The following is an 86664-nucleotide window of genomic DNA, read 5'->3' as shown; positions in this document are numbered from 1 at the left end:
TATCAATATTCCCAAGGACTTATACAGTCTTGATAGCCATTTTTAAAAACCACAGACATAAAAAAGCCCAGTCACCATATGATGACTGGGCTTTTTTATTGTTCGCTTATTAGTCTAACCTGATGCTTAAAAGGTGCTAAGCAAAAGTGCTAATAAGTGACGCCGAATAGTGGCGTCCCCAGGGGGATTCGAACCCCCGTTACCGCCGTGAAAGGGCGGTGTCCTAGGCCTCTAGACGATGGGGACGCATAGAGTGTTATAACCAATGGTTACAACGGTACTTCACAATATCAGAGAGCTTATCTATTAATAACAGAGCAAGCTGTGCCTAGGTGCTGATATCGTCCTACTAGCGAGTATTTATATCAAGTTTCAGTAATACTGAGCGTTGCGATAAATAGTATGGTGGAGCTAAACGGAGTCGAACCGTTGACCCCTTGCATGCCATGCAAGTGCTCTACCAACTGAGCTATAGCCCCTCGCTAAGAGTGTGCGTATTTTATGTAAGACCGGCAGTCTTGTCAACTGCTATTTGAAAAATAATGCATAAATATGCAAAAAAAAGCGTTTAAAGCCATTTTAGCTGCTTAATAAGCTTAAATTAACGTGGATTTTGCTTGATAGCAATCTCTTTTAGGGCTTTATCGGTAAAGAATTCTTCTTCCGTACAGTTAGAGCTGCTGTCAGAAAAAATGATGGCACAGCATTCCGTTGGGATATATTGACCGCCTTTTTCTCGGACAGTACTTATACCTTTAAAACCAGTAATATCAGAATTGCTTAATTTATCTAAATTCTGCTTGGTGTAATGACAGTAAGTGCTATATATCCATTTTAAATCTTCAAAGTCTTGACCGGTTGTCAGGGTAAGTTTTGCGTTATAAAGCTCTTTTACGATGGCATCATAGTAATTCTGCGCTTCTTTGAGGGTATTAAAGACATAATCTTTACTTTCGATGGTGACGGTTTTGGCGGCCATATTTATATCCAATGAAGGTGTTGAATTTTAAATGCTGAGATTAACGTAAAAAGGGGTCAGTTCAGCCTGACCCCTTTTTATTATTTATTAATCTTGTTTTTAATTAAAAATTGCAAAAACTATTCAGCTGCCAAACTATTTGTCAGCTAAGAAGTCTGGCAATTCTGCTGCTTGTTTCTCAAGTTTTTTTAGTTTCTTTTTACCCAAGCCACCCAGTACATCAACCGCATGGCGCAAGCGTGTCAATGTCATATCAGCGCCGATAATTGCCATAGAATTCATGACAGGCGTCGATGAGGTGCTACCAGCGATAGCGATAAAGAATGGCGCCATAAAGTCACGCATCTTAATATCAAGATGGGCGGCAAGACCTTTAAGCGTGGCGTAGATATTTTCTTCTGACCACGTAGGTAAGGTTTCTAGCTGCCAAAGCGCCAGTTGCAGCATCTCAGTAATTTGCTCAGGCGTCAGAGATTTATGGGTAAAGCTTTCAGCATTGATATCAGGTAAGTTTTGGAAATAGAAACCGCCCCAATTGACCGCATCAGACAGTAACTCGATGCGAGGCTGAATCGCCGCTGCGATAGCGGTTAGCTTGTCGCTGTTGCTTGCCCAGTCGAGGATTTTGTTTTTTAACTCTTCAGGGGTTAGCGCACGTAGCCATTCGGCATTAAGCCAGTTGAGCTTTTCGATATCGAAAATAGGGCCGCCAAGGGACACACGCTGAATATCAAAGCTGGCAATCATTTCCTCTAAGGTAAATTTCTCCGCTTCGTCAGGCATAGAGTAGCCCATACGACCAAGGTAGTTAAGCAGCGCTTCAGGTAGTACACCGGCATCACGGTAGTAGGTGATAGAGGTTGGGTTTTTACGTTTAGACAGCTTTGATTTATCAGGGTTACGTAGCAGTGGCATATGGCAAAGAACGGGCATCTCCCAACCAAAATACTCATAAAGCAGCTGATGCTTAGGCGCAGAGTTGAGCCACTCTTCGCCGCGCAACACATGGCTGATGTCCATTAAATGGTCATCAACGACGTTAGCTAGATGATAAGTTGGCATGCCGTCGGTTTTTAGCAGCACTTGCATATCGACTTGCGTCCAAGGAATCTCAACCGTACCGCGTAGCATATCTTGTACCTGACAAACGCCTTCGGTTGGCACACGCATACGAATGACGTTTGGTTTGCCCTCAGCAACCAATTGCGCGGTTTTCTCTGGGGCTAAATGGGCACAGCGACCGTCGTAACGCGGCGTTTCACCATTGGCCATTTGCGCAGCACGCATGGCATCAAGCTCTTCACTGCTACAAAAGCAGCGAAACGCATGGTCGTTTTCTATCAGCTGCTCGGCATGCTTTTTATAAATATCGCTACGCTCGCTCTGACGATAAGGCGCATGCGGTCCACCGATATCTGGACCTTCCGCCCAGTCAAGACCAACCCAACGTAGCGCATCCAAAATCATTTTTTCAGATTGTTCGGTCGAGCGCGTTTGGTCGGTGTCTTCGATACGTAAAATAAACTCGCCGCCGTGGGCTTTGGCAAAGGCTAAATTAAATAGCGCAATATAAGCGGTGCCGACATGCGGAAAGCCAGTCGGTGAAGGCGCGATACGAGTACGGACAGGGCGCGTGCTGTTAGTTGAAGTCGATGATTGCATCATAAAATTCTCAGAATAGGGTGGTTAATGAATATGGCAGTGAAAAATGGCGGTTAAAAGTATTAATAATAAATGTGCATGACAAGTTTGAACAAAAAATACGGCACAAACAATAGCCGTCAATGTAGAAAAATAGCGTAAAATATAGCGCTAGTATAACAGAGAGATGGGATATTTTTAACGAAAAGCCCGTCTAGCGCTTGACTACCAGTGTATCCTTGCGATAATAATGTTAGACAAGTCATAACTTGTTTATTTTCATCTGATTTTTTACTATTACTGACCAAAATGGTCGTCATCTACTGAGTCGTTTGTGTCCATATCGAATAATAAGCCAAAAAGTAAGCAAGATCTTAAAACAACCGCTTCGTCAGCCACTGATAACGCTAAGTCAGCGCGTGACTTGTCTGCGCTGGAAAATGACTTTGTTGTAGAGAGTGACTCTGCTAATTCACCCGCTCAAGAGTCTGTAGCTGCTATAACAGAGCAAACCACTTCTGATGAATTAAGTTTCGTTCATGATGCGGTGCTATTGCAAGAAACGGTCGCCGCGGTGTTGGGCGTCAAATCACTGCCCAAGCAAACAGACGACGCAGGACAGAATAGCTTACAAATGAGTGGCATCTACGTCGATGCAACCTTTGGCCGTGGTGGCCATAGTCGCTTGCTATTGAGTCAGCTGGCCGATGATGCAACCTTGATTGTTTTTGATAAAGACCCAACGGCCATTAGGGTTGCTCATGAATTGGCAAATAGCGATAGTCGCGTAAAAGTGGTGCATGACAGCTTTGCGACCTTGACTGATAGCCTGGCGGCAATGGGTATTACGCAAGTTGATGGATTAATGGCGGATTTGGGTATCTCATCACCGCAAATTGATGATGGCAGTCGCGGTTTTAGTTTTATGCGTGATGGTGCAGTCGATATGCGTATGGATACCAGCCGCGGGCAGTCGGTTGCTGAATGGCTAGAAAAAGTCGATGATGAGACTCTGGCTAATGTGCTGTATGAGTTCGGCGAAGAGCGTCATAGCCGCCGTATTGCTCGTGCGATCAAGCAGATGGACAGTTATGAATCCACGCTTGAGCTAGCAGAAGTGATAAAAGTCGCGCACCCAAACTGGCAACGCGGTAAGCATCCAGCGACGCAAAGTTTTCAAGCGATGCGTATCTTCATTAATAATGAGCTTGGCGATGTTGACGACTTTTTAGAGCAAAGCATTCCGATTTTAAAGTCGGGCGGACAGCTGGCGGTCATTAGTTTTCACTCCTTAGAAGATCGCCGTATTAAGCAGTTTTTGCAGCGTCATAGTAAAGGTAAGTATCCAGAAGATGAGAATTTGCCGATGCCGCCGAAGCGTCCGCGTTATTTTAGCAAGCCCAAACGCGTCGGTCCTAGTAAAGCAGAAATCAGCCAAAACCCGCGCTCGCGTAGTGCATGGTTACGACTGGCAACCCGTACCGATACGGATTATGTAGCAGATGGCAATCCACATATTAATCCATAAAGACTGCTATTAAGTTATGTGGTCAAAATATGACTGAATGTTTTAATGATTACGCGGCTGTTAAAAAGCTGTAAACATTCTCTGCTAGGCTCAGCAGTTACTTTTTTGGCTTGGTTTTATTTTATTTCTAATCTTATTTGTTTTTATTGATGGTGCTGATGGCTCATGAGGGTGTGATCACTCGCAAATGGTTAGCGCTTTTTATATTTTGAAGTTCACTTTTTTGAGATCGTCATGGCAATATCTGACAAACCTGTAAACCGTCGCGCCGCAATGCCTCCTAATACCGATGTTGGCGAATTATTCGTGCGCCGATTTAATATGGTCAGTATTTACGTGGCCATATTATTGCTATTGGCGGCAGCAATTATCTGGAGCGGTATCAAAACTGCCGAAGGCGTGCAGCAATATCATCAGGATTATAAAACCTTGCAAGACATGAAAAAACAAGAGCGCAAACTGCAAGTAGAACATCAGCGTTTGCTTATCGAGCAGCAAACCTTTAGTGCGACCCCGCAAATTGCCAGTCGTGCCGTTGCTGAACTGGGTATGTTTTCGCCAACTCTTAAAGACAAGCTGATTATCCAACCAGGTGCGGCAGTTGCAGTAGCGCAAGTCCTCGAGTCTGATGGTGCAGATGAAAATAAAGCTGAAACTGAAGTCATCGAGCCACGGGCTTCTACGGATTTATCTCCTGAGATTCCTACAAACGATGCTGATGTAGCGGAGGCTGGACGATGAGTGATAAAAAATCCAATGCCAATAGCGATAAAGCAGCCGCTAAGAATAACAACAAAAAACCAGCCAGCGGCAAAGTCACCAAGCCGTTACGCCGTGCTAGTGCCGCCAAATCTGGGCAAACGAGTAGCAAGCCTGATAATAAAACCAGTGATGGCCGTAAAGCCAAGCTATTTGGTCGCCTCAAAAAGAACGAAGAGCAGGGCGCTTATACCAGTGTTAAAAACCTAAAAAGCAAAAGAGCCTTTTTGGGTAAAGCGTCTGGTGCCTCCTCTCGTGGCGGTGTCGAGCAAGATAAAAACCGTTTTCGTATGATTTGGGCGCTAGCGCTGCTGATTTTGGTAGGGCTTATCGGCCGTGCTTATTATTTACAAGTGGCCAACGCTCAATTTTACCAAGATAAAGGTAACGAGCTTATCACCAGCGTGCGCACGCAAAAATCCTATCGCGGTATGATTACCGACCGTAATGATTTGCCATTAGCAGTCAGTGCGCCTCTAGCGACGGTTTCTTTTAGCCCGCATGATTATGCGCGCGAATATTACGAGCTTAAACGCATTATTTTGACCAATCCCGATAGTCCAAAGCTGGTCGCGCGTATGCAAAAGCGCTTGGATAATATGGATTTGACCACCCTTGCAGCAGCGGCCAATATTTCAGTCACTGAGCTTAAAAAAGTCACGGCTATCGATGACAGTATCGATGTAACCGATGAGGAAGCCGTTAAAGCGGCGCTGCCATCGGGCGCAGGCTCGCATTATCTGCCACTACTTAATAAAGTCACCCCTGAGATTGCTCAAAGCGTCAGCTCGCTTGATTTTCCGGGCGTCTATGAGAAAAACTTCTTCCAGCGCTATTATCCGCAGCCGCAACCGAATTCGCAGCTGTTGGGTTTCATGGGCCAAAACGCCGATGATCCTGAAGGCGGTTACGAAGGCCGCGCTGGTATCGAACGTCAGTATGAAACTGAGCTGGCGGGCGATGATGGTAAAGTATTGGTACTCAAAGATGCCAAGCAAAATAGCCTGAAAGAAATTAAGCAGATTGAACCAGAGATACCCGGTAAAGACGTGGCGTTAACGATTGATTCGCGTTTGCAGTACTTGCTTTATAAAGAGCTGGAAAAAGCCGGCCGCTTGCAAAAAGCGCGCTGGTCAACGGGTATGATTGTCGATGTGCAAACCGGTGAAGTGCTTGCTCTATCGACGTGGCCGTCATTTAACTCCAACAATCTTAATGAGATGACCGGTGAAAACCAACGTAACCGTGCGCTGCTTGATGTCTTTGAGCCCGGTTCGGTGATGAAACCGTTTACTGTAGCCGCCGCGTTAGATTCAGGCAAGTATACGACGACGTCATTGATTGATACCAATCCTGGCTCTATCCGTGTGCGTGGTTATACGATTCGCGATCATAATAATCTGGGTCGTATTACTCTGGGTACGTTGCTACAGAAGTCTAGTAACGTGGCCTCGACCAAGATTGCGTTATCACTGCCGCCTGATGCCATTACCAATATGCAAAAGCAATTTGGCTTTGGGTCAAAAACACCGCTGCAATTCCCCGGTGAGGGCAGTGGACTTGTGGTGACGCCAAAAGAGAAAGAAACCTCAAGGCGGGCGACGGTCAGTTATGGTTACGGTCTGCAAGTGACATTGGCGCAGGTAGCACAGGCCTATTCGGCGCTGGCAGCAGGCGGGGTTATGCATCCATTAACGCTGACCAAAGATGGCGAGCGGCCGCCCAGTAAGCGTATCATGGCACATGAGCAAGCCATGTCTATCGTACAAATGATGGAGAGTGTCACCGAACCGGGTGGTACGGCTAAGGGTGCTGCTATCGATGGTTATCGCGTTGCTGGTAAAACAGGAACGTCGCGCCGTATCAATCCAAAAGGTGGCTACTATACGGACCAATATCGTAACGTCTTTGCGGGTATGGCGCCAGCGTCTAATCCTAAGCTGGTTGGTGTCATACTTATCGAAGACCCGCGTGGTCAGATTTATGCGGGCTTAACAGTCGCTCCTGTCTTCCATAACGTCAAGAAAGAGGCGCTGCGTTTGTATAATGTGCCGTTAGATAAGCCGTTAAAAACCGAAGAACAGTAGATAAAAAAGTAATCTTTTTAAATATTCCGCTATTAACCATTTGATGCGTTTTAACCGTTTAGGATTTGCCAATGACTCCGTCTATCTCGTCGCCAAGCACCACCACAGTCACCTTGCAACAGCTGATTGAAGCCAGCGGTAGCGACAGTCATAGGCAGAACCACAAAGACAAACAAAGCCTAGCACAAGCATTGACAGCGATGATAATCGCATCTAACAGTCAGTTGCCCAATCTAAAAACATCGCTTGCCAATATCCCATTTGAGCAGTTCTGCTTAGACAGCCGTCAGTTGGCAGCCAACGACGTCTTTGTGTTATTAAAAAGTCATACGCCAAACTGTCAAAAAAGTCGTGACTACCTTTATCAAGCCGCGCAAAATGCGGCTTTTATCCTAGCAGAAATTGACCCGCGCGCTTTGCTTATTAAAGCTAATGTGCCGCCGCATGCCAATCTTGCTTTGACTGATGATAATGCTGAATCTATCGCGCAGCAGCAATTGGACCGCCTGCCTTGCCCCGTATTATATGTGCCCAATATCCGTGATTTTTTAGGCGACCTGATTCAGGCGCGTTTGCAATATCAGCGGTCTGTAACCTTGCCGACGGTCGTCGCAGTAACGGGCACCAATGGCAAAACCACTATCAGCCAATTGGTGGCGCAATTGACGCAGTTAACTGGGATGAGTAGCGCCGTGATGGGCACGGCGGGTAACGGCAGACTTGGCGCCTTAGTGCAAGCCAGCCATACCACCGGTGATGCCTTAGCGGTACAGCAGTTTTTATATCAAATGGCTACAGAGAATGCTGAGCTATTGGCATTAGAAGCCAGCTCGCACGGTTTGGATCAGCAGCGTTTACAAGGTATGCCAGTATCGGTGGCGATTTATACCAATTTGAGCCGTGATCATCTAGATTATCATGCCGATATGGCAGAGTATGCTGCGGCAAAAGCCAAGCTGTTTGATAAAGCACATTTCTCAGAGTTAACCCACGCTATCATCAATATCGATGACGAGCATGCACAGATTATGCTCGATACCGCGCATGCCAGCCAATTAACGGTTTGGACCTATAGTTTAGACCCAGCAAAATCTGCGACCTTTGTTGCCGCTGAAATTAAGCCAAGTTTGCAGGGTCTTGAGATTGCGCTGCGTACTGATTTTGGCAATGAAAAAACTGATATTATAAATATCGTCAGCCCATTACTCGGGCGTTTTAACGTTGCCAACTTACTTGCCGCTATTGGCGCTGCTGTAGCCTTAGGAGTTAGTCTCGAGCGCATTGCGGCCGTTATCCCGCAGCTACAAGGTGCGGTTGGGCGTATGCAGCGTGTGCCATCCAATGATGGTTGTTTTATCGTTGATTATGCCCATACGCCTGATGCGTTAAGCCAAGTACTTGCCAGCCTAAAAACCCATTGTAAAGGTCAGCTATGGGCAGTGTTTGGTTGTGGCGGCGACCGTGATGCGGGCAAGCGCCCATTGATGGCGCAAGCGGGATTGGCAGGCGCCGATAAAGTTGTATTGACGGCGGATAATCCACGTACCGAAGACCCAAATGTAATCTTGCAAGATATGCAAGCGGGCATGACAAACGAGCAATATCAGCGTGCCCATATCGAACCTGCGCGCCAAGCAGCCATTGAATATGCGGTCAATCAAGCAGCGCCTGATGATATTGTCGTTATCGCGGGCAAGGGTCATGAAACCTATCAAGAAATTAACCATGTTCGTTATGATTTTGACGACAGTGTTATTTTGCAAAATGCTTTAAAGCAAGCAGGGCGCGTATAGCCTTTATAGATAAATAATAGCGCTTGCGCCTCGTTTTTTATACTTTTTAAACAACATACATTCTCAAATATCAAAGATAAGTAGTCATCATATATAAGGTAATCATTATGACAGCCGACAACGATAACAGCATTCAGTCGCAAGGGCTGTATGTTTGGCAAGTAGACAATCTGCTTGCGGCAACCGCAACACTGGGTGGACATTGGCAATTTGCTGACAGTCAAGTAACATCAACTAATAACGACACAAGCAAGCCAATTACTAGCACTCGTATCGCTACCGATACCCGTACCATAAAACCCGGCGATATCTTTTTGGCGCTCAGCGGCGATAATTTTGATGGTCACGATTATATCGCTACTGCCATCGAACAAGGTGCGGTTGCGGCTATCGTTTCACGCCCCATTTCTGCTGATATTGCACAATTAGTTGTTAATGACACGCGTTTGGCGTTAGGGCAATTGGCAGCTTATCGTCGTCAGCAGCATAAAAATTTGACCGTGATTGCCATCACTGGTTCTAGCGGCAAGACCACCTGCAAAGAGATGCTCGGTAGTATCTTTGGACGTTTGGCGCCGACGCTGATTACCCGTGGCAACCTAAATAATGACTTAGGTGTGCCGATGATGTTGCTCGAATTATCCGATCATCATCGCTATGCGATTTTGGAGCTGGGCGCTAACCATATTGGTGAGATTGCTTATACTACTGAGATTGTAAAGCCGGATGTCGCTTGTGTTCTCAATATTGGCACCGCGCATTTAGGGGAATTTGGCAGCCGTGAAGGCATTTGCCAAACTAAGGCTGAGATTTACCATACTTTGAATGACACGCAGTACGCTATCGTTCCTGATAAAGATGACTTTACCAATAAGCTGCGCCGTATCGCTGAAAAGCATACCTCTCACGTGATTGGCTTTGGTAATACCGATGTCAGTGCCAGCCATTTAGATGTTGAGCCTGAACGCAGCGAGTTTAAGCTGCATATTGGCAGCCAAGTTCATGATATTAATCTGCCGTTAGCGGGCGAGCATAATGTCAATAATGCCTTGGCCGCTGCTGCTTGTGCCCATGCGTTAAATATCGATATCAGTGATATCGTCGTCGGACTTGAAAATGCCCGTCCTGCTAAGGGGCGCTTAAACAGCCAACTACTCGGTATGCATCGTTTGATTGATGATACTTATAATGCCAATCCGCATTCGGTGCGAGCGGCAGCTAAGGTACTTGCGGCGCAGACAGGTACGCAAGTGATGGTACTCGGTGATATTGCCGAGCTGGGAGAAGCGGCGGTCAGCGAGCATCAGAGCTTGGGTCGTACCATTGCGACCACCGGTATTAATGTGCTGCTGTGTGTTGGTGAATACGCCCCTTATACGGTGGCAGGCGCAAAAGAGATTTCTGCTATCAACGCCCATGCCTTTGCTGATAAAGACAGTTTATTGGCCTATTTACAGCCTTATTTACAAGCACAGCAAGCGCAGCCTTGTACGGTGCTGTTTAAAGGCTCACGTTCCATGGAAATGGAAACCCTTATCAATGCGCTAATCGAGGAGTAGGCGGTGTTAGTTTGGTTGTTTGGCTGGCTTGGTCAGTATTATACGCCGTTTTCTGCGGTTTCTTCGTTGACGCTGCGCGCGTTACTAGCGGTTATTACCGCGCTTGCCTTTAGCATGATTTTTGGGGGACGCGTCATTCGACGTCTGCGTGCGCTGAAGTATGGTCAGGCGATTCGTAATGATGGTCCGCAGTCGCATTTGGCCAAAACCGGTACGCCGACCATGGGTGGGGTGCTGATTTTAAGCGCAATTGGCGTATCAACCTTATTGTGGGCGCGATTAAACAATCCCTATGTGTGGATTTTGCTCATTGTCATGATTATCTTTGGCGCGGTTGGTTGGGCAGATGATTGGCTTAAAATTAAGTATAAAGACCCCAAAGGTCTGATTGCCCGCAAGAAATACTTTTGGCTATCGATGGGCGCGTTATTCGTCGGTATATCTTTATATTATATTGCTACCTTGCAGCCGGATATAGCGACCACGCGTGAGATGCAGGACTTGCTGCTACCGATTTTTAAAGATTGGATAATTCCCTTTTCAGCCGTGCCGTTTGGTATTGGCTTTATTATCTTTACCTACTTTGTGATTAATGGTGCTTCTAACTCCGTCAACTTAACCGATGGCTTGGACGGTTTGGCTATTTTGCCGGTGGTTTTGGTCGCAGCAGGTTTAGGCGCTATGGCTTATGTGTCAGGTGACGTGCGCTTTGCGGATTACTTGCATGTACCTTATATTGCCTATAACTCGGAAGTGATTATTGTCTGTGGCTCGATGATTGGCGCCGGACTTGGTTTCTTATGGTTTAACGCTCATCCAGCGCAAGTATTTATGGGTGATGTTGGGGCGTTAGCATTGGGCGCGATGCTCGGTACGATTGCGGTTATGACCCGTCAAGAGATTGCCTTTGCCATTATGGGTGGTTTATTTGTCGCCGAAGCACTGTCGGTTATGCTACAGGTTGGCTCGTATAAGCTGCGTAAAAAGCGCGTCTTTCGCATGGCACCATTGCATCATCACTTTGAAGAGATTGGCTGGAAAGAGACGCAAGTGGTGGCAAGGTTTTGGATTATTGCCATTATCCTTGTGATTCTTGGGCTGATGACCTTAAAACTGCGTTAAGTCGTCAAACAGTTTCAAATCAAAAAAAATTCAAATCAAAAGCCATCTTAAAATCTAAGATGGCTTTTTTATGTCCTACACTAACTTCTCTTTTGTTATGCCTTTTATCCCTTACGAAGCCTGAACTTTGTTAAAATGGCAGCCATATTGCGATGACGTTGAGATACTTGTGAGCTTATTTGTTTGTCCCCTTTGCCAATCACCCCTGCAACCAGCTGACGATACGTGGCGCTGTGATGGTAGCTTGCACCCAAAACAAACGTCTCATCCGTTTGATGTTGCGCGTCAGGGTTATGTCAATCTATTACCGGTACAACAAAAAAAATCCAAAGCGCCGGGCGACAGTCAGCAATCAATTGATGCGCGCAAACGGTTTTTAAATGCCGGACATTATCAGCCATTAAATGACTTAATTTGCCAAAAGATGGCGGCATTATTGACGACAAAAAAAGTCAGTATTAACCAAAAAGATAAGCCTATCAACTGGCTGGATATTGGCTGCGGTGAAGGCTATTACACGCAGGCAATGGCGCAAACGGGCATGGATGTACTGATTGCAGCGGATATCAGTAAACCTGCCGTCGTAGAGCTGGCAAAAACCAGTAAGGCTTTAGGTCGTCTTTGGTATCAGCCAGTTAAAGATAATTCTGCCACAGAGGTAATTAAAGCGGCAGCCATCTATCCACTGGTCACCAGCGCGGCGCATTTACCGCTACGCGCGCATAACATCAATGGCATTAGCAGTATTTTTAGCCCCATCTTGCCAGAGGCGTTTAATGAGGTATTAAGCGATGAGGGCTATCTAATCATTGCCAAGCCCGATATGGGGCATTTGGCGACGATGCGGGAGGCGTTATTTGATGACGTCCGTGAGCATGATTCTGAGAAGTTTTTGCAGGAATTAGCGCCTTATTTCCAGCTGCTAGAAACCCATCATATCAGCAGTAGTTTAAATTTATCGGCAGAGGATTTGGCGGATTTAATGACCATGACCCCTTATGCGTATCGTGCGCGTAGCGACAAGAGGCAGGCGCTACTAGTAGAAGTGGCAGCACAACCTTTTGCGACAGAAGCTAAGTTTGTCATCTATATTTTGCAAAAAACAGCTGTTCAATAGAATTAATAAATCATATTTAATGAAGATTATTTCATGTTAATACTTTCTCTTTAACAAGTACTCATTAATAAGTACTCATGAACAAGTACTCATTTATAAAACAGGTCCCATAGTGGCAACGATATTATTCCAAATTCGATAAGACAGCGGCCAGTTTTTCACTTCTTCGCGCGTCACTTCATCGGAGTCAGCGATATACTGATATTGGCGCTCGATAATAGCAGCGGTCAGGGTTTTATCACTAAAAAGAATGTTATTTTCATAATTTAAATCAAAGCTGCGTAAATCCAAATTGCTCGAGCCAATCAAGCTGATTTGACCATCGACGGTCAGAGTTTTGGCATGTAGCAATCCGGGTTTATACTCATAGATTTTCACCCCTGCTTCAAGTAATTGCCAATAGTAACTATGACTGGTTGCAGCGACGATAAAGGAGTCGTTTTTCTTCGGGAAAACCATCGTTACCTCAACCCCGCGATAGGCCGTCGCACATAGAATGCTCACCAGTGAATAATCAGGCACGAAATAAGGGGTAGAAATCATTAGCGTGTGCTGAGCTTGGCTAATCAAAGCGCCTAAAAACTGCGGCGTGGTGCCATGGCGCTGGGTCGGTCCATCAGAGAAAACTTGCGCAGCAAAATCATTGGTCGGCAAATTTGGCTGCAAATCCGTCGCATACGGAAAGCTATCGAGCGGCGTATCAGGGTTTTCAGTCAGCCAATCACTGGCAAATAGCATCTGATTTTGCGCAACAATGGGACCTTCGATGCGCAGCATAATATCGACCCAAGGGGCATATTTGGGTTTTACCATAAACTCAGGGTCGGCACAATTTCGACTGCCAGCGTAGCCAATCTTGCCATCAATCACGGTAATTTTACGGTGATTACGCAAGTCAATACGGCTGAATAGCAGCACTTTGAATATATTGGTCAAGGGTAGGGCGACACTAAGCTGGACACCTGCGTCCTTCATTTCTTGCCATAGCGTTGAGCCGACCATCTTGCGCGAGCCCATACCATCGACCATTGCTCGGCAGGTAACACCGCGCTTTGCGGCACGAATCAGTGCTTGGGCAGTAGCAGTGCCCATACCATCGACCAGCCAAATATAATACAGCACATGGATATGGTCGGTTGCCGCATCAAAATCGGCAATCATACGTCTGCGGGTCTCAGCGGCATCAGCCATCAGCTCGGCGCGATTGCCCACCGTGGTCTGAAAACCGGTGGCTTTTGCTGAATAAGCAAAGGCTGCTTGATATTCAGGCTTGACGGCCAGTGTTAACGCCACATCGCTACCGAGCACTGCAGGACGGTGTTGACGTAATTTATTGATAATGTCTTCACGTTCACGCGCGAAGTTGCGCCCTAAATGCACCTCACCAAACATCCAATAAACCAATACGCCAAAATAAGGTAAGACGAATAAGATAACAATCCAAGCCAAGCGTGCGGGTGCGGTTAAGTCATCGCGCGATAGGACGCGCAAGGATATCAGTACCAGTAGGATAAAGTGAATGGTTAATAAGATGTCGATGAGCATAGGGCTGCCGTCCATTATTATTCTGGTTAATTATGGTTATTATTTTTATTTAAAAACGGTTTTATTTATCGGGCTAATTCATGAACCGCTTTATTAAATTCTATCAATATTCGCCAAATAGCCAACCACTGACAAAGGCAAAATACTCGCGAAACCATGCATTGTAGCGAATGGATAGCGGCGTTGGGCTGGCAAGTAAAATAGGCTGCTGGTAGCCTTGATGCTTGGCAATGGCAGCGGCGCGAATGGTATGGAAATCACTGGTCACAATGGCAATAGGCGCGGTAATAGAGAGACCTTTTGCCGCCAAAATTACTTGGCTATAGATTAAGTTTTCGGCGGTACTGGTGCTTTTGCCCTCTTGTAAAATGTGCTCAAAGGCAATGCCATGTATCTCATGTAAATAAGTCGCCATAATACTGGCTTCACTGTGCGTTTGCCCCATACCTATACCGCCACTGGTCAGCGCTAGCGCCTCTGGCTGTGCTTTAATCAGCGGCGCGGCCGTATCTAAACGCTGAGCAAGCGTCGGTGTTGGCTTTCCTGCGATAGTACCTGAACCTAATACAATAATCGCCGCGACCTCCGGCACAGGCTGTGCGCTGCGCTTAATTTGTTGCTGCAACGAGAAAATAAATAACCCGAAGCTTATAAGCCAGATGAAAAACAGCAGCCATAGCGCATACCAAAGACGATTGCGGAAAGGGTTTTGCCTAGTAAATTTGCGGATGGCATGCCAAAATATCCCATGGGTGACAAAGACGCTGCCCAATAAGAATGGTACGACAGTGCCAAAGTTAATTTTGCCGACCGTCATTAACACGGCACAATCAACCATAATAACGGCACCGATAGCCACCAATCCAACTCGCGCTATAATGAGTAATTTTTTTGCCATAGTTTTGCTTTTATTAGGTAAAGATACTTCTCTTTAGTTTAATTTTTAATGATTCAAATGTTGCTTTGTTTATTTAATCAAACGTTGTTTTAATTACCTGGCTGTTTGGTAATATTCATATATATCAAATCCAATTTAAAAAGACGACAGTACTGCTGGGATAAATTTTTCGAAGCCTCTGGAGTGCGAAGCACACAGCAAGCGAGGAAAATTTATCCCAGCAAAACACTATTCTTAACATACTTCTTTTATATTGGATTCAATATATACCAAATCTCATCCCTTTAACATTAAGAGGAAAACCTTATGACGCCAATCATTTTTCATAATCCAAAATGCGGCACCTCTCGTAATACGCTGGCCATTATGCAGGCTTCAGGTGAGACGCCAGACGTGGTGGAATACCTAAAAACACCGCCGTCTCGTGAGTACCTAGTTGAGCTATTGGCATTGATGCACATCACGCCGCGCGAGCTAATACGCAGTAAAGAAAACGTCTATAGCGAGATTGGCTTAGACAATCCAACATTGAGCGATGCGCAATTGATTGATGCCATGATAGCGCACCCTATTTTAATCAATCGTCCTATTGTTGTTACCAATAAAGGCGCTGCGCTGTGCCGACCGTCAGAGCGAGTGTTTGAATTATTGGAGAATCCAGTCAGTAGTTTTACCAAAGAAGATGGGGAAATCGTCAAACATGTCAAAGGTTAAAGATACCGCAACCCTAGCAGCAGAAGACAATCTTGATAGCGAGTGTGATAGCAATACTGGCGCTACTGATTTGCCCGCTGCTGATTTACTGAAAAACGATTTACCCAATATTGATTTCAGTCAAGTACAAGCTATTGATATTGAGTCTTTGGTAGGTAAAGATGACCCACGCCATGCACCAAGAATATTGGTGTTATATGGCTCTTTACGTGCGCGCTCATTTTCCAGATTGGCGGCAGAAGAAGCAAGCCGTCTATTGCGTTGGTACGGCTGCGAGGTGCGAATGTTTAATCCATCAGGCTTGCCACTGCCAGATGACGCAGATGCCGACCACCCAAAGGTACAAGAGTTACGCGAGCTGGCACAGTGGTCGGAGGGCATGCTATGGGTCAGTCCAGAACGCCATGGCAGCATTACCAGTATTATGAAAGCGCAAATTGACTGGATTCCATTGGCGCTAGGCGGCGTACGTCCGACCCAAGGTAAAACGCTGGCTATTATGCAAGTCAGTGGCGGCAGCCAAAGTTTTAATACCGTCAATCAATTGCGTATTCTTGGACGTTGGATGCGCATGATTACCATCCCTAATCAATCTTCTATCCCCAAAGCATTTTTGGAATTCGATGATAATGATCGCATGAAAATGTCCCCACTTTATCTGCGCGTGGTTGACGTTTGCGAAGAGTTGGTCAAATTTACCTGGCTTACCCGAGGACGTTCGGCGTATCTGACCGATCGCTATTCAGAACGGGTCGAAAGCGCTGCAGAAGTATCGCAACGCGTTAATCAAAAATCGCTCTAACTTCTTTGTTTTATTATTGCTTCAATTGCCCCATTAAGGTTACTTCATGCTCGCATTCGCTATTTTTATCGTAACTTTGGCCTTAGTCATCTGGCAGCCTAAAGGGCTTGGCATTGGTTGGAGTGCGATGGGCGGCGCTTTGGTCGCCTTAGTATTTGGTGTGGTGCAATGGTCTGACGTTGGTATTGTTTGGGATATCGTTTGGGATGCTACCTTTACCTTTGTCGCCCTGATTATTATCTCCCTTATTTTGGATGAAGCGGGATTTTTTGGCTGGGCGGCCTTACACGTTGCTCGGCTTGGCAATGGGCGCGGGCGTTTATTGTTTCCGATGATTGTGCTGTTAGGAGCGTTTATCTCCGCCTTCTTTGCCAATGATGGCGCTGCCTTATTACTGACACCGATTGTGATTGCTATTCTGCTACGCCTTGATTTTGCCCCCAAATCCGCTTTAGCCTTTATTATTGCCACTGGTTTTATTGCTGATACCGCAAGTTTGCCGTTGGTGACATCTAATCTGGTCAATATCGTCAGCGCTAATTATTTTGATATTGGTTTTGGTCGCTATGCGGCGGTGATGGTACCGGTAAATATCGTCTCTGTCCTAGCAACGCTATTGGTATTGTGGATTGCTTATGCGCGGCATATTCCTACACACTACTCAACGGCAAATCTTAGCTCACCACAATCCGCTATCAAAGACCCGTTGGTGTTTCGAGCGGCTTTTCCACTGCTGGCATTATTATTAATCGCTTATTTCGCGACTGAATCGCTCGGGCTGGTTATCTCCGTAGTGACGAGTGCCGCGGCGCTTATACTCATGGCGATTGCTGGACGCTGGTGGCAAGGTGGTCGTGATGCCAAGTTTTCTATGACTAATATTCTTAAGAAAGCCCCGTGGCAAATCGTATTGTTTTCAATTGGTATGTATTTGGTGGTTTATGGTTTGGGCAATGCAGGACTTACTGCCTATGGCGCGCAAATACTTAACTGGTTAGGTCAGCAAGGCGCGCTCGTTGCGACGGTTGGTACAGGATTCTTATCCGCCATCGTAGCGTCTGTGATGAACAATATGCCGTCGACGCTGATAGGCGCGCTGGCAATTGATAGCGCCCAAGTGCCCACTGCTACTCGAGAGTTGATGATTTATGCCAATGTCATTGGCAATGACTTGGGACCAAAATTCACGCCTATTGGTAGTTTGGCGACGTTATTGTGGTTACACGTATTGGCAGAAAAAGACTATAAGATAAGCTGGGGACAATATATGAAGGTTGGACTGCTGATAACGCCGCCCGTACTATTAGCCACACTATTGGCATTGGTGTTTTGGTTGCCTCAATTGCCGAGTGTTTAAATAAGGGTCTTGAAGCTTAAATATAAGCTTTAGGCTTTGTATTTCAAAGGAATTAATGGGTGTTTAGGATAGGTTGGGACAAGACAGGAAAACTGAAGGTTTTGATTAAGTAGAATAAGATTGGCGGTGAAGGAGGAAGTCAAATTACTATCATAAGTAATTGATACTTAGGGTATTAATATTTACGTTTGTATTTATAGACCAACTATTAGACCAACACCTATTAAGTATTGAATGCAAGATGGATATTGGGATTTATCTCATACTGAAATGTAACTAAGTATTTCTAAGTCATTATTTGATTTCAAACATATACTATCACTAAAAAACTGTTTCTAGTAAGTTAGGCTCATTTTTCATTCATATTGTTTAAACCGTCTAGCATTGTCATAGTCACGCCAAACAGCTCCAATGGTTCCTTAACCAAGATGTCTGCATGATTCTCATTGTATACTCGTAAGATAATTCTTTCACTTATTATCAATCTTATAAGGGTGAAGCATTCTGCTACCAGTGCGGCGACAACTTTTTTGCAGCAAGCTGTCAGCGAGTGATCAATTATTAGAGTAGTATTGGGATAGATGCTGGTATAAATCATACTGCCAACTTTTATGTTAATCAGATAGAACGATGCCTTGTAAAGATGACTTTAGATATAGAAATAGATGATTGAAAAATCTGAGCGCAGGTAAGAATCAGAGGACGATGATTGTCGTGAGGTTTTGAGATAAATGGTTAGGATGGTAATGAAGCTTTCTATTTGTCTTGCTTTTCAGTAATGCTATCCTACAAGTTAGATAAGATTTTTAACTCATTTAAATAAAGGTCCACTCCCTACGTTCGACGATAGTAACAGACCACTAACCTTTGATGAGAAAGTAGGTTAGGTCATAAGAATAATTAGACTCTAGGAGTATGTATGTCTGCAACCAAAGAAGAAATAGCTGCCTTTTTAGCGTTAGAGTTTCCTCAAACCAAATGTATTGTTGAAGCAGTAGGTAATAGTGGTTCGACCTTATCACATGATATCGGTATAGACGAGCTGCGTCCTGGCGGCACTGTCTCAGGTCCTGTATTGATGAGTATTGCTGATGTCGCACTCTATGTAGCTATACTTGGCAAGATTGGAATTGTACCGTTGACAGTGACGACAAGCCTGACCATTAATTTTTTGCGTAAACCCTCAGCAGAAGCACGTATTATTGCTGAATGTAGCTTGCTAAAAGTAGGTCGCACGCTTATCGTAGGCGAAGTTTCTTTATATTCAGAGGGCTCTAGTGACTTGGTCGCACATGTTGTTGGTACCTATTCCGTACCGCCTAAGCATGATTAAATGACTTATACATATACACTATTAAACATATCTTCTCAGTGCCCATAATAGTCACATTGTTATCAAGTATCTTTGTGCTTTGGCCCCTTAGTTTATTCAATTAATTTATATAAATATCTACTAGAGTTGAACTTCTAGCCACTAACATCCGTCAACCAGCCTAGACCCTGCTATTATTACCTCACTATAAAAAACTCACACCTTCCAAAGTATTTAGGAACCAGAAATGCCCACCAGCACACTTAATAGTATTAGCCAAATCAATCAAGACGATATCAACAAAGCCGTATGGAACGCCTGTGACACCTTCCGTGGGGTCATCAGCGCCGATACTTACAAAGACTTTATCTTAACCATGCTGTTTTTAAAGTATCTGTCCGACGTTTATCGCGATGAGTACAACAAGCTGGTTGAGCAGTTCGGTGACAACCCAGATCTGATCCACGCCATGATGTCCAAGCAGCGTTTTGTCTTACCTGAAGGTGCCAGCTTTTGGGACTTGTATGAGCAGCGCCATCAGCCGGGCAACGGTCAGCGTATTGATGAAGCGCTACATGCCATCGAAGAAGCCAACGGCACCAAGCTACAAAACGTCTTCCAAGACATCAGCTTTAACACCGATAAATTGGGTCAAGACAAGCAAAAGAACGAGCTACTCCGCCATTTATTAGAAGACTTTGGCAAAGAGATTCTGAACCTAAGCGTTGAGCGTGTTGGTAGCCTCGATGTTATTGGCAATGCTTACGAGTTTTTAATCAAGCACTTTGCTGCTAGTAGTGGCGCAACGGCTGGTGAATTCTATACGCCACCCGAGGTATCGAACTTATTGGCAACTATCCTTGAGCCTGTCGAAGGTGATGAGATCTGTGATCCTGCCTGCGGTTCAGGGTCGCTACTCATTAAGTGCGGGGCGATGGTACGCAAAAACTCAGGTTCTAAGAAGTATGCGCTATACGGTCAAGAAGCCATTGGCTCGACATGGGCACTGGCCAAGATGTATATGTTCCTACACGGTGAGGACAACCACCGTATCGAGTGGGGCGATACCATCCGTAATCCGCTGCTACTCGATAAAGACGGCAAGCACTTATTACAGATCGATGTGGTGACCGCCAACCCGCCGTTTTCACTGGACAAATGGGGTCATGAGGATGCCAGCAGCGATCCCTATGGTCGCTTCCATCGCGGTGTACCGCCTAAGACCAAGGGCGACTATGCCTTTATCAGTCATATGACCGAAACGCTCAAGCCAAACACAGGACGTATGGGCGTGGTGGTACCGCATGGCGTGCTGTTCCGTGCGTCAAGTGAAGGCAAAATCCGTCAGCAACTCATTGAAGAAAACCTGCTCGATACTGTGATTGGCTTACCTGAAAAGCTGTTCTTTGGCACGGGGATTCCAGCCGCTATTTTGCTATTTAAAAAGAACAAGAACGATGACAAGGTATTGTTTATCGATGCGAGCAATGAGTTTAAATCAGGTAAAAATCAAAACCAGCTCACTGAGGATAATATTGCTAAAGTCATTGAGACTTATAAGGCGCGGGAAAGTGTTGATAAATACGCGTATCTAGCGAGCTTTGATGAAATTAAAGAAAACGACTTTAACCTAAACATTCCACGCTATGTCGATACCTTTGAAGAAGAAGCGGAGATTGATTTGGTCGCGGTGCGTACTGAACGTCTTGAGTTAAAGGCTGAACTCGATGCTTTAGAAGTAGAGATGGCAGGGTTTTTAAAGGAGTTGGGTTATGGTGCCTAATGGTTGGAAACTAGTCGAAGCTAATGATATTTGTAGTTCTATTTCAGTTGGTGTCGTCATTAAACCATCTCAGTATTACGTTGAAAAAGACAAAGGGGTTAAAGCTTTTCGTTCAGCTAATGTTCGAGAGGGGGTTATTAACGATAGTGATTGGGTTTATTTTTCAGATGAGGGTCATAAAGCAAATAAGAAAAGCCAACTCAAAGTTGGCGATGTTCTTATTGTAAGAACTGGTTATCCTGGTACAGCCTGTGTGGTTACACCAGAATTTGAAGGTTCAAACGCAATTGATATCGTTATAGCGAGACCAAAATCAGACTTAGTAACTTCTGAATATCTGTGTTCTTATACAAATTCGGAAATAGGGAAATCGCAAGTTCTTAATTTAAAAGGAGGTATGGCACAACAACATCTGAATGTTGGAGCCTACAAAGTATTAAAAATAAAACTACCTCCATTAGCAGAGCAACAAAAAATTGCCAACATCCTATCTACTTGGGATAAAGCGATTAGTACCACTGAGCGTTTGATTGACAATAGTACCCAGCAGAAAAAAGCCTTGATGCAGCAATTGCTGACAGGTAAACATCGTTTGCTTGGTGAGTCGGGTCAGCGGTTTGAGGGTGAGTGGGAAGAGGGTTTGTTGGGAGATTTGGTGGATGTTACGACTGGTTACGCCTTTAAAAGCAATGAGTTTGTTGAACATAAAAATGATTCATATTCAATTGTTAGAATGAGTGACCTTAAAGAAGGTGTCTTAAATCTTACACAATCTGCGAGAGTACCTAAATCTACCGTTGTAGGACTAGAAAGATATAAATTGTCTGAGGGTGACTTCATTTTTGGAATGTCTGGTAGCTTAGATAATTACGCTACAGTTAAAAATGTTGATTTACCATGTTATCTCAATCAACGGGTAGGGAAAATTAGAGCAAAATCTAATTCGAATCAAGACTTTGTTTCATATATATATTTATCAGATAGAGTAAGAGAAAGTATATTAAATAAAGCGGCAGGTGCCGCTCAACTTAATATAAGTATAGGAGATCTGAGAAAAACATCAATCAGATATCCAAATAAAAAAGAACAACAAAAAATCGCCACCGTGTTAATCAATGCCGATAAAGAAATTGATCTGCTTGAGCAGCAGTTGGCTGATTTGCAGCAAGAGAAAAAAGCGCTGATGCAGGTGTTGTTGACGGGTAAGGTTCGGGTGGTGGTTGATGGGGAAAGCTGATATTAGGTAGAGTACGTTTCAGCCACCCTAGCGCATCTAAATAGTTTAGAATAAATGAAACGTTAATAGGAGCGGATAACATGATTGAAGTCACCGAAGCTGTAAAACTTGCTAGACAATTTGCGGTAGATTTGTTTGAAGGCGAGAACATCAAAAATCTAGGACTAGAAGAAGTCGTATTTGAAGAGTCTGACAATGAATGGCGAATTACTTTAGGCTATGACTCTCATCGAGTAAAAACGACGGAAACCACACCGAATCGTTTTTCAGCAATAAGTGCGTTTGCGCCAAGTAATATAGAAAAAGAAACCTTACGCGAATATAAAACGTTTCGTATCGGTGCCGAAGATGGGGCTTTTAAAGGTATGTTAATACGTGATGTAGGTTAACAGTGACGCATTATTATATTGACAAGTCGAAACGAGTTTTGCTTGATGCCAATCTGTTAACGATGTATTTGGTGGCTCAGCTTGGCGATGGGGAAGTTGAAAAGTTTAGTCGTACACGAGCATACACGACAGCTGATGCTAAGATATTGGATAAGACTTTACTGGGTTTTAAATCTATTATTACTAAGGCCCAAGTCTTGACAGAAACTGCGAATTTGCTCGATTGGTTCACAGGAAAAAAGCGGCAAGTACTATTTGGTTATCTGAGTCAGTTTGTTGTTACAGTCGATGAAAAGTATTTATCCGCTAAGCAAATCATACTTAGCCCTGCCTTTATTAAGCTAGGATTATCGGATGCTGCGTTATTTGATATTTGCCATTTAGATAAATGTGTCTTATTAACCGCCGATCTTGATTTATATGGGTTTGCAGCAGGGCATGGCATAGAAGCTATTAACTTTACCCATTTGCGAAAATATTTATAAAGAGGTTTATTGACACATTTTCAGTAATCAACTAATCTATACCCAACATAACCGCCACGCTTAGTGCCCTTTGGGTAACGCGCAACCTTGGCGGTTTTTCTTTGCCTTTTTTATGACATCTTTTATGGTGTTTGGGCTACAATCGATAAAACCAAACAAGCAACCAAACAAACGCTATGTATAAAGTTGGCAGATATGATCAACCCTAATTTTAATAAAAGCCTCAACTTCGCCGAAGAATTCAGCTCAAAAATTCCTGCCTTAACCTTACTTACTACACTCGGCTATGAGTTTATTCCACCTAACCAATGCAATGCCATGCGTAGCAATAAGCTGCTCGCTAATCAGGTGAATGCTAATAAAGCCACCAACCAAGTGGTGTTATTGCCCATCATGCGTGCGTTCTTAGCCAAGCAAACCTTTATGTTTGAAGGCACATCGCATCATTTATCCGACAGTGCCATTGATAAGATCATGCACGAGCTAAACCCAGCGATGAACTTAGGCTTGCAACTCGCCAATGAAAAGCTCTATAACGCCATGCTCTATGGCGTGACGGTGACTGAGTTTATCGACGGTAAAAAAACCTCGCAAACCATCAGCTTGATAGATTGGAATCATATCGATAATAATAGCTTTCACTTTACCGAAGAGCTGGTAGTACAGAATGCTGAAGGGACAGGTAATATCATTCCTGATATCGTCTGCTTCATAAATGGTCTACCGTTGGCAGTGATTGAAGCCAAACGTCCTGACTCGAGTAGAGAGTGGCAATCAACCAACACGCAAGCCGTCTCCCAGCACATCCGTAATCAAGGCCAAAAACAAATCCCGCACCTGTTTGCCTATAGCCAGTTACTGCTAGCGGTAAATGGTAATGACGGTCTATATGCCACTTGCGGTACGCCTGAAAAGTTTTGGGCAAAATGGGTCGAAGAAGAGTTCTCTGAGCCTGAGTTTGCCCGTCTAAAAAATCAAGCGCTCAGTCCTGAGCAGATTGAGAATCTGTTTGCCCATCGTCCTGCCTTTATTAAAGATGAATATCAGTCATTGATTGATGGCGGTGATCTAGTCGTCACCGATCAAGACCGCTTAATTGTCAGCTTATTAAAGCCTGAGCGTTTGCTTGAGATGACGCGTATGTTTACCTTGTTTGATAAAAAGGCTGGCAAAATCGTTGCCCGTTATCAGCAAGTCTTTGGTATCAAAGCCCTGATTGAGCGTATTAGCACCTTTGACGAAAAGGGCAGTCGTGAGGGTGGAGTGATTTGGCATACTACAGGCAGTGGTAAATCTTTCACTATGGTGTTTTTCTCCAAGGCGCTCATTTGGTTAGAAGAGCTCGCGAAGTGCCGTGTTATTGTCGTCACTGACCGTGTTGATCTTGAAACTCAGCTTAGTAAAACCTTTGCTTCTGGTGGTGTGCTTAGTGATCGCGACAAAACGGATGCGATGGCAACTTCTGGTCGCCGTCTAGCGCAGCAGATTGGGCAGGGTAATGAGCGGGTTATTTTCTCAATTATTAATAAGTTTGGTTCAGCCGTTAAATATGATGAGTGCTATAACGACAGCCCCAATATCATCGTCATGGTCGATGAAGGTCACCGTAGCCAAAATGGTGAGAATAATATTCGCATGGCGCAAGCCTTGCCAAATGCTGCCTTTATCGCCTTTACGGGTACGCCCTTGCTAAAGTACGATAAGACCGAAAACAAATTCGGCAGCATCATTCACTCCTACACCATGCAGCAAGCCGTCAAAGATAAAACCGTCACCCCATTGCTCTACGAAGAGCGTATCCCTGAGCTGAATACCAACGATCAAGCTATTGATGCATGGTTTGATCGTATTACCCAAAAGCTCACCAATGATCAAAAAACCGACCTAAAACGTAAGTTCTCCCAAAAAGGTCAAATCTATCAGGTTGAAGGTCGTATTGAGCTGATTGCTCATGATATATCTGATCACTTTCAAAACTTTAAACAGCAGCACCTAAAAGGTCAATTGGCTTGTGATTCTAAAGCCTCAGCTATCCGCTACAAGATCGCTTTGGATAAGATTGGCAAAGTGACCTCAGTGGTCGCTATGTCACCGCCTGACACTCGTGAGGGGCATGACACCGTCGATGGCGAATCAAAAGACATCGTTCAGAACTGGTGGCAAGATAATGTCGCCAAAGAGTACGGCGGTGATGAAAAAGCGTACACCAAAGCCATTATAGAAGCCTTTAGTCAGGACGATGGTCCTGACATTATGATCGTCGTCGATAAGCTATTGACGGGCTTTGATGAGCCCAAGAACACTGTGCTATATATAGATAAACCATTAAAGCAGCACAATCTTATTCAGGCAATTGCGCGTGTGAACCGCTTGCATGAGAAAAAACGCTTTGGTTATCTGATGGATTATCGCGGTATCTTAAAAGAGCTGGATATCACTATTGAGAAGTATCAAGACTTAGCAGAACGTACGCAAGGCGGCTTTGATATCGAAGACCTTAAGGGTCTATATAACGCTATGGATACCGAGTACAAGCAGCTACCGAGGTTACATAGTGAGCTGTGGGCTATTTTCTCATCGGTGAAAAATAAACAAGACGGACAAGCGCTAAGGCAGGTGCTTGCACCTAAGATGCAGGAAATAGATGGCAGAGTAGTCGATACCAAGCTTAAAGAGCGTGATGACTTTTATGCGGCTTTGACCGCATTTTCTAACGCCATGAAAATTGCTCTACAATCAGCGTCTTTCTTTGCAGATAAATCATTTGATAGCAAGCGTGATCGCTACAAAGTCGATCTAAAAGCCTTTATCAATCTACGTAAGCAAGTGCGCGAGGATGCTGATGAAACCATCGACTACGATGAGTATGAAGCAGATATTCGCAGCTTACTTGATAAGCACATCGCTGGACTTGAAGTTCGTGAGGCAAAAGGTGCTTATTTGGTTGGCAACTTAGGTAAGAATGTTAAGCCCGAAGCGCTCAGTGATAATGAAGCACGCAACCAAACCGATAAAATCACTGGTCGTGTCACTAAGATGATTGAGCAAGATTTGGCTGATGATCCTTATGCGCAAGAGTACTTCTCTAAACTACTTAAGCAAGCGATTGCTGATGCCAAGGCGATGTTTGATGCACCTGTAAAGCAGTACATGATGTTTGCTGACTTTGAGCAAGCAGTAAAAGACCGTGCTGTTGCTGATGTGCCAAATGCGTTTATCGATGATAATGGTAAATTAAATAAGCATGCTCAGGCTTATTTTGGTTTGTTTAAGCATTTATTTGACGCGGACTTTTTAGTGGATAAAGAGCTAGATAATGACAAGCTGGTCACCTACGCTTTTGAGATTGATAAAATAGTTAAGACAGCAGTGGCTGAGTATTCTATTAATCCAGCAGAAATCGAGAATGCTATCAGTGTCAAATTGCTGCCGATGTTATTTATGGATTTGGGTATCGATAAAGCGCAACAGCTCATCGAAGAGGTACTAAAGATTACCCGTCTTGGGCTTTCGAGAGATAAGTAGCCTAAGAGCAGCAAGAGGGTAGTAGGCAATGACTGAGAACGGTGACTTTTATTATGGTCAGGATAAAATTGATTATGAAATTGTGCGTAAAGAAGTAAAAAATAAGCCTGAAAGCGATAAGCTGATTGCTAAGAAGACCAAGCCTCGCAAAGTTGTGATCAAAGTACATCCTGATCAGCGTGTGGTTGCCACCGCACCTGTCGATGCTACCGATGAGGTGATACACGATGCGATGATGAAGCGTGCTAGTTGGATATGGCAAAGCCTACAAGACTTTGCCAAGCAAAAAGACCATGTATTACCCAAACGATATGTCAGCGGTGAAACCCAGTTTTATCTGGGTCGTCGTTATGTGTTAAAAGTGATAACAGATGCAAAAACTAACGATAGAATAAACAGCACTGTGAAGCTTAGTCGCGGTAAGTTGAATGTAGAATTGTCTCAAATTGATTCTGAATTAGACTCTGAAAAACAAGCAGTTCTCGTGAAAAGCTTGATTGATAAATGGTATAAAGATAAATTTACGTCGGTCTCTAGAGAGAGGCTTGAAGCCTTGCTGCATAAGGCCTCATGGGTTGATAGTAGTCCTTCAATAAAATTAATGACTATGAAAAAGCAATGGGGGAGCTGCTCAATTAAAGGCAATTTAATATTAAATCCTCATTTAATAAAAGCCCCAAAGGAGTGCATTGATTACGTGATATTGCATGAGCTGTGTCATATAGCTGAGCATAATCATAGCGAGAACTTTTGGCGCCTATTAACGCAAGTAATGCCGAACTGGAAAGAGGTGAAGGCTAGGCTCGACGGGATGGCTGAGTTTTACTTGAATGAGTAAAATTTGGAGCTAGATAGTTTAAGATGGTTTTTTGGAAAAGTATCAGCCTCCGATATACTCGAGGCGCTTCACTTAATTGCTCTATGTAATGGTTGAGTTAAAAAGGTAGTATTCACAAAAATTCGAGGTTTTCAATGCTTAAACAACATCGACAAGCACTTGTAGTTGAAGGTGGTGGAATGCGTGGCGCATTTACCAGTGGGGTCTTAGACGCATTTTTACAACAACAATTTAATCCTTTTGATCTTTGTGTAGGGGTGTCCTCAGGCTCAACGAACGTTGCTAACTATTTAGCTGCGCAACAAGGTCGCACCCTGCAGATTTACTTAGATCATTCACTTCGACCTGAATTTATCCATTATGGTCGTTTCCTTAAAGGTGGGGACTTACTGGATCTAAAGTGGATGTGGGACGTGGTGGAACAAGAGCATCCACTAAATCAGGCACAATTATTTGCCAGTCATGCTGAGTTTTACATGGTGCTAACACATGCTATTTCAGGTGAAGCTAACTATATTAAAGCCTGTAAAGATAATTTTTTGGATGGATTAAGAGCATCAAGTTCTATACCAGTGCTGACTCGTCAAGCGGTCGAGATATTTGGCGAACCTTATTTCGATGGTGGTGTAGCTGATGCTCTGCCTGTGCATTGGGCCGCTCAACAAGATCGTGTTGCTAAGCTAATGGTAATACGTACTCGTCCTCACAATTACTATAAAGCAGGTCGCCAAGGCGATCAGCTGTTGGCTAAATATTTTTCTAAGCAACGATATGGTTTTGCCCAAAGCTTATTAACACGAACCCAACGTTATAATGATGCGGTGCAATTTTTACATTCTGCATCACCACAGAAGTTTTTAGAAGTTTGCCCACCCGACTTGAAAAATATGGCGGGTCGATTATCTAAAGATAAAGCTAAAATCCGTTATAGCTATGATGTAGGACTAGAAACTGGGTACAAAGCGATTGAAGATTGGCATAAACTTTAATGATAATACCGTAATAAATCAGAATGCTTAAAATTAGACATTAACTGTTAAATAATGCAGCTTAATTCTATTGGATAAGTATCTTATAGTTGAGATATTTGCCGGTCAGTCATTAGCCCATGCTATATCTAACAGTGATATAGACTATGCCACTGTTGGCACCTCTAGTTGTTTTAAGCCAATCGTTCTCAGTCTTCCTTGGTCATCAACTTCTTTAATAACCAACAACCATTCCTCATTAATCGCAACCGTATCGCCTGCTACGGGTGCCATCTTTAAGCTATCCTTAATGTATTCAGCAACCGTTTGTTCCCACATGTTTTTCGTGTTCAGGGTATCTTCTAGAGATTCGGATTTCATCCTATCGGTAAAGAATGGCACATCTTTAAGTTTGACACTCGGCGATAGCATCCAATCGCCATAAAAATCATCGATGGCTCTACGGTCTAACGTCGTGTCATTAAAAACATTCGCAATCTGATCGGCATAATCGCCACTCATGGCATACCAAACGCTATCGCCAAATTTGAGCTTAGTCTCTTCATTAATTGCCAAGATTTGCTGACCACGCACCAAGGCAAAAACATGGATTCCTTCAGGGCTGATGCGCGTAGAGATATCCCTCGGATGACGACCAATTGCAAACGCACCTAACTTTACTTCAAATTCATACAACGTAATGCTTGCTCTATCTGACACCCACACTTCATGCTCTTCTTTTGGGCCCTTATTGTTAGGAATACGCACCTTAAACAGATTGGCCATAAAAGGAATGGTCGTCCCTTGTAATACTAATGATAAAACTACCACACCAAAAGCAATATCAAATAGCATAAAGGCATTATCTACCCCTGCAATCACTGGCAACATGGCAAGGGTAATGGGTACCGCACCGCGTAAACCAACCCAAGAGATGAAACCGATCTCTTTGTTTTTAAACTTAAAAGGTAAAACACTGGTATAGACTGCAATAGGACGAGCCACTAAAATCATAAAGGTAGCAATGGCCACTGAATAAGGCCAAACTTCAAGAACGTTCGATGGTGTGACCAATAAACCCAATACGACGAATAACACCGCTTGCGACAACCACGCAAAGCTGTCCATTACGCGCATGACATGCTCAGTTGAGCGTACCTTATGGTTGCCAATCAGAATACCCGTGACAAAGACGGCTAAAAAGCCACTTCCGCCTAGTAAGTTGGTGGCAGCAAACACTGCTAAGCCAGCCGATAATATCAAGATGGCATACATGCCTTCTGCCAAGTGTATTTTGGGTAATAACCGAGAGAGGAAGTACCCGAAGAACAAGCCCATTCCTAGACCAAAGCTAAGCTGCTGTAATAGCAGCCCTAAAAAGCCTAGCGCTGTCTGCCCAGCGGGGTCGACATTTAAAGCAATTAATCCTGTGACTAATAAAATCGCTAACGGGTCGTTGGCGCCAGACTCAAGTTCCAAAGTTGCTTGGACGCGGTCGTTAAGCTTAACACCGCCATTACGCAGCAGTGAAAACACCGCTGCCGCATCGGTAGAACCAACGATTGCCGCTAGCAATAGCCCAAAGCGCCAATCGACATCAAGCAGCCACGTGACGAATACACCTAGTATCATTACGGTCGCAAGTACGCCCCAAGTAGCTAGCGTAATTGCTGGTTTTAGTCCAACTCGAAACGATTTAAAAGAAGTACGCAGTCCACCGTCTAGCAAAATACAAGCCAATGCCGCCTGCCCGACAAAATTGGCTATTGCATATTGAGAAAACTCAATACCCAAGATACCCTCTTCACCAGCCAGCATCCCAACGACCAAAAATAATAGCAAAAGAGGTACACCCAAACGTGCTGATAAAGTGCTCGCCATAATACTGGCAAAAATTAACACTGCTCCTACGAGATACACGATATTTAAGGTATCCATCTTTTATTAAGCCCTATTTTATAAGTTATGATGAGTTGGGAGTTGGGAGTTGGGAGTTGGGAGTTGGGTTGTTGCGATAGCGGTAGTTTAGTTTTGCTGGGGACAGCGCATAGTGTTCTAATACCAAAGCTTATTTAATTAGAGCGGAAACATTATTTATCCCTTGCTTTCAAGCAGTTAGTTATGGTTTTAAAGCATTCCTTAAGAATAACATCTAGAATCAAATCTAGAGTACTTATTTTTGAGTAGATCTCTTAAAAAGGCCATTAAGAATGAACTGTCCTGAGATGGTCGGAGACTTAACATTCTGAGTCAGGCAGCTAAGCCTGATAGATTTTTATTGAATAACCTGCCTATTCAAATGAGCCACCCCGATATTGATATTGAGCTATGCTGAAAAGACCGTAGAGATGAACTTGGTAGACTAAGCATCATAACAGGCGTTTATCATGCATAAAAAAATCAGGGCCTACAGAAACTACCTTAAAGCTCAAGCAGTTAAACAGATAGTAGACAATAATGGCAATATCTCAGCAACTGCAAAGCCGCTTGGCAGAACACTCTCTTCATATAGTAAGCTCATCGTCACCTATCCAATCAGGTCCTATTTCAACCTTAATATCCCGTGCATTAATTGGTTCATGGCATTCTGAACATACCGTTACGGAATGCATTATTTGGCCGCACTTATTGTGTCTATGTAGCAGCGGCGCACCCCGTTCATCAGCCATGTGTTTGTCTCCCCAGCTAACCAATGCTAAAACGATTGAATGCAAATCTAAACCACGCTCTGTCAATCGATATTCCTCGCGCAGTGGTTGCTGTTGATAGGCTACTTTTTTCAGAACGTCAAATTCAACCAGCTTACGAAGCCGGTCAGACAAGACATGACGTGTGATGCCTAAGCGTTTCTCAAATATATCAAAACGTCTGACACCTAAAAAACAGTCACGTAAAATCATTAGCGTCCAACGATCACCAATGACTGCCAAAGTGCGAGCTACTGAGCAAGGCTGTTTATCAAGTTCATCCCAACGCATATGTTACCTCCTACATGTGTGAGTAATAGATTAGCTTGACAGTCTCTGAAAAGAAAGCTATATTTTTGTTAGTTCTAAAAAGGAACCTATAAGGAAATAGAGATGTATAGAGCACCCGTAGCAGTTGTAATTGGCGCAGGCGATGCCACCGGCAGCGCTGTTGCGAGACGTTTTGCAAGAGAAGGTTTTACCTTATGCGTGACCAGAAGGAGTGTCGACAAACTTAGCTCGCTAGTCAGTGATATTGAAGCCGCTGGTGGAATAGCAAAGCCATTTGGTTGTGATGCGCGTGTAGAGCAAGAGATGGTTGAGCTGTTTACCCATATTGAACAAGACATTGGGCCGATTGAAGTGGTGGTATTTAACATTGGTGCGAACGTCCATTTTTCCATTGTAGACACCACAGAAAGAGTCTACCGAAAAGTATGGGAAATGGCAGCGCTATCTGGATTTCTCACAGGTAGAGAGGCGGCAAAAGCAATGCTTCCCCGTGGAAAGGGTACGATTATTTTCACTGGCGCGACGGCTTCTTTACGAGGTAGTAAAGGTTTTTCTGCTTTTGCTGGTGCTAAATTTGCTTTACGGGCTTTGGCGCAAAGTATGGCTCGAGAGTTAGGGCCAAAAGGTATACATGTGGCGCACCCTATCATTGATGGTGCCATTGATACCGCCTTTATTCGCGACAATTTTCCTGAGCGCTATGCACTTAAAGACCACGACGGGATCTTAAATCCTGAGCATATCGCTGAGCAGTATTGGCAATTGCATTGTCAACCGAGAGACAGCTGGACGCATGAGCTTGATCTACGCCCATGGTTAGAGACTTTTTAGAAACTTTTTAATATATTTTGTCAGGAGTACTTTGAGATGAGTAAAAAAGTAGAGTTTTTCTTTGATGTAGGCAGCCCAGCCAGTTATTTGGCATGGACACAATTAGAGAGTATTGCACAGCGCACCAACGCTAAAATCATTTGGCGGCCTATGCTGCTTGGTGCTGTCTTTCAAGCCACTGGTAATGCGTCACCAGCTGCGGTTCCTGCTAAAGGTGCTTATATGCTCAAAGACCTTAAACGTTTTTCAAATATTTATGGGGTGCCGTTTAACTTCAATCCATTTTTCCCGTTGAATACGATGCATTTAATGAGAGGTGCGACCGCTTACTTGGAAGAACCTGAGTTCCAGACTTATTTAGCAGCCATTTTCAACGCTTTATGGTCTGAACAGCTAAACATGGAGTCACCCGAGGTTGTGGCTGAAGTTTTGACCAAAGCAGGCATTGACGTGACTGATTTTATGGCACGTATTAGTGAGACTGAGGTCAAGGAGCGTTTGAAAGATACCACTGAAGAAGCTGTGGCACGAGGTGTTTTTGGTGCGCCTAGTTTCTTCGTGAACGGTGAGATGTTTTTTGGTCAAGATCGCTTAAGTTTCGTTGAGGTTGCTTTAAAAGAGTGGCCTTAATTAGCAACGGTATAGCATGAATTGAAAGCGTTTAGACTGAGCTCTTTCCTAATGATGACAGAGACCAATAAGAATATTAGTTATAATTGTAAATTGATTGAATAAACACTTTTGTGGTGTACTGTATGGGTTAATGAACTATGATTGTATTTTGGTAAATATCTTCATCTGTTACTAATAAACGGGTCATATCATGAAAAAAGAGACGCTGACAGGTTTGTCTATTATTACATTTGCAGCATTTTATATTTGGATTCAAAGCGACAGTAACTCATTTTATGAAGAAAAAGACACTGAACTCGAACAAGCTCGCAAAACATCAAAGATTGCACTGCTAACGAAGTGCCAAGAAACGACAAAACCTATGCTTAAAAACCTTAAGTCTATGGAGATTAACCGCAAAAATACAGACTACAGACTATTAAATAACGGTAATTTCAAAGTTACAACGCATTACTACGCTAAAAATAGCGTGGATACTACTCCTCTGGTTGTGGTCGATTGCCTATTCGATAAAGATGGTAATTTACTAGAGACCATTCCAGATTCTGTGTAACTGTCATTTAGCTTATAGCAATACTGAACCGCCCCGAGTTTATCGGAGGCCGATTTAATTGAGTCAGGTAGCAATGCCTGACAGGATCAAACTATAATAATACCGCTTTCAAACTCAAAAGGCGATACATAGCCCAATGCACTGTGTATACGCTTTTTATTGAACCGATCTACCCAATTCAATGTCGCAAGTTGTACATTCGCTAAACCTTGCCAATCTGCTTTTAAATATTCAATTACCTCTGTTTTGTATAACCTATTCCCTGTTTCAGCCAAAGCATTATCAAGGCCTGGTTATATATTTTTTCTTATGTTATCAAGCCAAGCTTGCATACTTGGTGTAAGCAAGCGATGACGACGCCAAGCCATGACAAGCTCCCATTTTAACTGAGGTTGGGTTAGTGGCAAGCAGACTAATCCTGTTAAATCCAACTTTTGAGTATAATATTGAGGCAAAAGAGTCACACCCATATCCTGTTTTACCATGTCAAGAAGCAAGTGCCACTGATTGGTTTGGCAAATAATATTAGGTTCAAAACCTAGTGATTGACAGTTTTCTATAATCATTGGAGTAAATGATGAATTGGAGGTAAATAAAATTAGGGGTGCATTTGATAGTGACTTAAGTGTTACCTTGGTTTTCTGCTTACCCATACGGTTCTTGTTTGCTACGACCACCACTGGATAGCAACATATCGACAAGTAGTCAATATCATCGTCAATCGGCTTCATCAATGTTGCCACATCAAGTTGCCCCTCTAGAAGGGCCTGCTTAAGTGACTCAGCACCATCTTCGATAAGTGAAGTTTCTATACTAGGATGCATTTGGTAAAAGTTAAAAATAGCTTTGCTTAGTATTTCACTGCCTAGCGGTGAAATCCCCAGACGCAATTTACCACCTATAAATTGCTGATAATCTACTACTGTTTGTTCAAGATTATCTGCCTTTTGTAAGATATCCACTGCTTGAATATAGAGGTTTTCGCCAATTTCCGTTAAATTAACTCGCCGCTTTTTATGAGTTAAAGGCTTATCAAACAGAGCTACGCCTAAATGTTCTTCAAGATTACTGATGGATTTGGTAACGGTAGGTTGGGTTAAATTGAGTTGAATACTGGCTTGAAGAAACCCACCTGTTTTTACGACTGTCACAAAGCAGCGTAATTGTTTCAAAGTTATCATAAATAATAAACCACAGTTAGCAAGGATAATGAAATTTATTATAGAAATTAGGAATAAAAATAAAAATATAATTCATAATTTATGACTGTAGTGTTCTTATAATAAGTGGTCTCTAATTAACAAACAACAACTATTATGCGTAATCTTAATATTCGCTTACTCCTCTCTTTTGTAGCTGAAAAAAAACTTACACTTCAAAAGTTTTACCGTCAACCCTTGCTTCATGTCCTTATGCAATGCGCTATTATCGCAGCTGTCTGGTATTGTGCTGCGATATTGGTTGAGTTATTGCATTTACCCGTATCCTCAGGCGTCTTAGGAGTGCTTTTAATGCTGATCTTATTAATGAGTGGTGCTATTAAGGTTAACTGGGTCAGATTGGGTGCAAAATTTGTTTTGGGTGAATTAGTATTAATGTTTATCCCGCTTATGATGTCAATACTTCAGTATAAGGCGCTGTTTGTCAGTCAGGGATGGCAATTAATGCTGACAATTATCTTGAGTACCGCGATGGTGATGTTAAGCTCAGCATTAACTTTTATCATGGGGCGCCGTTTGCAACGTAGATTGTATCGTCATCAGATACATAAAGCCCAATTAAACCTAAAAAATGATAATAATGCGTGAGTATTTGCGATGAATACTTGGTCAATCCTTTGTCTCATTTGGACATTAGCTGCTTATTATATGGCTAAAGTAATCTATGTGCGCTATCGAAAATCTTGGCTAAACCCTGCTATCACGGTTCCAGTAATAACGCTTTCATTAATGATTATTTTTAATATCTCTTATGATACTTATTGGAAGGATACAGCTTGGATTGTGCAGTTACTTGCCCCCGCAACGGTTGCGTTTGCTATACCTATTTATGAGTATCGTCGTTTAATACGTCAACATGCTTTGGCTTTGACCGCTTCTATAACTGTTGGGATGGTGGTGGGAGTCTTAAGCATATATATATTCGCTGGCTTGTTCCATTTTGATAGGACCTTGACCTATAGCTTGATGGCCCGTTCAATATCGACACCATTTGCGTTAGACTTATCTGAAAAAATTCACGGATCTTCCTCTTTAGTTTCATTGTTTACTTTGATTACAGGGATGGTGGGAATGATTTTAGGGGATATGATCTTGACTTTTTTTCGTATTCGCTCCCATCTTGCAAATGGAATCGCATTTGGTAATGCATCACACGGTTTTGGTACAGCCCGGGCAAGTCAGCGCAATGAGGATGAGGGCGTTATAGCCAGTTTAACAATGATTTTAGCGGGATTATTTATGGTATTCTTAGGCCCTTCATTAATACATGGCGTAATGTTATTTGGGCAAGTTTAAATAAATATATATATAGACCCTAATCCATATTAAGAGTAGATATGATAACAGCTATTATCACTAACAGATAAACAATAAAAAAACGTATAAATTTCCGTTTTTATTCTAAAGTTAATTCGACTTTCACTAAATGTAATGAGCTTTATTTCTTTTAAACTTCAACCTATTAACTTATATTATTTGAATATCAGATAAAATGAATGACTATTTTTTGAGGATACGAGTGTTTATGAGTTATTGAATCGGGATTTTCTAAATCATCATTTTAAATCCCTTAACAAATCATTATTTTTCTTGTAACAACAAATAAGATAGAGGATTTCTTTACTCACACTGAGATTCTAACCATTTACATAGTTTAATAATATCATCCTGATTATTCTTTAATTCCTTGTAAACGAAGTAAAATTTATCCCCTGTTAGTAGTTCATGCATTGGGATTCTAACGAGTTTCTGCTTATAAGATGGATCTAGTATCATATAGTTGTTAACGAGGGTAACTCCCAGATTATACCGTGCGGCTTCTATCGCTAGTAGTACATGACTAAAATGATTTATCTTTATATCCTTCGGTAACTCAAATCCGCCTGCCTTACCCCACCGCAGCCAATCCTCCGCTGTATTCTCACTTATATCTGTATACCTCACGGATAATATTGGATGCCGCCACAATGTATCAGGAAGTGGTTTATCTCTTATTTTCTCCCAAAGCTTTTGACCACAAACAGGATATAAAGTTTCAGAAAATAAAAACTTACTGATGAAAGCATGTGGAGGGGGATTGACGGTAATATAACAATCGGCCCTTTGCTCATTATGATCAGACGGATGATTAACCATATCTAAAGTGAGTTCTATTTCTGGATACTGTCTATAGAAGTCTTCTAATCGAGGGATCAACCAATTTACTGCGACTGAACTGTACAGAGCTAAGCGTATATGCCCAGGTTTTCCATGCTTAATAATCTGACTACTATCTGAAAGAAGACCCAAAGCGCCACTCACATCTGTGAAATAACGCTCACCAACCTCTGTTAACGAAAAGGTCCGGCCTTGCCTGTAAAACATTGCTTCCCCAAGATACTTCTCAAGGATTCGTATTTGGTGACTCACGGCACTTTGTGTCACATTGAGGCTCTCTGCTGCTTTTGAAAAGCTGTTAAGCCGTGCAACGGATTCGAAGCACTGTATGGCACGCAATGGGGGCAAATCCATTATTACCTCAGCTAATACTAAGTATGTTTTATATCATTATACATCATAGCGTTACTTGAATATACTGCCTGACAGATCGTTAAATCAGCATGAATCCATTGGAGTTTTAACAGTTTCTGAATTTAAAGTAGGGCGAGGAGGATAAGAATGCCAAAGATGAGTGTTGCATTTGCCATGACGCTATTGGTACTAGGAAATATCATTGCGGTCTTCTCAGACGCCTTGATAAAGGACTTGCCCTCTGAGACGGCGGTATATCAATTTATCCTATTTCGTCAATTAACAGCGGTTTTAATGCTGTTGCCATTTTGTTTACTCTATAAAAAGAGCAAGTTATTCAGTAATATGAAATGGCACTTTGTCCGTAGTCACGTTTGGTTGTTAGGTGTGATATTCATGGTACTGTCTCTTCAAGTATTGCCTCTCGCGACTGCGAACGCTATTTTTTATGCCGCCCCTTTATTTGTATTACCACTAGGTTTTTTATTTTATAAAGACAGATTAACCTTTCCAACTATAGCGGTATCTATGTTAGGTTTTGCTGGTATCCTCGTTATCGTACAACCAAAACAGATTAATTTAGGGGCAGTTTTTGCGCTTATAGTAGCGGTAACCATGGCGATAAACAATCTCTTAGTTCGTAAACTTCCACAACATCATACTGTCTATCAAACGCTACTTTTGACCAATTTATTAGGAATCCCATTCGCGCTTGGTTTGGCTATTTGGGAGGGACAGCCATTTGATTGGCGCTCATTGATTACGGCCGCCAGTTCAAATGTATTTATTTTGATTTATGCGGGTATATGCGTACAGGTGTACCGACACATTGAAGCATACAAAGTCTCTAGTGCGGAATACTCAGGTTTAATAGGGGCGGTGGTGGTCGGAATCATATGGTTTAACGAAGTGCCAAGTATGACTTTGTTAATAGGTTCTGCGCTGATTATCCTACCTTTGATATGGCTTGCTACTCTTGAATCTATGAGGTTTAGACAAAAAATTGGGTAGGATAACTATATATCTTAAAACTAAAAGCTTTCTTTAAAAATCCCTCAGACTGGTGTTTGAGCATGAGTATTTTAATTGAATGGACTGTGCTGTGCTTATAGCCAGTCTAAAGCGTTTTTATCAGCGTTGCTAGAGAACGAAGGGTGATCATCACCACAATAAAATACTTACCAAATAGAATTAAGCTCCCTTATTTAGCTTCTGTATCGGCGTAAAGCCACCATTGCCGACGTTTGGGCGTTCATGATTATAATGGTATAATCAATTTACTGCTTGTTCGCGTATTTGCTCTAGGTTATCAAACAGTTCTTGATTTAATCAATCATAGCGCATGGTTCTGTTAAAACGCTCCACATAAGCATTTTTCTGTGGATTGCGAGGTTCAATATAACTCAAGATGATGACTTGATCGAAAGCCCAGTCTTTGAGCGCACTACTAAGATATTCAGGGCCATTGTCACATCTTATTTGCACGGGCTTACCCTCATATTCAATAAGCTGGTTTAAGCTACGTATGACTTTTTGGATTAGTAGTGAGAAATAAATCTTAAAGACGGCGTTCTGTAATGGCATAATAAAACTGGACAGCGTATAAGAGATACTATCCTAAAAAAGCCAAATCAAGTGCTAATTAGATCAACTCTTGCTTGGTAAGGCTGCTGATGTTTAACCACGCCGAAACAAATATGCACAAGCTTACGCATAACTGCGCAGAAAGCCTGCATTTTACACTTACCGTTAGCAAGCAGTCGCTTATACTGCGTCTTAATGTCAGGATTATGCTTAATGGCGACTAGCGCCGGCATATACAGTTTTGCTCTGATATCACTTGAGCCATTCTTTGCTAAGCGAGACTTGCCCTTAAATAGCCCTGATTCAGTATAACTGTAAATGTTGGCTTTGAAGAATTTGGTTCAGTATAACTGTAAATGTTGGCTTTGAAGAATTTGGTTCAGTAACTTTGAGACTTGATTGGCAGGCAGTTAGTAGAAGTGCAAATAAAAGATAGCCAACTGATTTAATAAGCCTAAAGAAATTGTTCCGGAATATGTGGGGTTAAAAAACGCACTAAGACAGTGATTATTAAGAGTATTACAAGAAGGTATTGGTATTTTATAAATCGTTCTGGGCTAAATAAACACAGCACAGATACTATAAAAATTCCTATAAGTTCAATCAAATTAGATAAACTTTGAGAGCCAAATCCTAGCCCAGTTAATACGACCCACAAAAATGATGGTAAGAATACTAGGCTAAATTTTTTCAATGGTTTGTCCATAGGTTAGGCTTAATAATATAGGTAATAGAAAAACATCCAGGTTGACTGACTTTTACAAAGTGTAAGATTGTAAAGAATGCGAAATTTGGTTAAAGATTTTTTTAACTAAAAAGAGACTTAATTTAAAAAATATTGAGAGCATCCTACATTTTGTGTAATTATTGATGAAAGCCACATGGCTGTTACACAGAATATAGGATGCTCTCCATTATTAAGCTTATATACCTATAGAATAGATACTTCTAGCCAATATGGGGGTGTTTTTCCTTTAGAAGCTTGAGAACGTGGCTGAAGAATACGTAATTCATATTTACCTGAATATGGAAGCGTGTAATAACCTTGGTCATCCAGCTCAGGGGCGTACTCTCCTACGTTAACAGAGTCTGCTAAATTCTTATGGAATAAATAAGAATCTACATTCCCTCCCGTTGTTTTAACAGAAAGCTTTTGGTTCTTTTTGGCATAAAATGTATAGGAATCGTACTTAATACCCTTTAATTTCCCATAATAGTTAGCTGAACTAGCGCCTTTTTTAAATTGAACATCAACAGTTTTAGCCACTGCATCTGAAGAGGCGGCCATTACTGTAGGGCTTACCATTAGAACAGGAAGCGCAATTAGAATAGCAGCAGTTAAGTTTTTCATATTTTAAACACTCAAACAGTAAAAAAACGATTTTATCTTACTCCACACTGTCAACCTTTATAGATATGTTATATTAGTATTACTAATATAGAGAGTACGTTGGTAAGTTACTGAATAAGGCTGCCCGTAATGGATAGTATTAATTAATGCCCTAGCTTCTAGTTCTACCGCAAACCTACCTATGGTAGTAAAAACCTGAATTTCATCACGTAAACAAAGAGAACACTGCTAAATAGTAGTGTTCTCTTATTATATTAAAGGAAAAATTATGCGTTCTTTGCTTCTAACGACAATGTGCTTAACGGGCAGCTTAGCTCTAGTGGCTTGTAGTAACCATCGTGCCGACACCACGGATCTGAGTAAGCAGCCTACAATAGAAGCGCCGGTAGCGTCAGGGGCATTTACTGCTTTTGGAAACAAAGGAAAAATTTGGCGAATAGTGATTGAAGGAAATGAGCTAAGTATAGAGGCAAATTTCTTAAAGCCAACGACAGCAACAGTTACCGTGGTGGGTTCTGGTTCTGTCAATACTGAAGGTGTCGAATACGCGAGTACTGTCAATGGACAGCCTATTGTTGTGAATATAAAAAATAACCTTTGTATCGATGACAATGGCTATCAAAATGAATTTACTGCAATATTAACTTACGCAGGCAAAGCATATCAGGGTTGTGCCGTTGCCGGTGCAATAGAAATTGCGCCCACATAGCAGATAAGCCCAAGCGGTAGCCAATGTATACCCATGAGAGTAATTACATTGCATCGTTGTAGGCATGAAAAAGTTGTCAAAATAACTAATCACGCGCTTTCACGGGTTCGGTTTCCTAGTGAGGACGAACCTTCAGCTTCAGGCTAATGATATCGCGGTTTTGAGTTGTTGTGATAACTGTGGTGTACTTCATGATGTACTTACCATGCATATTCTATTCGAGATCGGTGCGCTATACAGGCATCGAACTGCCAGTATTGTATGTGAGGCTAACAACTATGAAGTCGATTGTCGCAGCATAGTTATCGCTCAATGACACAAATAGGATAACCGCTTGGGTTTCTGCCACCGCCTAGATCCAAGCAAATATCATCGTAATAAAATTCATGGGCTTTGATGCCTAGCCAAAATGCAAAAATAGCATTGACAGCAATGATTATTATCATCTTATTATTCATATAGAGATCCTAGGTAAACAAATAACTATAACGATATTTATTTGGATATATCTTATACGAATTAGAAATTAATAGAGCTGTAGCGTGTTCTCATGTTTTATTTTTTGTAAGGTAGTTCAAATAGGGAACCATCTGTTTCATCCTTCAACCCCATTAATATAGTAGAATTACTTTAAAATCGATACAGTGCGACTGGGATGAATTTTTCGTAGCCTCTGTGATAACAGCAAGCAAGGAAAATTTATACCAGTCGCACATAGCTATAACGTATCGCTTTTATTTTGAACTGACTATAGACCACTTAAAATAGACTGCTATCATGGAACTAATCAAAATAGACTGGGTACATTCGGACATTAAATGGTAAATCAACTGTTCATTATCTATAATAATAAGTGAGCTTATCAATTTAAGAATAGGTGGCCATTTGATTGGGAATAGCCAATATTTTATTTTATAAATAGCTGATTTATAAGGATTTATACGCGACGTAAGAAGGCGTTATTTACGGAAATAGGCACTCTATTACTACGTAGCTGTGTTAAAAGAGGGGTATTTACCACCTTCAATTTCGATCCATTATATCCACTTAATATGCCTTTTGATTTTTATCTAAAGGTATCACAACGTCATATAAAAATCGATTTAATGCAGTAAAGCTTGATAATAACCATTATGTTGCATTCATAATCGCTTTTCTGCAAAATGGCTTATCTATAATCGCTTGAGCCACTCATGATGAATAACCACACGTCAGACCCTATTGGCGCAGCATGGCTTATCCGCGATGCCAGAATCAATCTGGTTTCTCCTTTATATGTCAGCAGTAGTATCGGTGGGCGCAGGCAAACCTATAAAGACGGTGATGTCATCCATAACGCTTATCAGGAAACTGCGCGGCCACTGGACACTATCGTTGCGCACTTACAGTTCCACATGCGTCATGAAGTACTGAGTTTAGAGTTACTGACTCGTTTGTTTGAGCAGATAGGGGCTAATGACGTACAAGCATGGGTAAACGCTGAGCCCACAGGCAGCTATGCCCGTAGAATTGCTTTCTTGTATGAATGGCTTATGGGTCAGCAGTTAGCAGTACCGAGTAATTTAGGCGGTAACTATGTGGACGCTTTAGATGCTAAGAAGCAGGTTACTTCAAGCCCTGCGCATGTCATAAAGAATGCTCGTTGGCGTATCAATGACAATCTTGCAGGAACCCGTCATTTCTGTCCTCAACTGGTGAAAACAGAGGCCTTTACGCAAGCCGCTGCACTCGATATTGCCACGATGGTTGACAAACTTAACGATGAGTTTGGACAAGACTTACTGATGCGCGCCTCCGTATGGATGACACTGAGAGAAAGTAAGGCCAGCTTTACCATAGAGGGAGAAGGGAAAGAGTTAAAACGTATTGAACGTTTTGCAGATGTGATGGCACGGCGCACAGGTAAGGGTGAGCTATGCTGAAGAAACTGTAGAACCTATAGTGTAACTTTTAAGACTGAAGCCATCAAAAAAATAGCAGAAAACAACTAAAATGTTTCAGCGACGGCAAAGTAGCTAGGCAGCTCAGGATGAATGAGATACCTTAAATATAGAAATAGGAAATGAAGCACTGCTTCGCCCCGACGCAAGATAAGAGCTATGCTCGAATGAGACCACCGTGTACTTCGCAAATCACAGTTAGTGAAATACGCCTTTATTAAAGATAACCAGTCCCTCTTCAGCATTACTACTATTTATAGTGTCGATAAAGGATTGTATGAGCTGCTTTTGAATAGCTTTGATGTCATCAAAGCTATTCATGCTACCAGCCATTTGCCCGGCCAGTTTTTTAATGTCAGATTGAGTAGTCATTGCTTATTCTCCTGTTAGTGTATTATAAGCAGTTACATTCCCTTTAGGAGAGGCTCAAAATAGCTAAATCAACTTGTTTTAGGCGCAATTTCAACAGTATATTATTGATTCAATTTTCTGTAATCATCACAGCCATCCTAATCTGCACTAACACATTTTTATAGTGGCCGCGCTAAACCAAAAGGCTCTAAGCGATCTGGGGATGGCGCTTAGAGCCTTTTAGAAATCATTAGACATGGGTGTTAACTTATTTATCAGTTCGACTTACTGTAATATTAATCATCATTATCAGCTGCTTCTACTTGGCTACGAATAATCTTACCAGTCATGCTATCGACAACCACTTTATGTACTTGAGTGCCTTTAATAATCTCAATCTTATAGGCAGGTTTGCCAAAATCCATATCAAACCCTGCTTCAATGACTTTTCCTTTCACACTTTGGTTCGCTTTTTGTATTGCTTGGTTCAAACTGGTCTTAGACTTTTTCATCGCGTTATATTCTGCTATATCTTCTTTATCAAGTTTCTCTTGCTTATTGCTTAAAACCTTACCGCTATTGGCATCTATTTTTACTTTATATTCAGTATTATTAGCGATAGTCTTAACCTCGTAATTGCCACCTGCTGAATGGTCATTTTGATCAAAGTCAGCGCTAACAACATCACCTTTAATGGTTTTTTTAGCAATAACAATGGCTTGCTCAAGACTGACCTTGCTTTGTGCCGCTGCTACAGCCTTACTGACTTCGGTTCTTGTAGTGGTGCTTTGCCCTACAGCGATAGCAGCGGAGCTAACACCTGCAATACTAAGTACCATAATGATAGATTTGCTTAGAGTTGATAAGTTTTTCATGATGTTATCCTTTGTCTTTGAGTGTTTTTTATGACAGATGGGTTGTGCCATCTACTGTATTTATAATTTCAGTATAGGGAAGAAAACATAGGTGAAGAGTAGCGATGGTTGAGGGTTACAGTAGCTGTGTTTTATTTAAAAAAACCATTAAAATTTGGAAGTCAAATAAATCGGTTTTGTATTAAATATTATTACTACTATGCTGATCAGACAGTCGACGTTTAATAAACCAAACAATAATAATGACTATGGCAAGCAATAAGAAAACTTTGGAGTAAGGCGCTAACATAGTCGTAATGACCTCATAATTTTTACCTAAGTAAAATCCTGCTAGGGCCAATATTGTCGTCCAAATGCTAGATCCCAAAGCCGTTAATACTAAAAAAGAGGCCATTGGCATCTTATTCATCCCCGCAGGGATGGAGATCAATGAACGAATACCAGGTACCATGCGGCCAAAAAAGACCACTTTCTTACCATGTTTATCGAACCACGCATTGGACAACGAAACATCCTCAGACTTAATAAATACGTATTTTCCGTACCTTTCAGTAAATACCATTAAGCGTTCTTTATTGAACAAAGTTCCCAGATAATAAAGAGGTAATGCACCAAGGACGCTACCAAACGTACCGGCTACTATGATTAATAGTATATTTAAATCACCTCTAGCGGCCGAAAAACCTGCTGCTGGCATAATAAGCTCAGATGGTATAGGCGGAAAAACATTTTCAGCAAACATAGCGAATAAAATGCCGACATAGCCAAACTTTGCCATGATAGCCAGCACCCACTCACTCATTTGATGCATTAATTTACCTTATCTTGTTGATGACTGATTTCTTATTATAGTGGAATAAAGCGGATTCAAATTAAAGGTAATTTGTAACAATAGTTACTAATAATTATTTAGCGGTGTTCTAAAAAGTATACTGACATCAGACACAGTCATAATTGACATAATAGAATACCAAACCAAATGCTTTAAAGTGGTTATCGAGAAAAATAGCATGCCCTAATCTAATCAGATCACGGAACCTAAACTATTACCTATTCTACCTTTGCTAGTGCAAACCTAATTAAAAAAGACTGTTACGCAAATTCATCACGATATGAATTGAGTTTTTAATAGGAAAGGACTGTAATAGCCTTGATTGTTCTAATGTTGATATGGAGGGCGTTGTGACTAATAGCTGTGCAAAGTTGTTGGCAGATAAGCAATTAACCATAGTTTTTATTGAAAGTGCGACCGCGGGCTATCTAGCGCATCGCTTTTCTATGAGTCCTTATTCAGGCGATATATTAATGGGCGGCTTGGTATGTTACGACGTTGCGATAAAAAAGAACGTGTTAAATATATCAAGCCAATTAATTGCTGAGTGTACGCCTGAATCACTAGAGGTAACAAAAGAACTGGTTAATAAGTCTAAGACAATGTTTGATGCCGACTTGCATGTCGCTTGTACAGGTTTATTAAAGCCTGGAGGCTCTGAAACGGAGGAGAAGCCTGTCGGAACGTTTTTTTATTGCATTGGTTATAAAGATGAGCTTTATGATTTTCGCAGCATCTGTCAAGGCGCGCCTGAGCAAAAGCTACGCAGCATCAATAGTCTTATTTGTAAGAGCATTATTGAGGTGGTAAACCGCCATACTGACTAATTTACAATCTTATTATTTAAAGCTTTAGCCCATCCTCTTGAATGATGGCAACGATTGCATTCTTCATTTGGCGCTGAAATACATTCGACATAACCGCAATGCATACAAGCATAGAGCTGACCATCCTTTATGGCTTTCGTAGCCTGAAACTCTTTAGGAAAAATGGGTAGTCCATACTGTGTGTCCTCGTGTGGAAATAACAATACACTAAACTCACCATCTGTTTCGAGCAATCCTACTTCCACTTGTCCTAAGTGACGCACGCCTTGTTGGCGCATCTCGCTAAAGAACTCATCGTGCGACATTTTACCTTTCTTGACATCTTCCATTATTAACATGCCATTTTCTACGATATAAGTAGGTTTGCCTTCTAATAACAGCTCAAAAAGCTTATGTTTTGTGCTGAACCACGTAAAAAGTCTATAGAGAAAAAGGACAAGGCTCATGATGAGCACCGCTTGGATAAGTGGCAGATCCTCTGTAAACATTGGATCACCAGCGATAGAGCCAAGTGCCAAAATTATAGTTAATTCGAAAATTGAAAGTTGGCGGATACCGCGCTTGCCTGTACTTCGTAATAACAAAATGATCAAGCAAAACATAATGGTGGTACGTATGACTATTTCTGCCGCAAAAGCCCATGTAGTGTCATAAATAAAAATACTTATCCAATCCATTTTGTTTTTCCTTGGTATACACCGTATAGCTAAATTTATAGTGCCATGTGGAGAATTGGAAATGGCTTTCCCATATCCCCAAATGGCGATTGTACTATGACTTTAAATCCTAGGTATTTATAAGAACCATATGTTCTTTAAAAAAATATATGGCACACAAGCTAACAAACTCTTACCTTTCACCACGTGAAAACATTAAATTTGTCTGTTAGGTTTAACTTGTTAGTTGAGCGTTATTTTGGTTTCATAAAAGAATGACAGCAATAAATGATAAAAAGAGTAAATGGTCTGCGTTAGTACTTAAATTGGCTCAGCTCAATGACTGTATGATGGTTTCCTAGAGTTTTTTTAAATATTTCGATCTTAATTATAATAAGGATATTAAAATGAAAACATCAGTACCTACTAAGTCGCTTCAAAATAAATTATGGATAATGTTTTTAGTGAGTTTCTTTGGTCTCAGCGCTTGCAGCAGTGAAACAGAAGAGCCAGCTCCTAATACAGAATCTAGCGAAATGACACCTGTGCAAACAGCAACCGAGGCTGAAGATCAAGCCCCTGCTTCCACAGAGGATGTAGAAGGTGCGGGGGGTACAGCGTACTATTCTAGTAATGGCAGTGTAGAAAATGATCAGAAGGCTGATGATACGGTTACTGTCAATGAAAATAACTCGAACTTAGATCAAACACCAGCAGATGGAGTGCAGTAAGTATCAGAAAATGCACAATAGACCTCTTGCAAAAGTACCAGTTCATTGACTTCAACTGACGAAGCTACAGGCGCTAGCGATGACTTATGCAAGAGGTCTAATCCATTAAAGATTAAAGGGTTTCTGTAAGGTTGTGATCAGCTTGAATCGCTCTGACTATATCGGTGGTTGATTTACTTGAGACAGACAGCTATGCCTAATAGGTTAAGATCATCATATCTTTACAACTAGATCACTTCATTGTTGAGTGTAGCATCACTCAATATCGTTTACTAACTAAGACTTAGTGACTTAAACAGAAGTTCTATCCAGAGCTTTAACTAGAAAGTAATTATTCAGGGTTCAGAATACTCTCGGAAAAGGTTCAATAATGATATCTTTAATATCAGAAAATCAGCCATTGTTCGCCTTAGGTCTTCTGATTTTTCTGGTTATCTCTGTTCTATTGGTTTTTCAGTATGTGGTTATTCGTTATGGTCAGCATCTTTTTACTCAAGCAATCCGCTGTTGGGTGAGGACAAAACGGAACCTTGCAAAAAATAAACATATCATTCAATTCAGAGATAAGTATCCCAAGCTGGATGTGATAATGTCTCGGCGGTTTGATTTACGGGATTTTTATGGGCTGTCACTGACATTTCTATGGGTAGTGATAGGTTGCATGCTGGTGTTATTCATTGCATTGGCTGAAGCTGTGGCTACGTTGAATTCTATTGTTTCCATCGATTATTTTATATCGGCGCAGATGAGCTTACTACGCGATGCCGACGTTGTTGGTTTTTTCGTCCTGATAACCAGCTTTGCGTCTACCCCTATTGCCGTTTTGGTCGTTTTGTTTGTTGCTGTGAATTGCTGGGTAAAGCAGCAACGCTATATAATAGTAGGGTTATTGATTGCTACTTTAGGCAGCACTGCATTTACTTCTTTGTTGAAATATTTATTTCAGCGTGAAAGGCCTGCTAATAGCTTATTAGTTGTGCAAACTTATTCGTTTCCAAGTGGTCATGCGACGACCGCTATGGCGTTATATGGATTTATCGCTTACCTACTGATTCGATTCAACCAAGATTTTGCTCAAAAAATTCGTATATTTACAATAGCGATTCTTTTTATCCTCTTGATCGGATTGAGCAGAGTTGTATTGAACCAGCATTATCTAAGCGATGTACTGGGCGGTTATCTAGTAGGTGCATTTTGGTTGACACTTGGCATCAGTATTACAGAGTGGCTAAGCGTAGAAAGTAAAATCATATGGAAAGTCGAGTGGTCAACTTCTCATGCATACATGATATGGCTGAGCGGATTAGGTGTATTTATTAGCACGTTGATTTACGCAAAAATCTATCAATTTACAATGTTATCCTAAGCATCGTAGTAAGCCACGATGAAGCATCAATAACACACAGCTAAAGGATCAAGTCCTAACTAAACTGACTAAAAAAGCCCGTGACCATAGTCACGGGCTTTTTACATTTTCAGGGTATGATTATTGAAGATACAATAATCAATATTTATTTTGATTACGCCACTCATCTACATCTCGTTCAGCATCTTCTTGTGAATGACCATATCGCTCTTGGATACGGCCAACCAATTTGTCACGGTCACCTTCGATATGGGTTAGATCGTCATCTGTTAAATCTGCCCACTTTTGTTTTACTGAACCTTTGAGTTGGTTCCATTCGCCTTTTAGTGTTTGGTTATTCATATCATTATCCATTTTTTGATTGTTTTTATACTGTTCATCCATACTTTTTTCGTTCACATTTTGATTGTCCATTATGGTTTTCCTTTTCCATTTATGAGTTTGTGCTTCATTGTCTTTATACCAATACTATGCTCATTCATCTTTTATTTTTTTTATTGATAAATAGGCTATCAGCAATTATTAAACTTCAAGCTGACATATCTAATATAGAGAGACACAATTGGGCTGTCTGTACAACGAATGTTTAAAGTGTTGCTGAGCTATTGTTAAGTCCGCTAATATGTTATTACGATGTAAGTTGTGTCTTTGGCTAGACTGAACCGACTCGGGATTGTCGGAGACTAAAAATTCTTAGAGAATACGACAATGAAAAGACAAACCTACACTCATGAGATTAAAGAACGTGCTGTTCGCATGCGGATTGAAGCGTCGAGCGACTACCCCTCTACATGGTCAGCCATTCAAGCCATAACGTCAAAGATTGGCTGTACATATGAAGCCCTACGATCATGGCATAAGAAGCACATACAACAAACCATTCCTGCCTCAGTACAAGCTCAAAGCCAAGAGCAACGTATTAAGGATCTCTAGTGCGAAAATAGAGAGCTTAAGCAAGCCAGTGAAATTATACACAAGGCTGCTACTTTTTTCGCCCAGGCAGAGACGGGCCGTACACCCAAGTAATGGTCGACTTTATTGATGACCATAAAAACAATTACGGGATCGAGCCAATCTGCCGAGTACTACCGATTGCCCCATCAGCTTACTATCGCGCTAAAGATTTAAGCGACAACCCAGAAAAGTGTTCACAGCGTCAGTGGCATGTCGATTTCTACATCAGTGAAATCAGCGGTATCTGGCTGGACAGTAAATGCCGTTATGAGTGCGTAAGGTTTGGCAGCAGATGCAAGCGAACGGTTTAGAGGTTGCTCGATGTACTGTTGAGCGATTAATGAGACATTATGGCTTACAAGACATTGAGCGGCTAGGTATATACTGCTTTTATCATTAATGTATTTACACGAGTAATTGTCGGCTGGAAAGTATCTAGTCGTATGAACACCGATATAGCAGCGGTAAATCAGGCGATAGCAGACAGAAATAAGCCTAAGGAGGTGATTCATCACAGTGATCGAGGGGTTCAGTGCTTATCCATCTGCTACACCAATAAAATTGCCGAATCGAACATTATTGCGTCTGTGGGCACCAATGGTGATTCATGCAACAATGCATTGGCTAAGACGATTAATAGGATTTATAAATCTGAGGTGTTTCATTATTTAAAGCAGAGCTGGGACGGTGTAAATGATGTTGAACTGGCAACCTTTGAATGGGTGGATTGGTTCAATAAAACCCGTTTGCATAGTACGATTGGTTATGTGTGACCCTTTGAGTTTGAAAAGGGGTATTGTAATAATCTTAATCTGTTAGGTGAAGCTGCCTAGCTCAAGTAAATCAACTTCCGATAAAGTCGGGGCGGTTCAGTTTAGTCGTTTCTGAAGGTTGGTCTTGGTATCTTGCAAAGCGCTAAGGATAGCTAAAAACAGCTAAGGATAGCTAAATGTAGCTAGGTTAAGATATCTAAAGTGTTTCAAAAATAGCCTAGTAGCTGTTTGAGTTTATCGTTTTGCCACCTATCTGCCTGCCTATAAATATACTCATTTATCACATATCTTGCTATATCACTTATATAGCAAAGCAAGTTAATTTCTGGGTATGCGCTAGCTGTAGTCATCCCGTTGGATTGCATATGATCTAGCTGATCGTAGATTGCGTCAGTTTGCAATCAAATACCATTAACCTCATAGTTGCTTAGCTCTTTGAGCTGGGCTGCTACAAACGATAAAATCATATCGTCGTAGTAACTCCATGAAAAAGACTTTTCTGTTTGGCGCTGATAGCAAACATCATCCCATAAGTTTTTGAGATAGCCCATATTTAATGCAGTATCAAAGTTTTGCATCCATCTGATAGTCTGTCTAGTGATCTTATCTGACAAGATTCTAGATAGCGCTGTAGAAATATTCAACGCTATTTCTTTTCTTAAATCCATAGCTATAGTCTGTATCTAACCTTTATATATGTCTAATTAAAGCTACATTGCATATAGCATGCTACTAAATTACTGGATCAAAAAGGAGGCAAAAAAACAAGCCGCACTACGCGCCTTGTTTTCTATCCTTGATCAGTGAATCCGCGCAGCCATCTTACTTTCAATCCAATCAGCCACTTCGCTTTCTACCCATGCTACACGTCCCTTTGATAGCTTTACTTGAACAGGGAATGTTGGGTCGTAACGATCAGATTTTTTATTGACCATCTCATAAATCGTAGTACTGCTAAGCGCTGTATAATGCATTACCTGCTTGAGCGGTATCATGCGAGGTATCTGTAAAGTGCTAGCTGTTGATACGTTTTGTTGTGTGTTCACATTTAATAATTGCATGATTATCTCCTTTGTAAATTAATGAGAATCTTTCTTCTCATACAGTTACGGAGTCCCATATTTTTTTACGGCATCCCATGTCGTCCAGCGACTGGCCTTGTATGAAACAATAAAAGAAGGAGCCGAATGATCAGCTCCTTCTTATGTCGCATCTCTAGCTCGATGGTTTTAGCTCACTGCTGTCACGCTTTTTCGTAAGCCTTGCTCAATGCTGCTCACGTTCTGAGTGCCTAACCCATTCTGATAATTCCCTTGCTGAGTACTGCTCACATCCTCCGTCTCGATTGGATAAAACTCTTCAGCCACGTCTAACAATCCATCACTATCAACCTCAAAGCACGAATTGCTATAACCACCCTTAGCCGCTTCCTCCAATGCGGCTTGATCAAAGCCATGTTCGCTAAGCTCACGATCAATCGCTCCAGCATGTTGTACCGCATCTTTAAGCGTTACCCCATCACGCAATGTCAGATCCACAAAGTAAATCGGCGTTCGATAGCTTTGTGTGGTGCTTTTACCTCTTAGTGTTAATTGCAGCGGTAGACATGACAGCTTATTACCGGATACTGCTGCAAAATAGCTCAGCCTTGCTGCAAGCGTGCGAATGCTATTAAAGCCGGTGGTGCGAAAGATAAACGTGCCCAGCTCATCGTCTTCAGACAGATTGACGTAGAGTCTGCCATAGGGCTTACAAGCCCCGCCTTGCGCTAATGGGCAACGATCAGGGGATGGACATGGCAGTTGCTCAACACCCTTGTTTGTGCGGCGTTGGCACTGCTCACCGTCACCCACACATAACGGTCTACCCGTTTGTCTATCAAATAGCGTGTACTCAGCTCGTAGGTTTAATTCAGGATTATTAAACAGCATACGAACGGGAATTTGCCTCAATTTACCGTCATTATTTGCGCGTAGCTTTGCATCGAGGGGATGATTGATCCAGCCGTCTTTATTCTGCACTTGGCTGGTGATGGTGAATTGATCGTCTTTAGCAGGTAAACGTTTGCCGTCCTTTTGAATGACACGTCCAATGCTGATACGACCTAGAACTGGGGGGGGTTATGGTTAGACCTTTAATCATGGTGATATTCCTTATGTGTTTTAGTTTGCCATAAAAAAGCCCACCTATGACGGGTGGGCTGTTATGCGCTTATGTGAGTGAGTGGCGTAATTTCTTGATTATGATTGATGACTGAGCACTGGCTTAGTTATCGTTAAGAATGACAAAGCGACGACTGCCCGGGCGGGTTTTGCTAAATTGCTCAAGCAATTCAGGATGCGCTTTGGTTAGTGATTTGCTATCAAGACTGGTGCTGTCTTTCGAGCGCTTCCAAGAAATAGCGCCTTTCTCGAATACCGCAATTTCATTATCTTGAATGAGGCTTTGCAGCTGATGCTTCACTTGGTCGTGACGCTGCTCTAACTCTTGCATGTCGTTACGGTAGCTAAGCAGTTGCTCAAACAACTTATTGGCTCCGTCATCTTCCCGCAGATCAACCTTGCTTGAGGGCTCAGGGGTTGGATAAAGCAGCTTTAAGGCTCGTGCAGCAGATTCTGAATGATCAGGGGTTGGTGGCGTGTCCGTCTCCACGTATTGCCAGAACAGACGCTCATGCTCCATGATGGACTGGATTAAGCGCTCATCACGCTCAACTTTATAAATCTTCGCTTCATGACCACATAGCAGCACGCAGATGTGAGCCGCCTGTTTGCCAGTGACTGCCAGCTGATGCTGAACTTGGCAAGTCACATATAGCGGTACGCCATGCTTCCACAGCTTAGCGCCATGTTCCCCTGCGGTTTTACACTCTAAAATCTGTATTTCATCTGACCCCACCACCGAGTAATCTAAATTAGCCAGCATAAAGTGATTGTCAGGATCAGGATGCTGCAAGATCGCATTTACACGGCGTACTTTATTGCCTGTGCGCTGTTGATAATATTTAGCGACCATCGGCTCCAAAGTATTGCCCCAGTAGAGTGGTGAGTAGCCATCAATGCCATCATCTAGATGCGAATGCAGGCGACCAGTCTTAATCATCCATAATTCCAGCATCGACAAATATGGATGGATACCACAGGCTGCTGCTGCATCACTACTACCGATACCTTGCTTACGAACTTTCAGCCATTCCTCATGACTGAGGGTTTTGGTATTGACCAGACGTTTAGCGGTGGTTGATTGAGCGGTGGTTATAGGCGCTTTCACCTTAACGGTTGCACGCTTGGTTTGTCTTAGCTGAGCGATATGGTTTAGAGCGATTGTGTTCATGATGAGCTCCTTCGTTAGATTGGTTATTGGTTAATACTGTTTATTAAAAAGACGACATAAAAAAACCACGCTCGAAGGCGTGGTTGATTGTATGGTCAGATTTTAAACGTCGATAATTAGGCCAGCATCAGTAAGGATTCCTCTAAACCCTTTTGTTTAAGCTTAGCGCCAGAGCCAAACCAAGCGCCGTCTAATCGATGGTCTCTCGACATCGCCCTACGTTCGTGATCGACGTATTCCGTAATACTGCACAGCAGACCGTAAGCAGTATCTTTGGCCGCATCTAGATCGGCTCCGCGACCTTGACCGTTAAACATGTTCATGACCTGATTCATGGCTTTAGCATTGGGCACGGCGTCTTTCTCTTTCTTAGCACTGTTAAACAGAATGATGTCATTGTCCTGATCGTTGAATACACGGCTTAGATAGTTGGCGGCTTCTGCTTGGGTCACACGGCGCTCTGATAACTGCTTCATCTCATAGCTATGTTCATCCCATTGCTTCACCGAGACGCCTAATTGCTGCTTGACCTTGTCTGCATCAAAGGACGTAGAGTGCGGTACTTTCACCACGCCGCCGCTTCCGTTAGCTAAGCTAATGGCTAGGGTATTATTGCAAACCACACGGATCGATGTGAACTGTGCGGTGGTCGCAAGCGTGCCGTCACAAGCCGTTGCAAGTAAAAGATAGCCATTACTGACATCTTTCCCCTTAAGCGTTGCTGACTGGCCTGTACGGGCCAATGCCCATAGCTTACGCCCTCCCTTAAGTACGCCTGCGGTTTCCAATTCAAAGTCAGACTGCTCGGTAAGATCACGATAGAATTCTAAAATCTCACGGGGCTGTACTTCTTGATAGCGCTGACTGACCACCGATAGCGGCTCGAAGTTATCGCTACGGTATAAAACCTTCTGCTCTGCAAAGGGCAGAATCAGGTTATGCCCTTTGTCATTGTTTGCCATGTAGCTGACATCCGATGATTCAATACGCCAATCCATACCCGCTTGCTTTGCCCAGATCTCGATAGGCTGCTTGGGTGATAATTCTTGCCCTAAGCCATGCCAAGGGGTTTCGCCGACGTATGCCATTGATTCGATTAAATGTGCCATGAGAATATTCCTTTTATTGTTGAATAAATTAAGTGGTTTGACTGACTTCATGCTTTGATACATGAATCATTGAAGGTTTCAATAAATGAGCATGTCAGATGCTAAAGGTATGCTGACAGGTACGGCATAAATAGCGCGGCAGGATGGCCGCTCTAATGAGTGGGGGCTGCATCAGTCTTTGCTGTGCCAGATTAATGACGGTGGCAAGGGCGCTGCCTGCGACCATGCCAATCATGGGATTGATCTTGTAGTACTTGCAGACGCTCATACCAAGACCAACGAATATCTTTGGTGAGCACAGATGCTCTGTTAACCCTTGTGTACTGGTCTCTATGTTTTCGATGACATGGGCTGAATGACAGTTGGGACAGATGGGTTTCATAGGATCTCCTTGATAGTAGCGCATAAAAAGGCCTGCTTTATAGCAGGCCTTGATGACACGTTTTGGGGTAGATTGATGAGGCAACGATGACATCGATACTCATCACATAGGGATGCTATATATCTGTAATTATTTTGCTATGAGAGATTCCCACGCGTTTTAGTTGTATGGATCGTTAACCTTGCTAGGAGATATCCTTTGCCCAAAGGTATTCATATTAGGCACAGACACTTTAAGACGTTGATAACTTTTATCACGCTTATCAGGACGGGTTAAATACAAGGCAGCATTAACCGCATTCTCGACTTCTTGCATGTTATCACGATGAATCATGCCGATACCAAGTATGCCGCGGCGTGCAAGACCTTCTTTATACTCTCTAGTATTTAAGATAAAGCAATAGCCAACGCCCTCAGTAATATCTTGCCATTTTTGTCCCACTTGATCAGCCAAATAACTGTCCTTGTAATGTTCTGCACCATCAAAGATCAGCAGCAGATGACAATGAAAGCCACCATTGTCTTCACCTTGTTCTAATGACCAAGCATGGCTAAGTAAATGCTTAAAACAAGTATCGCCATTATGAATGGCGTCTCTTAATTTTCTCATATGAAAGTCAAAATCACGAATGGTAATGTGATGACTGATCTCTGGTATGTATTTTAAATCCACTCTCACAAACAACAATCTTGAATGATCTGATATGAGGGTTCTGATATTAGGTTCTAAGTTTCTGCAGTTTTTATTACTCTGATAACGCCACGCGCTGTAGTCTTTTTTTATCGCCTTCTCATAACCTGACAGTAACCGAATAAACTGCACTGTCTTTTCATTATCCCAAAATACGTTATAAGCGTAAGCGTCACCAATAATCATACTGGTGCTTTCTATAAATGCCTGGATAGGTTTTGAGTATCTGTCTTCAGGATTAAGGCTAATCATGAAGGAGTAATAGAACTCATTTAATTGGCTTTTGATTTGTTGAAAATTGATGGTACCAAATAGTACATCTCTAACCAGTCTGTCGACGTTAGAGATAAGCTGTGAGTGATTAACAGGGGAATAGATCATGGCTTGCTTTCCTATGAATATAAAGTTGAATGGGTGCTACATATATTCATAGGGTTGTGTATTTTTTTATTCCTAAGTGCGGATAGCATCCGCCTTAGTTAAGTAATACTTAATATAACTTATATTATCGTACCGAGATTTTAGAGGTATCCAAAGGCAATCTTTTTGTAAGCCAGCCTTGGGTTCATAAAAAACCCAACACAGCAAATTACTGTGTTTTAGGGAAGAAGGTGAAGATGGAGTTAGCTGATAGAAAGTTGCCTTGTTATATGTGATTAATAGTGTTTGACTCCATATGGAATATGACATAACCTAACAAAGTTACCGACGTTTTAATGACCTTTCAATGATCTTTTAATAATACATAATTTTGCGTCTTTATTTTACTTTTAATTATTATATAAGGAATTATAATAAGAATGAATGTTATTGAAGATGAGAAAAGCTTAAGTGAGCTAGATAGAAAAAAGGAAGAATATATCGAAAAAAGAATTAACGCTCTTAGCATATACAATGTCTATTGGTGCCTCTTTGAGCTACGTTCGAGAGCTCGATTACCAGCAGAAAACATACTAAAAGATGATTCGTTTTGTAAATTACAACTGATAAGAATCTTAAAAAAGCAAAGGTATGACTCTAGAAGTTTGAATATATTTTTAGAAGCTAGTGCTGAGAACAGCATACCGCTGTCCTATGTCAAGTGGTTTTACGAGGATAAAAGAGCAGCATTATGGTTAAATATGGTTTTAAAAAAACACAATATCCTGACCGAATCAATTTTTATAGAATCTGATATAACAATTTTTGTTCATAATGTTATTTACAATAAGCATTTATTTATTAGAGGAAGAAGTCTTCAGGCAGGTCACAATACTGATAATGAGTCGCTCGTTTCAGAAAAAAAAGTATCTTTGAATTTTTTAAAAGAGGCCTATTTTCGTAATAAAGTTGATCCAAGAGATGTCAAATGGTTGATTGGTAGCAATAGTAATAAAATAAGTTATCTGTACCAGTATATGCGAAAAAAACATGACATTAATAATTTGCTAGCAAATAAAGAAAAGAGAAAAAATGAAAAAGAATTGACCAAAAATATCAAAAAAAATCTGACAAAAGGTGAATCAAAAGAAATCAATAAAGATGGTTATAAAGAAGCTTTAATCTGTAGTGATACTATTTTTTTTAAAGCAGCAGATACAACTAGTAGGCTTGATCATATATTGGCTTCACTTGACTATTGGAGGTTAGATAATTATTGGTTTGACATAACGAATGTTATATTAGATGAACAGAAAATAAATAGTAGAGCCTTATTTATAAAAAATATGTATGACGCTTGGAATGCGAAGCAGAAGCGTGACCGTGATAAAATTAAGAAAGAACAGGGTATAAATCTTACCAGTGACAATAAGAAAAACCTAAAGTATCTTGCTAAGGCTTATGGTAAAACACAACGTGAAGTCTTAAACGACTTAGTTGAATCTGCTTATGGTCAGATGATGTGTCAAGAAATTCAGTTAGACCCACCTTTTCCTAATCAATTTAAGGCTTTTGATGAGATACCTCTAGTACAGCCCTCTAATTTGCAAAGCGAACATACTGAGAGAGAGGCCATTTCTGATGACACTTCGCTAACCAAAGATAAGCAGGAGTCAAGTAGCGAGCATAGTGAGAAACTACTCATCTCTGAAGAAACCTCACGGATTGACGATAAAGGAGAGCCGAATAATACGTGTGATGACCTGTTAGGTCATTCAACTCCACACCTTAATAAATTTGTGCTAAATGATGCTGTTGAAACAAGTCATAACAGGGGGCTAGTACAGCCATTTTTTCCTCAACAAAGCCGTGACGAGCAGACTATAGATGAAGAATGCCCTTTTGAACGTAACTCAAGATTTATTACAGACAAGAGGGCGGGAAGACCTCTCTAATCTTTTGACTATTCGTAGTCTCTGATAATTTTAACTATTATCAACATAATCTTGCAGCTCATCTGCTGTGATCCCTTGATCTAACAATGCTTTGATCAAGGTTTGCTTATCAGCATTTTGTAATGAGTCAGGACGTTTGCTTTCTAACGACTTCTCAATTTGCTGCCGTGCTATCTGAAAGTCAACAACTTCGCCTGTGTCTCTGAGCAAGTCTAAAAAGTCTGCCCAGACTTGCATGATCTTGCGGCGCTCATCTAAGTGCTGAGCATGATTATAGACCGCTCGGATATCGTTTTTTTTGTCATGTGCCATCTGCTTTTCGATCGCATCGCCCCTATAGCCAAGCTCATTTAGGTATGTGGAGGCGATGTGACGAAAGCCGTGCCCCGTCTGTTTGCCAGCATAACCTAAAATATCAAGCGCGTTATTGATAAATTCTTCACTATACGGTTGGTGCATACCAGTGTGGTAAAACACATATTCATACTGCCCTGTGATGGGTTTCATCTCATCTAGTATGGCTAGCATCTGATCTGACAGCGGTACGACATGTTTACGCGCTACTTTAAGGTTATCAATATCAACACGCCATAAGCGGTTAGCAAAATCGATATGCGCCCATTTCATCATACGCAGCTCAATGGTACGACAGAATGAATAGGCTAAGAATTTCATACCTAAGCGAGTCTGATTGTGACCATGGTAGCCCTCGATAGCTTGGAGTAGGGCAGGCAGCTCATGGATATCCACATGCTTCATGTGCTGGCTTTTGGCTTTAGGATAGAGTGCCTTTAAATCATCGATTGGGTTTTGCTCAATGATACGTTCGCGTTTGGCACGCCTTAAAACATTAGCCACCAGATCAATCGTGCGTCTAGTCACTTCACGTGGCGGCTCACCGTTCTTGTTCAGACGCTTTTCGATCTCATCTGCCATTGCTCGGCAATCTTCAAAGCTTACATTCTTTAGCGCAATGCCTTCAAAGCGGGGCAATACGTCTTTATGCATACGGTTATAGTCTTGCTGATAAGTACGTGACTTGACGTTACGTTTACGCTCAGCGAGCCAATCTAATGCGTAGTCATTAAATTTTTGCGCGTGGATATTGGCAAGCTTGTCTTGACGCTTTTTATTTTTTGGATCGATGCTGTCAGCAAGTAATGTCTTGATCTCAGTGTTGGCTTGTCTAGCCTCAGCTAATGACATTATCGGATAAGTACCAAGTGTGAGGCGTGTCTGCTTGCCATCAAATCGATAGGCGCTTATCCATGTCTTTGTACCTGTACTGCGTACCAAAAGCTGTAGCCCATGCTGATCACTATATTTGTCAGGACGTGAAGGTGTGCATTTCTCACTTGGTTTGAGCTTGCGAATCTTACTATCGCTTAACATGTTGGTCTATCCCCTGTGGCTACAAGCTATATAAATCAAGCGATACAACAAAAACGTTGGTCTAAAGTTGAATCATAAAGTTATTAAATGTTGGTCTTTTTGAGGTCTAATTGAATCATAGACCAACGAATAGACCAACACAAGCGATGTGATAGGTGGGTCCCATTGGGTGGAGTTGGGAAAATAGTGGGCATAAAAAAAACGCTAGACGCGTTATTTATAAAGGGCTTAACTGGTATATGGGTAGAATTGGGGCGAGGTGGGAAAATGGGTTTTTAATAAGATTGGCGGTGAAGGAGGGATTCGAACCCTCGATACGCTATGAACGTATACACACTTTCCAGGCGTGCGGTTTCAGCCACTCACCCACTTCACCGTTTTTTGCAAGACCAAGATTTTTGGCTGCCTAAGTATAGCGGATAGCATTTAAAATGTCACCACTTACGCCGCATCTTTCTTTATTGGTAACTGCCTGCTAGGATAGCGCATACGTAATGGCAGGCATAGATGGTTGAAAGTGGCATGATAAGTTTTTTTAAAGATAAAGCACGGGTTAAAATTAACCTCATAATGGCAGTATTCACTGTCTTAATAGGGATATCGTCTGCACAAGCGGATGACCTGAGCCAATGTAGCCAGTCTTTTTATGGCGGCGTCTATCCTGAATTTACCAATCCTAAGCTCAGTGATAACACCCAAGCGCTATGTATGGACGGTTTTGCCGTTATGTACTCGGGCGTATCACGCACCCCGCTGTGGTCAGCAGAATACCTCGACCGCAAGCGCTTGCAGCAAGCCAAAGAGATTGACCGAGAAGACAGCTTTCATGAAGAAAGCCGCCTGCCAAAATCCATGCGCGCCAAACTGTCTGATTATTCAGGCTCCGGTTATGATCGCGGGCATTTAGCGCCCAATGGCAATATGGCCAATCGCAGCCAGCAGTATGATAGTTTTAGCCTTGCTAACATCGCGCCGCAATCACCGCGTAATAATCGCTATATTTGGCGTAATATTGAGTCTGCCACGCGCTATCTAACCCAGCAATACGGCGAGGTTTACACCATTACGGGAGTGGCCTTTACCAGTAAAAAAACCAAACAACTGGCGGATCGTGTGCTGGTACCCAGTCATTTCTTTAAAGCGGTTTACATACCTGCAAGTAACCAAGCAGGCGTATATTATGCGCCCAATGATGAATCAGAGCGTATAGAAGTGATTAGTCTCGATGAATTAACCGCCAAGATTGGCATCGATGTGTTACCGGTATTAGATGCCCAAACCAAAGCGCAAGCGTTTGATTTGCCATTAAAGGCAGGTGACAGCTCAGATTTGCCCGAAACTCCCCAAGAAGAACCGGTTTGGATGCTATTTGTCCTAGCAATCATTGACTGGCTCATGGCACAATTACAGGCATAAGTGGTTTAAATGTAACTAAATCCCCACAGCATTGAAAGATTGGGTAATGCGCTGTTAAGGTAAAGGAGGACGAGATGATTGATCCATTTGCAAATAATCACCAGAGTATGCAGATTGGTGATTTGGTTATTGAAAATCAAGAAGATAAAATCATTATTTATGGCGACATTAATCTGGTCTTTAATGAGGCGGGATATGAGCAAGCACAGCAGCTACACGAGCTCACTAGTAAAATTATGCTGGCATTTGAAAACCGCAGTCAATATAGTAATTACGATGATAAGTCAAAAGAAAAAGATGACCAAGCGGATAAAATTATAGACAATCCGTTCCTGTAACTGTTTGATATGCTTTTGATTTTATAGTAATAATAAACTATAAAAAAATTACTAGGCAAAATCTAAAAATTGCTTATAATGGGTCAAGACATCGCTTATGTCGATCAAACCTTTTTTGCAAAGCTAAGCATTAATAAGATATTAATATCGGCTTTTAACTGAAACTTAGGATAGAGCTGCAAGCTTGCAATAAAAGATTGTTGATAAAAGGATAAGCGTAGGACATCAGAAACACAACGTTTCTAGTAATCATTGAATGAAGGGAGTCAATTTATGAAATTATTCGCAAAAACCACTTTAGCAGTTGCTGGTATCAGTTTAGCAAGCATGGCATTCGCCGCTGACCCATTACACAACACTACTTGGCAGACTTTTGATGAAGGCCAGCCAAAAGGCGTGGTTAAAATCACTGAGTCTAACGGCGTCCTAACGGGTAAGCTTATCAGCACGACTTCAGAAAAAGGTAAAAAGCATGTTGGCATGACGATTATCTCTGGTCTGAAAGCTGACGGTGGTGGTAAATACAGTGGCGGTACGATTACTGACCCTGAAAAAAATAAAGACTATCGCATGACTGCTAATCTAAGTGGCAGCACTTTAAAACTAAAAGGTTATATCGGTCCATTCTCACGTAGCCAAACGTGGAAAAAGAAATAAACTGCTATAATTCTGCCTTATGAAGTTTGGTTGTTAACGTAAACTAGACTTGATAGAAAGATAAAGTGTTAAAATTTTAAAGCATAAAGAATCCCGCATGACCGAAAGGTTATGCGGGATTTTTAATGATGGCGCTTTTATCAATGATGTTTTTTTAATGTGAAATTTATTAATACCGATTTTATCAATGCCAATTTTATTAATGATGGTCTTATTGTGGATAAAATAGTCCTCAATAAAACCATCGTAGATAGTAGGCTTACCTTATAAACTCTGGATAGGCTTCCATACCACATTCAGCAATGTCTGCTCCTTGATATTCTTCTTCTTCAGAGATACGCAGACCTATGACAAATTTAATGATGCTCCAGACTATCAGACTACTTATAAACACCCAAGTAAAGATGGTCGCAGCACCAGCAATTTGACCGAGCAATGTAGCGGCTGGATTGGTCAGAGGGACAATTAGTAGACCGAATAAGCCTGCCACGCCATGCACCGAGATAGCGCCAACTGGATCATCAATTTTTATTTTATCCAATATTAAGATGGATAGTACAACGATGACGCCTGCCACCATTCCAAATAGCGTTGCCTGAAGCGCTGATGGCGTAGAGGGTTCAGCAGTGATAGCGACAAGACCGGCTAATGCACCATTTAAGAGCATGGTTAAATCTGCCTTACCAAAGATAATGCGCGCGATAATAAGGGCGCCGATGGCTCCACCCGCAGCAGCGGCATTGGTATTTAAAAACACCACCGCAACCGCATTGGCGCTGGCGATATCGCCAAGCTTGAGCACTGAGCCGCCGTTAAAACCAAACCAGCCCATCCATAAAATAAGGGTGCCAAGTGCAGCCAAGGGTAAATTGGCCCCAGGGATAGCACGTATCTCACCATTGGGACCGTATTTACCTCTACGCGCCCCTAACAGTAATACGCCTGATAGCGCAGCAGCAGCTCCTGCCATATGGACGATACCTGAGCCAGCAAAATCAGAAAATCCCAAATCGCCAAGGCTAAATAGGCCAAACACGGCTTTACCGCCCCAAGTCCAGCTACCTTCTAATGGATAAATAACTCCGGTCATGACAACGGCAAACAGCAAAAAAGACCATAACTTCATGCGTTCAGCTACAGCACCTGAAACGATTGACATACAGGTGGCGACAAAAACCACTTGGAAGAAAAAATCAGAGGCGGCCGAATATACGGCATCGCCAGCAAAGCCATTTTTAGCTGAGGTCGCTAATGCATCTGCTACTAAAGTTTCAGTGCCAGCAATACCACTCAAAAACAGATTGCCATCATACATAATGGCATAACCGCATATCATATACATGGTACAGGCGGTGGCAAAGAGGGCGATATTTTTGGTGAGGATTTCGACGGTATTTTTTGAGCGTATCAATCCTGCTTCTAACATGGTGAAGCCAGCTGCCATCCACATGACCAGCGCCCCACACATTAAGAAATAAAACGTATCTAGCGCGTACTGGAGCTCAAAGATTTGGTTTTGCATGTTAATTCCCCCTTGAATATATGCAATATAGCTATCGAGATGACCTATAAATCAGTGTTTATAGGTGGTCTGGCGCTTAACTATTAAATAGCGTCAGGACCTGTCTCACCCGTACGAATACGAATGACTTGCTCAAGATTGGTCACGAATATCTTGCCGTCACCGATTTTGCCAGTACTGGCGATACGCGTAATGGCTTCGATAGCAGGTTCGACCATCTCATCCATCACCGCCACTTCGACTTTTACTTTAGGTAAAAAGTCCACCACGTACTCGGCGCCGCGATAGAGCTCGGTATGACCTTTTTGACGACCGAAACCTTTAACCTCGGTGACGGTGACACCTTTCACACCGATGTCAGAAAGCGCTTCACGCACATCATCGAGCTTAAACGGTTTTAAGATCGCAGTGATTAGCTTCATAAAAAAATCCTTATATGGGTGATGTCGCAGGTTAATAGAGGCAGTTTGCTGCCGCATATTATTGTCATGCTTATGGTTAGCGCTTCAAGAATTGTGCCAAACCTACTCAAGGGGGTAGGTAGGTTTGCGCACATAGGCTTAAAAACACTCATCAGTATGACAAAGAATAGCGCTTATACCATAACAATAAATAGCACAGTTATTGGTATAAGTTAGAGAAATCAACCTTTAACGTTGCATGAACGAAAACTTTATTATAACCAACTTTTTAAGCACTTGGGGAGGCTATCACTTTATTTCATGTGATGATTTGATAAAAGGTGAGGGCAAAGAAACGAGGAGGCGTGACAGGAAGAGGTTACAGAGGCTTAAGCTAAATACGATAGTAAAGCGCGATGAATCACGCTTAACATTCAGCCTCTGTATTCAAATAAACGAGCGGCTTTAAGCCTTGGGGAAGAGTAAGTACGGGGTTTTGGTGCTACCAAGCAGTTTTTTGGTCTCGCTACCTTTTAGCAATTCAAGCAAACGTGGTTGCCCAAAAGCACCGGTCATTAGCAGACCAATATCATTTTTACTTTGATAATAGTTTAAGGCGGCAGTCACATCGCGGCAGTCAAGCAAGGCCTTTTTGCATTTGATGCCAGCTTGCTTAAGGCGCGCATACGCTTCGCGTAAGGCATCGCAGTTTTCTGAATTTTCTTTGGCAACCATGACGATATGCACGGTCAATGCCCGCACAAGAGCCGTTTTACACAGCCAATTGAGCAATTTATGCGAAGTAGGGCTATTGTCAAAAGCAAATAATGCCGTGGTTGGGGGCAAAAATGGTGCATGAGTCACCAAAATGGGGCAGTGGCTCAAGCGGATAAGCTGGCTTAAGGTTGATTTGCAGGTGACATGATGACCGATGACGATTAATTGTGCCTTGTCATCGACGTAATCAATGCTATCACTCAAGTTTTCATGCCGATGTAACGTATAGGTTTTAAACTTATGAGGTTGCTGCTCGCAGTAAGTGGTCGCTTGGTGTAGCAGCAGCTTACCTTGGGCTTTTAGCTCACTATTACTAAAATGTTCTTTTGCCGTAAATTGATCGAGCAAGACATTTTCATCATCAATATTTAGGCAGCCGGAATAATCAACGGCGGCTTTTTGTTGTAAACTTGGTACGGAATGCAGCAGGCCAATAGGTGCTTGCAGACGAATAGACGCCCACATACTGGCATCCAATACGGCTTGCACATGATCAGGACAATCCAAGCAAGCAATCACGCTATCTGGCTTCAAATTACTCATAAAGGCACCACATATCTCAATAATGAAAACACAGGCCCGTTGGTTAAAGTCATCCTTTAACCAACGAGCCTGATTTTATATACCAATATAATTGCTGATGAATAAACCAAATGTCTATCTCAGCTTGATAACACCCATGCAGTTTTGCTTAATCCAAGAGCCCAATATCTCGGCGATCATGAATCGAAAAACGATCGATAAGGGTGCGGCTGGCGCTATTGAGTCCAACCACTTTGACATCAATGCCTTCACGTTGCAAGCGCATGACCAGCTTGTCCAAAGTATCAACGGCACTGACGTCCCAAAAGTGAGCTTGGCTGACGTCAATATGTACGCTGTCTAACGCTTCTTTGGTATCAAAGCTCTGCAAAAACTGCGTCGTTGAAGCAAAGAAAACCTGCCCTTGCACGTAGTAATAGCGAGTATTGCTGCTGTCGTCATATTCACTAAAGATGGTTAAGAATTGCCCGATTTTATTGGCAAATGCTAAGGCAGATAACAGCACCCCAACGCCGACGCCATACGCTAGGTTATGAGTAAAGACGGTGGTCAAAACCGTCGCTAGCATAACGATATTAAAAGACATCGGATGGGTTTTAAATTCACGGATAGACTGCCAGTTAAAGGTGCCGATAGAGACCATAATCATCACCGCCACCAGTGCGGCCATCGGTATCAGGCTGACCCAATCACTCAAGAATACCACCATGATAAGCAGCACCACGCCAGCGATGAGCGTTGATAAACGCGTACGACCGCCAGATTTGACGTTAATCATCGACTGTCCAATCATTGCACAACCTGCCATCCCACCAAAGAATCCCGACACTACGTTGGCGATACCTTGACCGCGGCATTCTTTGTTTTTATCACTTGGGGTATCAGTTAATTCATCGACAATGGTTGCGGTCATCATAGATTCTAATAAACCTACGACGGCAAGCGCGATAGAATAAGGTGCGATAATCAATAAGGTATTCAAATTGAGCGGAATATCAGGTAATAAAAATACCGGTAAAGAATCTGGCAAATCGCCCATGCTACCGACGTTACGGATATCAAGATTCATATACATGGCGACCGCGGTCAGGCCAACGATACAAATCAGCGGCGATGGAATCACGCGTCCGATTTTAGGAATCAGCGGAAACAAGTAGATAATGGCCAAACCGGCTGCGGTCATGATATAAACCGTCATGCCGACGCGCTCAGTCATCGGATTAAGCTCGGGCAACTGAGCGGCAAAGATCAAAATCGCCAGCGCATTGACAAAACCAATGACCACCGAGCGCGATACAAAGCGCATTAAGTTACCAAGCTTAAAGATACCCATGATTATCTGGATAACGCCGCAAAATAAGGTTGCCGCCAGTAAATACTGCAGACCGTGCTCGGCAACCAAATCAACCATCACTAGCGCCATGGCACCGGTCGCCGCTGAAATCATACCGGGACGACCACCAACGAAACTGATCACCACGGCGATACAAAACGACGCATACAGACCGACTTTTGGGTCGACACCGGCGATAATGGAAAAGGCAATCGCTTCTGGAATCAAGGCCAGTGCGACGACCAAACCTGATAACGTATCACCGCGAATATTGGAAAACCACTCTTCACGTAAACTGCCAAAAAAAGATGTCATAAGTAAACTGCATAGGGTTAGAGGCAAAAAAAGCAATCGTTCATCATTGAGCGTTAACGCTTAGCGATAAAAGGATTGCATCGTGATTAACTATGTCGAGATGATATCGACCATAATTACGTTATAAAAATCAGTCATCGTGATAGATGCTGATAATCGTTCTGTAAACAGGTACTCATGCAGTCATATGGCTGTGGCACTATTATTTGTTTGAGTAATTATTTGTTTGAGTAATTACCTGCTTGAGTATTAGCTAACTACTTAGCTATCGACCTTTATAACGGTATCGCAAATGCCATCACCCATAATCAATATGATGACAGTCTTTAAAATGATGAATAAGTGTCCGCGATGATCTATTGCGGTAGAAGAAGATAAATAATCTGTCAGACGAAAACGCCACAATATAGGGTAGTGCTTGCCTGTCATACCATTATCACCATATGAATCGTTGCTGAAGAGATGTGACAATAGCGCGATACGTGTGACAACATGCTAAACTAAAATGCTAGATTGCATACTTGGTCAAAATAGCTATTTAACCTAGCGCTTCCTATTAGGGCAGCTATTATAGCATTAGCGACTCAATATAAAAACAGGCGCATAATAACACAAAGTCTCAAAAAACCAGTACCGAAATCCGAGTGATACCTTTATGATGCTGTTCATCTAAAGCGCCTTACGCAGGCTATATATAGCGCCTATTTATAGAGCTAAGCTTATAGGCAGTTTGTTTATAGAATCTACTTATAAAAGCTGTTTATAAAGCTGCTTATGAAACCCGTATGCTTGACACAATTTTGTTCGTCCAATAGATAGAAGGAATAGATATGACCGCCAGCACCGCAAAAGAAGCCTTACTTCATAAAGGCAGTGGTTTACAAGTCGTGGTCGGTTTGGGGCAGTCGGGGCTGTCGGTGGCGCATTATTTGACCGCGCAAGGCTACCAAGTCGCTGTGACTGATAATCAAGTGAGCCCCACTTTAGCAGACCAATTACCTACTGCGGTCGAGATTCGCCAATTCGGAGCGATAGATGCAGAGTTATTGCAACAAGCCGCTCGAATTATCATCAGCCCTGGCATCTCATTAAAAACAGCAGCAGTTGCCGCGGCGAAAGAGGCGAATATTCCGGTCGTCAGCGACATTCAATTATTTTGTGAAGCGTGCCGTGTACCGATTATTGCCATTACTGGCTCTAACGCTAAAAGTACCGTAACGACATTGGTTGGCCAAATGGCGGCGGATGCAGGGGTGAATGTTGGCGTGGGCGGCAATATTGGCGTGCCAGCGCTGACTTTGCTGTCTAATAGCGAGATGGAGTTGGCAGTTCTGGAGCTATCAAGTTTCCAATTAGAGACCGTGACTAATTTAGGCGCGCAAGTGGCAACGGTACTGAATATGTCACCTGACCACTTGGACCGTCATGGCGATATGCTCGGTTATCATCAAGCTAAGCATCGTATCTTTCAAGGTGCCAAATCGGTGGTTATCAATCGTGAAGATGCCTTGACGCGCCCGCTGGTGGCGGATAATTTGCCACGTTTGAGCACGGGCATTCACGCCCCTGACAAAGGTCAGTATGGGCTTATTACCGACTCAGAAGGGCAGACGTATTTAGCCCGCGGGACAGAGCGTTTGCTCTCGGCGGATAAACTGCGCATTAAAGGCCGTCATAATTTACTCAACGCCCAAGCAGCTTTGGCATTGGGCGAGCTTGCAGGTTTACCAGTTGATAGTATGCTTAACACCTTGCAGGCATTTACAGGGCTTGAGCATCGCTGTGAATATGTCGCCACCGTCGATGGGATTGATTATTTTAATGATTCTAAAGGTACCAATATTGGCTCAACCATGGCAGCTGTCGAGGGCTTAGGCGCGGTATACGCACCTAAAGACGGTAAGCTGTTATTAATCTTAGGCGGGCAGGGCAAAGGGCAACAATTTGGTGAATTGACGCCGTTTATCAATCAGTATGTCAGCCAAGTGCTATTTATTGGCGAAGACAGCCAACAGATTGAGCAGCATTTACGAGCAGCAGGCATCCGTGCTGACGATGTCTCATTACATCAGTGCCAGACGTTAGAAGGCGCTTTTGCGATGATTAAACAGGTCACAGAAAGCAGCCTATCGCAAGTACAAGCGGTGCTCTTGTCACCAGCTTGCGCCAGCTTTGATCAGTTTAGTGGCTTTGCTGCCCGAGGCGAGCACTTTAGTCAGCTTGTTAAGCAGTTAGACACTGTCTCACAAGGCAGTGTTTATTAAGGCAGTGTTTATTAAGATAGTGTGTCAACAGATAGTTGGTCTTCAGATAAGTTGCCATAAAAGAGCTTGTCGCTAGATAGCACGACCATCAGCTTTTATACTGTTTCGTTTATCGTTGTAAAAATGGCAGGCGTTTTTTGATAAATGATTGTTTTGCTTATAAATTGCTGCTACTGTCAAATATAAGCAGTAAGGCTTATGTAAACCAAGTGATGAATCAGGTGACGAACCAAGCAGTAACCCAGCCACGTTGCCATGTCAGTACTGAATATTGACACGGTAAACTGCCAAAAAGCGTGGTTTGTCACTAACTAGCTGTCTGCTATTATCTTTTTAAATAAAATCTATTTCATATTTTTTAAACGGTGGCGTTTTATAAACGCCGTGTTTTTTCGTTTGCTAGTGTATATAAAATTATGGCGCTCTCTTCTCTTTTTCGTTCGAACTCTCAATCGCCACAAGCTACTGGCTCAGATGGTATTCTGTCTATGCCATCAGCGCGCGCAATTTTATTATCGAGCGTCGGCTGTATGTTGGTGCTTAGCCTATTGATGGTGGCTTCTGCTTCTATTCCTTTTGCGCTCAGTCGCGGCATGAGCGAGCTGAACTTTTTCTATAATCAGCTCCTCTACATGGGTATTGGTCTGTTTATCGCCGGTTTTTCTTATAAACTGGTATCGCTAAAAAGGCTCTATAGAACTGAAACCCAGTTTATGCTGTTGGCGATTACCGGGCTCTTGTTATTTGCCACCTTATTTAGTACGCCTATTAACGGCTCGAAGCGTTGGCTAACGCTCGGCGGCTTTAACTTTCAGGTCGCAGAGCTTGCAAAGCTGGTGATGATTATATTTGTCTCAGACTTTGTGGTACGGCGCTCATTTGAGGTACGTAATGGCTGGGATGGCTTTTTGCGCATTGCGATAGTGGTCGGGCTAATTACCGTTCTGTTACTAGCGCAGCCAGATTTTGGCTCGTTTGTGGTTATTATCGGTACTGTCTTTGCGATATTTTATATTGCTGGCGCGCCTTATAAACAGTTTATCGCGCTCGGTGCTGTCGCCGTTGGTGGCGCCGTATTAATGGTGGCGACCGTACAATATCGCCTCGTACGCGTGATGTCGTTTTTGGATCCTTTTGATGATGTGCAAGATACCGATTATCAGTTGGCACGCAGCTTAATCGCCTTTGGTCGTGGGCAATTTACCGGTGTCGGTTATGGCGAAAGCGTACAAAAACTGTCGCATTTACCAGAGGCGCATACGGATTTTCTGTTAGCGATTACCGGTGAAGAATTGGGCTTTGTTGGCGTCACGATGATCTTGATACTTGAAGCGCTGATTATCGGTAGTGCCATGCGCATCAGTTATAACGCCCTTAAACGTCGCCAGATGCGCATGAGTTATACCGCCTTTGGTATCGCCGTGGTGTTTATTGCCCAGACGATTATTAATGCGGCGATGAATATGGGGGCGATTCCGACCAAAGGCTTGACCATGCCATTCTTTAGTTATGGTGGTTCATCGATGCTGATTAGCTTGGTGATGGTGGCGGTTTTACTAAAGATTTATAAAGAAAGCCCTGAGATTGAAAAGAGCCAGTGTCGTTATTATTAAGCCATTTAATGATAACGTGATAAATGTTTTTAGATTGTTTAATACATTCTCATTCTAATCATTAACTATAAAAAAGCGTCGCTAATAGCGGCGCTTTTTCTATTAGGGCTTAGGACTATGTTATTAAATGCTCGGCATATTTAAAGACTGCATATTTTTTAGCGGTGAGTTATCCCATTGTGCAATCGCTTGCTTAAGCATATTTGTTGGGGTATCTCTATCAACGACAGGCTGCTGCAATAGCTGTAAAGCCTCAGCGATGAGCTTGCTTGGGTCGCGTGTATCAATCGGCTGGGCAAGGTTTTGTTTAGACAGCTTTTGACCGTCAGGACTGCATATCAGCGGCAAATGATACCAATGATCGATAGCCGGTAAGCGCGCGGCATGCATGATGCTGATTTGGGCGGTGGTCATCGGTAAAATATCTAAGCCGCGCATGATATGTGTGATGCCTTGCAAGCCATCGTCCAGACTGGCGGCTAAAATATAATTAATCATGCCATCTTGGCGACGTACCACCATGTCTCCCAAGGTTTGCTGCGGGTTATCCCATTGCACGCCTTGAATGCCATCTTTAAAGCCCATGCGATAATTTGGCAGTTGTATCCGTAGCTTATTTTGCTCTTTATCAAAACCTGCATCTAGACAGCAACGCGGATAGCGTTGTCTGTTTAGAAGTTTTTGGTTTGCCTGCTGCGGGTCAATACTTTCTCCTATCGCTTTTCGCTCCCAGTAACGCTCAAGACTTTTGCGTGAGCACTGACAGCCGTAGGTCAGCGGATAGAGACTTGAAGATAAGTAATCATTATAAATATCAATGCGTTCAGATTGGTAAATGACATCGCCATCCCAGTGTAGCCCGAGCACCTCCAAATCAATCAAAATCTGCTCAGTAAACTGGCTATCGCAGCGTTCCGTGTCAGTGTCTTCGATACGTAAGAGCCACTTACCACCAATGGATTTGATATGACAAAAGCTGGCAAGTGCCGTCGTTAATGAACCAAGATGCAGCTCACCAGTGGGTGACGGGGCAAAACGCCCGATAGGCTGTGATGACGATGCGGCTGCGGCTGGAGTTGAAATTTGAATTGGCATAGGAGTATGGATGGTTTTCAAAGTAGGCAGTATCAGTAGAATAAAAACATAGAATAATAAATATAGCGCCAAAAAGATATTTATCAAATATGCCTATTTTGTTGGTGGCGTGTCAATAAGCATCAAGTTCATCTATAAATGGGAATGTATAAAACGCAGGAAAATAAAAAACAAGAAGATAAAACAACAACATAAAACGCAACGAGCGACCAATAAATGGTCGCTCGTTTTTATATTAGAGTATTAATGACTGTTAAACTAGCTGGATTTAAGCACCTTATTTAAGCACCTTGGTTTTGACGCTCTTTAATCTCAGATAAAGTCTTGCAGTCAATGCACTGAGTTGCTGTTGGACGGGCTTCGAGGCGACGCAGACCAATCTCTACGCCACAAGTTTCACAAAAACCGTAATCATCGTTTTCAATTTCGGCGAGAGATTTATCGATTTTGCGAATCAGCTTACGTTCACGGTCACGCGTACGCAAGGTCAAAGCAAACTCTTCTTCTTGCGTGGCGCGGTCATTGATATCTGGCATAGCGCTAGACTCATCTTGGATATAAGTCTTGGTACGATCCGCTTCGCCAATCAGTTGGTGCTTCCAATCTAATAACATTGCCTTAAAATGCGCCAATTGCTCATCAGACATATACTCTTCGTCTTTGGCAGGTTCATAAGGGGTGAACTTTACATCACTCGGATTCGTGGTCAGGGTGCTCATATGGGTATCCTACTTTTTCAAATTAATTCAATAAAACGACATATCAAAAGACAAGACGTTATAAATTTATCAAACGCTATAAATTGTCCCTTTATAAAACGTTTTACCACTTAGTAACACAAGTAACACAGCTGATCTAATAATACGGTTATCTCGATAGGACGCGGGCGACCTATCAATGGTCAGGTATATTGTCATGAATTTATTTATTTAAATGCTTACGGTTAAATAAATAGACAAATCCCTGACTGTGAAAACTTAGCTTGTGGTCAAGTTAGCCATCCTAGCTATTATAATTTTGTCTAAATAAAGCTTAGACCATGCTTATTTTTCTTACATTGTCTAACAGTATAAGATACAGGCTCTGGCGATATTATTCTAGCCAAATTTTAGCCAATAAAACTGGTCGTCAAGTATCTAGTCTTTCGACCCAGCTTGCAACCTCTCCATTGTTGGCTAATTGCAACCAACGATATCCGGGTAGGGCGTTTTTATCATAAGCAAAATCGTCTTCAAAAGGTTGAAACTGATAGCAAGTAGACGGCGTGCTATACACCGTCACTCCTTGGCGCTGACGGACTTGCTCTTGATGGGTATGCCCGCTGATAATCACTTGCAGATGCTCAAATGCCGCCATCCGTTGCCAAAAAGTATCGGCGTTTTTTACCATATGCTGATCGATCCAGTCAGAGTCGACCGGTATCACATGATGGTGTAAGGCGATGAGCGCAGGCTTCGTGCAAGTCTCTAGCTGCTGACATAGCCAATCAATGTCGGTCGTCGTCACCTCTCCTGCTACCTTGCCAGTGATGGACGAGTCTAATAACAGCAGCTGCCAATGCTCCGTCTCAATCATATGTCGGCTTAGCAGGCGCTCATCGGTAGGTCTGGCAATCAGTTCACGCTGAAAAAATGGCAGCTCACTGTCATTTTCATCGGTGACATCATGGTTGCCCGCAATACAAGCAAAAGGAATGCCCGTCGCCTGTAACACCTTAAAAATATGGTCGTAAATATCAGTTTGTACTTTATTGACCAAATCGCCTGTGACAATGATTAAGTCACAGCGACGATCTTCGCTTAACGCTTGTTTGATAATTGCCTCAAAGCTGTACTGGCAAATCGCCACTTCACTACTGGTTTCGTCAACCGCCGCAGGCACATGGGATGATAAGTGCAAATCAGTGATTTGCAGAATATTTACCTGTCCGTCTGGCGTGCTGATGGCGCTGGCAGGATAGCTAAGCATTGAATTTAGTCCCTTATCAATCAAAATCGCGTTAAATCAAAACACCGTAGAAAGCATTTATTTTATTATAAAAGTCGTTAACTATATTCTTGATAATATTAGAGAAAGTTTATAACATTATGACGAGTAAAGCTCTAGCAATATTGATGAAATAAAGTTCGATAAAGGCGAAGTAAATAGCTTTCTTATGACGGTGATAATAATTGCTGCGACCGCCATAAGCGCTGCCGGATATTTGGATATTTAGTGGCGTGGCGACTAGTGGCGTGGCGACCAAAATTTTGCCATCAGGGATTTTGTGCCTGATTTTATGCCTATTAGCTTTGAGATAATCAGCGCAATAAAAAATAAAATAGCGAGGACTAAAACAATAGCAAGTCCAGTCTGGATATCAAACCAGATACTGCCCCAAACGCCAAGCGTGACGCCGAGCTGGGCAATGATTAAAGCGATAATGACCATTTGTTTTGGCGAGGCTGACCAGAGACGGGCGGTCAGCGCGGGCAATACCAATAAACCACTGATTAATAAGCTACCAACCGCTTGCAAGGCAATGGCACAAAACCCCGCCAATACGCCCATAAAAAACAGCCGCTGGCGAGTCGGATTAATACCTTGAATCCGTGCCAAAGCCTCATGAGTAGCCAGTTTGATTTGCGCCGGCCATATATAAATAAGTAGCCCCAAGCCAACCAAAACACTGGCTGCAATTAAGGGTAAATCCGCCCAATCAAGCTCAAGTAAATTGCCAAATAAGAAGCCTAAGACATTGGCTTGCTGGTCGGTCAGCTGGGTTAATGTCAATAACCCTAAACACAATAGCGACACGGCAACCACAGCCAACACCGCATCGACAGGCAAGCGCTCATCATCAATTAATACCAGTCCCAGCACCACCATCACACTGACAATGCCAATACCAATGCCCATGGGTAATTGCCATAATACTGCCAACGCTACCCCTAACAATGTCCCATGCGCCAGTGCATCGGCAAAAAACGCCATGCGCCGCCATAATACCAAGCAACCTAAGGGCGCAGAAAGTAAGGCTAAAATGCTGCCAGCAATCCAGGCAGGGGCAATGATGGCTAACCAAGCGGTCATAATAGATATCCGTAACGTTTTTATAAAAAGGAATAAGGCGGTTGTTGCCTAAATAAGCTTGGTTGTTAATTATATCTCGCTTGGGGCATGATGCTCGCAAGCGTGCGGCTGATGGACATACGGCTGCTCATAATGATGTCCAAAGAGCTTTTGAAATTCTGAACTAATGGCAAGCTCGCTTGGTTGTCCCTCACAGCAGATATGTTTATTGAGACAAATGACACGCCTGCTACCTTTCATCACCCAATGCAAATCATGCGAAACGACTAACATGGCGCAGCGTAAAAACTCCGGCAGCTCATCAATAAACTGATACAGCCAAACCTCGGTATCAGGGTCAAGCCCTTGCATCGGCTCATCTAAAATTAATAAATTGGGTTTGTCTAGCAAGGCGCGCGCCAGCAACACCCGCTGGGTTTCACCGCCTGACAGGTGCAGCATTTGCCGTGATAGCAAATGCGTTAAAGATAATTTTTCAAATATAAATTGACGCTGCTCAGCGGTTAAGCGCTTTTTGTCTGCTTGGGCCAATAAATCGCACACGCGTAACGGTAAAATAGGCGCGACCGTAAAGCGCTGCGGCACATAACCGAGCTGTAACTTTTGGTGCGGTGTTATCTGTCCACTTGTTGGCTCGATTAAACCCAAAACCAGCTTTACCAGCGTCGATTTGCCCGCGCCATTAGGACCGATAAGGCTGACCGTTTCATTGACGGCAATATCGATATCGATATGCGAGAGGATGCGTTGCTGCCCGATATGGTAGCTGATATCGCTTAAGCTTAGCAGTTTGGTGGCATTATTCATCGTCTTATCACTCATATTAATGGCAGAGGATGGCTTGGTTGGGGAAGTCGCTAGGCTCATAGGGCAGTACTGATATGTTAGTGATATGTGAGTAATGGAACCACAATAATTAGGATAAAAGCATCGCTAAGGGTAAAAGCGTCAACCTAAAATATTGGCAATCAACTATTTTATTGGCACGCTTGGCAACGACAACTGAGCTCAATGACACTGCGCTCCACCATAAAACCGACATCTTGTTGCGCAAAGCTCATGATTTCTTGCACCGGTAAACTGCTGCATTCTTGCACACGCTGGCACTGCGCACAGATTAAAAATGCTGCCGTATGCTGGGCGCGGGGATGACAGCAAGGCACATAAGCATTGATAGAGGTTAGCTGATGAATCAAACCTTCGCTTAATAAGAACTCTAAGCTGCGGTAAACAGTTGGCGGTGCGACGTTTTTTGGCGTCTGATTGTTTTTCTGCTTAGTTGAAGCAGGAGTTTTGGCTTCAGGCTCGGTCAGGCGCATTTGCTGCAGCTGCGTGATCAAATCATACGCACCCACAGGCTTATTGGCTTCTAACACCAACTGATAGATTTGTTGGCGCAACGGCGTAAAGCGCGCACCGCTTGCGCGACATTGCTCTTTTGCGGCCATAAGGCGCTCATTCACATCGGACGGCGTAAAATCTTGCACATCGTGTACATGATCGCAAACGGGTGAGTGACTAGACATGAAGCAAGCTCCTAAAAATGACCCAGCGCTTTTATAATTATCACCTTTATATCTACAAGGCACTTCAGTATAAGGCGCATTTTATGATGGTTTTTTATATTGTTATAGTATAACATAATAATATGCAAAGGCGAATATCGCGTTTGAACCTATCGGTACATACGCCTATTTTAATCAAAATAACGTCTCAAAACGATTATTCGCACTATTATTATTTATTGACCTTTAAAAGCAGCCATTATGATTTCATTTTTTAAAAGTTTTATACGTTTACCGATGAGCTTACAGCGCTTATTAGCGACAGGCGTCATTATATTTGGCTCGTTAATGATGAGCGCGCAAGCGGCAACGGTCAGTGTGAGCAATTATCCCCTGTTTCTATTAAGCAAAGCGGTCACAGAAGGTGCGCCATCTGCCAAGCAGTTATTGCAAGCAGGGGAGGTGGGGCATCACGGTAGTATCAGCCCGGGCGATATCAAAGCGATTCAGGACAGTAAGTTTGTGGTCTGGTTTGGTGAACCCTTAGAGAATAACTTGGCCAGCACCCTAAATAGCGCGCCCAACTCGATTGCTTTATTTAAGTTTGATGCCTTTAAACGTCATCCGCTCCGTGATATTAAAGGTAAACCACTCGCTGGCACGCTTGACCCGCATATTTGGCTCGATCCTGAAAACGCAAAAGCCATTACCCGTGCGCTTGCCGTCATTCATAGTCATGCCAATCCGCAATATAAAGCGCTTTATCATGCCAATGCGCAAAAATTTGCTCAGCGCATGAATAGGGCAGTGGCCGCAGCCAATGCAAACCACGCGCAAAAACCTTTGCCGTATTGGGCCTATCACGATGCTTATCAATATATGGAAGACAGCGCTAAGTTACAGTTGATTGGCAGCTTAAGTACCGATCATCATTTAGCACCAAAGGCCAGTCAACTACGCTGGCTACATGAGCAGCGCCCAGCCAAGCAAATGTGTTTGGTCAGTCCAAGCAGTCCTGCCAAAGGCTTGCTCGCCAAGCTCCAACCGGTTAAAAGTACGGTACAAGCAGAAGATATGAGCAACAGTAAAGATTTCATCAGCGGTTGGCAAACGATGGCGCAGCAAATTCGCCAATGTATCGCATAAATACTTTTCTATAAATGGCTTGCAAGCTAAAGCGTGAATAAGCTATTTAAAAATGATTTAAGAAACTCGTTAAACAAGTAAGTAAAAATGGCATAAGGCGCATTTGCTTAATCCTCATTAGCAAATGCGCCGATATAAACGCCTTGTTATTAATGTATTCGCGAGACTTTATTCACTCTGTAGAGCGTTCTTTATTGCCGGATAAGTAAATGCTTGATAAAAGGCATATTTTACTTGCTTAAAATTGCCTTGCTCCCTATAATAAGTGGCGTTTTAATTTGGTTAAAAGATAACGTCTGTAGAGTGAGCCATTCACGGATAACTTTGTCGCAACTGTGCTACATTATCCCCACGTTATAGAGCTATAGAAATATCGATGACCAAGCCTGCCAAACGCACCCAAAAAGATAAAATTGGTATTTACCTAAAACGCCAAGCATGGATTTTATTTATCCTTATTGTGCTTGGCTGGATAGTAGATGTCGCCTGGCTAGGTAGTGATAATTACACGCTGGTTATTGCAAAGAGTAACGCCATTGGTGCGCTACTTAGTTTTGCCACCCAAGCTGTGTTTGCTGGATTTATCTTTTGGTATACCGGATATCGCGCGCGCCGACACATTGTCAGCCAGCTATATCGTGGTCAGATGGTCAAATGGCTACTGACCGTGTTCGGTTTCGCACTAATTTTTATTACCATACAACCTCTATCAGCGCCAGCGCTATTCATCGGTTTTATGGTAATGCAGATTAGTCACAGTTGGATGTTGTGGCATATACGCTAGTATTTATAGATGATTATCGTTTTAATGGTCAATATTATAAATAACGTTAGTTTGTCATCCTGCGGTCCAACTTCTCTACGATTGCTGTTATAACGTCATTGATACATCATGAAATGACTCAGAACCGTTTTTACAATAAAAATATGAATATAGCGCTTATCTCAGCGTAAAGCGTCAAATAATTGCGATTACTAACCCCTTATCTAAACAGGGTTATCAGATATAATTAAATTATCAATATTGTATTATAGACGCAAAGCTATGTAAGCTAACGTTAACAGCGATTAACGTATTCATACAGTAAATAAAAAAGTCATAATTGACTTTACACGAATACCACGCTGCATTAATATAGGCAGCTAAATATCTTGCTGACAAGCGCTGTATTGAGCGTTTATCGTGATAAAACGATATAAGCAGACACATATATGACATTTTTGCGTACACATGCAAGGGCTATTACTGAATCATCATAAGCCCTTTTTTGATAGCTAAAATTTATCGGGCGTTATCGAATTGAGCAGTAGTCGTACATTGGTTATTCAGTTTGGTTAATGAGTAATAGCAGATTAATTAGATAGTTATGGGTTGGATGTTATTGGTTACATGAGTGCTGTCGCAGGATTTATTGATTTACTGAGTAGTAGATTAAATAAAACCGCCAACACCTCATCAGATGACAACCATATTTTTTGGTAGTTGATTAAATCGTTGATTAATAAGAAGCTTACATTATGGCATCCGAGCAAACATCATCAGAATATATCTCTCACCACTTAACGAATTGGACGTACGGCTATCTGCCGGGCGAAGGTTGGAAAGTTGCCTATACTGCTGAAGAAGCAGGTTTAATGGGTTTTAAAGCTATCCACCTTGACTCTATGTTATGGTCAATCGGTCTGGGTATTTTATTTTGTGCCATCTTTTGGATGGTTGCCAAAAAAGTTACTTCAGGCGTACCAAGTAAGACTCAAGCAGCGGTTGAGATGATCGTTGAGTTTGTTGATAACAACGTTCGTGATTCTTACAGTGGTACCTCAAAATTGATTGCGCCTTTGGCGTTAACCATTTTTGTGTGGATTTTCTTGATGAACTTGATGGATCTATTACCTATCGACTTTATTCCAAGTCTTGCAGGCCTAGTTGGCGCTGCGATGGGGCATGATCCACATCATGTGTTCTTCAAGATTGTTCCAACGACTGATCCTAATATCACCCTTGGCATGTCGTTCTCTGTCTTTGCGTTGATTATCTACTATAGTATTAAAGAAAAAGGGTTGGGCGGCTTTGTTGGTGAGTTAACACTGCATCCGTTTAGCGCCAAAAACCCAATCATGCAAATTATTTTAATCCCCATCAACTTTATCTTAGAGTTTGTTACTCTGATTGCCAAACCAATCTCATTAGGTTTGCGTCTATTCGGTAACATGTATGCTGGGGAGCTGATCTTCGTATTGATTGCCCTGATGCCATTTTGGATTCAATGGGCGTTATCTGTACCGTGGGCAATTTTCCACATCTTAATTATTACCCTTCAAGCGTTCGTATTCATGATGTTGACGATAGTTTATATGTCGCTTGCATCATCAACTGAACATTAATTATACATTCAATAGGTAAATGAGGATACATCAATGGATCCAGTATTAGGTGGTTACACAGTTATCGCAGTAGCACTGCTTATCGGTCTTGGCGCACTTGGCACAGGCATTGGTTTTGCTATTCTAGGCGGCAAGTTCTTAGAAGGTGTTGCACGTCAACCAGAACTTGGTTCACAGCTGCAAACTCGTATGTTCATCGTGGCAGGTCTACTTGATGCCGTACCGATGATTGGTGTTGGTATTGCTATGCTATTGTTGTTCGCTAACCCTCTAGCAGGTTAATCAGAAAGCTCAGTTGTAAATGTTTGGTGGTCAAAGTTTGTATATTAAACATAGCCAAAGTTTGGCTATCAAATATGATCAATGAAACTGATTTTTCATTAACAAAGAGGTGATCACGTGAATATCAATTCTACCCTCATCGGTCAAGCCATTGCTTTTGCAATATTTGTGATTTTTTGCATGAAATTCGTGTGGCCACCACTTATCGGTGCCATTAATGAGCGTCAGCGTAAAATTGCTGAAGGCTTAAACGCCGCAGAAAAAGCAAAAGCAGATTTAGCGACCGCGGAGCAAGATGTACAGCAGGAGCTTAATCTTGCAAAGACCAAAGCTGCTGCTCTAATTGAGCAAGCGAACAAGAGCGCCAATCAGCTTGTTGAAGATGCAAAATCGCAAGCCCAAGCGGAAGGCGAGCGCATTCGTCAACAAGCGCAAGCCTCTATCGACCAAGAAATCAATCAAGCGCGCGAATCATTGCGTGCCCAAGTTGCTGAACTGGCTGTACTTGGTGCAGAGAAGATTTTGCAAGACAAAGTCGATGTGCAAAAACATGCCAGTATGTTAGACCAACTGGCGGCGAAGCTGTAATTGTGAGGATATCATGGCTGACTTATCAACCTTAGCACGACCGTACGCTAAAGCCGCGTTTGACTATGCCAATGAAAACGGGGTAGTAAATGAGTGGGAAAACTTCTTATTTATTGCCAGCACCGTTGTCAGTGACAAGTCGTTCAGTACTTGGCTAGACAATCCAGCTGTTTCTGCTGAGCATAAGTCAGCTGCTTTGGTCGATCTTTATGATACAGAAGTAGCTAGCGCGAATGATTCTGCTTTTAAGCAGTTATTAGTCGAGACCCAAGGGGCTCGTCATGACAGCAACGCCAGCTATCCAAAAGTATCAGTAGCACTTAGTAACTTCGTTAAACAGTTATCAGAACAAGAGCGTCTGGCGCTGCTTCCTGAAGTTTATGAGCATTATCGCCGTCACAAGGCAATAAGCTTAAAGCAGCTTGACGCTTATGTGACCTCTGCTTATCCATTAACCGATGCCCAGCGTGATACGCTGCAAACGCGTCTTGCTGCTTCGCTCAATGCGAGCGTGGTGATTCATGAGTCGGTTGATCCTAGTCTTTTGGCGGGCGCTACGATTAAAGTCGGTGACAAAATCATCGATGATTCGATGCGTGGCAAGTTACAACAGTTAAAAACACAGCTAACTGCCTAATGCCAATCATCAGTGCAGCTTAATAAAGCTTGCGTGATATAAGAGCATTTAAGTCAGTGGCGGGTTATCATAAATTAAAGGAAACAAGGCAATGCAACAATTGAATCCAGCGGAAATCAGTAATCTGATTAAGCAGCGTATTCAAGACCTTGATGCGGGTGCAACTGCAAAGAATGAAGGCACGATTGTCAAAGTATCTGACGGTATCGTGCAGATTCATGGTCTTGAAGATGCCATGTACGGCGAAATGATTGAGTTTGAAGGTGAAATCTACGGAATGGCGCTTAACTTAGAGCGTGATTCTGTTGGTGCGGTAGTATTAGGCGACTTCCTAAAACTACAAGAAGGTCAAAAAGCCTATTGTACTGGTCGCATTTTGGAAGTACCCGTAGGTCCTGAGTTGCTAGGCCGTGTTGTTGATGCTTTAGGTAACCCTATTGATGGCAAAGGTCCTATCGATGCCAAGATGACTGATAAAGTCGAAAAAATCGCCCCAGGCGTTATCGACCGTCAATCAGTAGATCAACCAGTAATGACTGGTTATAAAGCTGTTGATACCATGATTCCAATCGGTCGTGGTCAGCGTGAGCTTATCATTGGTGACCGCCAAACGGGTAAAACCGCGATGGCTATCGATGCGATCATTGCGCAGAAATCATCTGGCATTAAGTGTGTATACGTCGCAATTGGTCAGAAACGTTCTACCATTGCCAACGTGGTACGTAAGCTTGAGCAAACTGGTGCCCTTGAATATACGACTGTAGTCGTCGCTTCAGCGTCAGAGCCAGCAGCACTACAGTATATCGCACCGTACTCAGGTTGTACGATGGGCGAATACTTCCGTGACCGCGGCGAAGATGCACTGATTGTTTTTGATGATTTATCAAAACAAGCCGTTGCTTATCGTCAGATTTCACTATTGCTACGTCGTCCGCCAGGCCGTGAAGCGTATCCTGGTGACGTATTCTATTTACACTCACGTTTACTTGAGCGTGCATCACGCGTAAACGCGGCGTACGTAGAAAAATTCACCAATGGTGAAGTGGTTGGTAAAACTGGTTCTTTAACCGCGCTACCTATCATTGAAACCCAAGCTGGTGACGTCTCTGCATTCGTACCAACCAACGTGATTTCAATCACTGATGGTCAGATTTTCTTAGAATCTAGCCTATTCAACTCAGGTATCCGTCCAGCAGTCAACGCTGGTATCTCGGTATCGCGTGTTGGTGGTGCTGCTCAGACTAAGATTATTAAGAAACTGTCTGGTGGTATCCGTACCGCTCTAGCTCAGTATCGTGAATTGGCTGCATTTGCTCAGTTTGCATCAGACCTTGATGACGCAACGCGTGAACAGCTTGATCATGGTGAGCGCGTGACTGAACTCATGAAACAGAAACAGTATCAGCCAATGTCTATCTCTGAGCAAGCCGCAGTTATTTATGCGTCGAACGAAGGGTTCTTAGCGGACGTTCCTGTTGAAAAAATCGGTTCTTTTGAAGAAGCTTACTTACGCTATATGCATGATGAGCAGAGTGAATTGATGCGTGAGATTGATGACACTGCGAATTATAATGATGATATCGCAGGTCGTTTAAAGTCATCTTTAGAGACCTTTAAACAAAATCACAGTTATTAATTTAACGGGTTAAGCCTGAGTTGGTTAGCACTCTAGTTTAGGGTGCAAAAAGTGGCGCATTATCTGATAAGGTTTCTTTTAAGAAATTCTCTTTTAAGAGACCCTCTTTTAAGATAGCAGCGCCACTGTTTTAACCAGCAATGGTCTAAGATTGCGTCATGCCACAAAATGTAAAGACATTATCCAATAAGTCCAGTGTTTTCTATTAAATGTTTGTTGCATACGCCCATGCTTTTTAACCCTCTTATATTGGAATCATTATGGCAAGCTTAAAAGAGATACGTGCCAAAGTCACCAGTATTAAAAGTACCCAGAAAATTACTCGCGCTATGCAAATGGTAGCCGCCAGTAAAATGCGCCGTGCCCAAGAGCGCATGGAAGTGGGTCGCCCGTATGCTGATAGTATGCGCCGGGTTATTTCGCATTTGGTGCATGCCTCATCAGATTACAAACATCCGTACATGGTAACGCGTCCAGTTGATAAAGTTGGCTATATTGTCATCACATCTGACCGTGGTTTGGCGGGTGGTTTGAATATTAACCTATTCAAAGCTCTATCTAAAAGTATTCAGCAATATCAAGACCAGTCTGTACAAGCCGAGTTTGCAGTGATTGGCGCTAAAGGCGTCAGCTTCTTCAAAAACTTTGGTGGTAAAGTCACCTCAGCTGTGACTGATTATGGTGATAAACCCACGTTTGAGCAATTAAACGCGCCGGTCCAAGCAATGTTAGAAGACTACAGTAACGGTAAAATCGACCGTATCTACGTGGTCTATAACCAGTTTGTAAACGCCATGACCCAAAAGCCGATTGTCAATCAATTGGTGCCTCTACCAGAGGGCTCATTTGGTGACGAAGAAAGCGGTATTCAAACAGAATTGAGCTGGGATTATATCTACGAGCCTGACATCAAAACCTTGATTGACCAATTACTTGGTCGCTATATCGAGTCGATTGTCTATCAAGCGGTAATGGAAAACATTGCCTCTGAGCAGTCTTCACGTATGGTTGCGATGAAAGCGGCGACAGATAATGCTGGTGACCTAATTAACGATTTACAGTTGGTTTATAACAAGCTGCGTCAAGCGGCGATTACCCGAGAAATCTCGGAAATCGTTGGCGGTGCTGCTGCTGTTTCATAATTGAAACCCTTTATAAAACCAACTATATACAGAAGTTCAAGGAGAACGCAATGAGTAGCGGTCGTATTGTACAGATTATTGGCGCGGTTCTTGACGTTGAGTTTAACCGTAACGAAGTTCCTCAGATTTTTGATGCCTTGCAAGTAGACGGCACTGAAACCACCCTAGAAGTACAGCAACAGCTAGGTGATGGTATCGTACGTACTATTGCGATGGGGTCAACCGAAGGCCTAAAGCGTAACCTACCAGTGACCAACACTGGCGCACCTATTTCTGTACCAGTAGGTATGGGTACACTAGGTCGCATCATGGATGTTCTTGGTCGTCCTATCGATGAAGAAGGTCCGGTCGCAGCAGATGAGCGTTGGTCTATTCACCGTGAAGCGCCAAGCTACGCGGATCAGTCAAACAGTACTGAACTACTAGAGACTGGTATTAAAGTTATCGATCTACTTTGCCCGTTTGCTAAAGGTGGTAAAGTTGGTCTGTTTGGTGGTGCTGGTGTTGGTAAAACCGTCAACATGATGGAATTGATCAACAACATCGCTCTAAAACACGAAGGTTTGTCAGTATTTGCTGGCGTCGGCGAGCGTACGCGTGAAGGTAACGATTTCTATCACGAAATGCAAGAAGCTGGCGTTGTAAACACCGAAGACTTTAGCAAATCTAAAGTTGCGATGGTATACGGTCAGATGAATGAGCCACCGGGTAACCGTCTACGTGTTGCGCTGTCTGGTTTGACCATGGCTGAGTACTTCCGTGATACCAAAGATCCTGCCACTGGCAAAGGTCGTGACGTATTGCTATTCGTTGATAACATCTATCGTTATACACTAGCCGGTACTGAAGTATCAGCACTACTAGGTCGTATGCCATCAGCGGTTGGTTATCAGCCAACACTCGCTGAAGAGATGGGTATGCTGCAAGAGCGTATTACGTCAACGCAATCAGGTTCTATTACTTCTGTACAAGCCGTATATGTACCGGCGGATGACTTGACGGATCCATCACCAGCAACGACGTTTGCTCACTTGGATGCGACAGTGGTACTAAGCCGTGATATCGCCTCACAAGGTATCTATCCTGCGGTTGATCCACTAGATTCAACGTCACGTCAGCTTGATCCATTGGTTATCGGTGAAGAGCATTACAACGTTGCTCGTGGTGTTCAGGAAGTTCTACAGCGCTATAAAGAGCTTAAAGACATCATCGCCATCTTGGGTATGGATGAGTTATCAGAAGAAGATAAACTAGTCGTTTATCGTGCTCGTAAGATTCAGCGCTTCTTATCACAGCCATTCCACGTCGCTGAAGTATTTACCGGTGCACCTGGTAAATATGTCCCACTACGCGATACCATTGCAAGCTTTAAAGCAATCATCGCTGGTGAGTATGATAGCCTACCAGAGCAAGCTTTCTATATGGCTGGCGGCATCGACGAAGTAGTAGCTAAAGCTGAAAAAATGAAGTCTTCTGCAGCGTAAGTTGTACTCGTATTGACTAACGAGTAGGTATAATATAAACCTTATATCTACTCTTCAGTAACGCATCGCAGTTTTTACTGTTTTTTGATCGCGCTTTGATGGTAAGGAATTAAGTATGGCAACGTTACAATGTCGCGTCGTAAGTGCTCGTGAAGAGTTGTATTCAGGCGAAATTAGCATGTTAATAGCTAGTGGTACCGAAGGCGAGATTGGTATATTGCCAGGTCACACTCCGCTTATTACTTTGCTAAAGCCAGGTGCAATGCGCGTCCAAACGCCTAACGGTGAAGAAGAAGTGATTTACGTCTCAGGCGGCGTGTTAGAAGTACAGCCAAAAATGGTCACCGTACTTGCTGATACTGCCATGCGTGCACATAACCTTGACGAAAGTAAAATCGTTGAAGCACGTAAGAAAGCTGAGCAAATGCTGGTCAACCAAACTGATACTGTACAGACCAATGCTGCCTTGGCTTCATTGGCTGAGTCAGTCGCCCAGCTACAGACTATCCGTAAATACAAAAACCGCGCTTAGTCTTATACTTTGTAGCAAAGGTTAAAGTATTTATTTAATTTTTCTACAATAATAAAAAAACAGTCCATCATGGGCTGTTTTTTTATACCTGTTGTTCTGATAGCTAGTAATTTTTTCTGTTAACGTATCGGTTTTGATTCGCAGGGACTATACATAGAAATTAGTTATATTATTCAAGAATTCTTAATAACCAACCAATTTTTGGTAAATGAATGAGAAGTCACTAGCGACAATGACAATATATGGTTATATTAGGGGTTAGATAAAAATTTGCTCACGATAAAAGTTTCTTACACAGATTTTCGTTACATGCATTCTTATAAAATGCATTCTTAAAAGAGTGTCCTAATTATATCTATATGAGTGAGAGGTTCAGTAGGGCAGGACGTTTGGCTGACTAGCAGCAAACGCTTATTTCATATAAATAATGCCTGATGCCTTTTTATCAGGATAAAGGGTATAATTTTTGGACGCAAACTAAAGTTTTAATAGGTGTAGTTTATAGGTTTTGTTAACAACTATAAGCTATAGTATAGGAAGCTGTGTGTTTAATAGTATACTGTGCTACCAAGTTTGTAACCGCTATAACGGCATCGATTGCAACAGGTTACGGATCGATTAAGTTACGGTGCTATTAATTTACCGCT

The 86664-nt window shown here is 42.5% G+C and carries 78 protein-coding genes, 3 tRNA genes, 5 pseudogenes and 1 other annotated feature; of the genes and pseudogenes, 47 read left to right on the top strand and 39 right to left on the bottom strand.

What is annotated here, in order from left to right:
* Positions 1-170: 170 nt before the first annotated feature.
* From JMX94_RS05115 to gltX, 4 genes are all read right to left on the bottom strand, one after another.
* Positions 171-246 (bottom strand) — tRNA-Glu (locus JMX94_RS05115).
* A gap of 157 nt (positions 247-403) precedes the next feature.
* Positions 404-479 (bottom strand) — tRNA-Ala (locus tag JMX94_RS05110).
* Positions 480-601: 122 nt separating this feature from the next.
* On the bottom strand, positions 602-979 hold the full coding sequence (locus JMX94_RS05105; protein ID WP_201563797.1) for a hypothetical protein: 378 nt from the start codon (positions 977-979) through the stop codon (positions 602-604).
* A 135-nt stretch (positions 980-1114) separates the two neighbouring features.
* Entirely contained in the window at positions 1115-2644 is a 1530-nt protein-coding gene (gene gltX / locus JMX94_RS05100; protein ID WP_201563795.1) for a glutamate--tRNA ligase, read from the bottom strand.
* A gap of 475 nt (positions 2645-3119) precedes the next feature.
* Here gltX and rsmH point away from each other — a divergent pair, with 475 nt between their 5' ends.
* From rsmH to JMX94_RS05065, 7 genes are all read left to right on the top strand, one after another.
* On the top strand, positions 3120-4148 hold the full coding sequence (gene rsmH / locus JMX94_RS05095; RefSeq protein ID WP_201563814.1) for a 16S rRNA (cytosine(1402)-N(4))-methyltransferase RsmH: 1029 nt from the start codon (positions 3120-3122) through the stop codon (positions 4146-4148).
* Positions 4149-4382: 234 nt separating this feature from the next.
* Positions 4383-4889 carry a cell division protein FtsL gene (locus JMX94_RS05090; RefSeq protein ID WP_201563793.1) on the top strand — a complete coding sequence of 169 codons (507 nt, stop codon included), beginning with the start codon at positions 4383-4385 and terminating at the stop codon, positions 4887-4889.
* Positions 4886-6994 carry a penicillin-binding protein 2 gene (locus tag JMX94_RS05085; protein ID WP_201563791.1) on the top strand — a complete coding sequence of 703 codons (2109 nt, stop codon included), beginning with the start codon at positions 4886-4888 and terminating at the stop codon, positions 6992-6994. Before JMX94_RS05090 ends, JMX94_RS05085 begins: the two co-directional genes overlap by 4 nt.
* Positions 6995-7065: 71 nt before the next feature.
* The gene (locus tag JMX94_RS05080; protein ID WP_201563789.1) at positions 7066-8787 is read left to right on the top strand and encodes a UDP-N-acetylmuramoyl-L-alanyl-D-glutamate--2,6-diaminopimelate ligase; all 1722 of its coding nucleotides are present in this window, start codon (positions 7066-7068) and stop codon (positions 8785-8787) included.
* A gap of 107 nt (positions 8788-8894) precedes the next feature.
* Positions 8895-10346 carry a UDP-N-acetylmuramoyl-tripeptide--D-alanyl-D-alanine ligase gene (gene murF, locus JMX94_RS05075; RefSeq protein ID WP_201563787.1) on the top strand — a complete coding sequence of 484 codons (1452 nt, stop codon included), beginning with the start codon at positions 8895-8897 and terminating at the stop codon, positions 10344-10346.
* A 3-nt stretch (positions 10347-10349) separates the two neighbouring features.
* Entirely contained in the window at positions 10350-11468 is a 1119-nt protein-coding gene (mraY, locus tag JMX94_RS05070) for a phospho-N-acetylmuramoyl-pentapeptide-transferase (RefSeq protein ID WP_201563785.1), read from the top strand.
* 169 nt (positions 11469-11637) lie between these two features.
* Positions 11638-12585 carry a putative RNA methyltransferase gene (locus tag JMX94_RS05065; RefSeq protein WP_307843721.1) on the top strand — a complete coding sequence of 316 codons (948 nt, stop codon included), beginning with the start codon at positions 11638-11640 and terminating at the stop codon, positions 12583-12585.
* A 93-nt stretch (positions 12586-12678) separates the two neighbouring features.
* Here JMX94_RS05065 and cls read toward each other — a convergent pair whose 3' ends face one another.
* Entirely contained in the window at positions 12679-14130 is a 1452-nt protein-coding gene (gene cls / locus JMX94_RS05060) for a cardiolipin synthase (protein ID WP_201563783.1), read from the bottom strand.
* 103 nt (positions 14131-14233) lie between these two features.
* Positions 14234-15028 carry a YdcF family protein gene (locus tag JMX94_RS05055; RefSeq protein ID WP_201563781.1) on the bottom strand — a complete coding sequence of 265 codons (795 nt, stop codon included), beginning with the start codon at positions 15026-15028 and terminating at the stop codon, positions 14234-14236.
* 306 nt (positions 15029-15334) lie between these two features.
* On the opposite strand from JMX94_RS05055, the gene arsC reads away from it, so the two are divergent.
* The 11 genes from arsC to JMX94_RS05000 all read left to right on the top strand — a co-directional run bounded on the left by arsC (position 15335) and on the right by JMX94_RS05000 (position 28459).
* The gene (arsC, locus tag JMX94_RS05050; protein WP_201563779.1) at positions 15335-15742 is read left to right on the top strand and encodes an arsenate reductase (glutaredoxin); all 408 of its coding nucleotides are present in this window, start codon (positions 15335-15337) and stop codon (positions 15740-15742) included.
* Positions 15729-16544 (top strand): arsenical resistance protein ArsH, encoded by an 816-nt coding sequence (gene arsH, locus JMX94_RS05045; protein ID WP_227673520.1) that lies wholly within the window; start codon positions 15729-15731, stop codon positions 16542-16544. Before arsC ends, arsH begins: the two co-directional genes overlap by 14 nt.
* Before the next feature lie 46 nt (positions 16545-16590).
* The gene (locus JMX94_RS05040) at positions 16591-17901 is read left to right on the top strand and encodes an arsenic transporter (protein ID WP_201563777.1); all 1311 of its coding nucleotides are present in this window, start codon (positions 16591-16593) and stop codon (positions 17899-17901) included.
* Between the two features lie 919 nt (positions 17902-18820).
* Positions 18821-19234, top strand: coding sequence for a PaaI family thioesterase (locus tag JMX94_RS05035; protein ID WP_201563775.1), 414 nt, complete (start codon positions 18821-18823; stop codon positions 19232-19234).
* Positions 19235-19460: 226 nt separating this feature from the next.
* Entirely contained in the window at positions 19461-20996 is a 1536-nt protein-coding gene (locus JMX94_RS05030; protein WP_201563773.1) for a type I restriction-modification system subunit M, read from the top strand.
* Complete coding sequence (locus JMX94_RS05025; RefSeq protein ID WP_201563771.1) at positions 20986-22233, top strand: restriction endonuclease subunit S; 1248 nt, start codon at positions 20986-20988, stop codon at positions 22231-22233. Before JMX94_RS05030 ends, JMX94_RS05025 begins: the two co-directional genes overlap by 11 nt.
* An 80-nt stretch (positions 22234-22313) precedes the next feature.
* Positions 22314-22622, top strand: a complete 309-nt coding sequence (locus JMX94_RS05020) for a hypothetical protein (protein ID WP_201551384.1) — start codon at positions 22314-22316, stop codon at positions 22620-22622.
* A gap of 38 nt (positions 22623-22660) precedes the next feature.
* Positions 22661-23107, top strand: coding sequence for a hypothetical protein (locus JMX94_RS05015; RefSeq protein ID WP_201563769.1), 447 nt, complete (start codon positions 22661-22663; stop codon positions 23105-23107).
* Between the two features lie 195 nt (positions 23108-23302).
* Entirely contained in the window at positions 23303-26632 is a 3330-nt protein-coding gene (locus tag JMX94_RS05010) for a type I restriction endonuclease subunit R (protein ID WP_201563767.1), read from the top strand.
* 28 nt (positions 26633-26660) lie between these two features.
* The gene (locus JMX94_RS05005; RefSeq protein ID WP_201563765.1) at positions 26661-27470 is read left to right on the top strand and encodes a M48 family metallopeptidase; all 810 of its coding nucleotides are present in this window, start codon (positions 26661-26663) and stop codon (positions 27468-27470) included.
* 134 nt (positions 27471-27604) lie between these two features.
* Entirely contained in the window at positions 27605-28459 is an 855-nt protein-coding gene (locus tag JMX94_RS05000) for a patatin family protein (RefSeq protein WP_201563763.1), read from the top strand.
* 144 nt (positions 28460-28603) lie between these two features.
* On the opposite strand, the gene JMX94_RS04995 is transcribed toward JMX94_RS05000, so the two are convergent.
* Complete coding sequence (locus tag JMX94_RS04995) at positions 28604-30376, bottom strand: potassium/proton antiporter (protein ID WP_201563761.1); 1773 nt, start codon at positions 30374-30376, stop codon at positions 28604-28606.
* 449 nt (positions 30377-30825) lie between these two features.
* On the opposite strand from JMX94_RS04995, the pseudogene JMX94_RS13545 reads away from it, so the two are divergent.
* A pseudogene (locus JMX94_RS13545) lies at positions 30826-30948 on the top strand (IS3 family transposase); the annotation flags it as partial.
* On the opposite strand, the gene JMX94_RS04990 reads toward JMX94_RS13545, so the two are convergent.
* Positions 30943-31416, bottom strand: a complete 474-nt coding sequence (locus tag JMX94_RS04990) for a helix-turn-helix domain-containing protein (RefSeq protein WP_201563759.1) — start codon at positions 31414-31416, stop codon at positions 30943-30945. The pseudogene JMX94_RS13545 and the gene JMX94_RS04990 sit on opposite strands and share 6 nt — an antisense overlap.
* A gap of 102 nt (positions 31417-31518) precedes the next feature.
* On the opposite strand from JMX94_RS04990, the gene JMX94_RS04985 reads away from it, so the two are divergent.
* From JMX94_RS04985 to JMX94_RS04975, 3 genes are all read left to right on the top strand, one after another.
* Positions 31519-32247 (top strand): SDR family oxidoreductase, encoded by a 729-nt coding sequence (locus JMX94_RS04985; RefSeq protein WP_201563757.1) that lies wholly within the window; start codon positions 31519-31521, stop codon positions 32245-32247.
* Between the two features lie 36 nt (positions 32248-32283).
* Complete coding sequence (locus JMX94_RS04980) at positions 32284-32877, top strand: 2-hydroxychromene-2-carboxylate isomerase (protein ID WP_201563755.1); 594 nt, start codon at positions 32284-32286, stop codon at positions 32875-32877.
* Positions 32878-33070: 193 nt separating this feature from the next.
* A complete protein-coding gene (locus JMX94_RS04975) occupies positions 33071-33433 on the top strand; it encodes a hypothetical protein (RefSeq protein WP_201563753.1) in 363 nt (120 codons plus the stop codon).
* Between the two features lie 86 nt (positions 33434-33519).
* Here JMX94_RS04975 and JMX94_RS04970 read toward each other — a convergent pair.
* Both JMX94_RS04970 and JMX94_RS04965 read right to left on the bottom strand, forming a co-directional pair.
* A pseudogene (locus JMX94_RS04970) lies at positions 33520-33717 on the bottom strand (integrase core domain-containing protein); the annotation flags it as partial.
* Between the two features lie 9 nt (positions 33718-33726).
* Positions 33727-34614: a LysR family transcriptional regulator gene (locus JMX94_RS04965; protein ID WP_201563751.1), complete on the bottom strand. Its 888-nt coding sequence runs from the start codon at positions 34612-34614 to the stop codon at positions 33727-33729.
* Positions 34615-34749: 135 nt separating this feature from the next.
* Here JMX94_RS04965 and JMX94_RS04960 point away from each other — a divergent pair, with 135 nt between their 5' ends.
* Entirely contained in the window at positions 34750-35241 is a 492-nt protein-coding gene (locus tag JMX94_RS04960) for a CidA/LrgA family protein (RefSeq protein WP_201563750.1), read from the top strand.
* Between the two features lie 9 nt (positions 35242-35250).
* Entirely contained in the window at positions 35251-35949 is a 699-nt protein-coding gene (locus tag JMX94_RS04955; protein ID WP_201563748.1) for an LrgB family protein, read from the top strand.
* A 324-nt stretch (positions 35950-36273) separates the two neighbouring features.
* Here the strand turns inward: JMX94_RS04955 and JMX94_RS04950 are convergent, their stop codons facing one another.
* Entirely contained in the window at positions 36274-37164 is an 891-nt protein-coding gene (locus JMX94_RS04950; RefSeq protein WP_201563746.1) for a LysR substrate-binding domain-containing protein, read from the bottom strand.
* Positions 37165-37311: 147 nt separating this feature from the next.
* Between JMX94_RS04950 and JMX94_RS04945 the strand changes: the two genes are divergently transcribed.
* Entirely contained in the window at positions 37312-38175 is an 864-nt protein-coding gene (locus JMX94_RS04945) for a DMT family transporter (protein ID WP_201563744.1), read from the top strand.
* Positions 38176-38355: 180 nt separating this feature from the next.
* Here the strand turns inward: JMX94_RS04945 and JMX94_RS04940 are convergent.
* The 3 genes and pseudogenes from JMX94_RS04940 to JMX94_RS04930 all read right to left on the bottom strand — a co-directional run.
* Positions 38356-38724: pseudogene (locus tag JMX94_RS04940) on the bottom strand (integrase core domain-containing protein); the annotation flags it as partial.
* Between the two features lie 71 nt (positions 38725-38795).
* Entirely contained in the window at positions 38796-39068 is a 273-nt protein-coding gene (locus JMX94_RS04935) for a transposase (protein WP_201563805.1), read from the bottom strand.
* Positions 39069-39679: 611 nt separating this feature from the next.
* Positions 39680-40099, bottom strand: coding sequence for a PPC domain-containing protein (locus JMX94_RS04930; RefSeq protein WP_201563742.1), 420 nt, complete (start codon positions 40097-40099; stop codon positions 39680-39682).
* Positions 40100-40367: 268 nt separating this feature from the next.
* Between JMX94_RS04930 and JMX94_RS04925 the strand changes: the two genes are divergently transcribed.
* Positions 40368-40808: a hypothetical protein gene (locus JMX94_RS04925; RefSeq protein WP_110817436.1), complete on the top strand. Its 441-nt coding sequence runs from the start codon at positions 40368-40370 to the stop codon at positions 40806-40808.
* Between the two features lie 302 nt (positions 40809-41110).
* Here JMX94_RS04925 and JMX94_RS04920 read toward each other — a convergent pair whose 3' ends face one another.
* On the bottom strand, positions 41111-41266 hold the full coding sequence (locus tag JMX94_RS04920; RefSeq protein WP_201563740.1) for a hypothetical protein: 156 nt from the start codon (positions 41264-41266) through the stop codon (positions 41111-41113).
* Positions 41267-42001: 735 nt separating this feature from the next.
* Between JMX94_RS04920 and JMX94_RS04915 the strand changes: the two genes are divergently transcribed.
* Positions 42002-42730 (top strand): hypothetical protein, encoded by a 729-nt coding sequence (locus JMX94_RS04915; RefSeq protein ID WP_227673519.1) that lies wholly within the window; start codon positions 42002-42004, stop codon positions 42728-42730.
* A gap of 216 nt (positions 42731-42946) precedes the next feature.
* On the opposite strand, the gene JMX94_RS04910 is transcribed toward JMX94_RS04915, so the two are convergent.
* From JMX94_RS04910 to JMX94_RS04900, 3 genes are all read right to left on the bottom strand, one after another.
* Positions 42947-43120 carry a hypothetical protein gene (locus tag JMX94_RS04910; RefSeq protein WP_201563738.1) on the bottom strand — a complete coding sequence of 58 codons (174 nt, stop codon included), beginning with the start codon at positions 43118-43120 and terminating at the stop codon, positions 42947-42949.
* A 275-nt stretch (positions 43121-43395) separates the two neighbouring features.
* The gene (locus JMX94_RS04905) at positions 43396-43974 is read right to left on the bottom strand and encodes a PepSY domain-containing protein (protein WP_201563736.1); all 579 of its coding nucleotides are present in this window, start codon (positions 43972-43974) and stop codon (positions 43396-43398) included.
* 181 nt (positions 43975-44155) lie between these two features.
* Positions 44156-44785 carry a DedA family protein gene (locus JMX94_RS04900; RefSeq protein ID WP_201563734.1) on the bottom strand — a complete coding sequence of 210 codons (630 nt, stop codon included), beginning with the start codon at positions 44783-44785 and terminating at the stop codon, positions 44156-44158.
* A gap of 371 nt (positions 44786-45156) precedes the next feature.
* Between JMX94_RS04900 and JMX94_RS04895 the strand changes: the two genes are divergently transcribed.
* On the top strand, positions 45157-45633 hold the full coding sequence (locus tag JMX94_RS04895; RefSeq protein WP_227673518.1) for a CinA family protein: 477 nt from the start codon (positions 45157-45159) through the stop codon (positions 45631-45633).
* Here the strand turns inward: JMX94_RS04895 and JMX94_RS04890 are convergent.
* Entirely contained in the window at positions 45630-46310 is a 681-nt protein-coding gene (locus JMX94_RS04890) for a DUF421 domain-containing protein (RefSeq protein ID WP_201563730.1), read from the bottom strand. The two genes, JMX94_RS04895 and JMX94_RS04890, sit on opposite strands and share 4 nt — an antisense overlap.
* Positions 46311-46696: 386 nt before the next feature.
* Here JMX94_RS04890 and JMX94_RS04885 point away from each other — a divergent pair, with 386 nt between their 5' ends.
* Together JMX94_RS04885 and JMX94_RS04880 are read left to right on the top strand one after the other, a co-directional pair.
* Entirely contained in the window at positions 46697-47020 is a 324-nt protein-coding gene (locus JMX94_RS04885) for a hypothetical protein (protein WP_201563728.1), read from the top strand.
* 370 nt (positions 47021-47390) lie between these two features.
* A complete protein-coding gene (locus JMX94_RS04880) occupies positions 47391-48386 on the top strand; it encodes a phosphatase PAP2 family protein (protein ID WP_201563725.1) in 996 nt (331 codons plus the stop codon).
* Between the two features lie 138 nt (positions 48387-48524).
* On the opposite strand, the gene JMX94_RS04875 is transcribed toward JMX94_RS04880, so the two are convergent.
* Positions 48525-48728, bottom strand: a complete 204-nt coding sequence (locus tag JMX94_RS04875; protein ID WP_041753802.1) for a CsbD family protein — start codon at positions 48726-48728, stop codon at positions 48525-48527.
* Between the two features lie 366 nt (positions 48729-49094).
* On the opposite strand from JMX94_RS04875, the pseudogene JMX94_RS04870 reads away from it, so the two are divergent.
* Positions 49095-50113 (top strand): annotated as a pseudogene (locus JMX94_RS04870) (IS3 family transposase).
* Positions 49370-49486, top strand: a sequence feature (AL1L pseudoknot). Its footprint overlaps the pseudogene before it by 117 nt.
* A gap of 401 nt (positions 50114-50514) precedes the next feature.
* Here the strand turns inward: JMX94_RS04870 and JMX94_RS04865 are convergent.
* The 7 genes and pseudogenes from JMX94_RS04865 to JMX94_RS04835 all read right to left on the bottom strand — a co-directional run bounded on the left by JMX94_RS04865 (position 50515) and on the right by JMX94_RS04835 (position 56008).
* Positions 50515-50781, bottom strand: coding sequence for a hypothetical protein (locus JMX94_RS04865; protein ID WP_201563723.1), 267 nt, complete (start codon positions 50779-50781; stop codon positions 50515-50517).
* 132 nt (positions 50782-50913) lie between these two features.
* A complete protein-coding gene (locus JMX94_RS04860) occupies positions 50914-51174 on the bottom strand; it encodes an AlpA family transcriptional regulator (protein ID WP_201563721.1) in 261 nt (86 codons plus the stop codon).
* A gap of 168 nt (positions 51175-51342) precedes the next feature.
* A pseudogene (locus tag JMX94_RS04855) lies at positions 51343-52255 on the bottom strand (hydrolase or metal-binding protein).
* 123 nt (positions 52256-52378) lie between these two features.
* Positions 52379-53446 carry a YqaJ viral recombinase family protein gene (locus tag JMX94_RS04850; protein WP_201563719.1) on the bottom strand — a complete coding sequence of 356 codons (1068 nt, stop codon included), beginning with the start codon at positions 53444-53446 and terminating at the stop codon, positions 52379-52381.
* Between the two features lie 116 nt (positions 53447-53562).
* The gene (locus JMX94_RS04845) at positions 53563-54555 is read right to left on the bottom strand and encodes a DUF932 domain-containing protein (RefSeq protein WP_201563717.1); all 993 of its coding nucleotides are present in this window, start codon (positions 54553-54555) and stop codon (positions 53563-53565) included.
* A 94-nt stretch (positions 54556-54649) separates the two neighbouring features.
* The gene (locus JMX94_RS04840) at positions 54650-54937 is read right to left on the bottom strand and encodes a hypothetical protein (protein WP_201563715.1); all 288 of its coding nucleotides are present in this window, start codon (positions 54935-54937) and stop codon (positions 54650-54652) included.
* 159 nt (positions 54938-55096) lie between these two features.
* Positions 55097-56008, bottom strand: a complete 912-nt coding sequence (locus JMX94_RS04835; protein WP_201563713.1) for an inovirus-type Gp2 protein — start codon at positions 56006-56008, stop codon at positions 55097-55099.
* Between the two features lie 419 nt (positions 56009-56427).
* Between JMX94_RS04835 and JMX94_RS04830 the strand changes: the two genes are divergently transcribed.
* Positions 56428-57942 (top strand): hypothetical protein, encoded by a 1515-nt coding sequence (locus JMX94_RS04830; RefSeq protein WP_201563711.1) that lies wholly within the window; start codon positions 56428-56430, stop codon positions 57940-57942.
* A 30-nt stretch (positions 57943-57972) separates the two neighbouring features.
* Here JMX94_RS04830 and JMX94_RS04825 read toward each other — a convergent pair whose 3' ends face one another.
* Together JMX94_RS04825 and JMX94_RS04820 are read right to left on the bottom strand one after the other, a co-directional pair.
* Positions 57973-59334: an integrase arm-type DNA-binding domain-containing protein gene (locus JMX94_RS04825; protein WP_201563709.1), complete on the bottom strand. Its 1362-nt coding sequence runs from the start codon at positions 59332-59334 to the stop codon at positions 57973-57975.
* A 285-nt stretch (positions 59335-59619) separates the two neighbouring features.
* Positions 59620-59710: transfer RNA gene (locus JMX94_RS04820), tRNA-Ser, on the bottom strand.
* Between the two features lie 194 nt (positions 59711-59904).
* Between JMX94_RS04820 and JMX94_RS04815 the strand changes: the two genes are divergently transcribed.
* The 3 genes from JMX94_RS04815 to JMX94_RS04805 all read left to right on the top strand — a co-directional run bounded on the left by JMX94_RS04815 (position 59905) and on the right by JMX94_RS04805 (position 61745).
* Complete coding sequence (locus tag JMX94_RS04815; protein ID WP_227673517.1) at positions 59905-60750, top strand: DNA/RNA non-specific endonuclease; 846 nt, start codon at positions 59905-59907, stop codon at positions 60748-60750.
* 74 nt (positions 60751-60824) lie between these two features.
* A complete protein-coding gene (locus JMX94_RS04810) occupies positions 60825-61088 on the top strand; it encodes a hypothetical protein (RefSeq protein ID WP_201563705.1) in 264 nt (87 codons plus the stop codon).
* A gap of 273 nt (positions 61089-61361) precedes the next feature.
* Positions 61362-61745 (top strand): DUF2147 domain-containing protein, encoded by a 384-nt coding sequence (locus JMX94_RS04805; protein WP_201545882.1) that lies wholly within the window; start codon positions 61362-61364, stop codon positions 61743-61745.
* A gap of 259 nt (positions 61746-62004) precedes the next feature.
* Here the strand turns inward: JMX94_RS04805 and JMX94_RS04800 are convergent, their stop codons facing one another.
* The 4 genes from JMX94_RS04800 to JMX94_RS04785 all read right to left on the bottom strand — a co-directional run bounded on the left by JMX94_RS04800 (position 62005) and on the right by JMX94_RS04785 (position 66636).
* Positions 62005-63267, bottom strand: a complete 1263-nt coding sequence (locus JMX94_RS04800) for an ammonium transporter (protein ID WP_201563703.1) — start codon at positions 63265-63267, stop codon at positions 62005-62007.
* An 83-nt stretch (positions 63268-63350) separates the two neighbouring features.
* Positions 63351-63689, bottom strand: coding sequence for a P-II family nitrogen regulator (locus tag JMX94_RS04795; RefSeq protein ID WP_011514651.1), 339 nt, complete (start codon positions 63687-63689; stop codon positions 63351-63353).
* A 444-nt stretch (positions 63690-64133) separates the two neighbouring features.
* Entirely contained in the window at positions 64134-64988 is an 855-nt protein-coding gene (locus JMX94_RS04790; protein WP_201563701.1) for a universal stress protein, read from the bottom strand.
* A 148-nt stretch (positions 64989-65136) separates the two neighbouring features.
* Positions 65137-66636, bottom strand: a complete 1500-nt coding sequence (locus tag JMX94_RS04785; protein WP_201563699.1) for a SulP family inorganic anion transporter — start codon at positions 66634-66636, stop codon at positions 65137-65139.
* Positions 66637-67466: 830 nt separating this feature from the next.
* On the opposite strand from JMX94_RS04785, the gene murD reads away from it, so the two are divergent.
* Positions 67467-68900, top strand: coding sequence for a UDP-N-acetylmuramoyl-L-alanine--D-glutamate ligase (gene murD, locus JMX94_RS04780; RefSeq protein ID WP_201563697.1), 1434 nt, complete (start codon positions 67467-67469; stop codon positions 68898-68900).
* 416 nt (positions 68901-69316) lie between these two features.
* Complete coding sequence (locus JMX94_RS04775; RefSeq protein WP_227670463.1) at positions 69317-70513, top strand: FtsW/RodA/SpoVE family cell cycle protein; 1197 nt, start codon at positions 69317-69319, stop codon at positions 70511-70513.
* Positions 70514-70636: 123 nt separating this feature from the next.
* Here JMX94_RS04775 and gluQRS read toward each other — a convergent pair whose 3' ends face one another.
* The 6 genes from gluQRS to JMX94_RS04745 form a co-directional block, all read right to left on the bottom strand.
* A complete protein-coding gene (gluQRS, locus tag JMX94_RS04770; RefSeq protein ID WP_201563695.1) occupies positions 70637-71608 on the bottom strand; it encodes a tRNA glutamyl-Q(34) synthetase GluQRS in 972 nt (323 codons plus the stop codon).
* 281 nt (positions 71609-71889) lie between these two features.
* On the bottom strand, positions 71890-72327 hold the full coding sequence (gene dksA / locus JMX94_RS04765; protein ID WP_201563693.1) for an RNA polymerase-binding protein DksA: 438 nt from the start codon (positions 72325-72327) through the stop codon (positions 71890-71892).
* Positions 72328-72736: 409 nt separating this feature from the next.
* Positions 72737-73576, bottom strand: coding sequence for a metallophosphoesterase (locus tag JMX94_RS04760; protein WP_201563691.1), 840 nt, complete (start codon positions 73574-73576; stop codon positions 72737-72739).
* Between the two features lie 258 nt (positions 73577-73834).
* Positions 73835-74680 (bottom strand): metal ABC transporter permease, encoded by an 846-nt coding sequence (locus JMX94_RS04755; protein ID WP_201563689.1) that lies wholly within the window; start codon positions 74678-74680, stop codon positions 73835-73837.
* 69 nt (positions 74681-74749) lie between these two features.
* The gene (locus JMX94_RS04750; RefSeq protein WP_374220400.1) at positions 74750-75502 is read right to left on the bottom strand and encodes a metal ABC transporter ATP-binding protein; all 753 of its coding nucleotides are present in this window, start codon (positions 75500-75502) and stop codon (positions 74750-74752) included.
* A gap of 155 nt (positions 75503-75657) precedes the next feature.
* Complete coding sequence (locus tag JMX94_RS04745; RefSeq protein WP_201563687.1) at positions 75658-76206, bottom strand: transcriptional repressor; 549 nt, start codon at positions 76204-76206, stop codon at positions 75658-75660.
* A gap of 276 nt (positions 76207-76482) precedes the next feature.
* Here JMX94_RS04745 and JMX94_RS04740 point away from each other — a divergent pair, with 276 nt between their 5' ends.
* From JMX94_RS04740 to JMX94_RS04695, 10 genes are all read left to right on the top strand, one after another.
* Complete coding sequence (locus JMX94_RS04740) at positions 76483-77331, top strand: metal ABC transporter solute-binding protein, Zn/Mn family (RefSeq protein WP_374220399.1); 849 nt, start codon at positions 76483-76485, stop codon at positions 77329-77331.
* Positions 77332-77707: 376 nt separating this feature from the next.
* The gene (locus tag JMX94_RS04735; protein WP_201563683.1) at positions 77708-78115 is read left to right on the top strand and encodes an ATP synthase subunit I; all 408 of its coding nucleotides are present in this window, start codon (positions 77708-77710) and stop codon (positions 78113-78115) included.
* A gap of 734 nt (positions 78116-78849) precedes the next feature.
* On the top strand, positions 78850-79716 hold the full coding sequence (gene atpB, locus JMX94_RS04730) for a F0F1 ATP synthase subunit A (RefSeq protein WP_149490806.1): 867 nt from the start codon (positions 78850-78852) through the stop codon (positions 79714-79716).
* Between the two features lie 33 nt (positions 79717-79749).
* The gene (gene atpE / locus JMX94_RS04725) at positions 79750-79998 is read left to right on the top strand and encodes a F0F1 ATP synthase subunit C (RefSeq protein ID WP_025651437.1); all 249 of its coding nucleotides are present in this window, start codon (positions 79750-79752) and stop codon (positions 79996-79998) included.
* 117 nt (positions 79999-80115) lie between these two features.
* A complete protein-coding gene (locus tag JMX94_RS04720; protein WP_149490807.1) occupies positions 80116-80586 on the top strand; it encodes a F0F1 ATP synthase subunit B in 471 nt (156 codons plus the stop codon).
* Positions 80587-80599: 13 nt separating this feature from the next.
* A complete protein-coding gene (locus tag JMX94_RS04715; protein WP_201563681.1) occupies positions 80600-81223 on the top strand; it encodes a F0F1 ATP synthase subunit delta in 624 nt (207 codons plus the stop codon).
* A gap of 91 nt (positions 81224-81314) precedes the next feature.
* The gene (gene atpA, locus JMX94_RS04710; RefSeq protein ID WP_149490809.1) at positions 81315-82859 is read left to right on the top strand and encodes a F0F1 ATP synthase subunit alpha; all 1545 of its coding nucleotides are present in this window, start codon (positions 81315-81317) and stop codon (positions 82857-82859) included.
* Positions 82860-83119: 260 nt separating this feature from the next.
* The gene (atpG, locus tag JMX94_RS04705) at positions 83120-84001 is read left to right on the top strand and encodes a F0F1 ATP synthase subunit gamma (RefSeq protein ID WP_201563679.1); all 882 of its coding nucleotides are present in this window, start codon (positions 83120-83122) and stop codon (positions 83999-84001) included.
* Between the two features lie 50 nt (positions 84002-84051).
* Entirely contained in the window at positions 84052-85485 is a 1434-nt protein-coding gene (atpD, locus tag JMX94_RS04700; protein ID WP_201563677.1) for a F0F1 ATP synthase subunit beta, read from the top strand.
* Between the two features lie 115 nt (positions 85486-85600).
* Positions 85601-86017 (top strand): F0F1 ATP synthase subunit epsilon, encoded by a 417-nt coding sequence (locus tag JMX94_RS04695; RefSeq protein ID WP_201563675.1) that lies wholly within the window; start codon positions 85601-85603, stop codon positions 86015-86017.
* Positions 86018-86664 lie beyond the last annotated feature (647 nt).

It is taken from the genome of Psychrobacter sp. CMS30 (genome assembly GCF_904846565.1).
Classification (GTDB): Bacteria; Pseudomonadota; Gammaproteobacteria; order Pseudomonadales; family Moraxellaceae; genus Psychrobacter; species Psychrobacter maritimus.
The sequence above is the reverse complement of the archived record's forward strand: the minus strand, read 5'-3'. Positions and strand labels throughout refer to the sequence as shown.

Coding starts and splice junctions, on each gene's coding strand:
- JMX94_RS05105 (WP_201563797.1), bottom strand. CDS start 979: ATGGCCGCCAAAACCGTCACCATCGAAAGTAAAGATTATGTCTTTAAT.
- gltX (WP_201563795.1), bottom strand. CDS start 2,644: ATGATGCAATCATCGACTTCAACTAACAGCACGCGCCCTGTCCGTACT.
- JMX94_RS05090 (WP_201563793.1), top strand. CDS start 4,383: ATGGCAATATCTGACAAACCTGTAAACCGTCGCGCCGCAATGCCTCCT.
- JMX94_RS05085 (WP_201563791.1), top strand. CDS start 4,886: ATGAGTGATAAAAAATCCAATGCCAATAGCGATAAAGCAGCCGCTAAG.
- JMX94_RS05080 (WP_201563789.1), top strand. CDS start 7,066: ATGACTCCGTCTATCTCGTCGCCAAGCACCACCACAGTCACCTTGCAA.
- murF (WP_201563787.1), top strand. CDS start 8,895: ATGACAGCCGACAACGATAACAGCATTCAGTCGCAAGGGCTGTATGTT.
- cls (WP_201563783.1), bottom strand. CDS start 14,130: ATGCTCATCGACATCTTATTAACCATTCACTTTATCCTACTGGTACTG.
- JMX94_RS05055 (WP_201563781.1), bottom strand. CDS start 15,028: ATGGCAAAAAAATTACTCATTATAGCGCGAGTTGGATTGGTGGCTATC.
- arsC (WP_201563779.1), top strand. CDS start 15,335: ATGACGCCAATCATTTTTCATAATCCAAAATGCGGCACCTCTCGTAAT.
- arsH (WP_227673520.1), top strand. CDS start 15,729: ATGTCAAAGGTTAAAGATACCGCAACCCTAGCAGCAGAAGACAATCTT.
- JMX94_RS05040 (WP_201563777.1), top strand. CDS start 16,591: ATGCTCGCATTCGCTATTTTTATCGTAACTTTGGCCTTAGTCATCTGG.
- JMX94_RS05035 (WP_201563775.1), top strand. CDS start 18,821: ATGTCTGCAACCAAAGAAGAAATAGCTGCCTTTTTAGCGTTAGAGTTT.
- JMX94_RS05030 (WP_201563773.1), top strand. CDS start 19,461: ATGCCCACCAGCACACTTAATAGTATTAGCCAAATCAATCAAGACGAT.
- JMX94_RS05025 (WP_201563771.1), top strand. CDS start 20,986: ATGGTGCCTAATGGTTGGAAACTAGTCGAAGCTAATGATATTTGTAGT.
- JMX94_RS05020 (WP_201551384.1), top strand. CDS start 22,314: ATGATTGAAGTCACCGAAGCTGTAAAACTTGCTAGACAATTTGCGGTA.
- JMX94_RS05010 (WP_201563767.1), top strand. CDS start 23,303: ATGATCAACCCTAATTTTAATAAAAGCCTCAACTTCGCCGAAGAATTC.
- JMX94_RS05005 (WP_201563765.1), top strand. CDS start 26,661: ATGACTGAGAACGGTGACTTTTATTATGGTCAGGATAAAATTGATTAT.
- JMX94_RS05000 (WP_201563763.1), top strand. CDS start 27,605: ATGCTTAAACAACATCGACAAGCACTTGTAGTTGAAGGTGGTGGAATG.
- JMX94_RS04995 (WP_201563761.1), bottom strand. CDS start 30,376: ATGGATACCTTAAATATCGTGTATCTCGTAGGAGCAGTGTTAATTTTT.
- JMX94_RS04990 (WP_201563759.1), bottom strand. CDS start 31,416: ATGCGTTGGGATGAACTTGATAAACAGCCTTGCTCAGTAGCTCGCACT.
- JMX94_RS04985 (WP_201563757.1), top strand. CDS start 31,519: ATGTATAGAGCACCCGTAGCAGTTGTAATTGGCGCAGGCGATGCCACC.
- JMX94_RS04980 (WP_201563755.1), top strand. CDS start 32,284: ATGAGTAAAAAAGTAGAGTTTTTCTTTGATGTAGGCAGCCCAGCCAGT.
- JMX94_RS04975 (WP_201563753.1), top strand. CDS start 33,071: ATGAAAAAAGAGACGCTGACAGGTTTGTCTATTATTACATTTGCAGCA.
- JMX94_RS04965 (WP_201563751.1), bottom strand. CDS start 34,614: ATGATAACTTTGAAACAATTACGCTGCTTTGTGACAGTCGTAAAAACA.
- JMX94_RS04960 (WP_201563750.1), top strand. CDS start 34,750: ATGCGTAATCTTAATATTCGCTTACTCCTCTCTTTTGTAGCTGAAAAA.
- JMX94_RS04955 (WP_201563748.1), top strand. CDS start 35,251: ATGAATACTTGGTCAATCCTTTGTCTCATTTGGACATTAGCTGCTTAT.
- JMX94_RS04950 (WP_201563746.1), bottom strand. CDS start 37,164: ATGGATTTGCCCCCATTGCGTGCCATACAGTGCTTCGAATCCGTTGCA.
- JMX94_RS04945 (WP_201563744.1), top strand. CDS start 37,312: ATGCCAAAGATGAGTGTTGCATTTGCCATGACGCTATTGGTACTAGGA.
- JMX94_RS04930 (WP_201563742.1), bottom strand. CDS start 40,099: ATGAAAAACTTAACTGCTGCTATTCTAATTGCGCTTCCTGTTCTAATG.
- JMX94_RS04925 (WP_110817436.1), top strand. CDS start 40,368: ATGCGTTCTTTGCTTCTAACGACAATGTGCTTAACGGGCAGCTTAGCT.
- JMX94_RS04920 (WP_201563740.1), bottom strand. CDS start 41,266: ATGAATAATAAGATGATAATAATCATTGCTGTCAATGCTATTTTTGCA.
- JMX94_RS04915 (WP_227673519.1), top strand. CDS start 42,002: ATGATGAATAACCACACGTCAGACCCTATTGGCGCAGCATGGCTTATC.
- JMX94_RS04910 (WP_201563738.1), bottom strand. CDS start 43,120: ATGACTACTCAATCTGACATTAAAAAACTGGCCGGGCAAATGGCTGGT.
- JMX94_RS04905 (WP_201563736.1), bottom strand. CDS start 43,974: ATGAAAAACTTATCAACTCTAAGCAAATCTATCATTATGGTACTTAGT.
- JMX94_RS04900 (WP_201563734.1), bottom strand. CDS start 44,785: ATGCATCAAATGAGTGAGTGGGTGCTGGCTATCATGGCAAAGTTTGGC.
- JMX94_RS04890 (WP_201563730.1), bottom strand. CDS start 46,310: ATGGATTGGATAAGTATTTTTATTTATGACACTACATGGGCTTTTGCG.
- JMX94_RS04885 (WP_201563728.1), top strand. CDS start 46,697: ATGAAAACATCAGTACCTACTAAGTCGCTTCAAAATAAATTATGGATA.
- JMX94_RS04880 (WP_201563725.1), top strand. CDS start 47,391: ATGATATCTTTAATATCAGAAAATCAGCCATTGTTCGCCTTAGGTCTT.
- JMX94_RS04875 (WP_041753802.1), bottom strand. CDS start 48,728: ATGAATAACCAAACACTAAAAGGCGAATGGAACCAACTCAAAGGTTCA.
- JMX94_RS04865 (WP_201563723.1), bottom strand. CDS start 50,781: ATGGATTTAAGAAAAGAAATAGCGTTGAATATTTCTACAGCGCTATCT.
- JMX94_RS04860 (WP_201563721.1), bottom strand. CDS start 51,174: ATGCAATTATTAAATGTGAACACACAACAAAACGTATCAACAGCTAGC.
- JMX94_RS04850 (WP_201563719.1), bottom strand. CDS start 53,446: ATGAACACAATCGCTCTAAACCATATCGCTCAGCTAAGACAAACCAAG.
- JMX94_RS04845 (WP_201563717.1), bottom strand. CDS start 54,555: ATGGCACATTTAATCGAATCAATGGCATACGTCGGCGAAACCCCTTGG.
- JMX94_RS04840 (WP_201563715.1), bottom strand. CDS start 54,937: ATGAAACCCATCTGTCCCAACTGTCATTCAGCCCATGTCATCGAAAAC.
- JMX94_RS04835 (WP_201563713.1), bottom strand. CDS start 56,008: ATGATCTATTCCCCTGTTAATCACTCACAGCTTATCTCTAACGTCGAC.
- JMX94_RS04830 (WP_201563711.1), top strand. CDS start 56,428: ATGAATGTTATTGAAGATGAGAAAAGCTTAAGTGAGCTAGATAGAAAA.
- JMX94_RS04825 (WP_201563709.1), bottom strand. CDS start 59,334: ATGTTAAGCGATAGTAAGATTCGCAAGCTCAAACCAAGTGAGAAATGC.
- JMX94_RS04815 (WP_227673517.1), top strand. CDS start 59,905: ATGGCAGTATTCACTGTCTTAATAGGGATATCGTCTGCACAAGCGGAT.
- JMX94_RS04810 (WP_201563705.1), top strand. CDS start 60,825: ATGATTGATCCATTTGCAAATAATCACCAGAGTATGCAGATTGGTGAT.
- JMX94_RS04805 (WP_201545882.1), top strand. CDS start 61,362: ATGAAATTATTCGCAAAAACCACTTTAGCAGTTGCTGGTATCAGTTTA.
- JMX94_RS04800 (WP_201563703.1), bottom strand. CDS start 63,267: ATGCAAAACCAAATCTTTGAGCTCCAGTACGCGCTAGATACGTTTTAT.
- JMX94_RS04795 (WP_011514651.1), bottom strand. CDS start 63,689: ATGAAGCTAATCACTGCGATCTTAAAACCGTTTAAGCTCGATGATGTG.
- JMX94_RS04790 (WP_201563701.1), bottom strand. CDS start 64,988: ATGAGTAATTTGAAGCCAGATAGCGTGATTGCTTGCTTGGATTGTCCT.
- JMX94_RS04785 (WP_201563699.1), bottom strand. CDS start 66,636: ATGACATCTTTTTTTGGCAGTTTACGTGAAGAGTGGTTTTCCAATATT.
- murD (WP_201563697.1), top strand. CDS start 67,467: ATGACCGCCAGCACCGCAAAAGAAGCCTTACTTCATAAAGGCAGTGGT.
- JMX94_RS04775 (WP_227670463.1), top strand. CDS start 69,317: ATGGCGCTCTCTTCTCTTTTTCGTTCGAACTCTCAATCGCCACAAGCT.
- gluQRS (WP_201563695.1), bottom strand. CDS start 71,608: ATGCCAATTCAAATTTCAACTCCAGCCGCAGCCGCATCGTCATCACAG.
- dksA (WP_201563693.1), bottom strand. CDS start 72,327: ATGAGCACCCTGACCACGAATCCGAGTGATGTAAAGTTCACCCCTTAT.
- JMX94_RS04760 (WP_201563691.1), bottom strand. CDS start 73,576: ATGCTTAGCTATCCTGCCAGCGCCATCAGCACGCCAGACGGACAGGTA.
- JMX94_RS04755 (WP_201563689.1), bottom strand. CDS start 74,680: ATGACCGCTTGGTTAGCCATCATTGCCCCTGCCTGGATTGCTGGCAGC.
- JMX94_RS04750 (WP_374220400.1), bottom strand. CDS start 75,502: ATGAGTGATAAGACGATGAATAATGCCACCAAACTGCTAAGCTTAAGC.
- JMX94_RS04745 (WP_201563687.1), bottom strand. CDS start 76,206: ATGTCTAGTCACTCACCCGTTTGCGATCATGTACACGATGTGCAAGAT.
- JMX94_RS04740 (WP_374220399.1), top strand. CDS start 76,483: ATGAGCTTACAGCGCTTATTAGCGACAGGCGTCATTATATTTGGCTCG.
- JMX94_RS04735 (WP_201563683.1), top strand. CDS start 77,708: ATGACCAAGCCTGCCAAACGCACCCAAAAAGATAAAATTGGTATTTAC.
- atpB (WP_149490806.1), top strand. CDS start 78,850: ATGGCATCCGAGCAAACATCATCAGAATATATCTCTCACCACTTAACG.
- atpE (WP_025651437.1), top strand. CDS start 79,750: ATGGATCCAGTATTAGGTGGTTACACAGTTATCGCAGTAGCACTGCTT.
- JMX94_RS04715 (WP_201563681.1), top strand. CDS start 80,600: ATGGCTGACTTATCAACCTTAGCACGACCGTACGCTAAAGCCGCGTTT.
- atpA (WP_149490809.1), top strand. CDS start 81,315: ATGCAACAATTGAATCCAGCGGAAATCAGTAATCTGATTAAGCAGCGT.
- atpG (WP_201563679.1), top strand. CDS start 83,120: ATGGCAAGCTTAAAAGAGATACGTGCCAAAGTCACCAGTATTAAAAGT.
- atpD (WP_201563677.1), top strand. CDS start 84,052: ATGAGTAGCGGTCGTATTGTACAGATTATTGGCGCGGTTCTTGACGTT.
- JMX94_RS04695 (WP_201563675.1), top strand. CDS start 85,601: ATGGCAACGTTACAATGTCGCGTCGTAAGTGCTCGTGAAGAGTTGTAT.